The sequence below is a fragment of the Aurantiacibacter aquimixticola genome, assembly GCF_003605475.1.
Taxonomy (GTDB): Bacteria; Pseudomonadota; Alphaproteobacteria; order Sphingomonadales; family Sphingomonadaceae; genus Alteraurantiacibacter; species Alteraurantiacibacter aquimixticola_B.
On sequence record NZ_RAHX01000001.1, the window covers coordinates 2359611 to 2471520 of the forward strand.

At 63.2% G+C, this 111910-nt stretch carries 118 protein-coding genes and 1 tRNA gene (2 of these 119 only partly in view); 68 read left to right on the forward strand and 51 right to left on the reverse strand.

Annotation, left to right across the window (positions count from 1 at the left end; all coding sequences use genetic code 11):
* The 5 genes from thiC to D6201_RS11825 form a co-directional block, all read left to right on the forward strand.
* On the forward strand, positions 1–1641 hold the 3' portion of the coding sequence (gene thiC / locus D6201_RS11810) for a phosphomethylpyrimidine synthase ThiC (protein WP_120048949.1). It extends 237 nt beyond the left edge of the window; 1641 of the gene's 1878 nt are visible here — the last part of the coding sequence; its start codon lies off the left edge, out of view; the stop codon is at positions 1639–1641.
* A 14-nt stretch (positions 1642–1655) separates the two neighbouring features.
* Positions 1656–2060 carry a DUF4304 domain-containing protein gene (locus tag D6201_RS11815; protein WP_165853553.1) on the forward strand — a complete coding sequence of 135 codons (405 nt, stop codon included), beginning with the start codon at positions 1656–1658 and terminating at the stop codon, positions 2058–2060.
* A 144-nt stretch (positions 2061–2204) separates the two neighbouring features.
* A complete protein-coding gene (locus D6201_RS11820; protein WP_120048951.1) occupies positions 2205–2576 on the forward strand; it encodes a hypothetical protein in 372 nt (123 codons plus the stop codon).
* Positions 2573–2980 (forward strand): hypothetical protein, encoded by a 408-nt coding sequence (locus tag D6201_RS12855; RefSeq protein ID WP_133304012.1) that lies wholly within the window; start codon positions 2573–2575, stop codon positions 2978–2980. The genes D6201_RS11820 and D6201_RS12855 overlap by 4 nt, the downstream gene beginning before the upstream one ends.
* Positions 2981–3053: 73 nt before the next feature.
* The gene (locus D6201_RS11825) at positions 3054–3260 is read left to right on the forward strand and encodes a hypothetical protein (protein ID WP_133304013.1); all 207 of its coding nucleotides are present in this window, start codon (positions 3054–3056) and stop codon (positions 3258–3260) included.
* A 129-nt stretch (positions 3261–3389) separates the two neighbouring features.
* Here the strand turns inward: D6201_RS11825 and D6201_RS11830 are convergent, their stop codons facing one another.
* On the reverse strand, positions 3390–4040 hold the full coding sequence (locus tag D6201_RS11830) for a DUF2726 domain-containing protein (RefSeq protein ID WP_242447539.1): 651 nt from the start codon (positions 4038–4040) through the stop codon (positions 3390–3392).
* Positions 4041–4106: 66 nt separating this feature from the next.
* Positions 4107–4583: a YaiI/YqxD family protein gene (locus D6201_RS11835; RefSeq protein ID WP_120048953.1), complete on the reverse strand. Its 477-nt coding sequence runs from the start codon at positions 4581–4583 to the stop codon at positions 4107–4109.
* Positions 4584–4658: 75 nt separating this feature from the next.
* On the opposite strand from D6201_RS11835, the gene D6201_RS11840 reads away from it, so the two are divergent.
* On the forward strand, positions 4659–4976 hold the full coding sequence (locus tag D6201_RS11840; RefSeq protein ID WP_120048954.1) for a LysR family transcriptional regulator: 318 nt from the start codon (positions 4659–4661) through the stop codon (positions 4974–4976).
* Positions 4977–5368: 392 nt separating this feature from the next.
* On the forward strand, positions 5369–5713 hold the full coding sequence (locus tag D6201_RS11845; protein ID WP_120048955.1) for an HPF/RaiA family ribosome-associated protein: 345 nt from the start codon (positions 5369–5371) through the stop codon (positions 5711–5713).
* A 124-nt stretch (positions 5714–5837) separates the two neighbouring features.
* Here the strand turns inward: D6201_RS11845 and D6201_RS11850 are convergent, their stop codons facing one another.
* Positions 5838–6167, reverse strand: coding sequence for an Mpo1-like protein (locus tag D6201_RS11850; RefSeq protein ID WP_120048956.1), 330 nt, complete (start codon positions 6165–6167; stop codon positions 5838–5840).
* 288 nt (positions 6168–6455) lie between these two features.
* On the opposite strand from D6201_RS11850, the gene D6201_RS11855 reads away from it, so the two are divergent.
* Positions 6456–6854 (forward strand): DUF6491 family protein, encoded by a 399-nt coding sequence (locus D6201_RS11855; protein ID WP_120048957.1) that lies wholly within the window; start codon positions 6456–6458, stop codon positions 6852–6854.
* Here the strand turns inward: D6201_RS11855 and D6201_RS11860 are convergent.
* Both D6201_RS11860 and D6201_RS11865 read right to left on the reverse strand, forming a co-directional pair.
* Positions 6851–7288 (reverse strand): pyridoxamine 5'-phosphate oxidase family protein, encoded by a 438-nt coding sequence (locus D6201_RS11860; RefSeq protein WP_120048958.1) that lies wholly within the window; start codon positions 7286–7288, stop codon positions 6851–6853. The genes D6201_RS11855 and D6201_RS11860 overlap by 4 nt on opposite strands.
* A 57-nt stretch (positions 7289–7345) precedes the next feature.
* On the reverse strand, positions 7346–8569 hold the full coding sequence (locus D6201_RS11865; RefSeq protein ID WP_120048959.1) for an FAD-binding domain-containing protein: 1224 nt from the start codon (positions 8567–8569) through the stop codon (positions 7346–7348).
* Between the two features lie 272 nt (positions 8570–8841).
* Between D6201_RS11865 and D6201_RS11870 the strand changes: the two genes are divergently transcribed.
* Positions 8842–9426 (forward strand): fasciclin domain-containing protein, encoded by a 585-nt coding sequence (locus D6201_RS11870; protein WP_120048960.1) that lies wholly within the window; start codon positions 8842–8844, stop codon positions 9424–9426.
* Between the two features lie 75 nt (positions 9427–9501).
* On the opposite strand, the gene D6201_RS11875 is transcribed toward D6201_RS11870, so the two are convergent.
* Positions 9502–10089: a hypothetical protein gene (locus tag D6201_RS11875; protein WP_120048961.1), complete on the reverse strand. Its 588-nt coding sequence runs from the start codon at positions 10087–10089 to the stop codon at positions 9502–9504.
* 124 nt (positions 10090–10213) lie between these two features.
* Here D6201_RS11875 and D6201_RS11880 point away from each other — a divergent pair, with 124 nt between their 5' ends.
* Both D6201_RS11880 and D6201_RS11885 read left to right on the forward strand, forming a co-directional pair.
* Positions 10214–10663, forward strand: coding sequence for a DUF3429 domain-containing protein (locus D6201_RS11880; RefSeq protein WP_120048962.1), 450 nt, complete (start codon positions 10214–10216; stop codon positions 10661–10663).
* 11 nt (positions 10664–10674) lie between these two features.
* Positions 10675–11106: a COG3650 family protein gene (locus D6201_RS11885; protein WP_120049395.1), complete on the forward strand. Its 432-nt coding sequence runs from the start codon at positions 10675–10677 to the stop codon at positions 11104–11106.
* 19 nt (positions 11107–11125) lie between these two features.
* Here D6201_RS11885 and D6201_RS11890 read toward each other — a convergent pair whose 3' ends face one another.
* The gene (locus D6201_RS11890) at positions 11126–12553 is read right to left on the reverse strand and encodes a S41 family peptidase (protein ID WP_120048963.1); all 1428 of its coding nucleotides are present in this window, start codon (positions 12551–12553) and stop codon (positions 11126–11128) included.
* Positions 12554–12788: 235 nt separating this feature from the next.
* On the opposite strand from D6201_RS11890, the gene D6201_RS11895 reads away from it, so the two are divergent.
* A complete protein-coding gene (locus D6201_RS11895; RefSeq protein ID WP_120048964.1) occupies positions 12789–13403 on the forward strand; it encodes a YbhB/YbcL family Raf kinase inhibitor-like protein in 615 nt (204 codons plus the stop codon).
* A gap of 48 nt (positions 13404–13451) precedes the next feature.
* Entirely contained in the window at positions 13452–13703 is a 252-nt protein-coding gene (locus D6201_RS11900) for an SWIB/MDM2 domain-containing protein (protein WP_199798187.1), read from the forward strand.
* A gap of 63 nt (positions 13704–13766) precedes the next feature.
* On the opposite strand, the gene D6201_RS11905 is transcribed toward D6201_RS11900, so the two are convergent.
* The 8 genes from D6201_RS11905 to dapD all read right to left on the reverse strand — a co-directional run bounded on the left by D6201_RS11905 (position 13767) and on the right by dapD (position 16860).
* Complete coding sequence (locus tag D6201_RS11905) at positions 13767–14171, reverse strand: DoxX family protein (RefSeq protein ID WP_120048966.1); 405 nt, start codon at positions 14169–14171, stop codon at positions 13767–13769.
* The gene (locus D6201_RS11910) at positions 14168–14407 is read right to left on the reverse strand and encodes a DUF3253 domain-containing protein (protein WP_120048967.1); all 240 of its coding nucleotides are present in this window, start codon (positions 14405–14407) and stop codon (positions 14168–14170) included. The genes D6201_RS11905 and D6201_RS11910 overlap by 4 nt, the downstream gene beginning before the upstream one ends.
* The gene (locus D6201_RS11915) at positions 14404–14832 is read right to left on the reverse strand and encodes a DUF1810 domain-containing protein (RefSeq protein WP_120048968.1); all 429 of its coding nucleotides are present in this window, start codon (positions 14830–14832) and stop codon (positions 14404–14406) included. The genes D6201_RS11910 and D6201_RS11915 overlap by 4 nt, the downstream gene beginning before the upstream one ends.
* Complete coding sequence (locus D6201_RS11920) at positions 14825–15160, reverse strand: DUF3140 domain-containing protein (RefSeq protein ID WP_120048969.1); 336 nt, start codon at positions 15158–15160, stop codon at positions 14825–14827. Before D6201_RS11920 ends, D6201_RS11915 begins: the two co-directional genes overlap by 8 nt.
* A 9-nt stretch (positions 15161–15169) precedes the next feature.
* A complete protein-coding gene (locus tag D6201_RS11925; protein WP_120048970.1) occupies positions 15170–15364 on the reverse strand; it encodes a DUF3008 family protein in 195 nt (64 codons plus the stop codon).
* Complete coding sequence (locus D6201_RS11930) at positions 15364–15597, reverse strand: hypervirulence associated TUDOR domain-containing protein (RefSeq protein ID WP_120048971.1); 234 nt, start codon at positions 15595–15597, stop codon at positions 15364–15366. The genes D6201_RS11925 and D6201_RS11930 overlap by 1 nt, the downstream gene beginning before the upstream one ends.
* A 9-nt stretch (positions 15598–15606) precedes the next feature.
* Positions 15607–15921, reverse strand: coding sequence for a hypothetical protein (locus D6201_RS11935; protein WP_120048972.1), 315 nt, complete (start codon positions 15919–15921; stop codon positions 15607–15609).
* A gap of 99 nt (positions 15922–16020) precedes the next feature.
* Entirely contained in the window at positions 16021–16860 is an 840-nt protein-coding gene (gene dapD, locus D6201_RS11940) for a 2,3,4,5-tetrahydropyridine-2,6-dicarboxylate N-succinyltransferase (protein ID WP_120048973.1), read from the reverse strand.
* 214 nt (positions 16861–17074) lie between these two features.
* Here dapD and D6201_RS11945 point away from each other — a divergent pair, with 214 nt between their 5' ends.
* Positions 17075–19423, forward strand: coding sequence for a S8 family peptidase (locus D6201_RS11945; protein WP_242447540.1), 2349 nt, complete (start codon positions 17075–17077; stop codon positions 19421–19423).
* Here the strand turns inward: D6201_RS11945 and gmk are convergent, their stop codons facing one another.
* Genes gmk through D6201_RS11960 form a run of 3 tightly spaced genes read right to left on the reverse strand, consistent with a single transcriptional unit; the run spans position 19424 to position 21076 of the window.
* Positions 19424–20062, reverse strand: coding sequence for a guanylate kinase (gene gmk / locus D6201_RS11950; RefSeq protein WP_242447541.1), 639 nt, complete (start codon positions 20060–20062; stop codon positions 19424–19426).
* A gap of 52 nt (positions 20063–20114) precedes the next feature.
* On the reverse strand, positions 20115–20522 hold the full coding sequence (locus D6201_RS11955; protein ID WP_120048975.1) for a hypothetical protein: 408 nt from the start codon (positions 20520–20522) through the stop codon (positions 20115–20117).
* 41 nt (positions 20523–20563) lie between these two features.
* Positions 20564–21076 (reverse strand): SspB family protein, encoded by a 513-nt coding sequence (locus D6201_RS11960; RefSeq protein WP_120048976.1) that lies wholly within the window; start codon positions 21074–21076, stop codon positions 20564–20566.
* Between the two features lie 117 nt (positions 21077–21193).
* Between D6201_RS11960 and hisB the strand changes: the two genes are divergently transcribed.
* The 15 genes from hisB to pal all read left to right on the forward strand — a co-directional run bounded on the left by hisB (position 21194) and on the right by pal (position 29984).
* Positions 21194–21787 (forward strand): imidazoleglycerol-phosphate dehydratase HisB, encoded by a 594-nt coding sequence (gene hisB, locus D6201_RS11965; RefSeq protein WP_120048977.1) that lies wholly within the window; start codon positions 21194–21196, stop codon positions 21785–21787.
* A gap of 122 nt (positions 21788–21909) precedes the next feature.
* Positions 21910–22536, forward strand: a complete 627-nt coding sequence (hisH, locus tag D6201_RS11970) for an imidazole glycerol phosphate synthase subunit HisH (RefSeq protein ID WP_120048978.1) — start codon at positions 21910–21912, stop codon at positions 22534–22536.
* Positions 22533–23258, forward strand: a complete 726-nt coding sequence (gene hisA, locus D6201_RS11975; protein WP_120049397.1) for a 1-(5-phosphoribosyl)-5-[(5-phosphoribosylamino)methylideneamino]imidazole-4-carboxamide isomerase — start codon at positions 22533–22535, stop codon at positions 23256–23258. Before hisH ends, hisA begins: the two co-directional genes overlap by 4 nt.
* Complete coding sequence (locus D6201_RS11980) at positions 23255–23503, forward strand: hypothetical protein (RefSeq protein ID WP_120048979.1); 249 nt, start codon at positions 23255–23257, stop codon at positions 23501–23503. Before hisA ends, D6201_RS11980 begins: the two co-directional genes overlap by 4 nt.
* Positions 23500–23742, forward strand: a complete 243-nt coding sequence (locus D6201_RS11985) for a hypothetical protein (RefSeq protein WP_120048980.1) — start codon at positions 23500–23502, stop codon at positions 23740–23742. The genes D6201_RS11980 and D6201_RS11985 overlap by 4 nt, the downstream gene beginning before the upstream one ends.
* The gene (gene hisF / locus D6201_RS11990; protein ID WP_120048981.1) at positions 23739–24503 is read left to right on the forward strand and encodes an imidazole glycerol phosphate synthase subunit HisF; all 765 of its coding nucleotides are present in this window, start codon (positions 23739–23741) and stop codon (positions 24501–24503) included. Before D6201_RS11985 ends, hisF begins: the two co-directional genes overlap by 4 nt.
* A gap of 70 nt (positions 24504–24573) precedes the next feature.
* Positions 24574–24702, forward strand: coding sequence for a PEP-CTERM sorting domain-containing protein (locus D6201_RS12990; protein WP_165853554.1), 129 nt, complete (start codon positions 24574–24576; stop codon positions 24700–24702).
* Positions 24703–24752: 50 nt separating this feature from the next.
* On the forward strand, positions 24753–25082 hold the full coding sequence (locus tag D6201_RS12000; protein WP_120048983.1) for a phosphoribosyl-ATP diphosphatase: 330 nt from the start codon (positions 24753–24755) through the stop codon (positions 25080–25082).
* Positions 25079–25456, forward strand: coding sequence for a histidine triad nucleotide-binding protein (locus D6201_RS12005; protein WP_120048984.1), 378 nt, complete (start codon positions 25079–25081; stop codon positions 25454–25456). Before D6201_RS12000 ends, D6201_RS12005 begins: the two co-directional genes overlap by 4 nt.
* 75 nt (positions 25457–25531) lie before the next feature.
* A complete protein-coding gene (locus tag D6201_RS12010; RefSeq protein WP_120048985.1) occupies positions 25532–25987 on the forward strand; it encodes a YbgC/FadM family acyl-CoA thioesterase in 456 nt (151 codons plus the stop codon).
* Positions 25984–26688 (forward strand): protein TolQ, encoded by a 705-nt coding sequence (gene tolQ, locus D6201_RS12015; protein ID WP_120048986.1) that lies wholly within the window; start codon positions 25984–25986, stop codon positions 26686–26688. Before D6201_RS12010 ends, tolQ begins: the two co-directional genes overlap by 4 nt.
* Entirely contained in the window at positions 26689–27141 is a 453-nt protein-coding gene (locus D6201_RS12020) for an ExbD/TolR family protein (protein WP_120048987.1), read from the forward strand.
* A gap of 14 nt (positions 27142–27155) precedes the next feature.
* Positions 27156–27971, forward strand: coding sequence for an energy transducer TonB (locus D6201_RS12025; protein ID WP_120048988.1), 816 nt, complete (start codon positions 27156–27158; stop codon positions 27969–27971).
* Positions 27972–27975: 4 nt separating this feature from the next.
* The gene (tolB, locus tag D6201_RS12030; RefSeq protein WP_120048989.1) at positions 27976–29388 is read left to right on the forward strand and encodes a Tol-Pal system beta propeller repeat protein TolB; all 1413 of its coding nucleotides are present in this window, start codon (positions 27976–27978) and stop codon (positions 29386–29388) included.
* Between the two features lie 74 nt (positions 29389–29462).
* Positions 29463–29984 (forward strand): peptidoglycan-associated lipoprotein Pal, encoded by a 522-nt coding sequence (gene pal, locus D6201_RS12035; protein ID WP_120048990.1) that lies wholly within the window; start codon positions 29463–29465, stop codon positions 29982–29984.
* Here the strand turns inward: pal and D6201_RS12995 are convergent.
* Entirely contained in the window at positions 29974–30150 is a 177-nt protein-coding gene (locus D6201_RS12995) for a hypothetical protein (RefSeq protein WP_165853555.1), read from the reverse strand. The genes pal and D6201_RS12995 overlap by 11 nt on opposite strands.
* Positions 30151–30330: 180 nt before the next feature.
* Between D6201_RS12995 and D6201_RS12040 the strand changes: the two genes are divergently transcribed.
* From D6201_RS12040 to D6201_RS12050, 3 genes are all read left to right on the forward strand, one after another.
* Positions 30331–30855, forward strand: coding sequence for a J domain-containing protein (locus D6201_RS12040; RefSeq protein ID WP_120048991.1), 525 nt, complete (start codon positions 30331–30333; stop codon positions 30853–30855).
* A 93-nt stretch (positions 30856–30948) separates the two neighbouring features.
* Positions 30949–31497, forward strand: a complete 549-nt coding sequence (locus D6201_RS12045; RefSeq protein WP_120048992.1) for a hypothetical protein — start codon at positions 30949–30951, stop codon at positions 31495–31497.
* Between the two features lie 76 nt (positions 31498–31573).
* On the forward strand, positions 31574–33298 hold the full coding sequence (locus D6201_RS12050; protein ID WP_165853556.1) for a sensor histidine kinase: 1725 nt from the start codon (positions 31574–31576) through the stop codon (positions 33296–33298).
* Between the two features lie 6 nt (positions 33299–33304).
* Here the strand turns inward: D6201_RS12050 and D6201_RS12055 are convergent, their stop codons facing one another.
* The 4 genes from D6201_RS12055 to D6201_RS12070 all read right to left on the reverse strand — a co-directional run bounded on the left by D6201_RS12055 (position 33305) and on the right by D6201_RS12070 (position 38353).
* Positions 33305–34258, reverse strand: a complete 954-nt coding sequence (locus D6201_RS12055) for a hypothetical protein (protein ID WP_133304014.1) — start codon at positions 34256–34258, stop codon at positions 33305–33307.
* 161 nt (positions 34259–34419) lie between these two features.
* Positions 34420–35361, reverse strand: coding sequence for a hypothetical protein (locus D6201_RS12060; protein WP_133304015.1), 942 nt, complete (start codon positions 35359–35361; stop codon positions 34420–34422).
* Positions 35362–35393: 32 nt separating this feature from the next.
* Entirely contained in the window at positions 35394–36725 is a 1332-nt protein-coding gene (locus tag D6201_RS12065; protein WP_120048996.1) for a cystathionine gamma-synthase family protein, read from the reverse strand.
* 143 nt (positions 36726–36868) lie between these two features.
* Complete coding sequence (locus tag D6201_RS12070) at positions 36869–38353, reverse strand: SLC13 family permease (protein ID WP_120048997.1); 1485 nt, start codon at positions 38351–38353, stop codon at positions 36869–36871.
* Between the two features lie 87 nt (positions 38354–38440).
* Between D6201_RS12070 and D6201_RS12075 the strand changes: the two genes are divergently transcribed.
* Positions 38441–39637 carry a pyrophosphate--fructose-6-phosphate 1-phosphotransferase gene (locus tag D6201_RS12075; RefSeq protein ID WP_120048998.1) on the forward strand — a complete coding sequence of 399 codons (1197 nt, stop codon included), beginning with the start codon at positions 38441–38443 and terminating at the stop codon, positions 39635–39637.
* Positions 39638–39773: 136 nt separating this feature from the next.
* Here the strand turns inward: D6201_RS12075 and D6201_RS12080 are convergent, their stop codons facing one another.
* From D6201_RS12080 to pdeM, 3 genes are all read right to left on the reverse strand, one after another.
* On the reverse strand, positions 39774–40139 hold the full coding sequence (locus tag D6201_RS12080; RefSeq protein WP_120048999.1) for a hypothetical protein: 366 nt from the start codon (positions 40137–40139) through the stop codon (positions 39774–39776).
* Between the two features lie 64 nt (positions 40140–40203).
* Positions 40204–40725, reverse strand: a complete 522-nt coding sequence (infC, locus tag D6201_RS12085; protein WP_120049000.1) for a translation initiation factor IF-3 — start codon at positions 40723–40725, stop codon at positions 40204–40206.
* Positions 40726–41115: 390 nt separating this feature from the next.
* A complete protein-coding gene (pdeM, locus tag D6201_RS12090) occupies positions 41116–41823 on the reverse strand; it encodes a ligase-associated DNA damage response endonuclease PdeM (protein ID WP_120049001.1) in 708 nt (235 codons plus the stop codon).
* 45 nt (positions 41824–41868) lie between these two features.
* On the opposite strand from pdeM, the gene hemF reads away from it, so the two are divergent.
* Together hemF and D6201_RS12100 are read left to right on the forward strand one after the other, a co-directional pair.
* Positions 41869–42723: an oxygen-dependent coproporphyrinogen oxidase gene (gene hemF / locus D6201_RS12095; protein ID WP_120049002.1), complete on the forward strand. Its 855-nt coding sequence runs from the start codon at positions 41869–41871 to the stop codon at positions 42721–42723.
* A complete protein-coding gene (locus tag D6201_RS12100) occupies positions 42720–42941 on the forward strand; it encodes a hypothetical protein (protein ID WP_133304016.1) in 222 nt (73 codons plus the stop codon). Before hemF ends, D6201_RS12100 begins: the two co-directional genes overlap by 4 nt.
* A 1-nt stretch (position 42942) precedes the next feature.
* On the opposite strand, the gene D6201_RS12105 is transcribed toward D6201_RS12100, so the two are convergent.
* Both D6201_RS12105 and D6201_RS12110 read right to left on the reverse strand, forming a co-directional pair.
* Positions 42943–43833 (reverse strand): glycoside hydrolase family 16 protein, encoded by an 891-nt coding sequence (locus D6201_RS12105; protein ID WP_120049004.1) that lies wholly within the window; start codon positions 43831–43833, stop codon positions 42943–42945.
* Between the two features lie 64 nt (positions 43834–43897).
* The gene (locus D6201_RS12110) at positions 43898–44836 is read right to left on the reverse strand and encodes a hypothetical protein (RefSeq protein ID WP_133304017.1); all 939 of its coding nucleotides are present in this window, start codon (positions 44834–44836) and stop codon (positions 43898–43900) included.
* Positions 44837–45000: 164 nt separating this feature from the next.
* Here D6201_RS12110 and D6201_RS12115 point away from each other — a divergent pair, with 164 nt between their 5' ends.
* Positions 45001–46953: a M1 family metallopeptidase gene (locus tag D6201_RS12115; protein ID WP_120049006.1), complete on the forward strand. Its 1953-nt coding sequence runs from the start codon at positions 45001–45003 to the stop codon at positions 46951–46953.
* Here the strand turns inward: D6201_RS12115 and D6201_RS12120 are convergent.
* Both D6201_RS12120 and D6201_RS12125 read right to left on the reverse strand, forming a co-directional pair.
* Positions 46950–47354: a type II toxin-antitoxin system death-on-curing family toxin gene (locus tag D6201_RS12120; RefSeq protein ID WP_120049007.1), complete on the reverse strand. Its 405-nt coding sequence runs from the start codon at positions 47352–47354 to the stop codon at positions 46950–46952. The genes D6201_RS12115 and D6201_RS12120 overlap by 4 nt on opposite strands.
* 9 nt (positions 47355–47363) lie before the next feature.
* A complete protein-coding gene (locus D6201_RS12125) occupies positions 47364–47591 on the reverse strand; it encodes an AbrB/MazE/SpoVT family DNA-binding domain-containing protein (RefSeq protein WP_120049008.1) in 228 nt (75 codons plus the stop codon).
* A 240-nt stretch (positions 47592–47831) separates the two neighbouring features.
* On the opposite strand from D6201_RS12125, the gene D6201_RS12130 reads away from it, so the two are divergent.
* Positions 47832–49913: a RelA/SpoT family protein gene (locus D6201_RS12130; RefSeq protein ID WP_120049009.1), complete on the forward strand. Its 2082-nt coding sequence runs from the start codon at positions 47832–47834 to the stop codon at positions 49911–49913.
* Positions 49914–49918: 5 nt separating this feature from the next.
* Here D6201_RS12130 and D6201_RS12135 read toward each other — a convergent pair whose 3' ends face one another.
* The 3 genes from D6201_RS12135 to D6201_RS12145 all read right to left on the reverse strand — a co-directional run bounded on the left by D6201_RS12135 (position 49919) and on the right by D6201_RS12145 (position 52077).
* Complete coding sequence (locus tag D6201_RS12135) at positions 49919–50434, reverse strand: CBS domain-containing protein (RefSeq protein WP_120049398.1); 516 nt, start codon at positions 50432–50434, stop codon at positions 49919–49921.
* Between the two features lie 157 nt (positions 50435–50591).
* Positions 50592–51635 carry a peptidylprolyl isomerase gene (locus D6201_RS12140; protein WP_120049010.1) on the reverse strand — a complete coding sequence of 348 codons (1044 nt, stop codon included), beginning with the start codon at positions 51633–51635 and terminating at the stop codon, positions 50592–50594.
* A gap of 37 nt (positions 51636–51672) precedes the next feature.
* Complete coding sequence (locus D6201_RS12145) at positions 51673–52077, reverse strand: metallopeptidase family protein (protein WP_120049011.1); 405 nt, start codon at positions 52075–52077, stop codon at positions 51673–51675.
* A 217-nt stretch (positions 52078–52294) separates the two neighbouring features.
* Between D6201_RS12145 and D6201_RS12150 the strand changes: the two genes are divergently transcribed.
* Positions 52295–52385: transfer RNA gene (locus D6201_RS12150), tRNA-Ser, on the forward strand.
* An 18-nt stretch (positions 52386–52403) separates the two neighbouring features.
* On the opposite strand, the gene acs is transcribed toward D6201_RS12150, so the two are convergent.
* On the reverse strand, positions 52404–54329 hold the full coding sequence (acs, locus tag D6201_RS12155) for an acetate--CoA ligase (RefSeq protein ID WP_120049399.1): 1926 nt from the start codon (positions 54327–54329) through the stop codon (positions 52404–52406).
* Positions 54330–54679: 350 nt separating this feature from the next.
* Here acs and D6201_RS12160 point away from each other — a divergent pair, with 350 nt between their 5' ends.
* From D6201_RS12160 to D6201_RS12205, 10 genes are all read left to right on the forward strand, one after another.
* Positions 54680–57715, forward strand: coding sequence for a TonB-dependent receptor (locus D6201_RS12160; RefSeq protein ID WP_199798188.1), 3036 nt, complete (start codon positions 54680–54682; stop codon positions 57713–57715).
* A gap of 220 nt (positions 57716–57935) precedes the next feature.
* Positions 57936–61058 (forward strand): TonB-dependent receptor, encoded by a 3123-nt coding sequence (locus D6201_RS12165; protein ID WP_120049013.1) that lies wholly within the window; start codon positions 57936–57938, stop codon positions 61056–61058.
* 120 nt (positions 61059–61178) lie between these two features.
* On the forward strand, positions 61179–61919 hold the full coding sequence (locus D6201_RS12170) for a FadR/GntR family transcriptional regulator (RefSeq protein WP_120049014.1): 741 nt from the start codon (positions 61179–61181) through the stop codon (positions 61917–61919).
* Between the two features lie 111 nt (positions 61920–62030).
* On the forward strand, positions 62031–64277 hold the full coding sequence (locus D6201_RS12175) for a polysaccharide lyase 6 family protein (protein ID WP_120049015.1): 2247 nt from the start codon (positions 62031–62033) through the stop codon (positions 64275–64277).
* The gene (locus D6201_RS12180) at positions 64274–66454 is read left to right on the forward strand and encodes a heparinase II/III domain-containing protein (RefSeq protein WP_199798189.1); all 2181 of its coding nucleotides are present in this window, start codon (positions 64274–64276) and stop codon (positions 66452–66454) included. Before D6201_RS12175 ends, D6201_RS12180 begins: the two co-directional genes overlap by 4 nt.
* Before the next feature lie 2 nt (positions 66455–66456).
* Entirely contained in the window at positions 66457–67758 is a 1302-nt protein-coding gene (locus tag D6201_RS12185) for an MFS transporter (RefSeq protein ID WP_120049016.1), read from the forward strand.
* A 34-nt stretch (positions 67759–67792) separates the two neighbouring features.
* Positions 67793–68548: an SDR family NAD(P)-dependent oxidoreductase gene (locus D6201_RS12190; RefSeq protein ID WP_120049017.1), complete on the forward strand. Its 756-nt coding sequence runs from the start codon at positions 67793–67795 to the stop codon at positions 68546–68548.
* Between the two features lie 30 nt (positions 68549–68578).
* Positions 68579–69469: a sugar kinase gene (locus D6201_RS12195; protein WP_120049018.1), complete on the forward strand. Its 891-nt coding sequence runs from the start codon at positions 68579–68581 to the stop codon at positions 69467–69469.
* A gap of 378 nt (positions 69470–69847) precedes the next feature.
* Positions 69848–70678 (forward strand): S1/P1 nuclease, encoded by an 831-nt coding sequence (locus tag D6201_RS12200; protein WP_193725702.1) that lies wholly within the window; start codon positions 69848–69850, stop codon positions 70676–70678.
* The gene (locus D6201_RS12205; protein ID WP_120049019.1) at positions 70675–72135 is read left to right on the forward strand and encodes an AMP nucleosidase; all 1461 of its coding nucleotides are present in this window, start codon (positions 70675–70677) and stop codon (positions 72133–72135) included. The genes D6201_RS12200 and D6201_RS12205 overlap by 4 nt, the downstream gene beginning before the upstream one ends.
* Here D6201_RS12205 and D6201_RS12210 read toward each other — a convergent pair.
* The 4 genes from D6201_RS12210 to D6201_RS12225 all read right to left on the reverse strand — a co-directional run bounded on the left by D6201_RS12210 (position 72132) and on the right by D6201_RS12225 (position 79927).
* Positions 72132–73808, reverse strand: a complete 1677-nt coding sequence (locus tag D6201_RS12210; protein WP_120049020.1) for a bifunctional metallophosphatase/5'-nucleotidase — start codon at positions 73806–73808, stop codon at positions 72132–72134. The two genes, D6201_RS12205 and D6201_RS12210, sit on opposite strands and share 4 nt — an antisense overlap.
* Before the next feature lie 91 nt (positions 73809–73899).
* Entirely contained in the window at positions 73900–77427 is a 3528-nt protein-coding gene (locus tag D6201_RS12215; protein WP_120049021.1) for a TonB-dependent receptor, read from the reverse strand.
* Between the two features lie 246 nt (positions 77428–77673).
* Positions 77674–78597 (reverse strand): isopenicillin N synthase family dioxygenase, encoded by a 924-nt coding sequence (locus D6201_RS12220; protein WP_120049022.1) that lies wholly within the window; start codon positions 78595–78597, stop codon positions 77674–77676.
* Positions 78598–78607: 10 nt separating this feature from the next.
* Positions 78608–79927 (reverse strand): NupC/NupG family nucleoside CNT transporter, encoded by a 1320-nt coding sequence (locus D6201_RS12225; protein ID WP_242447542.1) that lies wholly within the window; start codon positions 79925–79927, stop codon positions 78608–78610.
* Positions 79928–80063: 136 nt separating this feature from the next.
* Here D6201_RS12225 and D6201_RS12230 point away from each other — a divergent pair, with 136 nt between their 5' ends.
* From D6201_RS12230 to D6201_RS12290, 13 genes are all read left to right on the forward strand, one after another.
* Positions 80064–80741 carry a queuosine precursor transporter gene (locus tag D6201_RS12230; protein ID WP_120049024.1) on the forward strand — a complete coding sequence of 226 codons (678 nt, stop codon included), beginning with the start codon at positions 80064–80066 and terminating at the stop codon, positions 80739–80741.
* The gene (locus D6201_RS12235) at positions 80738–81163 is read left to right on the forward strand and encodes a cytidine deaminase (protein WP_120049025.1); all 426 of its coding nucleotides are present in this window, start codon (positions 80738–80740) and stop codon (positions 81161–81163) included. Before D6201_RS12230 ends, D6201_RS12235 begins: the two co-directional genes overlap by 4 nt.
* Positions 81164–81246: 83 nt before the next feature.
* Positions 81247–82260, forward strand: a complete 1014-nt coding sequence (locus tag D6201_RS12240) for an NADP-dependent oxidoreductase (RefSeq protein WP_120049026.1) — start codon at positions 81247–81249, stop codon at positions 82258–82260.
* Positions 82253–83833, forward strand: a complete 1581-nt coding sequence (locus D6201_RS12245) for an alpha/beta fold hydrolase (RefSeq protein ID WP_165853557.1) — start codon at positions 82253–82255, stop codon at positions 83831–83833. The genes D6201_RS12240 and D6201_RS12245 overlap by 8 nt, the downstream gene beginning before the upstream one ends.
* Before the next feature lie 75 nt (positions 83834–83908).
* Positions 83909–85129 carry a class I SAM-dependent methyltransferase gene (locus tag D6201_RS12250; protein WP_120049028.1) on the forward strand — a complete coding sequence of 407 codons (1221 nt, stop codon included), beginning with the start codon at positions 83909–83911 and terminating at the stop codon, positions 85127–85129.
* Entirely contained in the window at positions 85126–85491 is a 366-nt protein-coding gene (locus D6201_RS12255; RefSeq protein WP_120049029.1) for a hypothetical protein, read from the forward strand. Before D6201_RS12250 ends, D6201_RS12255 begins: the two co-directional genes overlap by 4 nt.
* A gap of 136 nt (positions 85492–85627) precedes the next feature.
* Positions 85628–85942, forward strand: coding sequence for a DUF1330 domain-containing protein (locus D6201_RS12260; RefSeq protein ID WP_120049030.1), 315 nt, complete (start codon positions 85628–85630; stop codon positions 85940–85942).
* The gene (locus D6201_RS12265) at positions 85939–86418 is read left to right on the forward strand and encodes a VOC family protein (RefSeq protein ID WP_165853558.1); all 480 of its coding nucleotides are present in this window, start codon (positions 85939–85941) and stop codon (positions 86416–86418) included. The genes D6201_RS12260 and D6201_RS12265 overlap by 4 nt, the downstream gene beginning before the upstream one ends.
* Entirely contained in the window at positions 86415–87503 is a 1089-nt protein-coding gene (locus tag D6201_RS12270) for an NADP-dependent oxidoreductase (protein WP_120049032.1), read from the forward strand. Before D6201_RS12265 ends, D6201_RS12270 begins: the two co-directional genes overlap by 4 nt.
* Positions 87500–87955, forward strand: coding sequence for a VOC family protein (locus tag D6201_RS12275; protein WP_165853559.1), 456 nt, complete (start codon positions 87500–87502; stop codon positions 87953–87955). Before D6201_RS12270 ends, D6201_RS12275 begins: the two co-directional genes overlap by 4 nt.
* Positions 87952–89322 (forward strand): MFS transporter, encoded by a 1371-nt coding sequence (locus tag D6201_RS12280; RefSeq protein WP_120049034.1) that lies wholly within the window; start codon positions 87952–87954, stop codon positions 89320–89322. The genes D6201_RS12275 and D6201_RS12280 overlap by 4 nt, the downstream gene beginning before the upstream one ends.
* A complete protein-coding gene (locus D6201_RS12285; RefSeq protein WP_120049035.1) occupies positions 89319–90380 on the forward strand; it encodes a YeiH family protein in 1062 nt (353 codons plus the stop codon). Before D6201_RS12280 ends, D6201_RS12285 begins: the two co-directional genes overlap by 4 nt.
* Before the next feature lie 25 nt (positions 90381–90405).
* The gene (locus D6201_RS12290) at positions 90406–90639 is read left to right on the forward strand and encodes a DUF6356 family protein (protein WP_120049036.1); all 234 of its coding nucleotides are present in this window, start codon (positions 90406–90408) and stop codon (positions 90637–90639) included.
* Here the strand turns inward: D6201_RS12290 and D6201_RS12295 are convergent.
* From D6201_RS12295 to D6201_RS12320, 6 genes are all read right to left on the reverse strand, one after another.
* Complete coding sequence (locus tag D6201_RS12295) at positions 90636–91808, reverse strand: CaiB/BaiF CoA transferase family protein (protein ID WP_120049037.1); 1173 nt, start codon at positions 91806–91808, stop codon at positions 90636–90638. The genes D6201_RS12290 and D6201_RS12295 overlap by 4 nt on opposite strands.
* On the reverse strand, positions 91805–92725 hold the full coding sequence (locus D6201_RS12300; protein WP_120049038.1) for a hydroxymethylglutaryl-CoA lyase: 921 nt from the start codon (positions 92723–92725) through the stop codon (positions 91805–91807). Before D6201_RS12300 ends, D6201_RS12295 begins: the two co-directional genes overlap by 4 nt.
* 67 nt (positions 92726–92792) lie before the next feature.
* A complete protein-coding gene (leuD, locus tag D6201_RS12305) occupies positions 92793–93401 on the reverse strand; it encodes a 3-isopropylmalate dehydratase small subunit (RefSeq protein ID WP_120049039.1) in 609 nt (202 codons plus the stop codon).
* Positions 93398–94777 carry a 3-isopropylmalate dehydratase large subunit gene (locus tag D6201_RS12310; RefSeq protein ID WP_120049040.1) on the reverse strand — a complete coding sequence of 460 codons (1380 nt, stop codon included), beginning with the start codon at positions 94775–94777 and terminating at the stop codon, positions 93398–93400. The genes leuD and D6201_RS12310 overlap by 4 nt, the downstream gene beginning before the upstream one ends.
* Positions 94778–94786: 9 nt before the next feature.
* Positions 94787–95335: a DUF3598 domain-containing protein gene (locus D6201_RS12315; protein ID WP_242447543.1), complete on the reverse strand. Its 549-nt coding sequence runs from the start codon at positions 95333–95335 to the stop codon at positions 94787–94789.
* 2 nt (positions 95336–95337) lie between these two features.
* On the reverse strand, positions 95338–96678 hold the full coding sequence (locus D6201_RS12320; RefSeq protein ID WP_120049041.1) for an alpha/beta hydrolase: 1341 nt from the start codon (positions 96676–96678) through the stop codon (positions 95338–95340).
* A gap of 83 nt (positions 96679–96761) precedes the next feature.
* Between D6201_RS12320 and D6201_RS12325 the strand changes: the two genes are divergently transcribed.
* From D6201_RS12325 to D6201_RS12345, 5 genes are read left to right on the forward strand one after another with little or no spacing between them, the layout of a single operon-like run.
* The gene (locus D6201_RS12325) at positions 96762–97445 is read left to right on the forward strand and encodes an isochorismatase family protein (RefSeq protein ID WP_199798190.1); all 684 of its coding nucleotides are present in this window, start codon (positions 96762–96764) and stop codon (positions 97443–97445) included.
* A complete protein-coding gene (locus D6201_RS12330) occupies positions 97445–98323 on the forward strand; it encodes a polysaccharide deacetylase family protein (RefSeq protein ID WP_120049042.1) in 879 nt (292 codons plus the stop codon). Before D6201_RS12325 ends, D6201_RS12330 begins: the two co-directional genes overlap by 1 nt.
* Positions 98320–99234 (forward strand): polysaccharide deacetylase family protein, encoded by a 915-nt coding sequence (locus D6201_RS12335; RefSeq protein WP_120049043.1) that lies wholly within the window; start codon positions 98320–98322, stop codon positions 99232–99234. Before D6201_RS12330 ends, D6201_RS12335 begins: the two co-directional genes overlap by 4 nt.
* On the forward strand, positions 99231–100649 hold the full coding sequence (locus D6201_RS12340) for an aldehyde dehydrogenase family protein (RefSeq protein ID WP_120049044.1): 1419 nt from the start codon (positions 99231–99233) through the stop codon (positions 100647–100649). The genes D6201_RS12335 and D6201_RS12340 overlap by 4 nt, the downstream gene beginning before the upstream one ends.
* Positions 100646–101113 carry a hypothetical protein gene (locus D6201_RS12345; protein WP_242447544.1) on the forward strand — a complete coding sequence of 156 codons (468 nt, stop codon included), beginning with the start codon at positions 100646–100648 and terminating at the stop codon, positions 101111–101113. Before D6201_RS12340 ends, D6201_RS12345 begins: the two co-directional genes overlap by 4 nt.
* Here the strand turns inward: D6201_RS12345 and D6201_RS12350 are convergent.
* The 7 genes from D6201_RS12350 to D6201_RS12380 form a co-directional block, all read right to left on the reverse strand.
* Complete coding sequence (locus D6201_RS12350) at positions 101110–101835, reverse strand: hypothetical protein (RefSeq protein WP_120049045.1); 726 nt, start codon at positions 101833–101835, stop codon at positions 101110–101112. The two genes, D6201_RS12345 and D6201_RS12350, sit on opposite strands and share 4 nt — an antisense overlap.
* Positions 101835–102893, reverse strand: coding sequence for a nitrilase-related carbon-nitrogen hydrolase (locus tag D6201_RS12355; protein WP_120049046.1), 1059 nt, complete (start codon positions 102891–102893; stop codon positions 101835–101837). Before D6201_RS12355 ends, D6201_RS12350 begins: the two co-directional genes overlap by 1 nt.
* Positions 102890–104449: an FAD-binding oxidoreductase gene (locus D6201_RS12360; protein WP_120049047.1), complete on the reverse strand. Its 1560-nt coding sequence runs from the start codon at positions 104447–104449 to the stop codon at positions 102890–102892. The genes D6201_RS12355 and D6201_RS12360 overlap by 4 nt, the downstream gene beginning before the upstream one ends.
* Positions 104446–105738 (reverse strand): MFS transporter, encoded by a 1293-nt coding sequence (locus tag D6201_RS12365; protein ID WP_120049048.1) that lies wholly within the window; start codon positions 105736–105738, stop codon positions 104446–104448. The genes D6201_RS12360 and D6201_RS12365 overlap by 4 nt, the downstream gene beginning before the upstream one ends.
* Complete coding sequence (locus D6201_RS12370; protein WP_120049049.1) at positions 105735–106829, reverse strand: VOC family protein; 1095 nt, start codon at positions 106827–106829, stop codon at positions 105735–105737. Before D6201_RS12370 ends, D6201_RS12365 begins: the two co-directional genes overlap by 4 nt.
* Entirely contained in the window at positions 106807–109107 is a 2301-nt protein-coding gene (locus D6201_RS12375; protein WP_120049050.1) for a TonB-dependent receptor, read from the reverse strand. The genes D6201_RS12370 and D6201_RS12375 overlap by 23 nt, the downstream gene beginning before the upstream one ends.
* A 125-nt stretch (positions 109108–109232) precedes the next feature.
* A complete protein-coding gene (locus D6201_RS12380; protein ID WP_120049051.1) occupies positions 109233–110201 on the reverse strand; it encodes a LysR family transcriptional regulator in 969 nt (322 codons plus the stop codon).
* A 118-nt stretch (positions 110202–110319) separates the two neighbouring features.
* Here D6201_RS12380 and D6201_RS12385 point away from each other — a divergent pair, with 118 nt between their 5' ends.
* Both D6201_RS12385 and D6201_RS12390 read left to right on the forward strand, forming a co-directional pair.
* Complete coding sequence (locus D6201_RS12385) at positions 110320–110988, forward strand: hypothetical protein (RefSeq protein ID WP_120049052.1); 669 nt, start codon at positions 110320–110322, stop codon at positions 110986–110988.
* Positions 110989–111095: 107 nt separating this feature from the next.
* Positions 111096–111910, forward strand: partial view of a TonB-dependent receptor gene (locus D6201_RS12390; RefSeq protein WP_165853560.1) — the start only. It continues 1720 nt past the right edge of the window; only the first 815 of its 2535 coding nucleotides appear in the window; its start codon is at positions 111096–111098; its stop codon lies beyond the right edge, outside the window.

Sequence of the window (111910 nt, forward strand, 5' to 3'; positions counted from 1 at the left end):
GGCGATGTGGAGGAATACGACGCTCGCGAGATCAAGCCGGAGGACAATGGCCAGCTCGGACCCGATCGCTCGGGCGGCGTCCCCGCTTTCCCCAATGTCGCCAGGCGCGTTCTGCGGGCGAAGCCGGGCAAGAACCTCAGCCAGATGCACTACGCGCGGGCGGGCATCATCACGCCAGAGATGGAATATGTCGCCGAGCGCGAGAATCTCGGCCGCGCGGCGCTGAAGGACGTCGACCGCGATGGCGGCCAGTCATGGGGCGCGGAAATCCCCGATTATGTCACCCCCGAATTCGTACGGGACGAAGTGGCGCGCGGGCGGGCGATCATCCCCTCCAACGTCAACCACCCTGAATGCGAGCCGATGGCGATCGGGCGCAATTTCCTGGTCAAGATCAACGCCAATATCGGCAATTCCGCCGTGGCGAGTGACGTGGCGAACGAGGTCGACAAGATGGTCTGGTCGATCCGCTGGGGCGCGGACACCGTCATGGACCTCAGCACAGGCCGCAACATCCACGACACGCGCGAATGGATCATCCGCAACAGCCCCGTCCCCATTGGCACCGTGCCGATCTACCAGGCGCTGGAAAAGGTCGGCGGGATTGCCGAAGACCTCACCTGGGAAATCTTCCGCGACACGCTGATCGAACAGGCCGAACAGGGCGTCGACTATTTCACCATCCACGCCGGCGTGCGCCTGCCCTATGTCCCGATGACCGCCAAGCGCGTGACCGGCATCGTGTCGCGCGGCGGATCGATCATGGCGAAATGGTGCCTCTCCCACCACAAGGAGAGCTTCCTCTACGAGAAGTTCGACGAGATCACCGAGATCTGCAAGGCCTACGACATTGCCTATTCGCTGGGCGACGGCCTGCGCCCCGGCTCCATCGCCGACGCCAATGACGAGGCGCAGTTTGCCGAGCTCTACACGCTGGGCGAGCTGACCAAGCGCGCCTGGGAGCAGGACGTGCAGGTGATGATCGAAGGCCCCGGCCACGTGCCGATGCACAAGATCAAGGAGAATATGGACAAGCAGCTGGAGGCGTGCGGCGAAGCGCCCTTCTACACGCTCGGCCCGCTCGTCACCGATATCGCGCCGGGATACGACCACATCACCAGCGGCATCGGCGCGGCGCAGATCGGCTGGTACGGCACCGCGATGCTCTGCTACGTCACGCCCAAGGAACATCTCGGCCTGCCCGACCGTGACGATGTGAAAGTGGGCGTGGTGACCTACAAGCTAGCAGCCCACGCCGCCGACCTCGCCAAGGGCCACCCGGCCGCCAAGGTCCGCGACGACGCGCTGTCCAAGGCCCGCTTCGAATTCCGCTGGCGCGACCAGTTCAACCTGTCACTGGACCCCGACACGGCCGAGCAATATCACGACCAGACCCTCCCGGCAGAAGGCGCCAAGACCGCCCACTTCTGCTCCATGTGCGGCCCCAAATTCTGCTCGATGAAGATCACGCAGGAAGTGCGCGACTTCGCGGCGAAGCAGAACTCGGACAGCTATCTCGCGAGCGAAAACATCAAACGCGAGACCCCGCCCGAAGCGCGCGAGAACGCGGAAGAGGGGATGGAGGAGATGTCGCGGCGGTACAAAGAAGGCGGCGACCTCTACGTCCCCGCCGACGAGTGAGCAGCCGCGCGGACATGGAGGCCGCGCTTAAGGCGCATGTCTTACCGAAACTGCGTGCGCTCGGCTTCGCCGGCTCCATGCCGCATTTCCGCCGCAGCCGCAGCGGGGCGGTGGACCTGCTCTGCTTCCAGTATCGCTCGGGCGGAGGCAGTTTCGTCGTGGAGATCGGCCGCGTGGCGGAAGACGGCTTCGACTTCCACGGCAAGCACATCCCCGCCGCGAAAGCGAAAGTCTCGCATACGAGGGAACGACACCGCCTCGGCTCCGAACTGCGCGTGAACTGGGGCGATCACTGGTACGCCTTCGCCGACCGCGATGCCGACGAGGTAGCGAAGGAAGTGTCCGCAGAACTCGACCGCGACGAAGTCTGGGCGCTCGTCGACCGGCTGGCTGTACTGGGCGATGGAAGCAAGGGCTGATGCCTGCGGTACGCGTCGGGGCGCGCGTGTGTGCGTTGTCCGATGAGCGAGAAGTTGGATTTGCCGAAGGAGTGAGGGCGTTGCGCGAATTGCATTCTTGGCCAAGCTCGCCTAAATCACGGCAAACAATTATTGGAGTGAGCAGTGTCTGAGGGCAAGGCGACAACCGAAACCGAAGTTCGGTTCCATTATCAAAAATCCCCTTTATACAGGACGATCCATGCAGACGGCGCAACCGCGAGTTCGACGCCAAAAGGCTACGCTGCGCTGACGTTCTATAATGAAAGAGGTGTCATACCCAAGGTCACGTCCCGGCCCATTTTGGATAGCGGTGATGGCCCGGAAGTCACTCTCGGCCAGGAAGTGGTCATTGAAAGCCTCGACGGAGTTATGAGGCAACTCGAAACTACTGTGATGCTCGATCCTGAGATGATCCAAGAACTTGCTGGCCTATTACAGAGGATGGCTGATAATCTTAATGGCCGCATTGAGAGTTCGGAGGAGGAGCGGGAATGACAGCCACTTTATCTCAGCCTTATGCGACTAGTGCGCCAACCGTCGATGTAAACCGTTGGCGTTCCATCACAGAACCAATGGAAATTCGTCGGAGTCCGATTGCGCGTCACGACCTGCTTTTGCCTACGATCAAAGCTCATAGGGTAGTTTCGATAAGCGTCTTTCCTGCGCAAGCTGGCGTCATCGATGGTTCGAGGCATACGAAATTGATTAAAGGTACGAAATCTGTCGATCGCGCTCGTACTTTGGCATCAGTGTCATCTAGAGACGATAGCAAGTCGAAGATCGTCGGGGGCGCCGTGCTCGTGGCTTTTGTCGTAGCCGCCGCAGCAATGGTGCTGGGAAGTTCTGTAATGGCGGCTCTGGCTGCAGTGCTGCTTGCCTTTGCTCTGCTTGTCAATTGACCGATAGCTTGCATTGGACGTGGGGGACTTTCTCAAACCGATCGGGGACTTAGTCCAACGTTTGCCATTCCGCATGCGGAAAGGTTTCAGTGGAGCCTTACTACTTGTCGCGCTCTCACACCTTAATGGTCCCACGCCCGACCATATTGAGTGGTATCTCGATGCTTTCTTCAATGTCAGCGCGGGTTTGGCGAGCCTCTACGGAGCGATCGGTATCGTCACTGACAGGCGGTACGACAGGAATGATGATGGCGGCGATGAACCTCATCACGAAGAATAAGAGTAGCTGATTTGATGGTCTTTGGTGGTTAAAATCTGAGCACCATCTTCCATGTCTAACCCGCCGAAACCAACCTCTCAACCAGCGCCCTGAGTTCGCTCGGCATGGAGTGTCCGCAGGCGTTCTCGATCAGCCAGCTTTGCGACCGAACTGCTCGATCGGGCCGGAGCCCATGCCCGCCGGGACCAGCTTGTCGACCAGCGCCCGCAATTCGCTCGGCGTCGTGTGCCCCGCCACCACTTCGTGGTAACCGATGCCTGCTTTGCGCAGCGCCTCTTTCTTCACGGCATCGCGTGCGGCGGCGTTGCCTCGGTGGTGACCCTTACCCTGATATTCGATGGCATGAACGACGCGGCAATTTTCGTCCATTAGAGCGAAATCGACGCGTTTGGAATTGACGCATCCATAGGCCTCGCGGTCCGGCGAGGCGAGGAATTCGCCCAGCGAAACCTGGGCCATCACTTGCCAGCGCGGATTGCGCCCGATCACTGCATCGTCCAGCGCCTTGAACACAGAGGCTTCAGGGCGATTGAGAAGCGGGCGGGGCTTGAAGTCCGCCCCCATCACGATTTCGAGCTGGTCAGCGGCGTTTGTAAGTTTAGACGACTTTTTGCCGTTCCATCCGCGATTGCCGCCTTTGCGATAATTGGCCGAGCGGCCGCGACCGCCTTTCTTCTTTCCCGCCTTGCTCCATTCGGTGACGAAGAAAACGATGAGCGCCATTACGCCGACGAAAATGACTTCTTTGGACATTGCGCCAGCGAAAAGTGTTTCAAACATGTGAGGCTCCCCTCAAGCCAAGATTGGATTGCGCAGCCTATCTATCGGGAAATCCTTTTGACTTTCCTACTTCGCCAGATCGGCCTTACTCCGCCCCAACCCCACCAACACCCGGTCCAGCGCATGCAGGAAGTTCGACCGGTCCGCCTTGCTGAACGGCGGCGGGCCGCCTCCCGCTCCGTCCATCCCGGCGCGCAGGTCTTCCATGATCGCGCGGGTGGCGATGGCGCTGCCGATGCTCGCGGCGTCGAATTCGCGGCCGTCGTGGCGCAGCACCACGGCGCCTGCTTTCAAGCAGCGCTCGGCGAGGAGGATGTCGGCGGTGATCACCACGCTGCGCTCGCCTGCATTCTCGGCAATCCAGTCGTCTGCGGCGTCGAAGCCGTCGCCGACCACCACGCGCTTCACCCGCTCGCTCACCGGCACGCGGAAGGGGCTGTTGCTGACCACGCGGACATGCGCCTTGTGGCGCGCGGCGACGCGGTAGATTTCCTCTTTCACCGGGCAGGCATCGGCATCGACGAGTATGGTTGGCGCGGTCATGGCCCGCTCGCTAGCGCAAGGGGGCGGCGCGGCAAAACTTTCCTACATGCCTCCAACTATGCCTCATCCTGCCGGATGACACAGCACACATCACACCAAACCGCGCCCGCCCCTCGCTGGACCGGCGCCAAGGCCACCACTTTCCTCAAGGAGCTTGCCGTTCACGGCAATGTCTCGCGCGCGGCGCGAACCGTGGGGATGAGCCGCAAATCGGCCTATCGCCTGCGCGCTCGCGCACCAACATTCGCGCAAGGGTGGAACATGGCGATGGCGGATGCGGCGATGATGCGGGAGGTGGAGCGGCTGCGCGCGCACGCGCCGCACCCGTTGCTCGACCCGCGCCCGCTGCCGCCCGCGCGGCCTCCGAAACAGGGTGACAGGCAGGGGCTGTAAGGGTGACACTTCGCCGCGCCAAAGGTCACAGGTTTTTCGCCGGTCGGGTGACAGATCGGGAGGGCAAAGGTCACGCTTTCGGCCCGCATGGTCACGGTTTTCGGACGGAAGGTCACACTATCGGCCTGCAAGGGTCACAAATGCGCGTTTTTCGCTCTGGACACTGTGCCACTTGTAACACCCTTTGGCTTGCCAAGCCGCATCCGCGGCTTCGTCCTCGGTGCTGTTCCCTCCGCTACGCTGCGGGGCACCTCCGGGCGGCCAGTCGGCCTTGCCTCGCGCCGCTGGTGCGCTTCGGATCGGGTCGCCGATTGTGGGGACGCCTGGCGGAACCGGAGGGCCTCTCCCGCCGTTTCAGGCAGACACGCAACACAGCCAGGAGGCTCCCCCAAATGCAGGTCCAGTTCAACACCGATCACACCGTCACCGGCGACCAGGACGTCGCCGCGCGGATCGAGGCCGCCGTGCGCGAACGGCTCGCCCGGTTCGAGGATCGGCTGACCCGGATCGAGATCCATGTGCGTGACGAGAACGGGGCCAAGCACGGGCCGGACGACAAGTCCTGCACGATCGAGGCGCGCCCGCGCGGCGGCAAGCCGATCGGCGTGACGGGCAAGGCCAGCAAAGTCGACGCTGCGGCGCGGCAGGCGGCCGGAACGCTCGCGCAGCGGCTGGAACGGCACTTCGGCAAGGAAGACAAGCACAAGCACGACCCCCGGCCCGAGAAGGTGCTGTAGGGAGAGGAAGACCTCCGAGCGAAGCGAGGCAAGGCCGAATGGCCGCCCGCAGGTGCCCCGCAGCGGAGCGGAGGGAACAGCGCCGAGGACGAGAGCGCGGAGGCGCTCGCATGAGACAAGCAGACTACCTCACTCCGGCGCGCTTCAACTCGGGCTTCAGCCGCCCCGTCAGCCAGAGCCACCACATGCGGAAGTCCGCAGCCAGGCTCCAGAGCGGGTAGGTGAAGGTGGCCGGGCGATTGCGCTCCACGGTGAAGTGGGCGAGCCAGGCGAAGAGGTAGCCCGCCACCGGCATGGCGAGCAGCCACCACAGCCGCCCGCTCGCCAGCGCGAACACGGCGACGGCCAAGACCAGCGTGGTGCCGATGTAGTGCAGCGCCCGCGTGCGCGGCCTGGAGTGCTCGCGCAGGTAGAAGGGCCAGAACTCGGCAAAGGTGGCGTAGCGCTGGGCCATGCGGGCTATGCTGCGGCAAAGCGCGGCGCGGCGCAAGGGCCTGAAACGAGGATCGCACCAGGCCTGGTGGCGCTGGTGCGATCTACCGCCATGCCTGGCGCTACCCGCTGTCCGGCGGGCTCGAGGACCGGGGATGGTCGGGCACCCGGTCCGCATGCATGGCTGCTTGGCGAAGGTGATGCGCCTCTATGCGCGATGACACCAGAGCGGTGGTGCGAAGCGTGTGCGGCGTGCGGCGGGCGGAACCGGGCGGGCGCAGGCGCGCTGATGGATGGTAGGAGACGCTCCATGATCCGTATCGCCATGCCCATCGCCGCCACCCTCGCGCTCACCGCCTGTGCGCAGACGCCGCCCGCCGAGAGCGCGCAAGACGATCCGCTGCTGGCCCAGTTGGACACGAGCCGCAGCTGCTTCATACAGAGGGAGGTGCGCGGCTACTCGGCAGCGCCCGACGCCGCCTATGGCCGACAGCGCATCTTCCTCGATACGGGGCTGGACGAACGCTTCGTGCTGGAAACGACGGGGCCGTGCCCGGAGCTCGACTTCAGCCTGCGCGCGGCGCTGTCGCAGCGCACCATCGGCAGCATCTGCACCGGCGATCTCGAAACGCTGATCGTGCCGTCGCGCATCGCCCAGGATTTCGGGCAGTGCCCGGTGCGGGTGCTGGGCCGCGTGCCGAAGGACTAGCCGCCCGGCGTGAGTTCGCCCTGCTCGCGGCCTTCCCACCAGGCGATGCGCTGCGGATTGACCTCGATCAGGACGAGGCCATCGGTGTCGAGGCCGTTCTCGAACCACTTCTCGAGCTCGTCGACCCAATGCTCTTCCATGACGTTGCGATCACGGATCAGCTTCGCCACGCCCTGCACCGAGCCGTAGAACTCGCCGTGGCTGTAGGTGGCACCGCATTGCGGGCTGCGCTTCAGATCGTCGTCTATGCGGCCATCGTCGGTGGCGAAATGAAAGGTGGTGCCATCGCCTTTCGAGACGTCGCCATTGTTGGACATCGGCCGGGCAGCGATTGCGGCATCGGGGCCCGTCTTGGTGACGAGCATGCAAACGTCGATGGATTTGAAGCGCTCGGCAATGTCGGCGATCGAGCGGGAGGATTTGGCATCGGACATGATAGCGCCTTTCGGTGATGGTCTGCAAAGCCAACCCGCGAATGTGGAGACCTGTTCCTAACCCGTGGGCAGGCCGACTATCTGCAACACATCGGGAATCGCCTTACGGACGCGGAAGAAGCCCGCGCGGGCCTGCGGGAATGTCTGACGCTGAAGATCAGGCAGAAACTGGGTCAGCCGGCCATCGTCAGCGAGCGGTAATAAGTCCGGCCAGAGTGCATCGCGGGTCCAGCCTGTCGGGAGGAAGGGCATAACGAGCCTCGTCGCCCCCGCAGCGCGCAAAATGTCGCCCAGCTGACCTTCGGTGTCCCATTCGGCTGCTTCGCATCCGAAAGCGGTACGCGCTGCCGCCATTCCGTTGCGTACTGCGCCGAGTGCGAAATTGCGTGCGTGCTCGCCGACGGGGCGGAGAGACCGCGCATCGGGCCGCGCCGCGCCGACGATCAGCGATGGTGGAGCGGCCAATCCCAGCGGCTCGTGGCTCGCGGCTTCATCGTGGAGGAGCAGCGCGTAGGGCTCGTGCAGTTCGCTCTGGCCGAGCGGTTCCGGGAGGTCGAGATCGGTGCGCTGGTGCTCTGTGTCCTCATCCAGCGCCTGTGCTTCGTCGGCAAGACCATCCGCTGCGAACGGGCCGTCCGGATGCTCGGCGGTGTAGCGCGCAATGTTGCCCGCCCGCGCAAGATAGGTCTTGCCCTTGGTGTGCAGCCCGGCGACCCAGCGCCAGCTCAACGTGTTGGAAGCCGCATCGCCATCCATCAGATGGCGCAGGAAGAAGTCCGCGCCCAAGTGCCAGTTCAGCTTCAGCGTGAAGATCCAGATGCTGGCGAACCACATCCGCGCGTGATTGTGCAGGTAGCCTGTCTCCGCCAATTCGCGCGCCCAATGATCGAACGCTTCAATCCCCGTGCGGCCCTCTATCGCCTCCCGATATGCCGTCGCGACGCCGGAATTCGCGTCCAGATCGCGAAAGGCTGCATCGCGACCCTCGCAATAGGCGCGCCAGATCGATGGGTGCTGTTCGAGATAGCCTTTGAAATAGACGCGCCAGAACACTTCGCTGATGAACTTTTCCGCACTTCCGCGCGGGTGCTGCGCCAAGACGCCTTCGAGCACCTCGTGTTCGGAAATCAGGCCGGCATGCAGCCAGGGCGAGAGCTGCGAGACGTTGTCGCGCCCTTCGCCACGATCGTGATTGCGCGTGTCGGCGTATTGCCGGGCGGCGCGCGGCACGAAGGAGTCGAGGCGGGCAAGCCCGGCGCTGCGAGAGGGATCATGCTGCATGTGGAAGCAATGAGGGGATCGGTCCCATGGTTCCTTGCGAAACTTTGGGTGACAGTGGTTCGGCATTTATGAGACGCGACACAATGTGACGAAAAACGACTAGGGTGCGACGGAAACTGCGACAATCTGGCGATTCCACGGTCTTTAGGCCATAATCCTGCCATAATTGGAACAAGTGGCCATGCGCCCCGTTGATATGGCGAACGGGCGGTCGAAACAGGGCCGCGGCATGCGGCCAGCCGTTCGCCAGTATGAATTGCAAGGATACCCTCATGAAGAAGTTCACAATCGCGCTTGCCTCTGCCGCCAGTCTCGCTCTGGTCGCTTGCGGCGACACCGCCACCGAAGACACCACGATGGATGACGAGGCCACCATGGCCGATGGTACGTCGGTAGACGAAAACCAGCCGGGTACGATCGTAGAAGTTGCACAGGGGAACGGAGATTTTTCGACCCTCGTGAGCGCCGTCCAGACCGCTGAACTCGGCGAAACGCTGTCGGGCGAAGGGCCTTACACTGTTTTCGCGCCCACCAATTCCGCTTTCGAAGCGGTCGATCCGGCAACGATGGAACAGTTGATGAGCGAAGAAGGTCGCGAGCAACTCACCGGCATTCTGACCTATCATGTCGTGGAAGGCGAGACGAACGCCGAAGCGCTGACGCAGGCCATTACCGAGGCGGGTGAAGGTGGCTACACGATTACCACCGTCAACGGTGCGGAACTGACTGCAACCGTCGATGGCGGAAACGTCATTCTGACCGATGCGGCCGGCAATACCGCTACTGTCGTTCAGACGGATGTGGACGCCTCCAATGGCATCATCCACGCCATCGATTCGGTGCTCATGCCGCAGTAACGCGCGAGCACTTCGAGGAAAGTAAGGGCGGGCCCAGCAGGTCCGCCCTTTTCTTATGCGCTCAAGACATCGCGACTATTGCGTGAGGATAGCTTCGACTTCGATGGTGCGTGCGCGCGAGGCCGCTTGCTCTCGCGGCGCAGATTGTCGGGCCGCACCTTCGCTTTGCATGGCGGCACGCTCGCGCATGGCCTGCCGTTCCATCGCCGCATAATTCGCAATCTGCGGTTCACGCGCGGGCGAGGGTGCCTGCACTGCGCGCCGGTCGGCAGGATCGATGCGCGGCTGCTGGGCGTTGAGCATTACGGCCTGACGGCTCGGATCTTCCAAGGCGGCCAGTTCAGCGTCGATTGCCGCCATCTCCGCTTCGGAAGCTGCATCGTACGCATCGATGCGTACCGCTCGCTCCGCATAGCGACCCCTCCAGGCCAGTTCCTCGACTTCGACGCGCCCTTCAGGCGTTTCCATCGCGTAATGATCGGGCATCCGGTCGCGCGTTTGCGGAGCGGCATCGACGATCTCGATGGGTTCGCCGTCGGGAAGCGATGCTGAAATATCTGCATCCTCGACGATGATCGGATCCGTGCCGATATTGGAGCCTGCCAGTGCGCCTGCGACGGGCACAATTACGGCGGCGCCCAGAATCCAGGGCGAGACTTTCATATCCGTACTCCGGTTCTGAACTGCGTTTGCATTTTCAACGCCTTGCCGTGGCGGCAGGTTCCGGGAGCGCGGACCTTAAGGCCGGCTGGCCAAAGGCGTTTTGCGGCGCTAGCGGGATCAACCGATGAGCAATTTACCTCCTCTTGCGAAATGGCTCGGCCTTGCAGGCCTGCTGCCGCAACTCGCCTGCGTCGTCGCCGTCTGGTTCGGCGGAGCGGAATGGCGCTGGACAGGTCTGGCGGTGGGCTGGGCCTATGCGGCGCTGATCTTCACGTTCCTCGGCGGCATGTGGTGGGGCCTCGCCGCTGGCTCCCCCGACGAAGCGCGACGTGCGCCTGCCTGGATCTGGATCGCTGCGATCACGCCAAGCATGATCGCACTTGCGACTTATTTGCCATGGGTGTTCGGCCAGACCTGGCCGGGGCCGTCGCTGATTGTGCTCGGCGTGGGCATCTTGTTGAGCCCGCTGGTCGATGCGCGAATGGCGACCATTCGGCCCGGCTGGTGGATGCGGCTGCGCGTGCCGTTGTCACTTGGCTTGGGGCTGGCGACGCTCGCCCTGGCAGCGGCGTGAAGGAGGCGAAAATGCGATCCAGTCCGACCTTGGTGATGCTGGCCTTTTTGACTCTTTCCGCCTGTTCGGGCGGCGCAGACACCGTCCCTGGCGATACGGACGACATGTCGCCCTATGGCGGGATTGCAGAAGATGCGACGATCCGCATCGCCGGGAACGAGCCGTTCTGGGGCGGTACGATCGCCGATGGCACGCTGACCTGGACCACGCCGGAGGACATGGACGGCGCGGCCGTGCCGGTGGATCGCTTCGCCGGTCGCGGCGGGGTCTCGTTTAGCGGGATGATCGAAGGCCGGTCCATCGATATCGCCATTACGCCTGGCGAATGCTCCGACACGATGAGCGACCGGCGTTATCCCTTCCACGCAAGCGTCGCGCTCGGCCGCGAGACGTTGAGCGGCTGCGCCTGGCGCGAAGGCATTGACGAATTGGGCGAGCCATAGCGGCCCGCCCGGTACACCGTCAGAACAGGCCGGGCACTTCGTGCTGGGCGGGAGTGCGCTCGTCGAGGCGCGGCGTCAGTACGCCGCTATCGATCACCGATTGCGTGCCTGCCGTGCCCACCGAGATCGACGTGCAGCTGCGGCCGGCCAGATAATCGAGCGCCGTCGCCGTCATCTGCTCGCGCGGATCTCCCATCTGGAAGGAGATGTCGTCATTGGCGCGGCAGGAATTAGGCACCGTCGCCGCCAGTCCGCGGAAATATTCACCATTGCCGTTGGCGTTTTCCAGCTGGATGGTGACGGCGCGGAAACGGTCGTCGCAATCGCCATCGGTCAGATCGAATGCCGATTGTCCCACTGGCTTGCCGAAGGTGTTTTCACCGATCAGCGCCACTTCCGTCCATGGCTGCATGCCATTGAGAACCATTTCACTGGCAGAGGCCGTGGAGCCCGTGCCGATGAAGGCGATCTTTGTCGGTCGGATGGAATTGCTGGTCGGGGCGAAGCGAGAAATGCTGTTACGGCTCGACTTCGATTCTCGCCACGCGACTTCGTTGAAGATTTCGCCGGACAGGTCGACACCCATCAGGTCACCCATCAATTCCGCGATGCTGATGCGGCCACCGCCATTGTACCGAAAGTCGATGATCAGCTCGCTTACGCCCGCCGCACGGAAATCGGCAAAGGCGGCGCGGAGGTCGGGATCGGCAGACTCGACCGAGAAGGTCCGCAGGTTGAGATACCCGACCTGCTTGCCGCCATCATTGATGATTTGCGCGCCATAGCGATCGGAAACCGGATCAAGCGCGTAGTCGGTCTTGCTTACTGTGACCTCGCGCTCGACGTCATCCTGGTCCCGCACTCGCAGCACGCGCGACACGCCGGCATTGCTCGGACCGAGGGCGTCGGAGACAGCGCGCGGCCCGCCGGTCGCCATCAGCGAATTGACGGTCTGCAAGCTGGACGAGGATGTCCCGATGGCCAGCAATTCCGATCCGCGATCGATATTCGCGCCGAGTGCAGCCGTTCCTTCGAAGGTCTCGATCACGAAGACGCGGCGGTTGGGTGTGTCGTAGCCGAGGCGGAAGCCAAAGCCTGCCGTCCCGCCGGTCTCGAAGAATTCCTCCTCTTCCGTCTTCGAAGTGACGTAAGTGAAGAAGCGATCCTTCTCCTGCGCACGCGCCGGGGCTACCAGCGCGTCGATATAGTCCTGCAAGTCGTTGAAGGACGACTGGTTCACGCTGGTGTCGAGAAGATCGGGGAAGAGATACCACTCGTTCAGCACGCCGAGGACAAAGTCCTTGCGATCCGCGAGGGCGCATCCAGCTGTGCCTCCGCTGCCGCCACCACCGCTTGTCGGCTGTGGAGTGGGGCTGGAGCCACCACCACCGCAGGAAGCGAGCATTGCAGCGCAGGCGAGCGTCAGAGCGGTCTTCGAAGTGCGCATAAAATATCGTCTTTTCAGGTAGGTTTGCGAACCGATTGAACACTTATCCTATCGCCGGGAGCGTCGACACGCAAGTGCGGCCCATGGTCCCTGTCTGCTCACGGACATGGCAGGCACATTCCTTCGACAGGCTGAACGCGGCAGCCGCTTGCAATCGCACCGGCCACACGGCACAGCATTCGCAACCTATCCGTAAATGCGTCGTTTCGGCGCTTGATCGTACAAGAGGAAACCGATGCCCGACACCGCACCAGACTGGCTTGCCAAGGCGCTCGGCAAGGATGCCGAAAAGCTCGGCCCCGGTCATGCGAAACTCGTCGCCGCCAGCCTCGGCTCGGCTGAAATCATCGGCAAGGGCGGTCTCGCCATCTCCTCAGCCGCCTTTCGCGATCGCGGCGAGCTCGATCCCTGCTTTACTGCGGACGAGGAAGATGCCGTTGCGCCGCCGGTCGAATGGACATCGCCGCCGCCCGGGACACAGGAATTGGTTTTGATCGTCGAGGATGCCGATTTCCAGACCGGTGAGCCCTTCTGCCATTGGCTCGTCTGGGGCCTTCCGGCGCAGAAGGGACAGATACTGGAGGGTGAGGCGCCTCCGCGTGTCGGCAAGAACGCGTTCGGCAACTCCGAATGGCTGCTGCCGGACCCGCCGACGGGCGATAAACCGCACGATTACGTCTTCCAGCTCTTCGCGCTCGACCTGCCACTCACCCTCATGCCGGGGGCGAGCCGGGAAGAGCTCGTCGCCGCAATGGAAGGCCATGTGACCGCTCTGGCCTTGATTACAGCGACTTACGCCCGCGAAGAAGGCGGGGATTACGACTGGGACGATAGCGACGACGACAACTGACCGGTGCTATGCCGAAAACCGGCATTTTCGACTGAAAGGAATATGAATATGGCTGCCAAGAACAATGCGCTCAACAAGCCGGTGACCCTGTCGCCGCAGCTGGAGAACGTCGTCGGCAAGGGTCCGATGACCCGCGCGCAGGTGACCAGCAAGGTGTGGGATCACATCAAGGCCAACAACCTGCAGGATTCCAAGGACAAGCGGATGATCAACCCGGACGACAAGCTGGGCGCGGTGATCGGCAAAGAGCAGATCTCCATGTTCAAGATGACGGGTGCCGTCTCCAAGCACATGAGCTGATCGCTCTTTCGAGCTTTATTTCTGGCGGGCGGGCGGCTTTCGGGCCTCCCGCCCGCTTTTGTTTCAGCGCGGCACTCGCGCGAATGGCCAGTCGATTGTTAGGCTGGTCCAGAGCGCCAGCCAGATGAGCACAGGCTGCGCCACCATTCGCGGGACATGATAGGCCAGGCCCCATCCGCCATCTTCGCGCGCGGCATCCATAAGCAGATGGTTCACATTGGCGGGCCAGACGCACAGCGCGTAAAGCGCCAGCCCGATACCGCCCGCCTGCATGAGCCGACGGGAGTAAGGCTGGGCGAGGGCCGCCGCGCCGAGAATCTCGGCGATGCCGGTCAGCAGCACGGCCTGTTCGGGCCACGGCACCCAGCCCGGCGTAATCTTCAGAAACGGTTCGGGATCCACAAGGTGACGATAGCCGGCAAGGGCATAAAAAGCTGCGAGAAGGTACCGCAAGGCCGATCGGATCATCGGACTTGCCCGATGCGGTAAGGACCGATTGGCGCGTCTTTCGGCCGCCCTTTCCAGCTCAGGGAAACGCGACCGTTGGCCGCCAGTTTGCGGACGGCATCGTGAATACCGGGCATATGCGAACGCCAGTCACCGTCCAGTCCAGCCAGATGGCGCGCCGCTTCGCTCGGGCAAATCGTTTTTCTCGGACCGCGATCCTGCAATAGCGCCAGGATCGCGCGCTCGGCCTCGCTCATCCTGCCAGCCGTTTCGAAGTCGCCGGATCGCGTTTACCGCCGAAAAAGCCGTGCAGGACGCGGCCGAAGCGCTCGTCGGTGGGCGCGACGGTCTCGAAAAGCGTCATGGAGCTGCGAAGCTTGAGCGCGCCGGCAGGACCGAAAATGCCGGTTGCAGTCTTTCGACCCGCCCATTCGAGCACAGCGTCGGCGCTCTCCCGCAGCCTTTTTCCGAGTATGTCGTGAGAGACATACGCTGCTGCCTCATTCGGGTCTGCGATGGCATAGGTCCGCGCATTCTCGCTGCGGCCCAAGCCGACGATTTGCGGGAAGACATACCACATCCAGTGGCTGCGCTTTTCGCCCTGCTGCCATTCCGCGAGGGCGGTGTCGTAAATCCCTGCCTGCGCACGCACGAAGCGGGCGAGGTCGTGGCGGTCAGTCATCCTTCAGCGGATCGTGACCCCAGTTCATCAGGGAATAGCGCCAGTCGGTATCTTCGACATCGCCATCGGGCCGCTGGGCAAGGTGACGACTGATGTAGTTGGTGACCTTGTTCATATGCTCGAACTGGTCTTCGGTCAGTTCGTCCTTGTTCGTGCGCTTGATCTCCACGATGCGGCGGCCGGACTTGTGTCCGGTGCTCTCGCCATCGTCGCTATCGCCGACAGACTTGGACTCTTCGGTCTCGAGCCATTCCTCGAGTTCTTTCGGCTGCATGTTCACGCAGTCGTAGAACTCGTCGTAGATCTCATCTTTCTCGTTCCGGTCCATCTTGTCCGCTCAATCGTCGCCATCGACGGTGTCGGGCAAATCTTCGCGATCGGTCGAGGCCATCTTTTCGAGCTCGTCTTCCGACATGCTTTCATACATCTGCTTGGAAGCGCCTTGCAGGTCCGATTTGTCCTGCTCCCCGCGCTTGGCCGCCAGCGCTGCGCCGGCGGCCTGTTGCTGGGCCTTGCTCTTCGCTTCGGGCATCAGTCCTTGTCCCAGTCGGACAATTCGGAGCCGCGCTTCAACACTTCGTCGCCATCGTCCTGCTTGATCAGGTAGGCGGGATTGTCCTCGTCGCCTTCCTTCGTGACCTCCGTGCCTTGCAATGTCCTGGTCACTTCGCGCTCGAAGCGTTCCTTGATCTGGCCATGGCCTTCGCCATTGCCCCAGTTCCATTTGACGTACTGGTCGGTTTGATAGCTGTTGGAATCGCTCATGACGGGCTCCTATTCGTTTTCGATTATGTCCAGCCCGTCCTGCATTTCGTCGTCAGCGGCATCGAGATCGGCAGGATCGTTGTCGCTATCGGTCAACACCGGGTCGATCGAGCTTTCGCCGTCGACGGAATCGCGGTTGCCCGACATCGTGATCTCTTCCTCGACATCGCCCTGCGAAAGCGCGCCGAAAATCCAGATGAAGGAAAGAAATGCGATGGCGGCAAGCAGGCTGATCCCGAGAACCCAGCGCACCACGCCTTCCTTGGAAGCGCCCGTGGCCTCATCGTCCTCGATATGGATTTCGTCGCCCTTCTTGTAACTCATCGCTATTTCCGCCTTTGCCTTACGTTACGATCCTTGATTGTCGATACGGGCCGGGCTGGGGAAAGTTCCGCAAACCCGCCCGAATGCTGGGATACAGCGCTAGTCGCGCAGCAATTCGTTGATGCCTGTCTTCGAGCGGGTCTGCGCGTCCACCGTTTTGACGATCACCGCGCAATACAGGCTCGGCCCCGGCGAGCCGTCGGGAAGCGGCTTGCCGGGCAGCGCACCAGGGACGACGACCGCGTAGGGCGGCACTTCGCCGCGACGCACTTCGCCGGTCTGCCGGTCCACGATCTTGGTCGATGCGCCGAGATAGACGCCCATGGACAGCACCGCGCCTTCGCCTACGCGCACACCCTCGGCCACTTCGCTACGCGCGCCGATGAACGCCCTGTCGCCAATGATTACCGGATCCGCCTGCAATGGTTCGAGCACGCCGCCAATGCCCGCACCGCCGGAAATGTGCACGTTCCTGCCAATCTGTGCGCAGCTTCCAACAGTTGCCCAGGTGTCGACCATCGTGCCTTCATCGACATGGGCGCCGATATTCACAAAGCTGGGCATCAGCACCGTATTGCGCGCGATGTAGCTGCCCTGGCGCGCCACCGCACCCGGCACCACGCGGAAACCGGCCTGGCGGAAACGTGCTTCGTCCCAACCTTCGAATTTGGAGGGCACCTTGTCGAAGGCAGGCTGCCCGGCAGAGCCACCTTCCATCACGCGGTTGTCGTTGAGGCGGAAAGACAGCAGGACGGCCTTCTTCAGCCATTGATTGACTTTCCAGCCGCCTTGGCCATCCGGCTCCGCGACGCGTTCTTCGCCGCTGTCCAGCAGGGCGAGCGCCTGGTCCACGAGATTGCGGACTTCGGTGCTGTCCGGCGTGACGTCGCCGCGCGCTTCCCACGCCTGCTCGATACCGGAGATCAATTGGTCGGACATGCGGTCGCTCCCTTAATGCGCGATGGGTCGATGCGAGGGCGGCTAGCGCGCGCGGCGATGCGGCACAAGGCCGCTGCAACCATTGCCGATCTGGCTGGTTGGAAAGACTCGTTAAGCTAGGATTATGGAGAAGGTGGGCATACCCTTCGCAAAGAAGGGATCGCATTTGGGACGACGAGCGTACAGATCTGGAGGCAGAGCCTTGCGCTGCGGTGTGGCCGCGGCTGCGCTTGCTCTGGTGGCGGCATGCGGCGGTGGAGGCGGCGGGCCGATCGTCAGCCAGCCGCGTCCTGCGCCCGCCCCGACTCCAACGCCGACACCCACTCCGACGCCAACGCCAACGCCCACACCTACGCCGACTACGGCTGGCTTTCCGGTCCAGTCAGTTCCGTCGACATTCAACACACGCGAGTTCCGACGCTCGGACGGACCGGGCCAGCACAATGCGGCGAGCGCGTGGGCCGCGGGACATACGGGCGATGGCGTGACGATCGCCGTCATCGACACCGGCATCGACCCTGATAGCCGGGAATTCGGCGGTCGCATCTCGCCTGCCTCGAAAGACATCTTCGACAGCCGCCCGGTCGAAGGTCCGGATGATCACGGGACAAACGTTTCCATCGTCGCGGCTGCGGCGCGCAACGGCAATGGCATTCTGGGCATCGCTTACGATTCCACACTCCTAGCCATCCGCGCCGATCAGCCCGGAACCTGCGGCGGCGACAATCCCGAAGACCCGACGACGGACTGCCAGTTCTTCGATTCCGCCATCGCGCAATCGATCGACTACGCCGTGGCGAACGGCGCCAAAGTCGTGAACATCTCTCTCGGCGGTGAAGGCTTCATCACGAACCAACTGCGCAATTCGGTTCGCGCGGCGGTGGATGCAGGCGTCCTCATCGTCGTGGCGTCGGGCAATGACGGCCTGCCCCAGTTGCAGAATTTCGGGCGGACGATTGGCAATGCCGGCGATGGCGGCGTGCTTGTCATCGGGTCGGTCGACGAGAATTACGAGATTTCCGACTTCACCAATCGCGCCGGGTCCAACCAGCAATATTATCTGACCGCACGCGGAGAAACGATCTGCTGCGTCCAGCAGGATGGCGACATCTTCGTGGACGACGAAGGCTTCGTCTATCTGTTCTCCGGTACAAGCTTCGCCTCCCCGCAAGTGGCCGGGGCCGCCGCATTGCTGGCGCAGGCATTCCCCAATCTGACCGGTCGGGAGATTGCGGAGATCCTGCTCGAAAGCGCCTTCGATGCGGGCGATCCGGGATCAGATGCGGTGTTCGGGCGCGGCATTCTCGATATTGCGGCGGCGTTCCAGCCGATCGGTGCCACGGCGATTGCCGGGCAGCCGACCGCTTTCGCACTGGCCGACGGTGCGGGCATAGCTTCGCCTGCCATGGGCGACGCACTCACGCGCGTCTCGCTACCCACACTGATCACGGACCGCTATGCGCGCGCCTTCGAGACCGACCTTGGTGGCACGCTGCGCGGTGCTGACCAGCGCCCGCGCCTGCAGGGTGCCGTGGGCCAGTCGACTCGCGCTCTGTCCGGCAGCGCCGGCCCGGCGAGCGTCGCTTTCACTATCGATGCGACCGGGCGTGAGCCGCCGCGCGCGCAGGCCTTGCGGCTTAGCAGCGAAGATGCCGAAAGCGCGCGCGTCCTGGCGGCGCGGCTGGCGCTGAAATTGTCGCCCGAAACGCAATTTGCTTTCGGCTATCGCGACGGAGCGGACGGCATCGTCGCCGGATTGCAGGGCCAAGAGCGGCCCGCTTTCATGATTGCCGGTCGTGGCAGCCTCGATACGGGAATGCTGGCGGGCAGCGATGCGAGCGTGGCCTTGCGTCGTCAGCTCGGCCCCTGGGGTTTCACCGTCAGCGCGCAAACCGGCTCGACATGGACGGCGGGTGCCGTGCAGCGGGCAGCGCAATTGCGCGGGCAGCGGCTTGACGAGGACATGCGCAGCTTCGCTCTGGCGGCCGACCGCCGGTTCGGCGATTTCGATGCGGCGTTCGGCCTGAATTGGACGGCGGAGGACCGTACCCTGCTCGGCGCGCGCTTCCATGAAGGCTTCGGCCTTGCCGGAAGCGATACGCTGTTCGCCGATCTCGATATCGGCTGGCAGGCGGCGGAGCGGGTGCGGCTCGGCGCATCCTTGCGTCGCGGTTCGACGACGCTGCGTGATGCACCGCTCTTGGGCGAGGGTTCCGGGCTAACCAGCCTCGGCTGGAGTGTGGATGCCGAGCGCAGCGGCTTTGTTACGCGGGACGACACGATCGCCCTGCGCCTGTCCCAACCCTTGCGCGTCACGGAAGGCGCGCTCAATCTGCGCCTGCCGAGTAGTTACAGTTATGTGACCGAAGCGCCCGATGCATATGCAATCCGTTCGCTTGCTCTGTCTCCCGATGGGCGAGAACTTGTCGGCGAACTGGCCTGGCGCGGGCGGCTCTTCGGCGGCGGCGCGGCGGCGAGCCTGTTCTACCGCCACCAGCCCGGCCATTTTGTCGAAGCGCCAGCCGATGCAGGCGTGGCGCTGCGCTGGTCGCGCAGATTCTGATCAGGGCCGCATCAGGTCTCGGGTAAAATCGACGAGGCCAGTCTGGCGGGCGCGGCGCATGCGCTCTGCATTGAGGATCGTGCGGACCTTTTCAAAGCAATCGTCGATATCGTCATTCACGACCACGAAGTCGTAACCGTCCCAATGGCTTATTTCGCTGCGGGCCCGCGCCATCCGCCCCTCGATCACCGCATCGCTGTCCGTTCCCCGGCAGCGCAGCCGCTGCTCGAGCGCGGCGATGCTGGGCGGCAGGAGGAAGACGCGCACGACGTCCACTTCCATGCGCTGGTAAAGCTGCTGCGTGCCTTGCCAGTCGATATCGAACAGAAAATCTCGCCCGTCCTTGAGGCCGGCTTTGATATGCGACTTGGGCGTGCCGTAGTGGTTGCCGAAAACTTCGGCCCATTCGAGCAGTTCGCCATCCCCCACCATCTGGTGGAACGCGGCTTCGGACACGAAATGATAGTCTTTGCCATCGACTTCGCCCGGCCTGGGCGGGCGCGTCGTGACGGACACCGACATGGCGATCGCGCCGTCTTCGGCCAGTAGTCGGCGCGCAATCGTCGTCTTCCCCGCTCCGGAGGGTGACGAGAGGATGAACATGAGTCCGCGGCGGTGAAGGCTTTCCTGATCGGCCATGCGCGCTGTTGGCCCATCGGCAAGACCGAAATCAAGTGTTGCGTGATCGCCCCTAGATCGCCGAGTCGGGATCAGCCTGTTTTTCGAGCGTCTTCTGACCGGATCTGATCGCGGCGCGGCGGCCCTGGCTGCGATCGAACAGGGTCTTGGCAAGCAGGCCCGTCGATACCAGCAGGAAACCGGGCACCGACTTGGTTGCATATTTGGTGACGCCATAGGCGGCCACGGCATGGAGCAAAGAGCGATTCTCGACCGCATCCTTGGCGAAATCCTTGCCGTATTTACGGCCCAGCAAGGCCTTCTCGACCGTCTGGCGGGACAGCCGACCCACACCGCGTAGCAGGATATTGTAGATCAGCAGGTTGGTGGCGGGGTTCGGGCTGGGGCCCGGCATGGTCTCGGCGGAATCGTCGTTCATCGCATCGGCGATGCGATCGGTGAGATGATTGGCTTTCGGCATCGGCAGCGCCCCTCTTGCAGCGGGCGCGCGAAGGCGTCCGCCTATTTCTTGCGGCCGAAATCGACCGTGACGACATTGGAGCCGTCTTCACTGGTGGCAATGTCCGCCGCGCCGCCTTGTTCCGCTTCGGCGCTGCCGTCATTCTGCGCATCTTCGTGCTCGGCAGGCTCCGCGTCCTCGACAGCGGCCTGGAATTGTAGGCCGAAATCGACCGCGGGATCAACGAAAGCGGTGATGGCGGAAAAGGGGATCGAAAGCTTGGACGGGATCTGGTTGAAGCTGAGCCCCACCGAAAAGCCGGTGTCGGTGACGTTGAGATCCCAGAACTTGTTCTGCAGGACGATCGTCATCTCATCGGGGAAGCGTTCATGCAGCGTGGCGGGGATGTCCACGCCAGTCGCAGCGGTCTTGAACGTGATATAGAAATGGTGGCTGCCCGGCAGGGTCGCGCCGTTCTGTTCCACTTGGCGCAACACGCGGCCGACCACGGCGCGCAGCGCTTCCTGCACGATTTCGTCGTATGGGATCAGGCTGTCGGGCGTATCGTCGCTCATGCGGTTTAGGTGGCGCTGCGCGAAAGGCAGGTCAAGCGACAATCGGAGCGAAAGCGACGTTCTCCCACGCCTTTTGGCCGCTTGCGCCCTGCGACGGTCCGCCTATAGGCTCCTGCCATGCGCAAAGGCCGGATAGAGCGAAAGACCAAGGAAACCGATATTCTCGTCGAGGTCGATCTCGACGGGACGGGCAGCTACGATGTGTCGACGGGGATCGGCTTTCTCGATCACATGGTCGAGCAATTCAGCCGCCACTCGCTGATCGACGTGAAGCTGAAGGTGGATGGCGACCTGCATATCGACCAGCACCACACGACCGAGGACAGCGCCATCGCCCTGGGCCAGGCGCTGGCGGATGCTCTGGGCGACAAGGGCGGGATCGGCCGATATGGCGAAGCGCACTCGCCGATGGACGAGACGCTCGCGCGCGTCGTGCTCGATATCTCGGGACGGCCCTACCTCGTCTGGAAAGCGCGCTTCACGCAAGAAAAGCTGGGCGAGTGGGATACCGAGCTGATCGAGCACTGGTTCCATTCGGTTGCCCAGAGCGCCGGGCTGACGCTGCATTGTCAGGTGCTCTACGGCAGCAACAATCACCATATCTGCGAAGCGCTCTACAAGGGTTTCGCGCGCGCCATGCGTCAGGCTGTCGAGCTCGACCCGCGCAAAGGCGACGCCGTGCCGAGCACCAAGGGACAGCTCGGTGGTTGAGTGTTCGTTTCCCGCACGCCCATCCGGGCGCGCGTCCTCGCTAGACGGCCTTCGCTTTGCTGCGGCCCCGCTGCGGGCGGGCAGTCGCCCTTGCGGTTGCTGCGCATTCGTCGGGTCTAACGATGGTTAATCCCATTGCGCTGATCGATTACGGCGCAGGCAACCTTCATTCGGTTCACAACGCGCTGAAGGCGGTGGGTGCTTCGCCCGCGATTACCGCAGACCCGGACATGGTCGCCAAGGCCGAGCGGATCGTGATGCCCGGTGTCGGCTCCTTTCGCGCCTGCCGTGACGGGCTGATCGGCATTCCCGGCATGGTCGAGGCGCTCGAGCAGCGCGTGCTGCGCGACGGCGCACCCTTCCTCGGCATCTGCGTCGGCATGCAATTGCTCGCCACGCGCGGGCTGGAGCATGGCGAGACGCTTGGACTGGACTGGATCGGCGGCGAGGTGCGGAAGATAGAGCGCACCGATCCCGCCATCCGCGTGCCGCATATGGGCTGGAACGATGTCGCGCTCACACCGCATCACGGCGATCACCCGCTGGTGGAGGAGGGCGAGGCCTACTATCTCCATTCCTATCATTTCGTGCCCGATGAAGGCCGCGATGTCGCCGCCATGACCGATCACGGCGGCGGCCTCGTCGCGGCGGTCGCGCGGGACAATATCGCGGGTGTGCAATTCCACCCTGAAAAGAGCCAGGCCTTCGGGCTGGGCCTATTGCGACGTTTTCTGGAGTGGAAGCCGTGATCGTATTTCCCGCAATCGACCTCAAGGGCGGCGAAGTCGTGCGGCTTGCCGAAGGCGATATGGATCGTGCCACCGTTTATGGCGACGATCCCGCCGCGCAGGCCATGCTGTTTGCGGAGGCGGGGGCGCAGCATCTCCATGTGGTCGATCTGGACGGCGCGTTCGCGGGCGAGAGCCGCAACCGGGCGGCGGTAGAAGAGATCGTCGAGCGGTTTCCGGGCTACGTCCAGCTGGGCGGCGGCATCCGTGATGCGGCTGCGGTCGAAGGCTGGTTCAATCTCGGCGTCGCTCGGCTGGTGATCGGCTCTGCGGCGCTGAAGGACCCGCAATTCGTGAAGGACATGGCCAAGGCGTGGGAAGGCGGCATCGTCGTCGCGGTCGACGCGCGGGACGGCATGGTCGCCACCGAAGGCTGGGCCGAGGTGTCGGACGTGCCAGTGGAGGATATGGCCCGCCGGTTCGAGGATGCGGGTGTGGCAAGCCTGCTCTTCACCGATATCGGGCGCGACGGGCTGCTGAAAGGGTGCAATGTCGATGCAACGGTGGAGCTGGCGCGCAGCGTCGATATCCCGGTGATCGCCAGCGGCGGCGTGAAGGGGTTGGACGACATCCACATGCTGGCGCTGCAGGCCGACCAGGGCATCGAGGGCGTCATCACCGGCCGCGCGCTGTACGAAGGACGACTGGACCTGGCGACCGCGATCGCGATGGCAAACCGGTGACAATTGCCGATGCAGGCATTCTGGCGAGCGTCGTCATCATCGCGGTGGTTGTCGTCGATTGGCGGCGCGGTGTCACGGGCATCGGCAAGGCGCGGCTGACGAAGGAGCGCTCGCCGGACAAATTCTGGTATGCACTGGTGCTGTACATCAACATGGCGATTTTCCTGTTTTATGCCTCGGGGCAGCTGATGGCCGATGAAGCGCCTGTCGAAGCCGAAGCGCAGCGTGAGATGACCAAGGCATGAGCGGCTCGCTGCGTGCCTATGCCATGCCTGCGCTCGCTGGGGCGCTGATCGCCTTTCTTGTTCGGCTGATCTTCGGCGATCTGCAGATCGCGCTGATCGGAATGGTTGTATACACGGTCGTTCTCGGCGTGCTGGTGGTGCTAGCCAAGGCCTTGAAGTGGCAGGAGGCACCGCTCGCCTATGCCGCGATTTCCGCCATCGCCGTCACCGTCGCCTTCTTGCTGAGCCATTCGTCATGACCGTTCGCATCCGTGTCATCCCTTGCCTCGACGTTGCCGATGGGCGCGTGGTCAAGGGTGTCAATTTCGTCGATCTGAAGGATGCCGGCGATCCCGTCGAACAGGCGCAAGCCTATAGCGAGGCGGGCGCGGACGAGCTGTGCTTTCTCGACATTTCCGCAAGCCATGAAGGGCGCGGCACGCTGCTCGACATGGTTCGGCGGACGGCGGAGGTGTGCTTCATGCCGCTGACGGTGGGCGGCGGCGTGTCCAGCGTGGAGGATGCGCGCGCACTGCTGCTTGCCGGAGCTGACAAGGTCGCGGTCAATTCCGCAGCCGTTCGCCGTCCGGAAATCATGGCGGACATCGCCGACCGGATGGGCAGCCAGTGCGCTGTCGCGAGCGTGGACGCGCGGCGCGTGACCGATGGACGCTGGGAAATCTTTACCCATGGCGGACGCCGTGAAACCGGCATCGACGCGGTCGAGCATGCGGTTAGACTGGCTGAATTGGGCGCGGGCGAACTGCTCGTCACCAGCATGGATGGCGACGGGACGCAGGCGGGCTACGATCTCGAATTGACGCGCGCCATCGCCGATGCCGTAAGTGTCCCGGTGGTCGCCAGCGGCGGGGTCGGCACGCTGCATCACCTGGTGGACGGGGTTACGAAGGGCGGGGCGAGCGCGGTGCTGGCCGCCAGCATCTTCCATTTCGGCAGACACACCGTGGCGGAGGCACACGCTGCTTTGCGCGCAGCCGGATTGCCCGCGCGCGGCACCTGATCGGTCCCGCGCTGGGACAGCGGCGCGGCCGCGCTTGTGTGCACCTGCGAAAAGGCGGAGCGTCGCTTCCGTGTCCTTCGCCATCCTCACCGCCGCGCAAGTGCCCGAGGCATCCAGCCTGACGCTCTTCGCGCTGGGTGTCATCGGTGTGATCGTCGGGCGCGCGCTGGCTGGCCGCCGGTCCGATAGCGACGACTGAGCGCAAGCGCGCTTGACGCCGCGCGGCGGCTTCGGCCATTGCGGCCCGCGATGGACACGCTCTCCCGCCTTGAACAAACGATCGCCGCGCGCCGCGATGCATCGCCGAATACTAGCTATGTCGCGAAGCTCCAAGCCGCGGGCCTTCCGCAAATCGCGCAGAAGCTCGGCGAGGAAGCGACCGAGACCGTGATAGCGGCGCTTTCCGGCAGCCGGGAGGAGTTGACCAGAGAGGCGGCCGACCTGCTTTTCCACCTGCTCGTCCTGCTGGGCGCGAAGGACGTGACCCTGGCCGACGTGCTGGCGGAACTGGACCGGCGCGAAGGCGTCTCCGGTCTGGACGAAAAAGCCGCCCGTAATCCCCAAGGAATTGCCGAATGAGTGTCGACCCGACCAAACCTTATGACAGCGAGAACATCTTCGCGAAGATCCTGCGCGGCGAGATGCCGTGCAACAAGGTCTATGAGGACGACCACGCGCTCGCCTTTCACGACATCAATCCGCAGGCGCCGGTGCATATTCTGGTCATTCCCAAGGGCGAATATGTCAGCTGGGACGATTTCAGCGCCAAGGCATCCGATGCGGAAATGGCGGGCTATGTCCGCGCCATCGGTCATGTTGCACGCGAGCAGGGGCTGGTGGTGCGCGGCTTCCGGCTGCTGAGCAATGTCGGGCGCAATGGCGGGCAGGAAGTGCCGCATCTGCACGTCCACCTCTTCGGCGGAGGGCCGCTGGGGCCGATGCTGGCGCAGTAGGTCGTGAAAGCGACTCGCTTCGCCGCACAAGACTCTTTCCGCCGCCACCCGCCCACTGTAAGCGGCGGTTCATCGATGGACGCTCAGCTAAAACCACCCTCCGGCAAAATCGAAGGGTCGCGGCACCTTTATCCGGTGCGCGTCTTTTTCGAGGATACCGATCTGTCGGGCATCGCCTATCACGCCAATTACCTGAAATGGTGCGAGCGTGCCCGCAGCGATATTTTGCGGCTTCTCGGCATAGATCAACGCGCCGCCTTCGAAGGCGGGGAAGGCGTCTATGCCGTTTCCGAAGCGAATATCAAATGGCGTCGCCCGGCCAAGATGGACGATGTGCTGACGGTCGAAACCACCTGCTCCGCCGTACGCGCGGCGAGCGCTCATATGCACCAGACGATCCGGCGCGGCGAAGAAACGTTGGCCGAGGTCGATATCGTCGCCGCCTTTCTCTCCCCCGACGGTCGCCCGAAGCGCCAGCCTGCCGAATGGCGCGAAGCGTTCGATACCTTTGTGACGAAAGACCCTGAATGACCGGACCCCACCTGTTCCTCGCCGCAGCGGTAGCGCCTACTAGGCTCGACCCGATCGAGCTGTTCCTGCAGGCCGATATCGTCGTGCAGCTGGTGATCGTCGGGCTGGTGCTCGCGTCGATCTGGGTCTGGGCGATCATTTTCGGCTTCGGCGTCCGGATGAGCCGGCTTCGCAGCAAGAGCGCGGCGTTCGAGGACGAATTCTGGTCCAACAGCGATGTCGATGGACTGCTCGATGCGCGCCGCCGGAAGGACAACCCCTCCGCCCGCGTCGCTGCCGCCGGCATTCAGGAATTCCGCAGCAGTCACAAAGCGGGACTCAAGGATCCAGAAGCGGCCCGCGCCCGCGTCGCACAAGCGATGGATGGGCAGGTCGCGCTGGAGGCGGACACGCTCGCCAAGCGGTTGGGCTTTCTCGCCACCGTCGGTTCGGTCGCGCCGTTCGTGGGCCTGTTCGGCACGGTGTGGGGCATCATGAACAGCTTCTTCCAGATCGGCCTGCAGCAGAATTCTTCCCTCGCCGTGGTCGCGCCGGGCATTGCGGAAGCGCTGTTCGCCACCGCCATCGGCCTGTTCGCCGCCATCCCGGCGGTAATTGCCTACAACCGGCTGTCCGGTAAGGTGAACGCATTCGAGGCCGGGCTCGGGCTGTTTGCCGACAAGGTCCACGCGCAGATCAGCCGCGAGATGGAGAGCGTCTAGGTGGCGATGAATCTCGCCTCGTCGGGCGCGCGCCGAGGTCGCCGCGCTTCGCGCCGCGCGCCGATGGCGGAAATCAACGTCACGCCGTTCGTGGACGTGATGCTGGTGCTGCTCATCATCTTCATGGTCACCGCGCCGCTGCTGGCGAGCGGAGTGCCGGTGGACTTGCCGGAAAGCCGCGCCGACCCGCTCGATCAGGAACCGGACCAGATCACTGTCGCGATAGACCGCGAGGGCTTCGTCTATGTCGACGATACGCGGATAGAGCGCGGCGCGCTGCCTCAGGCGCTCGAATCTTTGGCCGGGCCGGAAGGCGCCCAGCGGCCAAGCGTGAACCTGCGTGCCGACCGGAATATCGACTGGGGCAGGGCGATGGCCGTGATGGGTGAACTGAACCGAGCGGGCTTCAGCCAGATATCACTGGTCACCACCGGTTCAGCCGAAGCGCCATAGCCCGGCCCGTTACGATGGCAGCACTCGCCACTCTCTCCACGGAAGAACGCGTCGGCATCGGCGCCGCGGTGATCGCGCATCTTGCGCTGGCGGCGGCGCTGGCTTGGCACGCGACGCGGGACATGGAGCCCGTCGCCCCTGTGGAGCGCGTCGAGGTAAGCCTCGCCACCGAGGTCAGCCTCGAATCCACTGCGCCCGACCCATCGGCGGAACCGGCTGCCAGTTTCGCGCCGGTGGTGACGGACCTGCCGTCACCGCCCGAGCAAAATATCGTATCGCCGCCCGTGCAGCCGCGTGTCGAGCGCCCCGTAGAACCCCGTCCTGACCCGCGGCCCACGGCCCGTTCAACCGCGCGCCCGACACCAGCGCCATCGCCCAGCAGCCGCGCCAGCGCGCGCCCGACGCCTGCACCTTCGCCGACGGCCAGCCGCCGTGCGGGTGGCAGCAGGCTGGGATCGGACTTCCTCGATGGATCGAGCACGGCTGACGGCAATCGCGGCCAGCCTGCGGCGACCTTCGGCGCGTCCGAGCGTGCTGCCCTCAACAGCGCCGTTACCCGGCAGCTGCGCCCGCATTGGAGCGCGCCCTCCGGCGTCGACGTCGACTTGCTTGTGACGGTCGTGTCGTGGCGGCTCAATCGTGACGGTTCGCTTTCCGGTTCTCCGCGCTGCGTCACACAGAGCGGGATCAACGATTCCAACCGCCCGCAGGCCGATCTGCACTGCGAACGCGCGCGCCGCGCGGTTCAGCTTGCCGCGCCTTTCAACCTGCCGGAACAATTCTACAGTCGCTGGGACGATCTCCAGTGGACTTTCGACCGAAGGCTTTAGACTCATGAAAACTTCCCTTTTCGCCATCGTCATCGCCGCGCTGCTGCCGTTATCGGCTGCCGCGCAGGACAGCGATCTCGATCCGAGCGCCGCAGGCTCCGGCCCCCAGGCGACCGAGACCGTATTTCAGGATGGGCAGGACGAAGGTCCGCTGACCGGCACCGTCACCGATGACAGCGCGTGGCAGGACACGGGCATCGCCATCGCGTCCTTCGCCACCAATCGCGACGTGCCGACGCCCGCCAATGCGAGCGGCACCGAGGCGCTCGGGCTGGAGCTGGCGCGTGTCGTTTACAACGATCTGCGCTTCAACGGTCTGTTTCGCCCGGTCGGCCCCGATGCCTTGCCGGAGCCGAGCTACGCCCAGATCACCGCGCCCGCCTGGAACACCTGGCGTGGGCGCAGCGCCGAAATGCTTGTCCACGGCTTCGTGCGCGCCAATGACGATGGCCGACTGACGGTCGGCTGCTATCTCTACGATGTCGCCTTGCAGAGCGAACTGGTGCGCGAAGGCTGGGTGGTCGCGCCGTCCGACTGGCGCCGGGCCGCGCATCGCTGCGCCGATCTCGTCTATTCGCGCCTGTCCGGCGAAAGCCCGTTCTTCGACAGCCGCATCGCCTATATCGCCGAGACCGGGCCGAAGGATAACCGCGTCAAGCGGCTTGCCATCATGGATAGCGACGGGGCGAACCATCGCTTCATCACCAATGGCCAGTCGACCGCGCTGACGCCGCGCTATTCGCCCGATTATTCGCGCATCGCCTATCTCAGCTATGTCGACGGCAATCCGCGCATCTACGTCTATCACATCGACAGCGGCCGCCAGACGCTGGTGACCGAAAGCGCCAATGCGACCTTCGCCCCGCGCTGGAGCCCGGATGGTCGCTACATCCTTTATTCGATGGCGGTTGGCGGCAACACCGACATCTACCGCGTCTCCGCGGCGGGCGGCGGCAGGCCGGAGCGCCTGACCGACAGCCCCAGTATCGAGGTCGGCGGCAGTTATTCGCCCGATGGCCGGCAGATCGTTTATGAAAGCGACGCTTCGGGCTCGCAGCAATGCTATGTGATGAACGCGGACGGTTCCGGCCAGCGGCGCATCAGCTTCTTCGGCGGGCGCTGCGCCACGCCCGAATGGTCTCCGCGCGGAGACCAAATCGCCTTCACCCGCATTGCAGGCGATTTCAACATCGCGGTGATGACTCCGCAGGGCCGCAATATGCGCGTCCTCACCAATGCATGGCATGACGAGGCGCCGACATGGGCACCCAATGGCCGCATCATCCAGTTTTTCCGTACCGAGCGCGGCTCGGGCGACACGGCGCTCTATCAGGTGGACCTCACCGGAGAGAACGAACGTCGCCTGCGCACGCCGGTCGGTGCGTCGGATCCGGCCTGGGGACCGGTCCTGCCATAAATACGTTTACTCCCCGCAACGGGTCGCAAACCTGAAAGAGTACCCGAGTTTAAAGGTTCAAGGAGAGCCAGACAATGAATCGCTTCGTGATCGCCCTCACCGTCTCCAGCGCGCTGGCGCTCGGCGCCTGCAAGAAGGAACCGCCCGAGACGACCCCGCCGCCGCCCGCTGACACGGTGAATACGCCGACCACGGCCACTGCGCTGCCTCCGACCGGAGCGGCATTGCCGGGATCGCAGGGCCACTTCGCCAACGCCATGATGGGTGCGGACACGATCTATTTCGACACCGATCGCTACAACATCGATGGCGAGGATGCTGCCGCGCTGCGTCGTCAGGCCGAATACATGCTGCAATATACCGATGCCCGCGCCACCGTGCAGGGCCATGCGGACGAACGCGGCACGCGCGATTACAACCTTGCGCTGGGCGAGCGGCGCGCGAATTCGGCGAAGAACTACCTCGTTAGCCTGGGCGTACCCGAAGGCCGCCTCAGCACGATCAGCTATGGCGAGGAACGCCCGCAGGCGACCGGCTCCAACGAAAGCGCGTGGGCGCGCAATCGCCGCAGCGTGACGGTGATGATTACTCGCTGATCCAGTCGGGCAGCGCGACATCGAAAGCGGGCGCGGCGATTTCCATCGTCGCGCTCTGCTCGTTCGTGGCGCTGGAAACGGCAACCGGCACTTGTGGCGTCAGCAGCGCAAAGGCCGCCATCGCGAAGATGGACGCGCTTGCGGAAATGGCCAATTGCTTGCTCACGAAAGATCCTGCCGAAATACTATGCGCGCCACATGATCATGCGCGCCGATATTGCAACGCAGCGAATGCCAAAAGGTTGTGACCAATCGATGAAGGGCGATTGCCGCACGATCACGGTTCACGCGCACCTTTCCTGTCTCTATATGCACTCATGATGCACTTTCCCGGACCCTCCTGCTGATGGCTCGTTCCAACGATTGGGGCTTCCCGCGCTGGCGTGGGTATGAGGACAGCCGCGAGGCGGCGACCGTGCGCCTGTGCGATCGGCATGGCTGTGACGAGAAGGGCGATTGCCCCGCCCCCAAAAGTCCGAACAGCCCGGATCGCTGGTATTTCTGCCAGCGGCATGCGGCCGAATATAACAAGGGCTGGGACTATTTTCAGGGCCTCGACAAGGAAGAGGCGGCAAAGCGCGCGAAGAGCGAACAGGCCGAAAGCGCAGGCTATGCAGAAGCGCAGCATTACGGCTGGAGCGGCAGCGGAGACGGCTCTCGCAGCGCCGACGAAATGCGCGCGCTCGATGTGCTGGAGCTCGAAGCGGACGCCGATTTCCAGGCGATCAAGCGCGAATATCGCGCGCGGGCGAAGAAGGTGCATCCCGACGTGAAGCCCGGCGATGCCGAGGCGGCGGAAGAATTTCAGAAGCTGCAGCTATCCTACGAAGTGCTGAAGGCCGCCGAGGAACGGCGCGAATGGAAGGGCTGACGCCAGTTGGCTAGACCGCCCCGGCCAAATCGCGGCGGCGCTTTCGAAAAATGGACCGTGCGGCTGGTATTGCCAGCTCTTCTCCTCGCACTCATGGCTGCAATCTTCGGCGTGACAGGCACGCGTCTGCTCGATTGGCGCGCGTGGTTCGATGGTCCGGAGCGCGGAACGTGGCGGGCGAAGACGCTCGACGGCGTCGATGTGCGCGAGCGGCGAATGTGGGTAGTGATCGAAGATGGCGAAATCGTCGCCGGGCGCGACGGCTGCAATTACTGGGGGTGGGAAACCGAACCGGACCCTGCCACCGGTGAACGGGGCATCATCTCAACCCTCGCAGCTTGTGGGCCGGAGCCGGGCGACGAGGCCTATGGTGCCTTAAGCTTCGGCACGCCGGAAATGCAGCTCAGGCCGGCGGACCATCTTGTGCTGCGAGCGATGGGCCATGAGGGCATTTTCATCCGCTGGACCGACGAGATGGAAGAGGCCGAACATGCGGCCGATGAGCGCGAGATGGAGCGGCAGCGTGCGCTCCAGCCTAAAGTCCGATCGCCCGTCTACCCCGCCGCACCGCCCGGACCGCCAACGGCCAGGCCCCCTCCGCCGCCACCCGCGCCAGCAGCTTCACCGCCACCCGCCGATTAGGTAGTTACCCCTAACGCCGCGCCAGCGCGATCTTACGCATCCCTGCCCTAGTCCATTCCGCCAGATGGAGGCGCGCGTGGCGGCTGTTTATACGAATACGATACAGGGTCAGGCAGAGGCGCGGCTGTCTGTCCCGGCGCAAGCCGGCATCGTTGTCGGCGTCGCGCTCGGCTTCGGTCTCCTCGCCAGTTTCGGCATTGCCTTTACCCGCGAAGCTGGGCGCATCGCAGCTGTCTGGCTGCCCAATGCCCTGTTGCTGGTCGCTCTCCTGCGCGCTCCGAAAACGCTGCTGCCGTGGCTGCTCGTCGCGGCATTCGGCGCAAATATCGCGGCCAATCTGCATGCGGGCGATGTGCCGTCGGTCGCGCTCGGCCTCTCGCTCGCCAACCAGATCGAAATCCTCAGCGTCCTCGCTCTGCTGCATCGGCTCAAATGCCTGCCGCTCGATTTCGAGGATCATCGCCATATCCTGACCTTCGCGCTCGTTGCCGTGGCAGGCGCCGCGATTTCGGGCTTGGCCGCTATTGCTGTTCTCCAGCCCGGCACTTGGGAACTGACGCTGGCCAAATGGTGGAAATGGACACGCTCGGATGCGCTCGGCCTACTGCTCTTCGTCCCGGCCTGCGCCATCCTCCTCGATGGGTGGAACCGGCGACACGATCTCACCCGCCGCAAATTTGCAGAGGCGCTCGGCATCATTGCCATCGGCACGTCGATCAGCGTCTACACCTTCTGGCAGACCAGCTATCCCTTCCTCTTCCTCGATGCGCCGGTGGTGATCCTCTACGCGCTGCGCCTCGGCCCGGTCGGCAATGCCATCGCCATCGTCAACCTGGCCGTCGTGGCAACCGTCGCCACCAGCGTCGGGCGAGGGCCGATCAACCTGATGGATGCGCCGCTAGGCGAGAAGATCATGGTTCTGCAGGTATTCCTTGTCGCCAGTTTCGCCGTCGGACTGCCCATCGCCGCCCTGTTGCGCCAGCGCCTGCGACTGATGGAGGCCAAGGCGCGTTTTCTGGCCCAGATGAGCCACGAAATCCGCACGCCGATGAATGGGGTGATCGGCTTCGCGGACCTGCTCGCGCAGACGCCCCTTACCGAAGCGCAGCGCAAATATGTCGACCGGATCAGCGAAAGCGGCGAAGCGATGACGGCGCTGCTGAGCGATATTCTGGACTTCGCCCGGCTCGAAGCGGGGGAATTGCGATTACACAAGGGCAGGGTTGACCTTCACGGACTGGCCGACACCGCCGTCGAGAATTTCCGAGTCACGGCAGACGAAAAGGGCATCGCGCTGACCTGCCGGATCGCGGAGAATGTGCCGCGCTGGATCGAGGCGGACCCGCTGCGGCTGCGTCAGATCTTCCTCAACCTTGTCGGCAATGCGGTAAAGTTCACCGATCGCGGCAAGGTTTGCCTGTACCTCTCACGCGAAGACGATCAGCTAAGCATCGAGGTGGTCGACAGCGGCATCGGCATTCCCGAGGCGGATCTGCCGCGCATCTTCAGCCAGTTCGAGCAGGTCGAAGGCGGGACGAACCGGCGGTTCGGCGGTTCCGGTCTTGGCCTGGCGATCGTTGCAGAATTGGCGCGGGCGATGGGCGGACGGGTCAGCGTGTCCTCGCATGAGGGTGAAGGGTCGCATTTCAGCGTGCGGGTGCCTCTCACGGCTTCGACGCAAAGCCGGGATCAGGTTCGGGTGGAAGATCAACCGTCCCGCGCGACCCGGCATCATGCGCAATCGGCGGACCGGCCGGGTGCGGATAAGGTCCGCACGCCCGACCTCGCCAAGCTACGCTAACAGCGTTCAGTCGCCGATGAAGCTGCCGACATAGCGGCGATCGTCGTCATCGTCGCTGGTGTCGTCGGGATCGTTGTCCGCCGTGGCACCGAAAATGATGAAGATCTCTTCGCGCTCATCCCCGGCGAGCGATCCGGCATATTGCCAGTTCAGATCGTTATCGGTGTCGTCGCACGTCCCGGCGAAGGTTCCGTCGGCCGCAACGGTCGTGTCGAGATCGCAGCGCGCGGCCTCGGTCGCGGTGCCGCTCGTATCGTCAAAGATCACGATGGTGCCGGAAATGGTGTCGGTGGCGCCGGGAGTGATCGTCACCGTGGTTTCGTTGCTGGAAATCGCATCCGACGCAGTCTCTCCCGGGTCGCCGCCGCGCACATCGACATCGCCCGTAAAGCTCAGCGTGGTGTCGATATCGGCATCGGTGGTGACAGGGCGGAAGAACAGCGAGACCCGGTTGCTTTGAAGCGTTCCGTCGACTTCGTCCCGCGTGAACGCCTGGTTAGAGCGTGTATAGAGCACCCGCATCACTTCACTGAAGGGCACGAACAGTTCGAGACCTTCATCGTCGCGCGAATAGGTGGCCTCGGCTTCCGGCATGGTCACGAAATTGACGACATCGTCCTGGTCGAAGGTCACCGCATCGCCGAGATCGGGAAATGTAAAGCTGACCGCCTGCGTTGCCGCCGTGTAGCTGATCGAGGCGCCGCCATTCACGCGCGCCGCGCTGCTGAAAACGGCGTCCATGTCGCCATCGGCCGTGAAATAAGCGTAGATATAATTCGCATTCCCGCTTGTCGCGGCGAAATCGCTGTCGAGATCGAATTCGTCGCCCGCCGTGGGCGGCGTAGGCGTCGGGGTTGGCGATTCCGTCGGTTCCGGATCGGGCGTTTCGTCATCGCCGCAGGAGGTGACCAGAAGGCCGCAGGCAGCGGCAGTGAAGAGAAGGCCGATTTTCCGGTTCACGATTTTTCCCGTCCAATTTTCGCGTGTCGTCACAGCGGCCTACGCCGCCTTTCCTTTCTCTTAGCTGTCCGGCGGGCCGCGGAGCAAGCGAGCATTTGCCCACATGCCCCGCACTCGCGTCGCACTGCTGAGCGAATGTCGATGGACGGTCTTGGTCCCGATCAGCGAGAGCCGATGAAGTTGCCGACGTAAATCACAGTCTGCCCCAGATCCTCGCCGCTGACGGCAAACAGGATGAGCACTTCCTGTCGATCCGGACCGGCCACACTACCGTAAACCGTCCCCGTATAGCCGCGGTGATCGATCTCTTGCGCAAAGCTGCCATTGGCGGAGATCGCTGTATCGAATGGAATACTTACGCTTCGCGGCGTTGTAATGCCCTGGGACTCGCTGATGCTGATCGTCGCGGCGATCCTGTCGTCGTCCGACGGCCTGCCTCCCGGTCGAAGTTGCAGGTTGACGGTCCGGGCCGAAAGACGCTGGGTGGAAAGGCGCGTGTCGCCGGGGACCCCGCCGCTGACCGACGTATCGCCTGCATAGGTGATCGTTTCGGCCAGGTCGGACTGCGTCGTCACGGGATTGAAGAAGAACGCGGTCCGCCGGGTTTCGACGATTCCGGCAGCGCCATTGCGGCTGGCATTCTCTTCACTCGTGTAACTCGCCCTCAAGACATGATCGAAGGGAATGTCCAGGACAGCACCGAAGTCCGTCCGACCGACGACAAGGCGTGTATCGCTCGTCGTTCCGAACGCTGTAGACGCGAATTGCACGGGCGAGGAAAGGTCGGGAAACGCCAGCGTCAGCCGCGCGGGCGAATATCGCAGGGAAACGGCGGTGACGCCGTCCACGCGCGTGGCCGTATCGAACCGTCGAATACCATCCGCCGCCGGGCGGAAGTTCGACACCGAGATGGCCGTGTTTTCGGATTCCGCTTCGAACCCCGCGCGCAGATCGAAATCGATGACCGATGTCGTGGGCGTCGGCGTCGGCGTGGGCGTTGCGATTACCCTCGATCCGGGTGTGTCGTCTCCACCGCACGCGGCGAGTGCCAGCGCGCAGGCTGCCACCGCAAGCCCACGAATTGCTCTGCCCAGCATGGTCACAGCGTTGCTCTTTCCCTTCTGCCGCTCACCCGTTAGACCGCTTCGAGCGCCTGTTCGAAATCGGCGATCAGGTCGTCCGCATCTTCGATACCGATGGAAATGCGCACGAGATTGTCGGTTATCCTCAGTTCGGTACGGCGTCCCTCGGCGACGGAGAGATGGGTCATGCTGGCCGGATGGCTGGCGAGCGTTTCCGTCCCGCCCAGGCTTACGGCGAGCTTCGCAACTTTCAGCGCATCGAGGAAGCGGAAGCACTCCGCCTCTCCGCCCTTGATGAAGACCGAGAACGTCGATCCGGCACCGAGGCAATGGCGATCGTAGATATCCTTCTGCCGCGCATCCTCGATCATGCCGAGATAGCCTAGCCCTTCGACCTTGGGATGCGCCTTGAGGAATTCGCAGACCTGCGCCGCATTCTCTCCCGCGCGCTGCATGCGCAGTTCCACCGTCTCCAGCGAGCGCAGGAGCATCCAAGCAGTGTGCGGATCGGCGATGCCGCCCATCGTGTTGCGAAGCGCGCGGATCGCATCGACCCACTTCTTGCCGCCCGAAACGCTGCCGGCGACGAGGTCCGAATGCCCGCCGACATATTTCGTGAGCGAATAGACGACGAGATCTGCGCCATGGTCCAACGGGCGCTGCCAGAGCGGGCCGAGAAAGGTGTTGTCGATAGCGATGGGGCAGCGGTCCGGATCGAAATGCGCGTCGCGCGCTTCCTTCACGGCCTCGATATCGACCAGCGCGTTGGTCGGATTGCCGGGACTCTCGAGATAGATCAGCGGCACTTCGCCGCCCTGTTCCTCGGCTTTCGCCTTGGCCTGTTTCATCACCTCGTCGAGCTCCTCGCGCGTCGCACCGGCAGGGAAAGCGATATAGGTGACGCCGTATTTCGCCATCACCTTGGCGACGAAGCCTTCGGACGCGGCATAGAGCGGGCCGGAATGCACGATAACATCGCCCGCATTGCACGCGGCCAGGATCAGCACGGCGATGGCAGTCATGCCGGAAGAGAAGCACAGCGCATCCTCCGCGCCGTCCCAGATCGCCAGCCTGTCTTCCAGAATTTCCTGGTTCGGCCCGTTGAAGCGCGAATAGACGAGGCCTTCCGCCCCGCCGGCGCGCTTGCCGGTGATGCCTTCGAAGTGGCGCTTGCCCGCCGCCGCATTCTCGAACGCAAATGTGCTGGTAAGGAAGATCGGAGCCTTCAGCGAGCCTTCGGAAAGCGCCGGATCGAAGCCATGCCCCATCATCAGCGTCGCGGGCTTCAATTCGCGGCCATTGATGGTGGTGACTTCGGGCTTGGGCTTGCGACGCGGGGTGGGCGTGTCGACGGCGTTGAGCGGATCGTTGTCGTGGTCGGCCATGGTGAGGCGTCCTTCCTAAAGCGATGCTCCCAGGAAGGCAGGAGCGGGTGGAGCGAGCGGGCCGCCCGGTCCTAACCTCCGCAGGACCGCTTCTGCACCGCTTGCACGCTTTCAGCGCCTTCTAGGTCGCGCCGCGGAGTCGTTCAAGCGGTTACGGATGAAACCATAAAGACGACGCCGACGATCAGGAAAATGCCTGCGATGTCGAGCGCAAGACCCGCGCGGATCAGGCGGGGTAACGCAACGCGGCCCGTTGACCAGGCGATGGCGTTGGGGCCCGTCCCGGCGGGGAGGATGAAGCCCCAGCTTGCCGCCAGCGCCACGGGCAAGGCAAGCAGTACGATGATGTCGGCATTGCCCTCTCCGCCAAGCGCCACGGCAAGCGCGGCGACCACCGGCATGATGCCGCTGGCGGTGGCGACATTGCTGGCGAACTCCGTGATCAGGATCACCATCGCCACTAGCGCCATCGCGACGAGGATCACCGGCAGGTCCGCAAGCGGGAGCAACGCCGCGCCCAGCCAGTCCGCCAAGCCAGTGCGTGTCATCGCCCCGGCCAGTGCCAACCCGCCGCCGAAGAGCAGCAGCACATCCCACGGCGCGCGATTGGCCTCGCGCCATTCCAGCAGCCTGCGGCCCGTGCCATCGGGAAGGATCAGGAGAGCGAGGCTGGCGGCGATGGCGATGGTGCCGTCCGTTAGCGAGCCTTCAGGAAGGTATGGCGCAATGAAGCCGCGCAGCATCCATGCCAGGAAGGTGAGCGCAATGACCGGCACAAGCCGCCTTTCGGCTTGGGACCAGGCACCGTGACGGTCGATGGCGCGGCGGGCGGCGGCAATATCGAAGGTGTCGTCGGAAATGCGCTGTACCCTGGCCACGACATAAGCGGCCAGCGGGATACCGATCGCCACGATGGGCACACCGTAGATCGCCCAACGCGCAAAGGTAATGTCGACCCCGGAAATATCGCGCAGCAGCGCCACCCCGATAGCATTGGTGGGTGAACCGATAATGGTGCCGAGGCCGCCAATGCTGGCGGCGAAAGCGAGGCCCATCGGGAGCGCGCCTGACAGACCTTCTGTCTGGCCTACCGGTTCAGCCTGCGGCTGTGCTTCGCGTCCGCTACTTGAGGCCGGAGAGTCTTTTCCCGCGGCAGATCCACCCGCCAGCACGGCCAGCACCATCGGCATCATGATAAGCGTGGTGGATGTATTGGATATGATGTTGGACAGGATCGCCGCCGCGACCATGAAGCCGAGTAGCAGCCCGAAGCTTCCGCCCCGCCCGCCGATCCTGTCGAGAATGAAGCAGGCCAGGCGCTTGTGCAGCCCGGTCCGCTCGATGGCGAGGGCAAGAAAAGCGCCGCCCAGCAGCAGGAAGATAATCGGCGAATAATAATCGCTCGCCACATCCCGCGCCGTGCCGCCGCCGAAGAAGGGGACGGTGATGAAAGGCAGCAGTGCAGTGGCCGAAAGCGGGATCGCCTGCGTCATCCACCACGTCGCCATCCAGGCGGTCAGGCCCGCTGCGTTCCAGGCTGGGCCGGGCATGTCGGCGGGCGGGCTCAGCACCAGGGTGAGCGCGAACAGTGCCGGGCCGAGCCAGAAGCCTATTCGCTGCGCCGTCATACGTTTCCCCTCCGCCTTTCGCCGCACAATAGAGTGTCGCGACCTTTTGGCTAGCGATGCGCGGCGCTTGTCGGCAGAAGCGTCGGCATGACCAAGACCGTCGCCATGCTCACCGCCGGGGGCCTTGCGCCCTGCCTGTCCTCCGCAGTCGGCGGACTGATCGAACGGTATACCGAAGTCGCACCGGACATGCGCATCATCGCCTATCGCAACGGCTATGCCGGGCTGCTGAAGGGCGATTATATCGAGGCGAACGATGACGTGCGGGCGAGCGCGGGCCAGCTCCACGCCTTCGGCGGCAGCCCGATCGGCAATAGCCGGGTCAAGCTCAGCAATGTCGAGGATTGCGTAAAGCGCGGGCTCGTGAAGGAAGGCGAAAATCCGCTCGAAGTTGCCGCGCGGCAGCTGACGAAGGACGGGGTGGACGTGCTCCACACCATCGGCGGCGATGATACCAATACGGCGGCGGCTGACCTTGCGGCTTACCTGAAGGCGAACGGCTATGACCTGACGGTGGTCGGTCTCCCAAAGACCATCGACAACGATGTGATCCCGATCAAGCAATCGCTCGGCGCGTGGACGGCAGCGGAGCAGGGCGCGGTCTATGCGCGCAATATCATCGCCGAACACTCGGCCAATCCGCGCATGCTGATCGTGCATGAGGTGATGGGCCGCCACTGCGGCTGGTTGACGGCGGCGACGGCGGCGGCGCATCACAGCTGGGTGAAGAGCGCACCTTTTGCCGAATGGCCCGAGAACGCCGCGGCGCGCTGGGATGTGCACGGCGTGTATATTCCCGAACGCAATTTCGACATCGCGGCAGAGGCAGACCGCCTGAAACACGTCATGGACGCGCAGGACGGAGTAAACCTGTTCATCTCCGAAGGCGCAGGCGTCGAGGAAATCGTCGCTGCGATGGAAGCTGCGGGCGAAGAGGTGCCGCGCGATGCCTTTGGCCATGTGAAACTCGACAAGGTGAACCCTGGCCAATGGTTTGCCACCAAACTTGCCGAGGAGGTCGGTGCGGAAAAAGTGCTGGTGCAAAAAAGCGGTTACTTTTCCCGATCCGCCCCCGCGAATGAAGCTGACCTAGCGCTGATCAAGTCATGCACCAATCACGCCGTCAGCGCGGCGTTGCGCGGGGAAAGTGGCGTTGTGGGACAGGACGAGGAGCGCGGCGACGAACTGCGCGCGATCGAATTTACCCGCATCAAGGGCGGTAAGCGCTTCGATCCGAGCCAGGAATGGTTTGTCGAACTGCTGCGCGATCTGGGACAGGGCTGAGACTAGCCGTCGGACTGTTGGGGCGGGAGGCAGCTCGCGCTTGGACGCCAAGACGTATCGGCGTAGGAATGACCTGATGTTTCATCGTACGCGGTGAAATACCAATGGGTGAAGCGATGGTCACTCCCGCGTCGCTCTACGCCATCTGCGTGGCGGTGAAATCACAGGATACCTCCGAACCGTCGTCGCTAACATCGTGGCATTGCAAACCGGAAACGGAGATGTCGGGAGCTACCCGAAGGGCGCGTTCTTCATCGTTCGGATCGTTGGGGTCGTATACCACTTCGCCATCCTGGACCTCGCGCGCGAACGCAACGTGATCGGCAGTGATCAGATGACAGGGACGCACAGGGCCGGGGCCGTCCAGCAAATGGGCGTATTCGCTGTCGCCCGGGGTTCTGGGTGCCGTGACGCCGCACGGCTGCAATTCTCTGATCAGATCTGTGGCGGCGGCGCCACTGGGCGTGGTGCCTGCTCGCTCGGCAGCGCACGCTGCCAGCATCGCGAGGGGGGGAGCGCTGAAAGTGTTCTCGCCTTCATCGCATCCTCCCCATTCGCAAACTCTCTTACTTCGGCGCGAGCACCATCAGCATCTGGCGCCCTTCGAGGCGGGGGAAGGCTTCGATCTTGGCGGTTTCGGCCATATCGTCCTGCACCCGCTTGAGCAGATCCATGCCAAGATGCTGGTGCGCCATTTCACGTCCGCGAAAGCGCAGGGTGACCTTCACCTTGTCGCCATTGTCGATGAACTTGTTCACATTGCGCATCTTCACATCGTAATCGTGCGTGTCGATGTTCGGGCGCATCTTCACTTCCTTGATGTCCTGCGTCTTTTGCGTCTTGCGCGCCGCATTGGCCTTTTTCTGGGCTTCGTAGCGGTACTTGCCGACATCGAGGAACTTGCAGACAGGCGGGTTCGCATTGGGCGAAACCTCGACCAGGTTCAGGCCGGCTTCGGCCGCCTGCTCGATCGCCTCGTTCGTGTACATCACACCCAGATTCTCGCCTTCGCCATCGATGACGCGGACCTTGTCCGACTGGATGAGATTATCGTATTTCGGGCCGGATTTGACCGGCGGTGCCATCATGCGGCGTGGTGGACGTGGTATGGAATCGCTCCTGAAATTGCTCTTGGTTCTGGCCGTCTATGTAGGGCGGATTGTGAGGGAGCGCTAGGGGGAAGGATGTTTGTCTCATGTAGCCGCATCCGCATTTGTTTTCCTTACGTCCGCGCATCCGCGCGGACATCCTCGCTGCTGTTCCCTCCGCCGGGACTACGTTCCGGCTGCGGGGCAGCTGCGGTCGCGCAGTCGCGCTCTGTCGGTCGCTGGTCGCGACCGAGACTTGCAATATCTAGCGAATTTATCGCGGAGCTCCGGCCCGCTTGGGCCGGCAAGGGCGAATGCCCGCCCGCAGCGGGGCCAGCTTGCTGGCCGTCTAGCGAGGACGATCCGACGGAGGTCGGATCGAAAAGAAAACTACGCCGCCTCCCGCCAGAGGGGAAACCTTGCCAGCCTCTTCCCCGCCGGCACGACCGCATCGACCGTGCTGGCCGGTTGCAGCGCCTTGATGATGGCCGGGTCCGCTGCGTTCATTCCACCCGTCAGCGCGCCGAAAGCGGGCAGGATCATGCGCCCGCAGGTCTGATCGTCATTATGGCCGATCACCGCACAGGGGCGGCGGATGTGGCGGTGGTGAATCTTTACCTGAACGCGCGGGTGGAAATGGCCGGAAAGCTCGGGACGCGCCTCTCCGCGCTTCGCCATGTGGCGCAGCACCATGCCGTTCACGACCAGTTCTTCGGCAATCGTCCCGCCGCTTTTCGCTTCCATCGCCGGATCGTGATTGCCGGTGATCCACACCCAATCGACCGCGCGGGTGAGGGCGGCCAGCATCCCCTCCGCATGCTCCTCCAGCCGCTGCGATCCTGCGGAATCGTGGAAATTGTCACCCAGCGTATAGACCCGGCGCGCACCCGTCTCGCGCACGGCGAGCGCGACGCGCTCCAGCGTCTCGCGGCTATCGTAAGGCGGGAGAAGCTGGCCGTGCTTGGCGAAGAAGCTCGCCTTTTCGAGATGCAAATCCGCCACCAGCAACGCGTTCTCGCGCGGCCAGAACAGCGCGCGATCCTGCACGAGCCGGAACTCGTCACCGCAAAAGGGAAAGTCGAACGAAACGGGAACCATGCCGCGCTATTGCCGCCCGCCCGCGCCTTTGGCAAGAGCCTTGGTATGGACCGCAGCAAACAGACCGCCAAAGCCCGCAAATGGTTCGAAACCCTGCGGGACCGCATCTGCGCCGAATTCGAAGCGATCGAGCGCGAGGCAGGTTCGGACGCGGGTTTTGCCTACAAGAAATGGGACCGAGAGACGGAGGACGGCTCGGAAGGCGGCGGCGGTGTGCAGGGCCTGATGAAGGGCAAGGTGTTCGAAAAGGTCGGTGTGAACGTCTCCACCGTGTCGGGCGCGTTCTCCCCGCAGTTTGCCAGCCAGGTTAACGGCGCGAGCGAGGAGCATCCCGACTTCACCGCCACCGGCATCAGCCTGGTCGCGCACATGGCCAATCCGCACGTGCCCGCCGTACACATGAACACCCGCTTCCTGACGACGCAGACCGCATGGTTCGGCGGCGGCGCGGATCTCAATCCGCCGCTGCCTTACGAAGAGGATACCGAGGCCTTCCACGCCCGCCTGCGCGCCGCGTGCCATGCGCACAATCCGACCTATTACGACCGCTTCAGCAAATGGGCGGACGAGTACTTCTACATCCCCCATCGCGGCGTCCATCGCGGGGTTGGCGGGATTTTCTACGACCATCTGGAGTGCGGCGACGATGTGGAATTCGACCGCCATTTCGCCTTCACCCGCGATGTGGGCGAAGCCTTCCTCGACATCTATCCGCAGCTCGTGCGGAAGCGGATGAACGAGATCTGGAACGAGGACGAGAAACGCCAGCAACTCGAATGGCGCGGCCGCTACGCCGAATTCAACCTCGTCTACGACCGGGGCACGCTCTTCGGCCTTAAAACCGGCGGCAATATCGACGCGATCCTGATGAGCCTGCCACCTGAGGCTACTTGGTCATGAACAAAATCGAACTGACGAAAGCGCAAGCAGATCAATTGGCGCGCATTGAGGAGATCAACAAGCTTTCGAGCGAATTGCATCTCACAGAGTTGCGGGCTCGTAGCGAACGCAAAAACCGGTGGTATACGAAGCCGCATATCATAGCGCCGGCCTCCTTTCTCTTCGGTTCTATCTGGATGGCATTAGTTATCAATATTGCTTTCAAGCTGGCGAATTAGGTCACTCCCCCGCCGAGTAAACCCGCACCCAGTCGACTTCCATATACAGCTCGCCCGCCTGCGCCCGCTGGGCGGTGTCGGCGGGGAGGCCGTAATACGGCTCCTCCACGCCATTGGTCTTTGCCGGGTAGGCGCCGCCCATGGCGAAGTTCAGGATCAGATATTTCGGATTGTCGAATTCCCAGGTGCCGAAATATTCGGTCATCGGGCGGGTGACGCGGAACATCGGGCGGTCGTCGATCTCGAATATCATCGCGTCGCGTGTCCATTCGACGGCGTAGACGTGCCAGTCGGTCGCGTCCGTGCCCGCATCGAAGAAATAGCGGTTGTCGAGACCTGCATCGCCCGAATAGCCCGGGCCGTGCACGGCGACCCCGTACCAGTCGGGCTCTCCCACATATTCCATGATGTCGATCTCGCCGGTATCGGGCCAGCGTCCGTTGCCGAGCAGCCAGAAGGCGGGCCAGACGCCCGGCGCATCTGGCATGCGGATGCGCGCCTCCGCCCGGCCATAGGTGAACTCGACCTTGCCCTGGCTTTCGATCCGGCCGGAGATGAAGTCGGCCTCGCGTTCGGCATTGGCGTCCACGCCGGGCGCGTAGACCGGCTGCAGGATCAGCACGCCGCCATCCGCGCCATCGACTTCGTCGGCAAAGCGGATTGTGCGCGGATCGTCGAGATAGGCCTGCTCTTCCCGGTTCACCCAGAAATCCATGCCGATGACGTTCCAGCTGTCACGGTCGAGCGCGCCGGAATCGAACTCGTCGGCGAAGATCAGCGTGCGGTCTGCGCGCAGATCCTGCGAAGCGGTGTCAGCCGATGCTGAGGCCGACTGGCAGCTGGCGAGCAGAAGCGGCAGACAAAGGGCGAGCGGTTTTGTGAACGTTCCCATGAGCGGGTTCTAGCGCGCACCACGGGGTTTGTCACGCCAGTGCCGAAATCGAGAAGCGGTATAGCTACGGCGTGTCGATCGTTTCCATTGCATCCGAGATATTGCCGAGGGCGATCCGCGCAGGGCGTGTCGGACTGGAGCGATAGAGAGCGCGCAGGTAGGCACGATCGAAGGCTGTCATGCGGAGCGGCCTGCTATCGTCGGCATTCCGGTTGAACAGTGTCAGCACAGTTGCAACGGGGTCGTCTTCCGAAGGCGGCTCGGTGTAGGCAAAAAGACGCATCGTCGCGTAGTCTGCAAGTGCAACGCTGTCGATATCCGCCAGCGCAGCCCGCTCCACCAGGACTACCGACAATTCGATATCCGTACGAATGCCGAGGGTGAGCCGCGACATGCTTCGGATTTCATTACCGGGCGGCGGCAGGCCCGCCGATGCAGCGTCGACAATTCCCTGCGTCGCGTACCAACCTGTCGGCAATTGGACTCCGGTTTCCGGATTGCGCGTAGTGATCAGGTTCCATCCGAGCGCATAGCTGTCCTGGTCGCGAACCTTTCGCTCCTGATAGCTCGTGAGATGGCGAGTGAGGAAAGAGTCTTCTTCTTGCAGTCGCTCGAAGGTCGCGGCTGCATCATCGACCACGATCACCCAGACATTGGCACCGCAATCCGGCTCTTCCGCTACCGGAATGTTGGCCTGAAGCGCGTTGAAAACGATACGATCGAGCACAGCCTGCGCATTGTCCTGCGTCATGCCCCAGATGCCCGGGCAAACAGGACGCTGAAAGCGGGAAAGCGGACTCTGCGTTGCCTGCGAGCCCACAGTGATATCGCGCGCGGTGTTGCGGACATCGGCCGTCTCGATCCGCTCGCCTTCGACGATGATGACATCGTCGTCGTCTGGATCCGCGTCCTGCGCATGCACGGCGATGGGTGTCAGCGACAGGGCGGCGCAAAACAGCGCAGCGCGCGCCAGGCTGGGTGCGAAACGATTACTGGCGGACATGCTGTTCATCCTCAGACAATATCGAATGGTCTTTTATCACGTGCGCCGAACGATTTCATGCCGCATCGGTTCATCTGCAAAGTGACACTTGCGCTCGACGGATGACAGGTGATGCAGGCGTGCTACAAGCGTTGCAACGAATATTCACGCCATGCGGAGTTTCCATGCGTTTTCCTTTGATTGCCGCCATCCCAATCTTCCTGCTGACCGCGTGCGACACGTCGGACCTGCCTTTGCAGGAGCGGACCGTCGCGCCGATCCTGACGAGCGAGCAGGCACAGGACGAATTCACCTTTGCCCGCCCGCTGGAAGCGCGCGTCACCCATGTCGCGCTCGATCTCGATCTCGATTTCGAAGGGCAGCGCGTGGAAGGCACCGCCACGCTGGACGTGCAGGCGGCCGAGGATGCGACCGAGATCGTACTCGACAGCGATGGGCTGATCGTGGGCGGCATAACCGATGGCAATGGCAATGAGCTCGAATACGAGATTGGCGAGACTGAAGAGGGCAAGGGCGAGCCGATCACGGTGCAGCTGGGCGAGCTGACCGGGCCGGAGCTGCAGCAGATCGTCATCGACTATGCCAGCGGCCCCGAAGCCGCCGCGCTGCAATGGCTCGATCCGGAGCAGACCGCGGGCGGAGAGCACCCCTTCGTCTTCAGCCAGGGCCAGCCGATCCTCAATCGCACCTGGATCCCGACGCAGGACAGCCCCGGCATCCGCCAGACCTGGGAAGCGCGCATCACCGCGCCCGAGCCGCTCACCGTCGTCATGTCCGGCATCAGCCGCGGGGAGCCAGAGGAGCTGGGCGCCAATGAAGGCGAGGCCAGCCGCCGCGCGTTCGAATTCATGATGGACAATTCCATCCCGCCTTACCTCATCGCGATTGCCGCCGGGAATCTCGAATTCGCCGAACTCGGCCCGCGCTCGGGCGTCTGGGCGGAACCGCAGATGATCGAGGCCGCCGCAGAAGAACTCGGCGATACCGAAGAGCTGATCGATGCCGGCGTGGAGCTATTCGGCGAATATCGCTGGGGCCGCTACGACATGATCATCCTGCCGCCCGCCTTCCCCTATGGCGGCATGGAAAATCCGGTGCTGACTTTCCTGACGCCGACTTTCATCGCGGGCGACCGTTCCAACAACGGCCTGATCGCGCACGAGCTGGCACATAGCTGGTCCGGCAATCTCACCACCTATGCCAGCTGGCGCGACGGGTGGCTGAACGAGGGCGTCACCTCCTATATCGAAAGCCGCATCACCGAGGCCGTGTATGGCGAGAGCCGCGCCGAGCAGGAATATGCGCTCAGCTATGCCTCGCTGGAGGAAGCCGTGGGCGAGGCGGGCGCGGACGATCCCACCACTTCCATGCGCACGCCCGAAGGCACCAGTCCGTTCGAAACGATCGGTCCGGCGATTTACGACAAAGGCACGGTCTTCCTGCGCACGGTAGAGAACATCGTCGGGCGCGAGGAATTCGACGCGTGGCTGACGCAGTGGTTCGACGAGCACGCATTCCAGCCCGTCACCTCCGAGATGTTCCTCGCCGACATGCGCGAGAAGCTGATTGGCGACAATGCGGAGCTGGAAGAGCAGCTGATGCTGGACGAATGGGTGTACGGCACCGGCATTCCCGAAAATGCCTATCAGCCCGACCCGCAAGCTTTCGCCGCTGCCGATGGCGCTGCACAAGCCTATGCTGAGGACGGCACGCTGCCCGCAGCGCGCGACTGGGAAAGCTGGACTGCCGCCTCCCAGCGCCGCTTTCTGGAAGAATTGCCCGGAGAGTTGAGCGACCGCGAGCTGGCCGCTCTCAACGAGCGGCTCGGCCTGTCGGAAACCGGCAATAACGAAGTTCTGTTCCTGTGGCTCGAAGCCGCATTGCGCAATGAATACGATCCGGCGGTGGACCAGGCGGAGCAGTTCCTCTCGCAAGTCGGTCGCAACAAGTTCGTCGCGCCGCTCTTCGCCGCGTTGTGGAACACCGGCGACTGGGGCCGCCCCATCGCGACGCGCATCTACGAAGACACACGCGGCGGCTATCACAGCTACACGCGGAACAATGTGGACGGGATCGTGGGATACGAGAGCGGCGAGGCGGAGGCTGGGGAGGCTTAAGCGCCCTCGTCCGAAAGGCGCTGGCGAAACCAGTCGGCGAGTTCATCGTCGGACAGTTCTCCTGCGGCTAGAGCCTGAACCGTCTGGAGCGCGTCGACTTTGTCGAACTTCAATCGGTGGTCGTTGAGCAACAGGAAAACGCGCGCCAAAACCCAAGCCGTTCGCTTGTTGCCATCGGTGAAGGGATGATTGCGCGCGATTCCGAAAGCGTAAGCAGCGGCGAGCGCGGCGGGGTCTTCCTCGCCATACGCCCACTGGTTGCGCGGTCGTGACAAGGCCGACTCCAGCGCACCCTGATCGCGTATGCCCGAAGGTCCACCATGTTCGGCCAGTTGCCTGTCGTGAACGGCAAGCGCAAAGGCGAGGTCGAGCCATGATGGCTCGGAGCGGTGATCCGCCATGCTGACCTCCTATTTCGCGAGTTCGCGCAGGATGTCACGATCCTCGCGCATGATCTCTTCGGCAATCGCCATCTGCCGTTCGAACTCGGGGTCATAGGCTGTCACGCGAACTCCGTCGGGTGCCTGTGTGAAATGCAGCGTGTCGCCGATCTGCACCCGCAATTGCGCGAGCAATTCCTTTGTGAGGATGACAGCGGCCGAATTGCCGACCTTTGTGATCTTGAGTGATTTGTTCATACGCATGTTATAACAGGCATGGCGGAAAAAAGCAAGGTCATCAAAAATCCCTTTCCTACATCGCCGAGCCTTCGCCAGTGTCGGCGTCATGCAACCTGCACAAATCGTCACTGCAAAGCCGGAGATAGCGCCCCTTTTCGTGCCCACTGCATGCGAATGTGTTTCATCAACTAACTCCCCGGAATTCCCCCGCGATCTTTCCGCTTGCCGAAATCCATGTTGCACCGCACATTGAACGCGATGCTGCGACAGTACGAACTGGTTGAGCGGGTCAAGGAATATGACCCCGACGCCGACGAGGCGCTGCTCAACCGCGCCTATGTCTACACCGTGCAGAAACATGGCAGCCAGAAGCGCGCCAGCGGCGATCCGTATTTCAGCCATCCGGTCGAAGTCGCCGGGCTGATGACGGACCTCAAGCTGGACCAGGAAACCATCGTCACCGCGCTGCTGCACGACACGGTGGAGGACACGCTCGCCACCATTGAGGATGTCGAAGCAAATTTCGGCGGCGAGGTTGCGCGGCTGGTGGACGGCGTCACCAAGCTGTCCAAGATCGAGCAACTGACGGACGACGAGCGCGCGGCGGAGAACCTGCGCAAATTCCTGCTCGCCATGAGCGAGGATATTCGCGTCCTCCTCGTCAAGCTGGCGGACCGGCTGCACAATATGCGCACGCTTCACCACATCAAGTCGCCGGACAAACGCCGCCGGATCGCGCGCGAAACGATGGATATCTACGCCCCACTGGCGGAGCGCGTGGGCATGTATGAATACATGCGCGAAATGCAGCTGCTCGCATTCGAACAGCTGGAGCCAGAGGCGTTCGAAATCATCGAGAAGCGGCTGGACGATCTGCGCAAGACCGATACCGGCCAGGTCGATCGCATCGCGCTCGACATCAAGCAGGCGCTGTCCGAGGCTGGGCTGGAGGTCGAGGTGTGGGGGCGCGAAAAGCATCCCTATTCGATCTGGCGCAAGATGGCGGAGCGGCACCTGCCGTTCGAGCAGGTAAGCGACATCATGGCGTTCCGCGTGCTGACCGACAGCACGGAGGATTGCTACCGCGCGCTCGGCATCCTCCATTCGACCTTCCAGTTCGTGCCGGGGCGCTTCAAGGACTATATTTCGACGCCGAAGAACAATGGCTACCGGTCGCTGCACACCACGCTGTTCTACGATCAGTCCATGCGCGCAGAAGTGCAGATCCGCACCCGCGACATGCACCAGACGAACGAGTTCGGTCTGGCCGCGCATTGGGCCTACAAACAGGGCGACAGGCCGGATGGCGCAGTCGGCTGGCTGCGCGACCTGATCGAGATCGTCGACACCAGCCACGATGCCGAAGAGCTGCTCGAGAACACCAAGCTGGCGATCTATCAGGATCGCATCTTCGCCTTCACCCCGCGCGGCAGCCTGTTCCAGCTGCCCAAGGGCGCGACCGCGGTGGACTTCGCCTTTGCCGTGCACACCGATCTCGGCGCGCAGACGGTCGGCGCGAAGATCAATGGGCGCCACATGCCGCTACGCACGCCGCTCTCGAATGGCGATGTGGTGGAGATCATCAAGAGCACGAAGGCGGAGCCGCAATTGAGCTGGCTGGGCTTCGTCGTCACCGGCAAGGCGCGCGCCGCCATCCGCCGCGCGGTGCGGCAGAAGGAGCGCGAGGAAGTTGCCGCTATCGGCCGCAAGCTGTTCGACGAGATTGCCGAGAGACTGCCCGCCAAGGTGGGCCGCAAGGCGACGAAGGAAGCGGCCAAGCGCCTCGAATACGATACGGTCGAGGACATGATGTATGCCGTCGGCTCGGCCAAGATCGCCGATCGGGATTTGATGGAAGCGGTGGTGCCGGGCAGCACGGTGGACTTGCCGGAAGAGCCCACGCAGGAGCGCGCGATCTCGATCAAGGGATTGACCGCCGGGGTCGCTTTCACGCTCGCAGAATGCTGTCACCCGGTGCCCGGCGACCGCATCGTTGGCCTCAGGCGCAAGGACGTCGGCGTCGAGGTGCACGCCATCGATTGCCTCGAACTGGCGAATGGCGTCGATGCCGACTGGGTCGATTTGTCATGGGGCGATCGCTCGCAGGGCGCGGTCGGCCGGCTGAGCACGGTGCTCTACAACCGGCCCGGCACGTTGGCGGAGATGGCGGGCGTGTTTGCCAAGAGCAATGCCAATGTCATCAATCTCGAACTCGTGCAGCGCGACGACCCATTCCACACTTACGAGATGGATCTGGAGGTGCAGGATCTGGCGCACCTTACCCGCATCCTGAGTTCTCTCAGGGCGAGCGACGCGGTGGCGCAGGCGGACCGGATCTAGCCGCGTCAGACCACCAGCGCGACGGCCACCACCAGGATCAGCGTGTAGACCAGCACGGCGGCAAGGATCGCCGCCGGATTGAGCGAGGGCGCCATGCTCGCCTGCGCCATCCGCGCCGCCTGCTGCAGCAGCTGCGGCCAGGTGTAGGAGACGAAATCGCCCTGCGACATGATCGCCTGCAAGCGGTTCTCTTCATCAACGATGGGCAGACGGCGGAAACGCTCGTTAGACATGATGCGCAGCCAGTCGACCAGCTCGTCGTCCGCCTTGGCCATGCGCAGCTGCGTGGTCATGACTTCGGAAACCGGGGTCGTCTTCGGGTTGCGATCCTCGGCGATGACGCGGCGGAAGATGTCCCGCTCCGTCATCATGCCATGCACCTTGTTCTCGCCATCGACGATGACGATGCTGCCGAAATTCTTTTCCGACATGCGTGTCACCGCATCGTAGACGGTGGTGTCGGCGGAGCAGGTGAGTGGCGGGCCCTTGGAGGCGAATTCCTTGCGGTCCTTGATCTGCATGCGCATCTCCTGTTGCAGCGCGGTTATCATCCGCGCCTGCCCTCCCGCGACATTGCGTATGCGCCGGAACGGCTGAAAAGGCACTACGGATGAAAGGGCACGCTATCTCAGGGGTGCCGAGCGGGCGACAGACTGGCGATTGCCGTGCGTCCTGAGATCACTCGCCGGCGGAGCGGATGGGCACCGGCACATTGCAGATATCCACGCCGCCAGCAGGGATATTGTAGAAGCTGTCCAGCCGGTTCGCCCGCACCGCGATATAGCGCTCGAAGCTCTCACTTTCGGTGGAAAGATATTCATAGGCCGGAGCGTCCTGCATGTCGGCGGCGATGCGCGCGGAGAGGATCGGCACCAGCTCCCCCACGCGTTCGTAGAAGCCCAGCGGACCGGTGCCGCGCGGGAGGGTTGTGAGATGCTCCATGCCTTCGATGATGCGGCCGACCAGCGCGATGTTGCGATCGAGATGGCGCGGCGCATGTCCGATCACCGTGTATAGCTGCGAGCCATCGCCGGTATCGGGCGAAACGTCGCGCCCAACGCCGACCATGCCATAGCAATGTGTGGGCCAGCTCGACCAGACGGGCGCGCCGTCCGGTTGCTCGCCGATCTGCCGCGAAGCGATGGGCCAGCCATCATGGAATTGCACCCATTCGGCATAGGGATCGCGGCCATGCCAGCCGAGCGGATGATCGTCGCTACGCGTGGCGCGAGCCGAAATCACGGCATGCGGCGTGCCGCGAAGGTAATCCGGTGCATCGGAGCCCGGCTCGCAAACCGCACCGCCATCGAACTGTATTTCGTAGCATTCCTCCGGCACCACGTTCAGCCCATCCGGCACCGGCTTTTCCGTGCCGCCGACGTCCTCGTCCGGCTGGCCCCATTGCACCACGTAATTGTCCTGCACCCGGTTGACCGAGCTGCCATCCCAGTACTGGGCGCGGGCGAGGGTGCGGATATTCTCGACCCACGGTTGGCTAAGCGGCGCCTGCATCAATTGAATGACCACGCGGCGTGGTGTCCCAATCGCATCGGGCGCCAGGTCCATCACCAGCAGGTTTTGTGGCGCGATGGCCACCCATTCCGCATCGTCGGCCTCGGCCACCACGGAACCGGGCGTGGCGCGCGGCGGCACCTCTTCCTGCGCGGTGAGCGGGGTGGCAAGCGCGAGAAGCGGGAGAGCGAGCAGGCAAAGCGTTTTCATGGCGCACACACTGCCATGCGGAGCGCCGATGGCAAGCCTATTGGACCATGTCTTCCAGTGCATGCATGTCGTCGTCGCTGAGGCCGAAATGGTGCCCGATCTCATGGACCACGACATGCGCCACCAGATGCTCGAGCGTCTCGTCGCCGCGTTCGGCCCACTCGTCGAGGATCGGCCGACGGAACAGGCGCACCCGATCGGGCATGGTGCCGGAATGCTCGATGCTGCGCTCCGTCAGCGGAAAGCCTTCGTAAAGCCCGGTCAGCTCGAACGGATTTTCGATGCCGAGAGAAGCAAGGGCGTCGGCATCCGCAAAGTCCTCGACCGCCATCAGGACATCGCCGATCCGCTCGCGAAATTCTTCTGGCAGCCGCGCCATCGCCGCCTCCGCCATGGCCCGCATTTCGGCAAGGGACGGGGCGAGGCCGATCGTGCGTGTCATCGCCTGTGCATAGGGCCGTGCAGGGCGCTTGTCATCGCTGCATCGCCAAGCTGGTGGCGCGCCTCTGCCCGAACAGGCATGCGGAGCGGTGGCCGAGTGGTCGGAATCGCAGCGCAGCGGAGATGGCACCGCAGGTGCCGACGCGCACGCTCTATCGTGCGCCTTGCCAGTGGCATCAAGCAGCGCTAGAGGCCCCGCTCTGCCCGAATAGGCATGCGGAGCGGTGGCCGAGTGGTCGAAGGCGCACGCCTGGAAAGTGTGTATACGGCAACCCCGTATCGTGGGTTCGAATCCCACCCGCTCCGCCATTTTCTCCAACACCCCGGCTAGCGATTCTGCCGCCCCTCGATCAGCGCATCGACCAGCGAGGGATCGGCCAACGTCGACGTGTCGCCGAGCGAGCCGTAATCGTTCTCCGCGATCTTGCGCAGGATGCGCCGCATGATCTTGCCGCTGCGCGTCTTGGGCAGGCCCGCGGTGAAATGCAGGTGATCGGGCGTTGCAACCGGCCCGATTTCCTTGCGCACCTGCTGGCGAAGATCGGTATAAAGCTCGTTTGACGGCTCCACCCCTTCCATCAGCGTGACATAGCAATAGATGCCCTGTCCCTTGATATCGTGCGGATAGCCGACCACCGCCGCCTCTGCGACCTTGGGATGCAGCACCAGGGCGCTCTCGACCTCGGCGGTGCCCATGCGGTGGCCCGAGACGTTGATCACGTCGTCCACCCGGCCGGTGATCCAGTAATAGCCGTCCTCGTCCCTCCGGCATCCGTCGCCGGTGAAATAACGCCCCGGGAAGGTGCTGAAATAGGCTTCGATGAAGCGGTCGTGATCGCCATAGACGGTGCGCGCCTGGCCCGGCCAGCTGGCCTCGATGCACAGATTGCCGGAGACGGCACCTTCCAGCGATTCGCCTTCATTGTCTACCAGCAATGGCCGCACGCCGAAGAACGGCCTGCCCGCGCTGCCCGGTTTCATGTCATGGGCATAGGGCAGGGTGGTGATCATGTGGCCGCCCGTCTCGGTCTGCCACCAGGTGTCGACGATCGGACAGCGCCCGCTGCCGACCACTTCATGATACCAGCGCCAGGCCTCGGGATTGATCGGTTCGCCCACCGTGCCGAGCACGCGCAGGCTGGAAAGATCGCGGCTGGTCACATGGTGATCGCCTTCGCGCATCAGCGCGCGGATCGCGGTGGGCGCTGTGTAGAACAGCGAGACCTCATGCCGGTCGATAACGTCCCAGAAACGGCCGTGATCGGGATAGTTCGGCACGCCTTCGAATATCACGCTGGTTCCGCCATTCAGCAGCGGGCCGTAGGTGACGTAGCTGTGGCCGGTGACCCAGCCGATATCGGCGCTGCACCAGAACACTTCGCCAGGCTGGTAGTCGAACGTGTATTGGAACGTCATTGCCGCCCATACGCCATAACCACCGGTTGTGTGCAGCACGCCCTTGGGCTTGCCCGTGGAACCGCTGGTGTAGAGGATGAAGAGCGGATCTTCCGCCGCCATGTCCTCGCACGGGCAATCATCGTCGCTGGCCAGATTGTGCAGCCAGCGATCGCGGCCGTCCACGACCGGCACGTCGTCTCCGGTATGGCGGACCAGCAGCACGCCATCCACTTCGACGCCGTCCATGGCGAGCGCCGCATCGACATTCGCCTTGAACGGGATCGGCTTCGCCCCGCGCGTGCCGCCATCGGCGGTGACGACGAAACGGCTGTCGCAATCCTTCAGCCTGCCCGCGATGCTTTCGGGCGAGAAGCCACCGAAGATCACCGAATGAACCGCACCGATCCGCGCGCAGGCGAGCATGGCCACCGCGCCCTCGACGATCATTGGCATGTAGATGGTAACCCGGTCGCCTTTCGTCACGCCGAGCGCTTTGAGCGCATTGGCCATGCGCACCGTTTCGGCCTGCAGCTCGCGGTAGGAGAGCGTGCGGCCCGGCGCATCGGGATCGTCGGGCTCGAAAATGAAGGCGGTTGCATCCGGCTGCGAAGCCGCGTGGCGGTCCACCGCATTGTGGCACAGGTTGAGCGTGCCATCGGCATACCAGGCGATATCGACCGGATCGTAAGACCACTCGCCTGCTTTGCCCGGCGCGGTGAACCAGTCGAGCCGCTGCGCCTGCTCCAGCCAGAAGCTGTCAGGCTCCTCGATCGAACGGCGATAAAGCGTTCTATACTCGTCGGACGTGCAATTGGCCGAGGCCTGCGGAGCAGGATGCGCGACGGTATCGTTCATGGGGCGGGCGCCTTTCGAGTGACTTTGGCCGCCCATCCTAACGATGGCACACGCATGCACAATGGCGCTTCGGCGAAACAATCATGCGGATCTGGCGTCGCTTTCAATATTTTCTGGACGGTCGACCGCGAATGTGGCAGTCCTGCGATGACAGCGGTGTCATCGGCGCAACTGGGCGAAGATCCATGCGCTCGATAATCTGCGCGCAATAATTGGTATGACAGAATTGTCGACAGGAAAGTCGAAACAGGATTGACAATACGGCCTGCGCGAATACGCATGGTAGAAAATAAGGGAGAGGTATTATGCGAAACTGGAAAAATAACGGTCGAGTTGTGCCCGGCGCGCGGATGACGGCTGGTCTGCTGGCCACCACGGCGGCGATCGCTCTTGCGAGTCCGGCTCTCGCTCAGGACGAAGGGCCGATCGAAGAGAATGAGGGCGCGACGGATGCCATCGCCGACGACAATTTCATCAACCAGACCGATGACGGCGTGATCGTCGTGACCGGCATTCGCAGCGCTCTCCAGAGCGCGCTCAACGAAGAGCGCAATGCCGGCAGCCTGGTCGAAGTCATCCAGGCCGAAGACATCGGCAAGCTGCCCGATCAGAACCTGGCCGAAGTGCTCGAGAATATTCCGGGCGTGCAGATCACCCGCCGCGCCGGTGTCGGCAGCGGCGTGCAGATCCGCGGCACGAACGACAACCGGACGGAAATCAACGGTGTCTCCACCGTCGGTTCGGGTCAGGGCCGCGGCGGCATCAATTTCGAAGATGTGAACGCGGCCATCATCTCCTCGCTCGAAGTCATCAAGGCTCCGGAAGCGGGAACGATCGAAGGCTCGGTCGGCGGCACCATCAATCTGCGGACCATCCGCCCGCTCGACATCGTCGATCGCGTGGCGACCGTGCGTGTGCAGGGCGAATATAGCGAGCTCTCCGACAGCATCACGCCGCGTATCGCCGCCAGCTTCGGCGACAATTGGGAAACCGGCCTCGGCGACATCGGCATCGTCATTGCGGGCAGCTACACCGAGCAGGAGGCGACGTCCTTCCGCCCACGTGTCGACCGTGACGGTGGCCTTGTCGAAAACCGCGATGCCGTTGTCATCCGTAATGGTGGCACGCCGGAGGATGTGGCAACGCGCCGCCCGGCTGCTCAGGATTTCGATTTCCTCGGCATTCAGTTCCTGAACCAGGAGCTCGAGAATTTCGAATACACCACGATCAACGTGGCCGGCACGCTCGAATGGTCCCCGGTGGACAATCTGCGGCTGTTCTTCGACGGTTTCTACAACGATCAGGAGCGCCGCCAGGATAGCTCGCGCGTGCAGGGGTCGGGCGTCAGCTCGGTGCTCAACTTCAATGTGCCTGACAGCTTCGAGACGGTCGATTTCGGCTCTCTGGACGGCGTCGATTTGGGCAGCATCCAGGCTGCGCTGACCGGCACGATCCAGCCTTTCCTCGATCGCGATGACGACGATCCGAACCTGCGCTTTTCCAGCGACACCGGCGCGCGCCTGACCGAAAGCCAGCTTTATCGTCTGGGCGGAGAGCTGGAATTCGGACGCTTCACTCTCTTCGCCGAGGCGGCCTATTCGACAGCGGATACCCGTAATCCCAATCTCAGCACCACGCTCAACTTCATCAACCCGGTGACACCGGTCGATGGTGGCGGCGGCAATGATAACGCGGTGCCATTCCGTTACGATCTTTCCGACGGCCTGGCGTTCGGCCTCGATTTCGACTCGCCCTTCGCGCCATCGGTCGCGCAATTGCTCGATCCGGCCAACGTTGTTCTCGACGCCATCAATGTCGGCGCAGACGAGACGGAGAACAGCGAGACCGCCTTCCGCATCGATCTGACTTACGATGCCTATGACGTGCTTCCCTTCGTTACCTCGATCGATGTCGGTGCGCGCTTCAACGATCGTTCGAGCAAGTTTCAGGATATCGGTTCCAACCTCGGCCTGAGCAGACTGGATGACAGCCCTCGCGGCACGGCATTCGCAGACTTGCTCGTCCCCGGGCCCGACAACTTCGATGCGGCGGATGGGCGTGAGCTTGCTTTCCGCAACTTCCTGCTGATCGATCCCGACCGTTCATTCAACGATCCGGAAGGTACGCTCGACATCCTGCAGGCGGCGCTGGCCACGGTGCCCGGCATGCGCACGATCGACGATCCCACGCCCAACCCGGCGGGCTTCTACGATATTTCCGAAAAGACGATTGCCGCTTATGGCCAGCTCAATTTCGAGCTCGGTCCGGTCCGCGGCAATGCCGGGCTGCGGTTCGTCGACACCACAATTGATTCGCTGGGCAACAATATCGGCGATGACCGGATCACGCGTGTGCTCAGCACCGGCAGCTATCAGGAATGGCTGCCGCGCGTGAACCTGATCGTCGAGCCGATCGAGGACGTGGTGCTGCGCGCGTCCTATACCGAGGACATTAACCGGCCCGACTTCAATGCGCTGTCGACCTCCGTGGTCTTCGGGACCAGTTCCCAGGCGGCGATCGCGATCGGCAATCCCGCGCTGGAGCCGGAGACGGTGCAGTCCTACGATGCGTCTATCGACTGGTACTTCGCGCCGTCGGCGCTGGTCAGCGTGGGCGTCTTCCACAAGGAGCGCTCAAACCTGTTCGTGTCGCAGCTTGAAGAAGCATTCCGCGATGGCAGGGGCTTCGGCGACATCACCCCGCCATGCGAGGGCGGCGGTATCTTCAACCCCGTGGCCGATCGCAACATTTCTTCCGATGTGCCGGGCAACGGTATCTGCGTCGATGTCGTGACGACGATCAACGACACTGCAACGACAACACAGTCGGGTGTCGAAGTCTCGTTCCAGTACGATCTGTCGAGCTTCGAAGATTCGATCGGTTTCGCATCGGGCTTCGGTGTGATCGCCAACTACACCTATCAGGATTTCGGTGGCGGTGAGGCCGTGCAGACCTCGGCATCGCGCGGCACGGACGTATTCAACGCGATCAACGGCATTTACGACGATGCCAATTTCGTGCCGGTCACGGCGGTCCAGGGTCTGCTCGACTTCTCGCCGCACGCCTACAACGTCACGCTGTTCTACGAAAAGTACGGCCTGTCGGCCCGGGCACGCTATACGTGGCGCGACGCCTTCCGCACGCTGGACACGGCTGGCGGTGCGTCGCTCAATTCGACACTCGGCTTCCCGGTCGTCACCGCGGCTCGCGGTCAGCTGAATGCGAGCCTCAGCTACGATGTCAGCGATTTCCTGACTGTGGGCGTGGAAGGCGTGAACCTGACGGGGTCCGACATCTTCCAGTACTGCGTGAACGACGATGCGTTGCTCTGCTTCCAGGGCCTGCCGGATCGCCGTGTCACCTTCGGGGCCACGCTGAACTTCTAACGGCTTTCAACAGGGGAAAAGCCGAGGGGCGTCCGCCATGGCGGGCGCCCCTTTTTTGTGGCTTTCGTGCGACAACGGGACGAAGAAGCCATATTGGTATGACAGATACCGCATTCAGGCATGACTGAAAGGTTGACAGACAGGTCGCCAAGCCTAATCCTCGATGCCAACGACATGGGCGCGTCTTGAAACGTGCTTGGAGCTTAAGAGGGGAGTCTGAATGACCTATTCGTTTGACGATCGTGCACGCCTGTCCGGAAAAGGTGGCGTTGTCGGCGCACTCATGGCCGGAACGGCGCTTGCTTGCCTGGCCATGCCGGCCGCCGCACAGGATATCGATCCCGATGATGGCCCCGGCCCGGAAATCGAACAGTCCGAAGGCGGTGACGAAATCGTCGTTACCGGTATTCGCGGCACCATCCAGAACTCGATCGAAGGCAAGCGCGACAACGATCTGATCGTCGAAGTGCTGAGCGCGGACGAAATCGGCGGCCTGCCCGCGCTCTCCATTGGTGAAGCGCTCGAAACGCTGACCAGTGCCGCCTCGCACCGCGAGCAGGGCGGCGCGACGGAAATCTCGCTGCGTGGCCTCGGCCCGTTCCTCAGCTCGACCACGATCAATGGTCGCCTCGCTTCCAATGGTAGTGGTGACCGCTCGGTCAATTTCAGCCAGTTCCCCTCGGAACTGTTCAACACGCTGGCGATCTACAAGACGCAGTCGGCAAGCCTGATCGAAGGCGGCGTGGCCGGTCAGATCGCGCTCGAAACCGTGGCGCCGCTCGATTACGGCCGCCGCCGCTTCCAGGCCGATTTCAAGCTGCCTTACAACCCCGACAACTTCAATATCGACGAAGACCAGCGCTTTATCGATTTTGGCTATCGCGCCACGCTGAGTTATGTCGACCAGTACGATCTGGGCGGATTCGGCGATCTCGGCATTTCGGTCGGCTATCAGCGCAACGAGACGAGCAATCCGGAGCAGGAAGCCAGCGTTTCCAACACGATCCGCGCTTGCGTTCTCGACCCGACCGATACTGCCGACGGTGTTTTCGATGACGGAAACTGCGATACGAGCGCCGATACGATCCTTGGTCTGCGCGATGGCAGCGTCACCGACGATTTCGTGATCGCGCGGAACAGCTATGCCTTCCGCAGCAACATCACCGATGATGAGCGCGAGAGCTTCTTCGCGGCGCTGCAATATCGGCCGAGCCCGTCCTTCGAGCTGGGCTTCGACTTCCAGTATTCGGACCGCCTCTATCGCGAACAGCGCAGCGACCTGGGTTTCGTCGAAGGGCGCCGGATCGACGGGCCGGGTGATGACAATCGTCTCGATTTCGACTTGCTCTACACGGAAACCGGCGCGCTGCGTCAGTTTACCAGCGAGCAGCGCATCGAAGCGACGAGCGAATATCTGCAGCGTGCCGAAGAGTATTACGGCGGCGGTATCGACTTCGTGGCGGAGGTCGGCGACCGCTTCACGCTCAGCGGCGATCTGTCATATTCGCAGACTCAACGTGTGGAAGAGGCCGTGCAGGTTCGCTTCCGTACGGAAGACAATGAAGACATCACCGGCGCCGAAGTGTGGCCCGATGCCTTCGAAAGCGATGGCAGTTCGACCGATGACCGCGTCGAAACCGCTGTGCTTATCCAGCAGAACGGTTCGGAAGCTCTGAACTTCTTCACGCAGAATTTCGACGTGACGAATTACGATCTGTTCGCCAACGATCCGCGCGTGCGCGCCGATCTGGAGCAGGATCGCTTCAACTCCATCTGGGGTGCGCGCCTGGACGGCGAATACGAGATGGATGGCTTCCTGTCCTCCATCATGGTCGGCGTTCGTTTTCAGGATCTGCTGTATCGCGACGTTCCGGGTGCTTTCGGCGTCGGTCGTTTCGAAAATTCCTATGACGATGTCGACGATACCGGCGCGTTGGCGGCCGCAAACCGCGAATGTCGCACGCCGTTCCCGGAAACCGGCTTCCTCTCGAGCGTGTCGGGCGGCAATCCGCTCATCACCAATGTCGATGATGACGGCAATGTGATCGGCACCTATAACACCTTCGCCACTTTCGATGCGCTCTGCATCGTGCAGGTGCTGGAGCGTGAGGATCCCTCGGGTCTGTCCTTCGATGCGAACGGCATCCCGATTTTCCCGTCGGGTGACTTCGACTCGGTGCAGAACAACGATGTGGATGAACTGACCTATGCGGCATACGTTCAGGCCAACTTCGACGGCGACTTGGGTAATGTTCCGGTTCGCGGTAACCTCGGCGTTCGCGCCGTGCGCACAGAAGTCGAATCGACCGGTTTCCGCACGTCACTGATTTCCGTCATCGACGATACGGATCCCGAAGCCATAACCTTCCGTCTGATCGAAGATGCGGACAATCTGACGAGCGTCACCGCAGACAACACGTACACGAAGTTTCTTCCGAGCTTCAACCTGACTGCGGAACTGACGCCGGATATTCTTGGCCGAGTTGCGGTTTATCGGGCGCTTTCGCGTCCCGATCCCTCTGCCCTCGGCTTCGGGCGCACCTTCTCCATCGCTACGGATGAAGATACGGTGTTCACCTCGATCGAAGATGCGCTCGGCATCGTGACGGCGAACGGCAACCCGTTCACCGATCCTCTGATGTCCTGGAACGGCGATGTGTCGCTCGAATGGTATCCCGACGAGGATTCGATCTTTGCGGTGAGCGCTTACTACAAGAGCTTCAATGGCGGTTTCGAAATCATTGGCACGACCGAATCGTTCATTGTCGATGACTCGCCAGTCGAAGCTCTCGTGAGAACAGTGGACACGATCGACGAAACGAGCACGATCTACGGCTTCGAAGTTTCGGCCGCGCATCGCTTCACCTGGCTGCCCGCGCCGCTCGACGGTCTGGGGTTCAAGGTTGGCTACAACTACGCGCAGTCCGATTTCGAGTTCGAGGACGATACGCTTGGCGAGATCGCTACGCTGAATGACGACGGCACGATCACCGTGGTCAACGGCCTGATCCCGCCGGCGGATATCTTCGGCCTTTCGAACCACGTCGTCTCCGCACAGGCCTATTACGAGATCGGCCCGCTCGAATTCCAGGGCGTGTGGAAGTATCGCTCCGACTACTTCCAGCAGTTCGTCGCGACGCCGGGACGCATCCGCTACGTGGATGACACCAGCATCTTCGAAGCGCGCGTTTCGTTCGAGCTGAGCGACAATGTCACGTTCCGCCTCGAAGGGCTCAACCTCTTCAACGAGCCGCGCTTCGACTATCGCGGCGCGCCCGACGATTTCGGTGCGGTCTCGGTCTACGGGCCGCGCTATTTCGCAGGGGTTCGGTTCAAGTTCTGAACCGGATGTCGGGGGTGCCAACCTCCCTTGGCGCCCCCGACTTTCACCACGCTGGAATTGGTAGGACAAATATCGTAGAGCATCGTTAAACCGGGCTATCGAGGACTTCGGCAGGGACTTATGACCGCGAAACGGCTGTATCAGGACATCGCCCGCAAGATCGCGGAATTGATCGACGCGGGCGCATATCCCGCCGGTTCGCGCCTTCCGGGCGAGCGTGATCTTGCAGAGAAGTTCGGCGTCAGCCGGGTGACCATTCGAGAGGCGGAGATTGCTCTCCAGGCCATCGGCCGGCTCGAGATCAAGACAGGTTCCGGCGTCTATGTCAGCGAGAGCAAGCCGCAGCTGGTCGATGCCATGCCCAGCGCGAGCGCGTTCGAAGTGACCGAAGCCCGGCTGCTGGTAGAAGCGGAAGCGGCGGCACTGGCAGCGCGCAACATCACCGATGCCGATATCGCCAGGCTGGAAGAGCTGATCGAGGCGATGGGCGACAGCGATGCCGACGCAGCCAATGCGGCGGATGAGAAGTTTCACGAAACCATCGCGCAGGCGTCGAACAATTCCGCCATCGTTCACACCGTCAAGCAGCTTTGGCAGATGCGCGAGACCATCCCGCAGGTGAAGCAGACCTATGAAGCGGTGTGCGTTCACGATGCCAAGCAACGTATCGAGGAGCATCGCGAAGTGTTCGATGCACTGAGAGCGCGTGATGCGGGCGCGGCGCGCGCGGCGATGCGTGGACATTTCCAGCGCCTGCTCGAAGCGATGCTGGAAACGACGGAAAAGCAGGCGCTGGCCGAAGTGCAACAGCGTGCGAGCGAGAGCCGCGAACGCTTTCTGGCGGCAGCGAAGCTAAACTGACCGCAACCCTCTATTGGTATGACAGAGGTCTGTTTTCTGGCATACGGAACTGGTTGACAGGCCTCGCTGGTGTCCTACTATCTCCGGCAATTATAAGGGAAGGGACTCAGGATGCTCGGCAGGCTCGCGCTTTCAGCGGTGGCAGTGGTGTGCGTGGCGCACCCCGTTGCGGCACAGGACATCTTGGTCAGCACGCAGGCCCAGTATGAGCGCGCCGCCGACGAGGTCGAGGCGGGCAACACCATCGTCCTTGCGGACGGCGAATGGCGCGATTTCGAAATCGTCATTACCGGCGAGGGCCGCGCCGACGCCCCGATTACCCTGCGCGCACAGACGCCGGGCGGCGTCATACTGACCGGACAATCGAATTTGCGGATCGGCGGCGAGCATGTCGTCGTTTCGGGCCTCGTCTTCCGCGATGGCTACAGCCCGACCGGTGAAGTCATTTCCTTCCGCCGCGACAGTGACGATCTGGCCCGCAATTCGCGCGTGACGGAAACGGTGATCGACGGGTTCAGCAAGCCCAACCGGACCGAGACGGATTACTGGGTGGGCATTTACGGCCAGAACAATCGCTTCGATCACAATCACCTGTCCGGAAAGACCAATGCCGGTGTCACGCTCGCCGTGCGGCTGAACACGGAGGAAAGCCGGGAGAACGATCACCGCATCGATCATAACTATTTCGGCCCGCGGCCCAATCTCGGCAGCAATGGCGGGGAGACGCTGCGCATCGGCACCAGCCATTATGCGCAGTTCGCTTCCAACACGACAGTCGAGAACAATGTCTTCGATCGGACCAGCGGCGAAGTCGAGATTATCTCCTCCAAGTCGGGCGGCAATACGCTGCGCGGAAATCTTTTCCTGCGTTCTCGCGGCGGGCTGACGCTGCGCCACGGCGATGGCAATCTGGTGGAAGGCAATGTCTTCCTTGGCCAGGGCGTTGATCATACGGGCGGCATTCGTGTCATCAACCAGCGCCAGACGGTGCGCGGCAATTACATGGAAGGGCTGCGCGGCACCGGATTTGCGAGCGCGCTGACCGTGATGAACGGCGTGCCCAACTCGCCGGCGAACCGCTACGTTCAGGTCGTCGATGCGGAAATAGAGCGCAACACGATCATCGACAGCACGCGCATCACGCTTGGCGCGGGCGCCGATGAAGAACGCAGCGCGGCGCCGGTGGACACCAGCTTTGCGTCCAATCTGATGTCCGGCCAAGGCGAAGGCCCATTCATCCGCGTTGACGCCGATGTTTCAGGCATCGATTTTGCAAACAATGCGGTGCTTTCGGGCGTGCTCGACGACGCGGTGGCCGACTTGCCGCGCGCGGATAGCGAGATGGTGCGCGCCGCCAACGGGCTTCTCTACCCCACCGATACCGCCCTTGCCGATATCGGCGTCCCGCGGGACATGCGGGTGCTCCAGCTCTCCGATGTCGGTATCGACTGGTACCCCAAGCCGGGCGAGCCGGCCGAGTTCGGAAGCGGGCAGCGCATCGTGGTCGGCGAAGGCGCATCGGCATTGCTCGCGGCGATGGCCGGGGCGCAGGACGGCGATCAGATCGTCCTGTCGCCGGGCACCTACGAGATCGACCGCACAATCCCGGTCGCTGCGCGGGTGGCCGTCAGCGGATCGCCCGATGGCGAGACGGTGATCACTTTCGCCCGCCCGACGCTCTTCGAATTGCAGACGGGGGGCGGATTGCGGCTTTCCGACCTGACCATCGATGGTGCCGCTGCGCCCGATTCCTCTGCCAACGCGGTCATCCGCACTTCCACCATGCCGGTCAGCGGCAATCTGGCGATCGAGATGGATGGCGTCACCGTCCGCAATCTCGACGTCAATAGCGATTTCGACGTGATCTATTTCGGCGCATCGACGCTGGCGGACAGCGTTCGCATCATCGACAGCACCTTCACGGATATCAGCGGGACGGTCGTCTCCGCTGCGTCCGAAGCGGACGATCAGGGCCGTTACAATGTCGAATATCTCGACATCGAAGGATCGCAATTCCGCAATGTGCGCGGCGGTGTGGCGGACGTCTATCGCGGCGGGCGGGACGAAAGCACCTTCGGCCCGCATGTCGGCATCACCGGCTCCAGCTTCGTCGATGTGGGCGAGGGGTCGGGCGCATCGCTGACGTTGCACGGCGTCCAGCGCACGGAGATTGCGCGCAACCGCTTCGAAAGCTCGGCCCCGATTGCCATCACCCACACGGTGGGCGTGCCGGTGACCGCGCTCAGCAATAACGATTTCGTCGCGACGCCGGAGCCGCTCCTTACCGAGATGAACTATCCCGGCGAACCGCGTGTCGAGATGGTGGACAACACTTACGCTGCGGAGGTCGGCCAATGAAGATGCTCGCGCTTACTCTTGTCGCATCGGCAGCGGCGCTGACCGCAACGCCCGCCCTGGCGGCGGAGCGACCCGAGGACGCGGCTGCTGTAGCCGCGCAAGAAACTTATCCGACGCTGTTTGCCGAGGAAATGGCGCGCGCCGAAACCTTCGTCGACGCCATGATGGCGGAAGGCATCACCGTGCCCGTGCCGCGCGACCCGGGCGGCGGCTACACGCATGAGCAGCATAAGCGGAACTACCGCGCCATGCTGCTGGCGGGCCAGCTCTACGAACTCACAGGCGAGCAGCGATATTTCGCGTTCGTTCGGGACATGCTGCTCGAATATGCGGAGCTTTATCCGACGCTTGGCGATCATCCGGCGCGCGCGAACCAGAATGTCGGGCGATTGTTCTGGCAGGTGCTGAACGACGCCATGTGGATGGTGCATGCGGTGCAGGCCTACGAGACGATCCGCGACGATCTGACGGCGGCTGAGCGCCAGCGTATCGACGACGATGTCTTTCGCCGGGCGGCCGATTTCCTTTCGGTCGAATCCGAAGCGACGTTCAACCGTATCCACAACCACGCCACCTGGGCGACCGCTGGGGTCGGCATGACGGGCTATCTGCTCGGTGACGAAGAGCTGGTACAAAAGGCACTTTACGGTACGGCGGGCGATGGCGAAGCGGGCTTCCTGCGGCAGACCGAACTGCTCTTCTCGCCCGACGGATATTACACCGAAGGGCCCTATTACCAGCGCTTCGCCCTGCTGCCCTTCATGGTGTTTGCGGGCGCGATCGATCGCAACCAGCCCGATCTGGAGATTTTCGAATATCGCGACGGCATCCTCGAAAAGGCTCTGCTGACAACGATCCAGCTGACCTATGACGGCTATTTCTTCCCCTTCAACGATGCGATCCGCGACAAGAGCCTGAACACGGCGGAACTCTATGAAGGTGTGGCCATCGGCTATGCGGTGACGGAAAATCCCGCCTTGCTCGACATTGCCCGCTTCCAGGGCCGCACGGTCATCTCCCAGGCCGGCCTCGAAATGACGCGCGCGCTCGATGCCGGACGCGCCGAGCCGTTTCCGTTCCGCTCCCTGCTGTTTACCGACGGGCCCGAGGGCGATCAGGGCGCGGTCGCGGTGCTGCGCGACGGGACCGGGCCGGAGCATCTGGCGGTGGTCATCAAGAATGCCTCGCAAGGCATGGGCCACGGCCATTTCGACAAATTGAGCTGGCAGCTTTACAATCGCGGCGAGGAAATCGTGCGCGATTACGGCGCGGCGCGCTTCCTCAATATCGAGGCGAAGGAGGGCGGACGCTACCTGCCCGAGAACGAGACGTGGGCGAAGCAGACCGTCGCCCACAATGCGCTGGTGGTGAACGAGCGCAGCCATTTCTACGGCGACCGCGACCTCGCCGACCTTTCCGCGCCCACGCAGCTGGCGTTCGAAGCGGGCGAGGCGTTCCAGTACAGCGCCGCGAGCATCGACGATGCCTACCCGCAAGATGGCGTGGCGATGACGCGGGTGCTGGCGCTGGTCGAGGTGGAAGGACTGTCCCAGCCCGTCACGCTCGACGTGCTGCGCGCCGAGGGGCAGCGCAATGCGACCTTCGACCTTCCGCTCCACTATTCCGGGCACATCATGCGGCTCGGCTTCGATCCGGCGCGCAATGTCGCCGAGCGGCCGGTGCTCGGGAGCGGGCATGGCTACGAGCACATCTGGGTCGATGGCCGCGCGACGCCCGATGCGGCAGGCAGCTTCATGACCTGGATCCTCGACGGGCGATTCTACACCTATCGCTTCGTGCCCACGCAAGGGATGGAAGTGATCCTTGGCGAAAGCGGCGCGAACGACCCGAATTTCAACCTGCGCCGCGAACCGCTTGCGATCCAGCGCGTGGACGGCGTGCAGGCGGCGACCTTCGTCAGCCTGCTCGAATCGCACGGCCTCTATGACGGCGCGGCGGAGCAGACGGTCGAAAGCGATAGCCAGATCGCGGCGCTGCGCCATCACCGGCAGGGCGCATACGACCTCGTCACGATAGAAACGCTGGCGGGAGAGGAAGTCGCGGTGGCGATTTCCTGGGACGCCGATCCGAACGCAACACATAGCGCCACATTCGAAGGGCGCGAAATAACATGGCAGGGCTACGCCGCGCGCGTTGTGCTGACAGGAGGGGAATAGAAATGGCGGTTAAAGGCCTTCGCTGGTGGGTCGTCGGGCTGGTCGCTCTGGCGACGATCATCAATTATATTGACCGGCAGACGATCAACGTTCTCTGGCCCGAAAATATCGCGCCCGAACTCTTCCCGGACATGGACGCGGACGGACACAAATACATCCTCGGCGTCATCAGCACGGTCTTCATCTTTGCCTATGCGGCGGGCCAGGCGCTCTTCGGCAAGATCTTCGATTGGATCGGCACGCGCATGGGCTTCGTGCTGTCCATCGGCGTATGGTCCTTGGCAACTGCAGCGCATGCGCTGGCTCGCGGCGTCGTCAGCTTCAGCATCTTCCGCGCCATTCTCGGTGTCGCGGAGGCGGGCAACTGGCCGGGCGCGACGAAGGCCAATGCGGAATGGTTCCCGACGCGTGAGCGCGCGCTGGCACAAGGCATCTTCAATTCCGGGGCGGCGATCGGCGGCATCATCTCGATCCCGCTGATCGGCTACATGGCCGTCTTCCTCGACTGGAAACTGATCTTCATCCTCGTCGGACTCATCGGCCTACTGTGGCTCGTGCCATGGTGGTTCATCGTGAAGGCACCGCCAGAGTCGCATGACTGGCTATCCGCCGAGGAGCGCGAATATATCCTCACCGGCCAGCGGTCCGAGGATGCGGTCGACGATAGCGATGACGGCTACAACCCGACGACGGGTGCTCTGCTGAAGCGCCGGGAAAGCTGGGGAGTCATCATCGCATCGGCTGCGATCGACCCCATCTGGTGGCTCTTCATTGTGTGGATCCCGACCTATCTGGTCGAAGTCCACGGCTTCAACGTCAAGGAAGTGGCAGCGTCCGGCTGGCTGCCTTTCGTGGGCGCAATGCTCGGAGCCTGGTTCGGCGGCATCCTGGCCCAGAACCGTCTTGGCGCGGGCTGGAGCGTCAACGCGACACGGAAGCTGACGATTACGCTCGGCTGCCTGATCATGCTGCCCGCCCTTCTGGCGTTGTCCGCGGCCTCCGCACCATGGACGGCGCTGTGGCTCATGTTCACGATCCTCTTCGGCTTCCAGACCGCAATCGGCAATGTCCAGACGCTGCCGAGCGATTTGTACGGCAAGTCCACTGTCGGCACACTCTCGGGCATCGCGGGCATGGCCGCCAAGTTGGGCGCGGCCGCGTTGACCTATCTCGTCCCGATCATGACTGCCGGCGCGAATTACTATTCGGTTTTCGTGCTTGGCGCGGGCCTCGCCCTGACCGCAATTGCCGCTGTGTGGCTGCTGTGCGGGACGATCAAGCCTCTCAAACCCAAAACCGCCTGATCAGGCGCAATCACTCGAAATAAGGACCATCATAATGGGTAAACTCGACGGTAAAGTCGCAATCGTAACCGGCGGCAGCCGCGATATCGGGCGGGCGACGTCCATCGCGCTGGCCAATCAGGGCGCGAACGTCGTCGTCAATTACAATAGCAACCAGGCCGATGCCGACGACACTGTAAAGGCGGTCGAGCAGGCCGGCGGCAAGGGCATCGCGGTGAAGGCCGACGTGACCAAGGCTGCGGACGTCGATGCGCTGGTCGCCGCGGCGCGCGAGGCTTTCGGCGGCAAGATCGACATCCTCGTCAACAATGCGGGCGGGCTTGTCGCGCGCAAGACGCTGGACGAGATGGACGAGGAATTCTTCAACCACGTCATGCAGCTCAACCTCACCTCCGCCTTCCTCGCCTGCAAGGCTGCCGTGCCGCATATGGGCGAAGGCTCCGCCATCGTGAACCTCGCCTCGCTTGCCGGGCGTGATGGCGGCGGCGGCGGCGCTATCGCCTATGCCACCAGCAAGGGCGCGATGATGACGATGACGCGCGGCCTCGCCAAGGAACTCGGCCCCAAGGGTATTCGCGTGAATGCGCTGTGCCCCGGCATGATCGCCACCACCTTTCACGATACCTTCACGCCCGATGCGGCGCGCGAGAATGTGGCCAACGCCACCCCGCTAAAACGTCAGGGCAAGGCCGAGGAAGTGGCGGACGCGATCGTCTATCTGGCATCGCCCAGCGCATCCTTCATCACCGGCGCCAATGTTGACATCAATGGCGGTCTAGCCTTTTCGTAATCCGCGCAATTCGCGCGGAAGGGAACCGCAATGACCAGCTTCATCTTCGGTGAAGCCATGCTGGAATATCACAGCCATGGCAGCAGCGGGCTGCGCTATGGCGGGGATACGCTGAACACGGCGATCCACATGGCGCGTGCCGGGCACGACGTGGCCTATGTCACGGCGCTCGGCACCGATCCGATCAGCGATGCGCTGGTTGCGGCCTGGGCGGCGGAGGGCATCGATACGCGTTTCGTCCTTCGCCATCCGACCCGCTCGCCCGGCATCTACGCCATCCATCTGGACGAGAACGGAGAGCGCAGCTTCCTCTACTGGCGCGATCGCAGCGCCGCGCGCGAGATGTTCGCGCTTCCCGGCATGGCGGACGCGGTGGCCGCCGCGCGCGAGGCGGAGATGCTGTATTTCAGCCTGATCTCGCTCGCCGTGGTGGACGAGGCGGGGCGCGATGCGCTGGTGGGTCTGGCGCGGGACGTGAAGGCGGCTGGAAAGACGGTCGCCTACGATTCCAATTACCGTCCTTTGCTCTGGCCCGATCCGGCGGCGGCGCAAGCGGCTTCTCGCGCGGCGACGCAGGCCGCAACGCTCGGCCTGCCGACCAATGTGGACGAGCAGCAGATTTATGGCGACGCGCGCAGCGAAGAGCAGATCGCCGCCAACTGGCAGGGCGAAGGATGCTCTCTGGTCGTCGTGAAAGCCGGGGAGACCGGTTGCCTGATAGCCGAGGCGGGCAGCGAACCGATGCGGCAGGCCGCAAAGCAAATTGCCGTCGTCGATACGAGCGGCGCGGGCGATGCTTTCAATGCGGGTTTCCTCTCGGCCTATCTCGATGGCCGCGACATTGCCGATTGCGCCGAGGCCGGACAGGCGCAATCGCGCGAAGTGCTCCAGCATCACGGCGCGGTGCCGCCGCGCGGCTGAGGCCGCTTTCCTACAGCGAGAGCCGCGTGCTTCATGGCGCGCATGTCTCTGCCCATGCCATCTTTGCCGCTAGCCAGCCGGGTGACAGATCGTGCCTGCAAAGGTGACAATCACGCCTGCCAAAAGGTCACACAAGAGCGCCAGGAAAAGTCACGGTTCGTGAACGCAGGGTCACGGATCGGATGCGCAAGGTTACGCTTTTCACGGCGAAGGTCACACATTTGGGGTCGCAAGGTTACAGATGGCGCATTTTCGCTCTGGACACTGTGCCACTTGTCACACCCTCACGCCTTGCCCTTGGCGCTGGGAGCCGTCATGGCGACGCAATGCAGCGCCGCTATCGCTGGCGCTCCCAGCAAACGCCATCAGGGGCACGACATGATCAGATACGCCGCTCTCCCACTCGCCGCCGCCGCCATGGCGCTCGCCGCGCCCGCCCAGGCCTGGGGGCCGACCGGGCACCGCGTCACCGCCGAGATCGCGCAGGACAACGTCAGCGGGAAGACGCGGGCCGAGATCGCCGGCATCCTCGGCACTGAAGGCCTGCCCGAAGGCAGCACCTGGCCGGACGAACAGCGTTCCAACCCGGCGCCGTTCTGGCAGGATACGGCTGGGCCGTTCCACTACGTTACACTGCCGGTGGGCCGCGAAGTGCACCAGCTGGTCCACCCGCCCGAAGGCGACGCGCTGAGCGCGCTGGAGGGCTTCACCGCCACGCTGCGCAGCGATACGGCCACGCAGGAGGAGAAGGCGCTGGCGCTGCGCTTCATCGTCCACATCGTGTCCGACCTGCACATGCCGCTCCACGCCGGGAACGGCACCGATCGCGGCGGCAACGACTACCAGGTGCTGTGGTTCGACGAGCCGACCAACCTGCACTGGGTGTGGGACGAGGGCATGATCCTGCGACAGCAGCTCAGCTACACCGAGTACACGGCGCGGCTGGATCGCCGCATCACGCCCGAACGCACACTGGAATGGTGGGACTGGAACCCCGACACCTGGATCGGCGAGAGCGTCGAGCTGCGCGACCGCATCTACCCCGCAGCCGATGCCGAGTTCGGGAATGGCAGCCAAGAAGCGCCGCGCGTGCTGAAATACGACTATCACTGGCAATGGATGCCGACGGTCGAGCAGCGCCTGGCGCAATCGGGCATCCGCCTCGCCGCCTATCTCGACTGGGTCTTCGCCGGTGAGGAGGGCGCGTGATCACCACGATCGACGACATCGACGGTGTTCTGGACGAGCTCGAGGCGATCAGCGACGCCTCGCGCGCCAACCTGCTCTCCGCGCTGAAGGACTATGCCGAAAACGGCACTCCGCCCGATCCCGAAGCGCGCAAGAGCGGCGCCTTCGCCTACCCGCAGCTGACCCTGCGCTATGCGAGCGATGCGCCCGTGGATCACCCGGCGCGCTCCTACGCCCGGCTCAACCAGCCAGGCACCTATACCAGCTCCATCGCGGAGCCCGGCCTGTTCCGCGGCTATCTGAAGGACCAGCTCTGCCACCTGGTGCGCGACTATCCGGTGCAGCTGGAGACGAGCCGGTCCGCCGATGAGATCCCGTACCAATACGTGCTCGACGGCTCTGCACCGGGCCTCGCCGGAACGAGCAGCGCGGAGCTGACGCGGCACTTCCCGGCCAGCGATCTGGTGAAGATCGGAGACGAGGTGGCCGACGGCACGTGGCTTCCCGAAACGCCCGAAACCGACAAGCGCCCGCTATCGCTTTTCGATGCGCTGCGCACCGACTTCAGCCTGGCGCGCCTGCGCCATTACAGCGGCACACCGCCGCGCCACTTCCAGCGCTATGTGCTGTTCACCAACTACATCCGCTATGTCGAGGAGTTCATCGACTTCGCGCTGGCCGAGCTTGCCGATCCGGATAGCCCGTACGAGCGCTTCTCCGGCCCGGGCGCGGTGATCGAGAAGGGCGACACGGATGGCGCGAGAGAGCGCGTCGCTGAGGGGACGTGGCGCAAGCACCAGATGCCCGCCTATCATCTGGTGGGGAAGGACAATGCCGGGATCACGCTCGTCAACATCGGCGTCGGCCCGTCCAACGCCAAGACCATCTGCGATCACATCGCCGTACTAAGGCCCGAAGTGTGGCTGATGATCGGCCACTGTGGCGGGCTGCGGCCGAGCCAGACCATCGGCGACTACGTGCTCGCTCACGCCTATCTGCGCGACGACAATGTCCTCGACACCGAGATCCCGCCGGAGATTCCGATCCCGCCTATCGCTGAAGTGCAGACGGCCATGTTCAAGGCCGCGCTCGACGTGACCGGGGATAGCGAGGAGCAGCTGAAGCGCCGCCTGCGCACCGGAACGGTGGTGACGACGGATGACCGCAATTGGGAGCTGCATTACACACGCTCCGCATTGCGCTTCAACCAGAGCCGGGCGGTGGCGATCGACATGGAGTCGGCCACCGTCGCCGCGCAGGGCTATCGCTTCCGCGTGCCATACGGGACGCTGCTATGCGTGTCGGACAAGCCGCTGCATGGCGAGATCAAGCTGCCGGGGCAGGCCAACAGCTTCTACGAACGCTCGGTCAGCCAGCATCTGCGCATCGGTATCGAGGCGCTTCGCCATCTCGCGAGAGAGGGCGACGACTTCCACAGCCGCAAGCTCAGAAGCTTCGACGAACCGCCGCTGCGCTAGAGCGTGGCCACCCGGCCGCAGACCGGCACGCTGACGGTGCCACGGGCGACATAGGCCTCGATCCCGTCGATATCGAAGCCGACGATCTTGGGATCGCGGGCCTCGGTAAAGATCGAGAAGCCATCGCCGCCACCAGCCAGAAAGCTGTTGGTGGCGACGCGGTAAGTCCGTTGCAGGTCGAGCGGCTGGCCCGCCAGCGTGATCCCGGCCACGCGCTCTCCGGCAGGCGCGGCGCGGTCTACCGTGTAACGCAGCGCATCGGACGGGACGAGCAAGGATTCGCAAGCGCTCGCCAGCCCGCCCTCGTCACACCACTGGCCCTCCAGCAACTCGGCGATCTCGCCGCCGGTGAGCGACAGGACAGTCACGGCATTGCCGAACGGTGCCATCGCGGAAAGCTCGCCATAGGTCAGCACACCGTCCGCCGCGCCCGACAGGTCGGTGCGCACCCCGCCGGAATTGACGAAGGCGAGGTCGACCGGCTCACCCGCCTCGCGCGCCATGTCGAGATAGGCGTCGGCGATGAAGGCCTGGGCAGGACTGTCGAGGCAGTCCCGGCCTGCCGCTCCGCTCGCGGCGATAGGCCCGACCGCACGCTCCGCAACGGGGCGCACCGCCTCGGCATAGCGCGCGACGATCGCGGCGGCTTCGGCATGCAGGACAGCGGGCTCGGTGACGGCCACGGAACGGCCGGTAACGGACAGTGCGCGGTCGGCGGTGGGATCGACGGTCATCACGATCTGGGTGACGAAGCCGCCATAGCGACCTGCGGAGGTCAGCAGCACCGGCTCGCCGCCGGGCCGTGTCAGATTGCAGATGTAGCTGTTGTGCGAATGGCCCGAGACGACCAGCGAAATCGCCGGGTCGAGCGCCTCGACGATGGGCACGATCGGTCCGGAGAGGTCCGGGCAGGCGTCGAGCACGAAGCGGTCGTCGACATAGCCGCCTTCATGGATCAGCAGCACCACCGCGTCGGCGCCGTCTGCAACCAACTCGCGGGCGAAGCGGTTTGCGGTCTCAGCCTCGTCGAGGAAGGTGTAGCCCGCTGTTGCCTGGTCGGCGACGAGATTGGCGGTGCCTTCCAGCGTCAGACCGATAAAGCCGACCCGCGCGTCGCCGTACTCGCGCATCGCCGTGCCGGAAAAGAGCGTGTTGCCTGCCGCATCGACGGTGTTGCCCGCGAGATAAGCGAAGTCGGCGCCTGCGAAAGGCTCGATCGCGCAAGGCTCGCGCTGTGTGTTCGCTTCGCATCCGCCATTCTGCATTCGCTGCAACTCTGCAATGCCGCGGTCGAATTCGTGATTGCCGACCGATGCCAGATCCAGGCCGACGACGGAGAGCGCCCTTATGGTCGGTTCATCGAGGAAAAGCGCCGAGATGAGCGGGCTGGCCCCGATCAGGTCGCCTGCCGCAACGGTAATGGTGTGCGGATTGCCTTCGCGCAATGCATCGAGGGTCGCCCCAAGCTGTGCGGCGCCGCCGAGGCGCGCGCTGCGTTGCTGGCCATCCACCACGTAGGACACGTCGCCCGGAGATTGTTCGAGGTGGCCGTGAAAATCATTGAGGGCGAGGATCTGGACTTCGACCGGGCCGCCACCGCTTTCGGCAGGCAGGGTGGCGCATGCGGAGAGAGGGAGGCCGGCCAGGAGCGCGGCAAGGAATCGCTTGGTCATTCCCCTTGATTACGCATCGTCATGACAAAAGAAAGGCGGCGGCGCCCTTTCGAACGCCGCCGCCTCTATTGTCGGTCTGAACCGGTGCGGATCAGAATTCGTAACGAACGCCGACCTGGATGCGCCAGATCGAGGACGAGGTCGCGATGAACTCGTTGTCGTCCGGGTTGAACCCGGTGATGTCATAACGGCCTTCATCGTCCACATCGATATCGACGAGATCCACGAAGTCACCGCGCAGGCGAACGAGGTTCGCGCCGTCATCGATGAAGTTCAGGAAGTTGTCGAAGTCCGCGAACAGCTCGATGCGATCCTGCACCAGCCCGGTCAGGCTGCCGAGGAACGGCAGTTCCTGGGAGAAGCGCAGGTCGAGATCGTAGGACCATTTGTTGCGGCAGCTGTTGCGCACGATGCTGCGACCGAATTCGATATCGCAGAGCTCCGCGATATCCGACCCGTCATACAGAACCGTACCGTCGGAGGTGACGAAGGAACCGCCATTCAGGTAGTCGAGCAGCTGGTTCACCGCACCGCCCGGATCGTCGACACCGTTCGTGCCCGGATCGCGGATGTCGGAATCCGGCGAAAGGTTCGGATCTCCAAGACCCGACGGGATGTAGAGCAGCGCATTGTCGCTGCCCGACGAACGATCATTAAAGACGCTGTCACCGTCGAAGGTCAGGCTGAACGGCCGACCTTCGCGCGCCCGGAAGAAAATTCCGAACGACGTATCGAAACCGTCGAAGAATTCCTCACGGAAGTTCACCGCGGCGGTGATGTTGTGGCGGGTCTCGTAATTGGAAGTCGAGATTGCCGGGTTCTGACGATCGAACGCAGCGGTCACGTCGTAGGACGAAGTCGCCGTGGACGAGCCGACATTGCGGTTGTTGTCCGAATCCGTGAAGGCGTAGCCGAACCGGAGTCCGATACCGCCACCCGGCGTGATAATGCCGCGCGGGAAGTTCTTCGACAGGATGATCGAAGCGGCGTGGCTTTCGTAGCTCGGGCCGTTGGTCAGCTGGATCTCATCGTCACGACCGGTATCGAAGCATTCCTCGGTGACATTGTTCCACACCGGCGGCGTGCCACCGCTGCCGAGCAGCGTCGCGTCGCAATCATCGACCGTAGGATCGATGGCAGCATAGATCGGACGACCGTCCACGGTGAAGCCATCGTTTACCCGAATATCTGGGGTCTGCGACAGATCAACGAAGTTCAGCGTGTCGTTGAACCGCGAGTAGATGTAATCGAGATTCACGCGCCAATCGCTGAAGAATCCTGTGCCGACGCCGAAATCGCTGGCGAGACCCAAGTTCGCGCGCACCACGGTGGGCACGTCGAAATCGGGGTCGGTCGACTGGGTGTCGGAGAGGCCGGCCGCGGCTTCGGCGGAAGCGGCGAGACGCGCGCATTCCGGGAAACCGGTGAACTGGCCGTTCTGGATCACGGTGATCGAACCATCATCGTTGGTGATGTCGTCGCAAGGCCCGAATGTGTCTTCCTGGCCGGTCGAGAAACCGTTGTTGGAGAACGCATTCGAGAAGTAGACGACCGGATCGCCGCCCGAGAACACGCCAACACCGCCGGTGATGCGCGAATTCGAGAAGAACCCGTCATTGTCCAGTTCGTATGTGGCCGACAGACGCGGAAGGATGACCGGGTCGAGATCGTTGAAGGGCACAGCATTGCTGAAGCCGTAGCGACGCTCGAACTCCGGATTGGCACGCGGTGCGTCGCCATCGTAGAGCTGGGCGCGGATGCCCGCCGTCACCGTCAACTGGTCGGTCGCAAGCCATTCGTCCTGCACGTAGAACGAATAAATCTGACGCCCGAAAGTGGCGGCCGCTTCGTTGATGTCACCCGTCGGCGTGGCGGAAATGTCGCCGCCGCCCAGCACGCCGCGATTCACGGCATCGGCACCTCCGCCAAACACGCTGGAGAATGCGCCCGGCGCGACCCGGCCTGCTTCGAAATCGTCGAGGCTGCGGAAGAACAGCGTGCCCGTCGCGTTGATGGCGAACAGGTTGAACACTTCCAGATCGTTGACCTCCGTGCCGATCTTGAACTGGTGTTCACCGGCGTCGAGATTGACCTGGAACTTCAGCTGATCGACGCGGGTCTCCAGCGCGTTGGCTGAGCGGAAGATGCCCGGACCGGTGCTCAGGAGGCCGTTTTGCGGGTTCAGCTCTTCCGGAATGTCACCGCTGTCTTCGTTCGGGACGAGGACCGACAGACGCACCGTCGGGTTTTCGGATTGCGCTTCACCGAAGCCCACCGGGCCCTGGACGTCCTGTACGTCTGCGCGGCTGAGGCGCAGCTCTGTGCTGATGACGTCGTTCCACTGGGAATAGAGCCGGACGGAATAATAGTCCGAAACCGTGCCTTCGTCCTCGAACGAGTTGAGGCCGGTCAGTTCCTGGCCGCCCGTATCGGATTCGACATTGGTTTCCTCGAGGCGCTGATAGGTGCCTTCCAGGCGGTGGTCGTCGGTGATGTAAGCGTCGACGCGGCCGAAATAGCGCACCGAGCTTTCCGGCAAGGTGACGGGGTATCCGCCAACATCCTGGCCGTATACGTCGTTCGCAATCTGCGCGAAGCGGTCGAACTGCTCCTGCGTGACGAAGTTCGCTTCATTGGCGAAGCCGCCGCCGAACGGGCCGAATTCGTTGGCGTTGCCAAGATCGGTTTCCTCGTAACCGGCGTAGAAGAATACGCGGTCGGGAATGATCGGTCCGCCGAGCGTGGCGCCCCAGCGCTTCTCTTCGAATGGCGATACCACGTCGTCCACCCCGTCGAGCGAGTCGCCGCGCAGATCGTCGCTACGGTACGCGAAGAAAGCGGAGCCGTGGAACTGGTTCTCACCCGACTTGGTGACGACGTTCACGAGACAGCCGGTGAAGTCCGAATATTCGACGTCGAAAGGTGCAAATTCGACAGAAGTCTCACGAATGACATCGAAGGGGATCGGGAGCGCGTTGCGCGCGGCGAATGGGGTGCCATTCAGGCCGAACACGTCCGCCTGGACGATGCCGTCGACGGTGAAGGTGTTCGAACGATCGTTGCCGCCAAGGCAGGAAATACGATCGACTTCATTGTCCCGCTCGAGGCTGACGCGCGGGTCGATGCGGATGATGTCGCGCACGTCGCGGGTGATGGAGGGAAAGCTTTCGAGGGTCTGCTCACCGAAGGCCGCACCTGGGCCTACCGCCAGCTGCTGCGCACCGGCGCGGGTGCCGCTGACGATGATCACGTCACCGGCATCGGCGGTCGCGGCGGAGGACAGCTCGAAACTGTAGGAGGTGTTGCCCGAGATCGTGATGTACTGGTCTTGGACCGTCTGGCCTTCGAAGCCGGGCGCGGTCACCGTGACGGTGTAGGGCCCGCCCGGAACCAGCGAGCCGACGCGGAAGGTGCCGTCCTGGCCGGACACTTCGGTGCGGGTCTGGTCGGTGCGGGTGTCGGTGATGGTGACGGTTGCGCCGGAGATTTCCTGGCCGCTCTCGTCGCTGACGGTGCCCTGCACGCCCGAGGTGATCTGCTGGGCGTGGGCGACGGCGGGCAGCACGGCTGCGCTCGCAATGCTCGCGACGCTGGCCGCGAGAAGATACTTGATTTTCATGATCCCGAATTTCCTTGCCTGAAGGTGAGTGATCCCGTCGGGGGACGACTGTCCGTGGACGTAGCGCCCGTAGGGGACAGTTTTCTTTCAAACAAATGACACGGCAACATATCGCGGCCATATCGCGGTCATATCCTGTGGGCAGGGGTCGGTTTCATCCGGCCTGTTGCTGCAACGCAACAATCTTGCGTGCCGAGGTCGGCCGGTCAGCCGCGGACTCGTCGCTATCTGCGAATCGGCCGATCCTCAGGCGAGGCCGATTTCGCGCAGTCTCTGCAGCAGGAAATCGTGCGCGGTGATCGGCTCTACCGGCGTCTCGCCGTTGGCCACGCACTGCTCCAGCGGCTCGATCAGGAAGTCGGGCCGGAAATGCAGGAAGAAGGGCATGGAATAGCGAGCGCGGCGCGCAGCGTCTCCGCCCGGATTGACGACACGGTGCGTGGTCGAGCGCAGGCGGCCATTGGTGAGCCGATCGAGCATGTCGCCGACATTCACCGCCAGCGCGCCTTCGGGCGGCGAGACGGGCACCCACTCGCCCTGCTTGTTGAGCAGTTCCAGGCCAGCTTCCTCCGCGCCCAGCAGCAGGGTGATAGTGTTGATGTCGCCATGGGCTGCGGCCCGGATCGCGCCATCCGGCACCTCGCTGGACAGCGGCGGATAATGGAGCAATCGCATCACCGAATTGCCGTCCAGCACGGTGTCGGCGAAATAGTCTTCCGGCAGGTTCAGATGCAGCGCGATCGCGCGCAGGATGCGGTCGCCTGCGTTCTCGAACTCTGCGTAGAGCTGCTCGAACGTGTCCTTGAAGCCGTCGACCTCGTCCGGCCAGACATTGGGTGCCATCGTGTCTGCGAAGCGGTGGCCATCGGGCAGGCTGCGCCCGACATGCCAGAATTCCTTCAGGTCGTGGACCTCCGCGTCCTTGGCGATTTCCGTGCCGAACGGCGTGTAGCCGCGCGCGCCGCCGCCGCCCGCGATGTGATAAGCGCGCTTGGTCGCTTCGGGCAGTGCGAAAAAGGCTTTCGCGTGGCTCTCGGCCCGGTCGATCAGGTCCTGCGGAATGCCGTGATCGCGCACGATGGCAAAGCCGTATTCGCCAAAGCTGCGGCCCAGCTCGTCGGAGATTTCGGGCAACGGTCGGGCAAGCGAGATGGATGCAATATCGGACATTGCCGCGCTCTTATACGGGCAGGACGAGTCCCGCCAGTGCCGCGCTCATCAGATTGGCGAGAGAGCCCGCCGCCAGCGCCCTGAGGCCGAGCTTGGCAATGACCGGGCGCTGGTTAGGGGCAAGGCCGCCCGTCACCGCCATCTGGATCGCGATCGAGCTGAAATTGGCAAAGCCGCACAGCGCGAAGGTGACGATGGCGGTGGTGCGCGCCGGAAGCGTCCCCTCTGCCAGCGCGCCAAGCTCGATGAAGGCGACGAATTCGTTGAGCACGATCTTCGTGCCGAACAACCCGCCGGCGATCTGGGCCTGGCCCCAGTCCGTCACGCCGATAAGATACATGACCGGCGCGAAGACATAGCCGAGCAACGCCTGGAAAGTGATCTCGGGATAGCCGAACCAACCGCCGATGCCGCCGAGAATACCGTTCGCGAGCGCCACCAGCGCCACGAACACCAGCACCATAGCGCCGACCGCGACTGCCAGCTTCACGCCGGTCTGCGTGCCTTGCGCCGCCGCCTCGATGACGTTGGCGGGCTTGTGTCCTTCCTCGAATGTGTGCGCGACTTCGACTTCGTGCGGCGTGCCGCTTTCGGTGATCGCCGCTGGGCCTTCGGCGCTTATGCGCGCCTTTGGCAGCTCGATCTCGGCAAGCTCGGCCGCATCGCGGGCAAGGTCGCTTTCGTCATCGGGCATGATGATCTTCGCCATGAGGATGCCGCCCGGCGCCGACATGAAAGCCGCCGCCAGCAGGAACGGCACCGCCTCGGATCCGATGAAGCTGGCATAGGCTGCCAGGATCGTGCCCGCGACGCCCGCCATGCCCACCGCCATCAGCGTGAACAGACGGCTGGGCGACAGGGCGGCGAGATATGGCCGCACCACCAGCGGGCTTTCCGACTGGCCGACGAAGATGTTGGCCGCGCTTCCCAGCGCTTCCACCTTGCTGATCCCGGTTATCCAGCCGATCGCGCCGCCGACCCAGCGCACCAGTCGCTGCATGATGCCCCAGTGATAGAGGATCGATACGATGGCGGCGAAGAAGATGATGACCGGCAGCGCTGCGATGACGAATGTGTTGGTGAAGGGATTGGCATCCATCGGCCCGAACACTGCGGCGATGCCGACCTTGGAATAATCGAGCAGCGCGATCACGCCGTCGGACAGGAACTGGATTGCCTGCACACCCCATGGCGTGCGCAGCACGATTACGGCCATCAGCGCCTGCAGCGCGAAGGCCGCGCCGACGACGCGCAGCCTGATCCGGCTCTTCCCAGTCGAAAGCAGGAAAGCGATGAGAAGGATCGCGGCAATGCCCGCGAGCGAGATCAATTGTGGTGGCAATGCGATTCCCCGTCCGTGACGGGAAGGTTCTTTCGCGCAAAGGGCGCACACACACAAACGATTCCGGTGCGTTTCCCCCAGCACGCTCTTGCCAAGCGCGGCTCCAGCGACATAGCCACGGCGCATGACAGACACCGCTTCGCCCGCTTCAGGAACGCCGATCTCGCGCTCGCTCTTCGTCTACACGCTGCTTTACGGCGGGATGACGGTGATCGCCGGCGTGCTCGCCTTCAAGCAGTTCGCTATCGGACCGCTGAAAGTGGAGGCCGGCATTCTCGCCTTTCTGCTGCTGGTCGTGATGTCGAGCGCGATTTCGCAAATCCACGGCAAGGCCGCGGCGGACAGGCTGGTGCTGTGGGGCTTCCTGCCGCTCGCCTTTTCCATCGCGCTGATCGGATTCGTACTGGCGCTGCCGCCTTCGCCGGACATGCCGGCGGAAAACCTGCTGGCGTTCAACACCGTGCACGCGCAGACGCCGCGCATCATGGCGGCCGGGCCGGTGGCCTACGGCGTGTCGCTGCTGCTCAACGTCTGGATTTTCGACAAGCTTCGCGGGAAGGGCGGCGGCGGCGGCTTCTGGTTGATGGCGCGCGGAGCCATCGCATCGGCAATCAGCCAGGCGATCGACACGCTGATCTTCATCACGCTCGCTTTCTACGGCGAATTTCCCATCGGCGACCTGCTGATCGGCCAGGCCATCGCAAAGATCGTGCTCAGCTTCGTGTTGGTGCCGTTCCTGATTGCGGGCGCGGTGGCGCTGGCTAAGCGCCTCGACGCCACGCCGCTGAGAGCGACCGCGTGAGCGGTGCGGACAGGCTCGTCGAAGCCGCGCTGCAGGCTCGCCAGAAGGCCTACGCGCCCTATTCGAACTTCCTCGTCGGGGCGGCGGTCGAAAGCGTGAACGGCGACATCGCAGTCGGCGCCAATATGGAAAACGCGTGCTACCGGCTGGGTGTCTGTGCGGAACAGTCGGCACTGGCAGCGGCGGCGCAGGCGTTCGGTCTCGGGAAGGTCGCACGCATCGCCGTGGTCGGTGGGCCGCGCGGAGACGATACCGGCGGTGGCGGGCCGATCACGCCATGCGGTGGATGCCGACAAGCGATTGCCGAAGCGGCGCAGCAGGCGGGCTGCGATACCGAAATCCTGTGCTGCGATGCGGCGGGGGAGGATCGCCTGACGACCACCATCCGCCAGTTGCTTCCTGCGGCATTCACACTGGATTGACGCTTAGCTTGCCAGTCTGTGCCATCTGTGCTGGATGGAATTTGTCCGGACAAATTTAGCGGACAGGTCAGGAGGCGGCAGGCATGAGCGAATTTCAGAAAGTGGTCTTGTCGCGGGAGATCACCGGCGTTCCGGTGGCGCAGGACTTCGCCATCGAGGCCATGGCCCGGCCCGAAATCGCCGAGGGTGAGCTGCTGGTAAAGAACGCCTTTCTCTCGCTTGATCCCTATATCGGTTCCCGCCTGAAAGGTCGGCACATGTCCGGCCCCGCGCCCAAAATCGGTGAACTCATCCCCGGCCTCGCGGTTGGCGAAGTGCTGGAAAGCAGGGCCGCAGGCTTCGCGCCAGGCGATCATGTCGTCGGTGAAAGCGGCTGGCGGACGCATTGTGTGATGGACGCCGCCGCCGCGCAGAAGGTAGACGCCGCGATCCAGCCGCTATCTCTCCATCTCGGCGTTTGCGGCATGCCCGGCCTCACCGCCTGGGCCAGCGCGCATCACCTGGCCAAGGTGCGGGAAGGGGACAGGGTGCTCGTGTCCTCCGCCACCGGCCCGGTCGGCGGCACGGTCGGCCAGCTCGCGCGGATCAAGGGCGCGACGAAAGTCGTCGGACTTGCAGGATCGGACACCAAATGCCGGACGGTGGAGCGCGAGTACGGCTTCGACCTGTGCATCAATTACAAGGATGCCGACTGGACCGACCAGCTGGCCGCGGCCCTCCCGGACGGGATTACCGTTTATCACGACAATGTCGGGGGCGACGTGCTCGATGCCGCGCTCGCCAATCTTGCAGATTACGGGCGCGTGATTTTGTGCGGCCTGATCTCGCAATACAATCTGCCCGAGGGTGAGCGGCCTGCCGGTCCCAATCCAGGGGTCTATATCCTGAAGCGGGCGCAGCTGTCCGGCCTGGTGGTCTACGATTACATGGCGGAGCAGGCCGATTATGCGGCGCGTGCGTTCGAATGGATCGAGTCCGGTGATTTGCGCTATGTGGAGGACCGTGCCGAAGGGTTGGCGGCGACGCCGGAACTGTTCGCCAAGCTGATGCACGGAGACAATGTCGGCAAGACGGTGGTCGCGCTCGGCAATGGGTGAGGGTGTCACCTGCGGCTATCTAACGCTGCCCGATAGCGGGGCGCAGCTTCACTATCGACGCAGCGGCAGCGGGCCGCCGCTGATCATGCTGCATCCCTCGCCGCAAAGCTCCGAAGCGCTGGAGCCGGCGATGGCGCATTTCGGCAAGGTCTGCACTTGCATCGCGCTCGATACGCCGGGCTACGGCCTGTCCGACGATCCGACGCCAGACAATGCCTCGCTCGCCGACTACGCCGAGGTGATCTTCGCCGCCGCCGATGCGTTGGGGCTGGACCGCTTCTTCCTCTATGGCGCGGCGACGGGCGCGCAGATCGCCATCGAGATGGGAAAGCATCGGCCCAAACGCCTCGCGCTCGTTTTGCTGGACGCCAACGGCCATATCGACGCGGCGGAGCGCGAGCGGGTGATGCGCGGCTATTTCCCTGCGGTCGCGCCGCGCCGCGATGGCGGGCATCTGCTGACGCTGTGGGACATGTGCTCCGGCCTGTTCAGCGCGTTTCCCTGGAATTCCGACCGGCCCGAGGATCGCCTGCCGATCCCGCGCTTCCCGCCCGAAGCGATCCACGCGATATTGCTGCGCTATCTCGACGCGGGAGAGGATTACGCAAAAGCCTATCGCAAGGCGTTCGAAGCGGAGGACATTGCCCACTTTACCGGCTTCACCGCGTCCGCTGTGATGACCCGCTGGGATGGCAGCGCCGTGTTGCGGATCGCCGACGATCTCATCGCGCAAGGTCTGCCAAAAAACGTCAGACTGCTTCGCGCCGGCCCATCGCTGGAAGAGCGATACGCCGTTCAGTTGGAAGCGTTGAGCGCGGCTATCGGCGAAGAGCATTTCCCAGCCCCGGACTTCGAGCAGCGACCACCTTCCGGCCCCCACCGTGCCTACCTCGAAACGGAAGTCGGCCAGCTCCATTGCCGGCGCAGCGATGCGGGCAAGAAAGAACCGATAGTGATGCTGCACGGTGCGGGAAGTTCTTGCCGTCAATGGCTGGATTATCCGGAATCCATTTCGGAGCGATGGCTGATCGCAATCGATTTGCCGGGCCATGGTCACAGCCGCATACATCCGTGCAGCTTCGACAATCTCGAAACGTTGGCTGCGCCGGTCATCGACGCGATCCGCGAGCTGCCGAACAATCTGCATATCATCGGTGAAGGGCTGGGCGGCGCTGTTGCTCTCAGGGCCGCTGCCGCCTCCGATCTGTCCCTTGCTGTCCATCTTCTGCCCTTCACCGCCATGGAGCAAAAAGGCGCGGATTCGCTGCGTAACGGCATCCCCGACGTGACTCCAAGAGCGAGCGGCGCGCATCTTCTTGAAGCCTGGCATTTCGTGCGCGAACGGGCGCTGCGCGATCCGTGGAACGATGGATCGGTTAGCGCACAGCGCGCCGAGCCGCTCGATCAGTCGCCGGGCATGCTGCATCGGCAAACCGCAGATATCCTGCGTGTCGGTGCCGAATTCGCAGCTGCGCTGAAGCTGGAAATGGCGTTCGACCAGGATGCTCTCATCGGCAAGGCAGACGGTCCGGTTCACCGGATCGACAGTCTTGCCGATGCGTTGGTCCAATGACATCGGTCGCGCAAAGAAGATTGACTTTCGGCGCTCCGCTGGCAGATTTGTCCGGACAAATTTCGAGGTAACGCGATGGCATCCGATCTCCCGCCCCCCTACACGGCACTGACCCGTCACCCGATGATGCCGCACACGTCGCACGACGAGGCGGCGCGCTTCAATTTCCTCACGCATTTCAATCGTTTCCTTTCGGGTCCCCTCGGCAGTGGGAACAAGCTCGCATACGAAAAGCGCGCATTGCCTGCCTTCCGGGAACAGCACGGACGAGATCCGGAACACCGCTACGAAATCCGCGAAGCGATGAACCGCGATAACTGGCATCGTATGTGGTCGGCGATGAAACGCAATTCGATGGAGATGCGCCAGCACAATGGCCGTCAGGTCGTGCTGCGCCAACTTGAAGAGCTCGGCGAGAAAGCGGGCCAACTTATTGAGATGGCTGGCAATCTCGAACTCGACCAATCGGTGGAGCAACCGCATTACCAGACGGCGGTCGATATCCATTGCCAGCCCGGCGGGTACCATTCCGAGGAACTGCCGGGCGACGTCAGCGCGGGCGCGAATTATGATGTCGGCATCTTTGCGACGACCGGCGGCGCTCTGGGTGGGTTGAACGATGGCGGCGGGCAGGCGGTGGTCGAATGGCTCAGGCGCGAGCGACCGGACTGGCAGCCGAGGCGCGTTCTCGATATCGGCGCGACCGTGGGCCACAACGCCGTTCCCATCGCGCAGGCCTTCCCGGATGCCGAGGTGATTGCGATCGACACAGCAGGCGCTTCGCTGCGCTATGGAGCTGCGCGCGCGGCAGCGATGGGGATCGACAATATCCGCTTCGTGCAGGCCTCCGGAGAGGATCTGTCGCGCTGGGCGGACGAGCATTTCGACTGGGTGCAGACGACGATGTTCCTGCATGAATTGTCGTCCAAGGCGATGCCGCGTTTGTTGAAGGAAGCGCACCGCGTTCTCGCGCCGGGCGGTCTCATCTTCCATATCGAGCAACCGCAATATTCGGATGAAATGCCGCTTTACGAGCAATTCATGCGGGACTGGGATGCCTTCAACAATAATGAGCCGTTCTGGTCCGCCATGCATGCGCTGGACCTGAAGCAGGTCATGGAAGGCGCAGGTTTTCCACGCGATTGCCAGTTCACCGCAGGCGTGCGCGCCGTAGTCGATCCGGAAATCTTCCCGCCATCGCCGGACGAAGGCGAAGAGGACTTCGGACGCGCCGCGATCTGGAACGCCTACGGAGCGTGGAAACCTAATTTGGGCGAACAGGCGCGCGCTGCATGAGCGACACACCCGATTTCGATTGGATCGCAGCCTCCGGCAAGCGAGCCAAGGGCAAGCGCCCCGAATTCTTCGATGCCGAAGCGGTGGACCGGCTGTACTCGGTCGTTTTCGCGCTTGCGGCCGAGGTTTCCGCGCTGCGCGAGCGGCAGGACACCATAGAGCGGCTGCTCGATAAAAACGGCACGCTGAACCGCGAAGATATCGAGGCTTACGAGCCGGACCGCGAAGCGGGCGAAGAACGCGCGCTCGCCACCCGCGCCTATGTCGCCCGGATCATGCGCGGTTTTCAGCAGGCGATAGAGGCGATGGAGGCCGACGATCCGCCGATCATGGAGTGGGTCGAGAAACTGTCGCGAGAATAGCCGACAGATGTGCGGGGAGGGGAAGATGGGCAGATCAAAGCCACGTTTAGTGGACGTAAAACGGCATGTTGCCGCAGTCGCATTTCATATTTCGCGAGCCCGCTCGTCAGCATGTGGCACAGAGAGGGGATAGCCGATGCCTGCCTACATGATTGTCACATGCCACATCCATGATCGCGATGCATTCATACAAGAATATGGCGCAAGGGCTGCCGCTCTCGTCGAGAAGCACGGCGGCCGGTATCTCCTGCGTGCGCCCGGTGCCGAGGCGCTCGAGGGCGATTTTGGCGACGGCGCGAGCATGGTGATCTCCGAATGGCCGGACAAGCAAAGCGTGCATCGCTTCTGGAACAGCCCGGAATATGCGGAAGCAAAGAAACTTCGCGTCGGGATAGCCGATTGCCAGGTTCTGGTAATCGAGGCGCCAAGTCTTGCCGAAGCGTACCGATGACCGACATCCTCAAGCGCACGACGCTGATGGTGCGCCATGCCGAGCGGGCAGCGCAGTGGTATGAAGACGTGCTCGGTATGACCCGCTGGATGGACGTACCGTTCACTCTATCCGGCACTCAGCTTGCCGCCGGCAAGATGGGTGATCACACGCGCCTCATCATCATGAAGGCGGAGCATGACACGATCGGCATGATCGGCCTCCTCGAATTCACCGATCCGCGCCGACCCGATATTCCCGAACAGCTTCCGACCGAAATTCCCTTTGGTGCGCCGATCTTTGTCGTCGCCGCTGAGGATTGCCGCGCGACAGTCGAGCGCGCCCGGTCGAGAGGTTCGTGCGTGCACGCGGAACCGAAGGAGTGGTCGGTGACTGGCGCGGATGGCCGGGTCAAAGACATGCTCGGCGCAAGCTTCTGGGATCTCGACGGTTATTTCTTCGAAGTGAACCAAATCGTCGAGGTTCATGAGGCGTGACACCAGGCGCCGCTCTCGCTGCCTTCGATGGCATTTGCGCAGGGGAGATCGATGAAGAGGCGAATTGGCAATGGCGCATCGCCCGCCGTCCGCAAGGGATTGTCCGCCCGGAAGACTTTACCTTGCACTCAGAACCCATTCCGCAACCTGCCGAAGGCGAGGTGCTGCTGCGCACGCATTATCTCGGCCTTGCCCCAGTGATGCGCTTCTACATGCAGGGCACCGCCAGCACCGGGTACGCGCAGCTCGGCGTCGGAGATGTCATCCACGGTCGCGGCGTTGCGCAAGTCGTCAAGAGCCGCCATCCCGACTGGCGCGAGAGTGAGATGGTTCAGGGTCAGCTGGGCTGGCAGACCTGGAAAGCAAGCCGGATGACGCCGCAGGAAAAATTCTTCCGCATGCCGAAGAACGGACTTCCGGCAGCGCTGGGAGCAGGCGTGCTCGGGATGACGGGTCTCAGCGCTCATGCGGGGCTTTTCGCTTGCGGAAACCCCAAGCCGGAGGACCGCATGGTGCTGTCCGGGGCGGCGGGCGGAGTCGGCTCCATGGTCAGCCAGATGGCTGCAAAGGTGGTCGGCTGCGATGTTGTCGGCATCGCCGGAGGGCCGGAGAAATGCGACTTCATCCAGCGCCACGGATGCGCCGCCGCGATCGATTACAAGAGCGAGGACATTGCCGCGCGACTGGACGATCTGCGGGCAGACGGGATCGATCTCTATTTCGATAATGTCGGCGGAGAGACTCTCTCTGCCGTACTCGACCGGCTGCGACTGCATGCGCGCATCGTACTGTGCGGTTCGATCAGCGAGTATACTCGGTCAGAGCCATTCGGCCTGACGAACTACACCCGCCTGCGCGCCTCCGACGCGCGGATGCAAGGTTTTTTTGTCTACAACCACCTCGATCGCTGGGATGTGGTCATGGAGGAATTGGCCAGCTGGATCGCCGACGGGCGGCTGAAGCCTGTGCAGGATATCGAGAAGGGGTTTGCCGCCATGCCGCGCGCTTTGGCCAATCTCTATTATGGCGCGAATGTCGGGGTGCAATGCTGCAGCGTCCGCGGCGAACCGGAGGAATGGCTTTGAGCGAGAAACCATCTGTGCGTTTCCAGCGCGCAAATTTCGTCGTGCGCGATCTGGATCGGGCCCTGACTTTCTACGAAGGCGTGCTTGGTTTCGAGGTTACCTATCGCCTGGGTCACCATCCGGACAGCTATTCGATCCCGGTGTTCGACATTCCGGACGGCGCCCGGCTCGGTTTCGCGATCCTTTCTCTGCCCGGACAGCCCCGCGTCATGGCACTGAGCGAGATTTCCGAGATCGTCCTCGAGCCGGTGCCGCATCCCCGGCGTGGAGCTATCGTGCTGGAAACGCAGGATCCGGACGCAGTCACGGCGGCGAGCCGCGAGCTTGGCCTGCATGTCTATGAAGAGGGTGCGCTGACCACACACGACGGACGCGAGGGCCGCGAGATCGGCATCGTCGATTTCGACGACAATCTGGTGGTGATCTACCTGATCCCGGAGGACGGCAAATGAGCGCCGAAGCAGCCGCACCCGGCGAAGCGAAAGGTGTCTCCCATCTGTCCGGTCAGGCAAACCCATATCCATCGGCCGGGGCAGGCTGGGCGCTCGTTGTTCTGCTGACGATGGCGTACATCTTCAGCTTCGTCGATCGCTACATCCTTGGCCTGCTGATCGAGCCTATCAAGGCGGAATTCGATCTCTCGGACAGCGCCATCGGATATCTTCTTTCCGCATTCACGCTCGTATACGGTGTCGTGGGACTATTCATGGGCTGGCTCATCGATCGGGGGCGGCGAACCTGGATCGTGGCTGTCGGCATGGCGCTCTGGTCTGCCGCGACCGTGGCAACCGGCATGGCAAAGAATTTCGTGCAACTCTTTTCCGCGCGCATGGGTGTGGGCATTGGCGAGGCGACGCTGAGTCCGGCGACGTTCTCCATGATCGGCGACAGCTTTCCGCCCGAGAAGCGTGGTAAGCCCATCGCTTTTTACTCCAGTGCGCTGCCAATCGGGGCCGGTCTGGCTTCGCTGCTCTCCGGCGCGGTGATTGCGTGGACGGCCGCCAGCGGCAGCCAGAGCCTGCCGCTGTTCGGCGAACTCGCGCCATGGCGATTCACCCTGATAGTGGTCGGACTGCCCGGCATTTTCTTTGCGCTGCTTTTTCTTTTTATCCGAGAGCCGGTGCGACGCCCCGCAGTTGCGGCGCCGCAGGTCATCGGAGGAAGCGGGGCGCTGGACGCGATCCGCTATATCATGGACAATTTCTTGCTTTATTTCGGCTTCGTGATGGTGGTCTGCTGCATGACGGCCATCGCGTACAGCCAGGGGTTTCTCGCGCCGGTGTTCGAGCGCAGCTTCGGCTGGAGTCCGCAGACCTACGCGACCGTAAACGGCGTGGCGCTGCTCGTCATCGGCCCGCTCAACATGCTGCTGATGGGCACGATTTCCGACAGATGGACTGCAAACGGCGTGCCCGATGCCGCACTCAAGCTCATGTATATCGGCTTCTTCATCATGGTGCCGACCGGCACGATCGCGATGCTGATGCCGAGCGCCGTGAGTGCTTTTTTCGTGCTGTGCATCAACACGATCGGCATCGGTATCGTCTCAGCCATCGGCGTGACGGCGCTGCTCGTTATCACTCCGGCGCAGGTGCGCGGGCAGATCGTGGCACTGTACTATTTTGCTATCAGCATGTTCGGCTCCCTCGGTCCAATAGCCGTGGGCGAACTTTCCAGCCGCGTTTTCGGAGAGGACGATCTGCGGTATGCGGTTGCCGCGGTGCCGATCATCTTCGCTGTCCTCCCGCTGGCGCTCATGCCGCTAGTGCGGCGCCGCTATCTTGCACAGGTCGAAAAACTCGGCATCACCACCGGATGAGTCGATCCGGTTTCGATTATGCGGCGGGCGACCTCTTCGGCGAGATATACCTCGCTGAGGAGAAGGAAGCGCCTCGGCGTCTGCCACTGCGCGCGTACATGCCCGGCGTGCTTCTATGCGCCACGGCGGCATTGGCGGCGGGCTTCCTGGCGCGAGCCTATGAGTTTCCGCTGATCCTTCTCGGCCTGCTGATCGGTCTGGCGCTTAGCTTCATGGCAGACGATGAGCGCACCGGACCGGGATTGGATTTCCTTTCTCGCCATGCGCTCAGGGCAGGTATCGTCCTGCTCGGACTGCAGGTTACGTTTGTGCAGGTGGGAGCGCTTGGCCTGCCAACCGCCGTCGGATTGCTCACTGTGATGTTCGTGGCCATGCTCGCTGCGGTAATGGCGGCGCGTATCTTTGGCCAGCAGAGCGAAGCGGGCGTGCTGGCGGGCGGCGCAACGGCAATCTGCGGCGCTTCGGCGGCCTTAGCGCTGTATGGCGTCATCGGCAGGGACCGGCTCGACCAAGCGCGCTTTTCGGTGACCCTGGTGGGCGTTGCGCTGGCCAGCGCCTTGGCGATCGCTGCCGCGCCAATTCTCGCTACCACCCTGGGTCTCACCGATGCGCAGGCTGGCTTCCTGATCGGCGCTACGGTCCACGATGCCGGACAGGCAATCGGCGGCGCGTACGGATATTCCGATGCCGCAGGGCAGAGCGGGACCATCGTGAAGCTGGCGCGCGTCGCATTGCTCGCTCCGGTCGTCGCGCTTGTGGCGCTGTGGTTGGGGCGCCGCGGCGGCGGGGGAACTTCTCGTATTCCGCTCCCCTGGTTCATTCTCGGCTTTCTCGCGGTGCTCGCGGTAAACAGCGCAGTTGCCATGCCGGACAGGGTCGCGCAGGTTGGTCTCGATCTGTCGAAGGCTTTATTGCTCCTTGCGGTCACGGCGACGGCAATCCGCTCGCGGCTCGGCCTCCTGCTCGAAACGGGATGGCGCGCGCTAATGCCGATTGCGCTCGCGAGCCTCGCATCGCTGGCCGCCGGGCTGGCGGTGGCAGTCACGCTCATCACATAATCAGGAGCATTGAAAGTACCTAGCCATGCTGAAAGCCTTTACCAAGCATCCCGCCACCGTCGGCGAGACCTATTTTAAGCACCTTGCCCATGCTGGCGGCTTTGGATCGCGCATGGTGCTGGGAGGCCTTGCCTGTATAGTCCATGCGATTTTCCCTTTTCTCTTCATCAAGACCGGATCGCGGCTCATCGCCGATCTCCATCGCCGCATGATCGAGCAGCGCACCCGAACCGAGGACGGCTGGAGCTACGTGATCTAGCCCACGGCACCGCTACCTCGCAGTGCCGCAATTCGCCCGCTGTCGTAGCCAAGCGCGGCCAGCACCTCGGCTGTGTCGCGCCCTGGCTTCGGCAAATGCTGATCGCTGCCGATCCGCTCGCCGCCCATCTCAAGAGGTATGGCCGGCAGTCGCACCTGCTCTCCGCTATCGAGCGTCACGTCCTCCAGCCCACCCGCCGCAAGTTGCGGATCGTCGAACAACTCTTCCGGCTTGCCGATGGGGGCGAAGGGCAGGCCGCTTCCGTCCAGTTTTTCGACGACCTCGTCCCGCGTCATTCCCTCGATTATTTTCTGGATCACCGGCAGAATACGATCGCGCGCTGCGACGCGGGCGTTGTTTTCTCGAAGGCTTTTATCAGCCCAGAGCTCTTCCAAGCCAAACAGCTTGCAGAACTTCTCCCACAGCGCATTGGTGACCACGCCGATGAAGATCGGCTCGTCCCGCGTCTGAAAAACATCGTAGATCGCCCAGGCCGAAATGCGCGCGGGCATGGGCGCCGCGGGCGTGCCGGTGACGGCATATTGCGCCATGTGCTGGCCGACGAGATATGCGGTCGTCTCGAACAGGCTGGCGACGACCTTCTGGCCCTTGCCGGTGCTGTGGCGCTCCTCCAGCGCGGCGAGGATGCCGATCACGCCGAACATGCCGCCTGTCACGTCTATCACCGATGCGCCCGCGCGGGTCGGCTTGCCCGGTTCGCCTGTCATGTAGGCAAGACCGCCCATCATCTGCGCCACTTCGTCGAGCGCGGTGCGGTTCTCGTACGGACCGGGCAGAAAGCCCTTTTCGGAGCAGTAGATGAGGCGTGGATTGGCATCGGCCATCGCTTCATAGCCAAGGCCGAGCCGGTCGAGCGCACCGGGGCGGAAGTTTTCGACCAGCACATCGGAATTCGCGATCAAGTCCTTCGCAACCGCCAGCCCGTCCTCCGATTTGAGGTCAATGCAGATCGACCGCTTGCCGCGATTGTACATTGGGAAATAGCCCGCGCCCGAGCCGCGCAAGGACCGCGTGCGGTCGCCGCCCATAGGTTCCACCCGAACGATCTCGGCGCCCAGCCCTGCGAGGACGTGCCCAACGGCCGGCCCCATTACCATGTGCGTGAACTCGACAACCTGAAGGCCCGCAAGCGGAGTGGGCGCACTCATGCTGCAGTCCTTTCGTTATAATCCAACATCGGCCCGGCATCGGGCGTGAAGCCGTAAAGCGGTTCTCCCGGCAGCGCCTCTTCCAGGATGCCGCGCACCTCCAGCAGCTTTTCCAGATCGATGCCGGTGTCGTGGCCCATGCTGTTGAGCATGAGCACAAGATCCTCTGTCACGATATTGCCGCTTGCGCCGGGCGCGAACGGGCAGCCACCAAGCCCGCCGAGCGAGGCGTCGAAAGTGATGATTCCCTCCTCCAGTCCTGCCACCACATTGGCGAGGCCGAGGCCGCGCGTGTTGTGCAGGTGGAGGGTATCGAGCTTGTCGTCGCCCACCGCAGCTTTCACTCGCCGCACGAGCCGCCGGACTTGTGCCGGATCGGCATAGCCGGTGGTGTCGGACAGGCCGACCTCCATCGCGCCTGCCCCTATGGCTGCTTCGGCAAGGCGCACCACCTGGTCCTCCGGCACCGCGCCTTCGATCGTGCAGCCGAATGCCGTGGCGAGGCCGACTTCGAAGTGGATGCCGTGATTCCGCGCGATTTCAGCGCAGGCGGCGATCTCCTCCAGCATCTGCGCGTGATCCTTGCGCAGGTTTTTCTTCGAATGCGTCTCGCTCATCGAAAAGGGCAGGGAGAAGGCGTGGACGCCCGCGTCCGCCGCGCGCTGTGCGCCCTTGGCGTTGGGGACGAGGGCTACCACGCGCAGGCCGTCCAAGGTCTTGGCGAAGGCGACCAGGTCGGCGGTGTCGGCCATCTGCGGCAAAAGCGTGGGCGGAACGAAGCTGCCGACTTCGATCTCACTTACGCCAGCTGCCGCCTCGGCTGCGATCCAGCGCTTCTTGGCTTCGAGCGGCATCACCCGCTCTATGCTCTGCAAACCGTCGCGCGGGCCGACTTCGGAAACGTGTATTGCCGTCATGATACCGCTCCTGGGTGACGAGGGTGTTTCCATTTCACTTCCGCCATATTCCCGTGGATTATTGATGTCATTGCTGCTTCTCGAGATAGACCCACGGCCTGCGCGCGCGGTCCGCAGCGATCCAGGCGGCGATATCATCGCGCTGGGTCAGGGTGAGGTCTATGGCGTCGAGACCCTCGGCAAGCATCTGTTTCGCCTCGGCATCGATGGCGAAGGGATGCGTTTCGCCGTCTCCGGCAACTTCCTGCGCATCGATATCGACCGTTACCTCCTCGCCCGCCAGTGCTTCCAGAACCTCGCGCGGCATGACGACCGGAAGGATGCCGTTGCGCACGCAATTGCCGCGAAAGATCGGGGCGAAGCTTTCCGCGATCACGCAGCGAAAGCCCCATTCGGCAAGCGCCCAGACGGCGTGCTCCCGGCTCGAGCCGCAGCCGAAATTCGCGCCGCCAAGCAGTATCGTCGCATCGCGGTATTCAGGACGGTTGAGGACGAAATCGGGGTTTTCGACTCGCGCATCGGCATCGCTGTAGCGCCGCGGGGCGAACAGGCCGTCCGCCAGCCCGGTCCGGCCGGTGGAGCGCATTTCGCGACTGGGAATTATCGTGTCTGTGTCGACATTGTCGACCAGCAGCGGCGCGGCGCGAGAGTTGAGGGGCTGGGGGAAGGGGCTCACGCCGCCTCCAGTTCGCGGACATAGTCGCGCGGATCGGCGATGGCGCCGGCGATGGCGCTGGCAGCCACCGTTTCGGGCGAGGCGATATGGGTGCGGATGCCGGGGCCCTGCCGCCCCTCGAAATTGCGGTTGGTGCTGCTGATCGTGCGGCTGCCTTCGGGAAAGCCTTCGCCGCCCGCATAAAAGCACAGCGAACAACCCGACATTCGCCATTCGAAGCCCGCCTCTGTGAAGATGCGGTCAAGGCCCTCTTCCTCAGCCTGCCGCTTCACCGCCATCGAGCCGGGCACCACCATGGCAACCTTGATCGAGGGTGCGACGCGGCGGCCCCGCAGGATCGCAGCGGCGCGGCGCAGATCGGAAATGCGGCTGTTGGTACAGCTGCCGATAAAGGCGACATCGACAGGCGTTCCGGCGAGTGTCTGCCCCGCGTCCAACCCGATATAGTCGTGCACCTTGTCTGTGCCGTGCGGCACTTCGCCGGTGACGGGGATCGCCTCCTCGGGAGAAGTTCCCCAGCTGACCATCGGCGCGATGTGCGCGGCATCGATCGCGATTTCGCTGTCGAATTTCGCGCCCTCTTCCGAGCGAAGGCTTCCCCAATAGGAATCATCGAAGGCATCGGGTGCGAAGCGACGCCCGGCGAGGTATTCGAAAGTCTTCGCGTCGGGCGCGACGAAGCCGCTCATCGCGCCGAATTCGGTTGCCATGTTGCACAGTGTCATGCGCCCTTCCATGTCGAGCGCGCGAACGGCTTCGCCCGCGAATTCCACTGCATGGCCCGCGCCGCCGCCCGCGCCATGGCGGGCGATCAGGTGGAGCACCATGTCTTTCGGTGTGACGCCGGATGCCAGCGCGCCGCCATATGTCACGCGCATCGTCTTAGGCTTTTCCAGCCGTAGCGTGCCGGTCGCCATCGCATGCTCGGCTTCGGACGAACCGATGCCCCAGGCGAGCGCGCCGAACGCGCCTTGCGTGCAGGTGTGGCTGTCTGGCGCCACCAGAGTAAGACCGGGCAGCACCACGCCGAGCTCGGGCGAAATGACGTGGACGATGCCCTGATCCCGGTCGTTGACATCGAACAGCGTAATGCCCGCCGCCTTCGCCGCCGCGCGGGTTTCGGTAATGAACCCTTCACCGCCCTTCATCAGCGTGCCGTCTCCGCGGCCGGGCCGTGTATCGACGATGTGGTCCATCACCGCGAAAACCCGCGCCGGATCGAGCACGTCGCGGCCCATCTTCGCCATGCGGCCGAGAGCTGCTGCTCCAGTGCGCTCGTGCAGAAAGACGCGGTCGATCGCGATCAGGCAGGCTCCCGCCGCCGTGTCGGCCACGTGGTGAGCATCCCAGATCTTGTCGAACAGCGTTTTTTGCATGGCGCGTGATCAGCCTCCGAAGCCCGGGCCGCCGCCGAATTCGACCCGCTCGCCCTGCTGCTCCGCGCGGGCCATCTCCTCGTCCATCGCCTTCCAGTCGCGGGTGACGAGATGCTCCTGAATCGCGGTGCGCGTTTCCAGCATGCCGTCGCGGATCCAGTGCCAGGTGCGGCAGCGGTTCTGCCCGTCATCGGAAATCTGGATCTGCTCGTAGAGGTAGAGCGACGGATCGCCCGTCCGCTGCCAATACAGCATGACGGTACGGCTGTATTCGTCGAGCGGGACTTCCGCCGCCCACCCCTGGATCAGGTCGTTGTCCCACCACACGCGGCCATCCTTATAAGTGGCGGGAAAATCGCGGATTTCTGTCTTGCCGTCGGGCCAGCGGTAATGATTCGTCTGGTGGTAGGGCGTCTCATCGTCATCCAGCATACGGCAGAGCAGGCGGCTGGCATGTTCGTCCACCTTTTCGTTCCTAGCGTTGAAATAGGAATAGGTGCCGTCCCACACACCTTCGTGGCGGGCGAGCAACGGCATTTCCTTTCTGAGATCGACCATGTTCAGTCTCCGTGGATGGAATGTAGCAAATGATGGTATCGGCGCGCCGCATCGCCAGCGCGCAGCCGGGCGCGGGCGCGCCGCGCTATTGCCGCAGGCATGAGGGCTTCGGCATTGATTTCAATCACATTGGCAGCATTCGCTTCGTACCAGGGGCGGAACATCGCTTCCGCCCGCGCGGCGCTCCAGGCGCGCTGGAGGTAATTGCCGAAGCGATCCGGCGTGAGGTTGGGGTAGAGCCTGTCGGGATCGCCCTCGGGCGGCCGGGGCCAGTCGATGCGCGATGCTCCAAGCCTCTCGGCGGCAAACTCTACGGCTTGCCGAATATCGGCGACAGCGTTCGACAGGCCGTGCCCCGGCACGTCGATAGCGAGTGCGGCGTCGCTCGGATCCACCAGTTCGGCGGCGGGTGCGTGCAGGTACAGATTGTCTACGCCACGCTTGCCGCGCCAGTGGATCAGTTCCTCGCCGACAGCAATCCAGCCTTCGTTCTCGTCCTGCGCCAGCTCCAGGCATGGATCCGGCGCGGCATGTCCCTGCAGGAAAGCGAGGCTCTCCGCCTCATGCTCCTCAGGCGTCGCCACGCCATGCGCGGACCAATTGACGGGCATCTGCCCCAACCGCTCGAGATGCGGGTAGAGCGGATCGCCTTCGAAGGCTGTGATCAGCGTCGGCGGCACATCGGCCCTCGGCCCCGGCAGACCGCGCGGCGCCCGCAAAACGGCGCCGTAACCCGCGCGGTAGGCATTGCCCGCATCCAGCATTTCCATGATCGCCCGGTGGACCCGCGCCGGGTCGGCATGGGCAATGGAAAGCCGTGCCTCGTCGCGCACATCGAACCATGGGAAGAACCAGCTCTGCTCCAGTATGCGGTTCCAAAGCCATGCAAGGTGCTCGCCATAGGGGGTGGGGTGCCATTCGGGAAGGTAGCTTTCGCCGAACAGCGCCATTTCCTCCTCGTTCCAGACGGCATATCCGCCCACGGCGAGGCAGGAGAACAAAGACGGATTGCGCTTCAGCGCCGCGACGGCGATTACCCCGCCTGAATGGAAACCGTATGCCGCGCAGCGCCCTACGCCGAGCGCTTCGAGAAACTCGGCCAGCGCGTCCGCGAATTCGTCGATCTCCGGTTCGCCCGGTAAGGGATCGCTCTGCCCGAAGCCCGGCGTATCGGGCGCGATACATGTAAAATGCGCCGCCCAGCGCGCCATCACTTCGGCATATTCGGCGGAGGAGCGCGGGCTTTGATGCACCATGAGCAAAGCCGGGCCGCTGCCGCAGCGCCGATAATGCACGCGGCGACCGCCGGGCAGCGTCAGGATATGGCGCGTGATCTGGCTCAAGAATTTGTCCGGACAAATTTCACTCGACACAGCCCTACGCGCCTTTATTGTCGCCTGTCAAAGCGGAATCGAGAGGAACGGCGATGGCCGAAATGGCAGGCACGAAAATGGTCGAGGACGGGCGCACGGCGCGCGAGATTTTCGACGAGGTGATGGCCAATCCGGCGCGCAAGAAGTTCGGCTTCGGGGAGAAGCTGGCCATCGTGAATGTCGATGTGCAGCAGGCCTACACCCGCACTGACCTGTTCAAGACGGCCTATGAGACGGATCCGCATCAGATCGAATATATAAATACGATCAGCCGCATGGCGCGTGAGCGCGGCATGCCGGTGATCTGGAGCCGGGTCGCCTACAAGGCCGACGCGGGCGATGCGGGCGTGTGGGGCACGCGGACCGATACGGAAGACAGCCTGCAGAACATCAAATACCATAGTGAGCGCCACCAATTCGACCCGCGCGCCGAGATCGCCGATGACGACATGACATTCACCAAGCGCATGCCGAGCGCCTTCTTCGAAACGCCGCTCGCAAGCTATCTGACTTGGCATAAGGTCGATACGGTCGTGGTGACGGGCGGCTCCACCAGCGGCTGCGTTCGGGCGACGGCGGTGGATGCGCTGAGCCACGGTTATCGCACAATCGTTCCCATCGAGACCTGTGCCGACAAGCATGAAAGCTACCACTTCGCCAATCTCACCGACCTGCAGCTGAAATATGCAGATGTGGAGCCGGTGCAGGCCGTGATCGATTGGCTGGAGGCACGCTGATGCGCGAAGGCGCACCTGATCCCGATCTCTACGATTACAAGCCCTTCCAGGACCGCCCGCGTATCGAATGGCCGGACGGGAAAACCTGCGCTGTGTGGGTCGCGCCGAACCTTGAATATTACGAGATCGATCCGCCCGCCAATCCGCACCGCAAGGCATGGGCGCGCCCGCATCCCGACGTGGTCGGCTTCTCCTATCGCGATCATTCCAACCGCGTGAGCTACTGGCGCATGGCGGATGTCATGTCGAAGCACGGCTTTCCGGGCAGTGTCAGCCTGTCGGTCGCTCTGTGCCAGCATCACCCTGAAGTGGTGCAGGACGGGGTACAGCGCGGCTGGGAATTCTTCAGCCACGGCATTTACAACACGCGCTATTCCTACGGCATGGACGAAGCGCAGGAGCGCGCGATCATCGAGGACTCGATCGCGACGGTGAAGGAAGCGACGGGCCAGCGCATTCGCGGCTGGCTCGCCCCGGCGCTCACCCACACGCCGCGCACGCTGGATCTGCTCGCCGAATACGACTTCGCCTACACCTGCGACCTTTATCATGACGACCAGGTGCAGGAGGTGAAAGTGGCGCAAGGGCAGCTTGCCTCCATCCCCTACAGCCTCGAGGTCAACGACCATTATGGTTTTAACGTCTACGGCATGTCGGGCCGCGAATATGCCGATTGTCTGATCCGACAATTCGAGCGGCTGGCAAGCGAGAACGAGGCGTCCGGTACCGTCATGTGCATACCTCTTCACGCCTATCTGATCGGCCAGCCGCATCGCATACGCCCGTTCGAGGAAGCGCTGCGCCACATTGCCGCCGATCCGCGCTGCTGGAAGGCGAGAGCGGGTGAGATCGTGAATAGCTGGAGGGCGCAGGTATGAGCCTCGATCCCGGCTATCTCGAATATTCCGACCGACACGAAGGATATGACCATCATATCTATGAGTGGTCGAACATCCACGAGCGCGCGCCGGTGCGCTGGCCCGGCGACAAGTCGGTCGCGGTGTTTCTCTGCGTCAGCCTCGAATGGTTTCCGATCGTGCCGGACGGCCCGTTCAAGGCACCCGGCCACATGCTCACACCTTATCCCGATTACCGGCATTACACGGTGCGCGATTACGGCAACCGGGTCGGCGTGTGGCGGATGCTCGAAGCCTTCGAGAGTGCTGACGTGAAGGCAAGCTTCGCGACGAATGCGGCGGTGGCCGAGCGATATCCGGAACTGATCGCCGCAGTGCAGGCGGGCGGGCACGAGATTATCGCGCATTCGACCGACATGAACGGCACGATCGACAGCTCCCTGGACGAAGAGGTGGAGCGCGCGCTCGTCTCCAACGCGCTGGCGCGGCTGGAGGCGGCGACAGGTGCGAAGCCGAGAGGCTGGCTGTCCATCGCGCGCTCGCAAAGCTGGCACACGCTGGACCTGCTGGCCGAGCACGGCATCGGCTATTGCTGCGACTGGGTGAATGACGAGCTTCCCTATCGCTTCGCCAATGGCGTGGTGGACCTGCCGCTCAGCGCGGAGCTTTCCGATCGGACGATTATCGCCACCCAACAGCATTCGGCCGAAGCATGGGGCGGTATGATGCGCGATGCCTTCGATTTTCTCGCTGGCGAAGCAGCATCGCAAGGCAGCGCGCGGCTCCTGCCGATGGAGCTGACGCCATATATCATCGGCCAGCCATTTCGCATCGAAGCGCTCGAAAACCTGCTCGCCGACCTTGCGGGCCGAGACCAGGCGTGGTTCGCAACCGGCAGCGAAATCGTCGAGAGTTGGGCAGGGCAGCAATGAAAGCCACCAATCCGCGCACCGGGCAGCGGGATTACGAGTTCGCGGAAGACACGCCGCAGGCTGTCGCCCGTATGGCAGACAAGCTGCGCGGCAGGCAGGCCGGATGGGAAGCGCGCGGGCCGGAGGGCAGAGCCAAAGTGCTGCTTCGTCTGGCGGATGCCGTCGAAGGGCATGCCGACGCGATCGCCGAAGCGCTCAGCGTCGATACCGGTCGCCGTATGATTGCGCGGGTCGAGGTCGAGGGCATGGTTCGCAACTGTCGTCGCTGGGCGGCACGTGGCCCGGAACTGTTTGCCACGCTGCCGCGAGAGGCAACGCAATCGCTGACGCCCGGAGTCGAGATCGAGCCGCGCTGGTCGGCCTACCCGCTTTTCGGAGCGATCGCGCCGTGGAATTTTCCGGTCATCCTCAGCCATATCGATGCCGTTCCCGCACTGATGGCGGGGTGCGCGGCGCTCATAAAACCGTCCGAAGTCACCCCGCGTTTCGTCGAGCCGATGCGCGTGGCGCTGGCCGAAGTACCCGAATTGCCGCTTGCCTATGTCATGGGTGGTGCCGAGGTCGGGCAGGCGCTGATCGGCGCGGTGGATTACGTGTGCTTCACCGGCAGTACCGAGACGGGCCGAAAGGTGGCGGAGGCTGCAGCGGGGGCACTGATCCCGGCCAATCTGGAGCTCGGCGGCAAGGATCCGATGATCGTCACCGCCAGCGCCGATCCGGAATGGGCGGCGCGGGCCGCCTTGCGATCGAGCGTCGTCGCGAGCGGGCAGGCCTGCCAGTCGATCGAGCGGATCTATGTAGCGCGCGAAATCGCCGAGCGGTTTCTCGATGCGCTTGTGGCGGAGGCGGAGAGTGTGGCGCTCACCTGGCCCGATCCCGACAAGGGGCAACTCGGGCCCTTCATCTTCCCGCCGCAGGCCGAAAAGGTCGCCGCGCAGATCGAAGATGCGACCGATAGCGGGGCGCATCTCGTCACCGGCGGCGAGGTGGAGGAACTTGGCGGCGGATTTTATCTTCGTCCCACGATCCTCATTGATGTCACGCCCGATATGGCGGTGATGCGCGAGGAGACCTTCGGCCCGGTCCTTCCCGTAACCATCGTGAATGATATCGATGAAGCAGTGCGTCTCGCCAACGATACGCCCTACGGGCTCTCCGCCGCCGTGCTGGCGGGGAACATGGACGAGGCTGCCGAGATCGGCGCGCGGCTGGAAGCGGGTGCGGTATCGCTGCAGGACGGCGCGCTTACCAGCATGGTGGGCGATGCGACGAATCACTCGCGCGGCTGCTCCGGCCTCGGCCCCAGTCGCATGGGTGATGAAGGAATGCTGCGTTTTCTCAGGCGGCAATCCTTGCTGCGCCAGACCGGTGATGCGGCGACCATCGCAGCCTATTCCGAGGGCCAGAAAGGATGAGCAATCGCGCGGCGCTGGAGGCGGCGATGCCCGCCATGATGCTGCACGATGGCTGGTGGGACGGCTGGTATCGCGATGTCGATCCGGACGGGAAGCTCCTCGACGAGCGGCGCGTGAAAACCTGGTGCGAATTCCCTGACGAGGGCGAGTGGCACTACGTTCAGCATAACTGGCTCAACTGGTCCGATGGTCGCGAGGCGAGGTACGAATTCGGCGGGCGGCTCGATGGCAAGCGGCTGGTCTGGAAGACCGATCGTTTTTCCGGTTATGGCTGGCAGACCTGCGAGAATTCATTGATGCTGCGGCTTGACCGGCTCGACGTGCCCGAGGCCTATTATATCGAGATGATCCACACCGCGCCCGGCGGCCGGACGCGAGCGCGCACGTGGCAGTGGTTCAGGGACGGCAAACCGTGGAAGCGCACGCTGTGCGATGAGTGGCGGGTGGAACCGCCCGCGAGCTAGCGTTCCAATGCGACCAGTTCGTAGCGGTTCATCATGTAACCGTCGATCGACCCATAAATGAGGATCGCATCGTCGTCTGCGCTGATCCAGACATCGTAATCGGGATGCGTTTCGCCGCCCATGCCCTCTTCGCTATTGTCGACGAAGCGGAAGTGGCGACAGGCGAATGTGCCCGCCGCGACCGTTTTCTCCTCCTCGCCAACATATTCGAGATCGATCTCGACCTCCGCGATCTGCGGAGCGGTCGCGCCGCGATGGTCGGGGCTCGGCAGGAACACGCGCAGGCGCCGCGTGTGCGGGCCTCGTGAGACATCCACTATGCGTGAAAGATAGCCGTCGCCAACGACTGGATGCGTGCCGAAGCCGTCGAAGCTGCCGACATTCTCGCGCATTTCCGAATTGCGCCCGATGCCGGGGCCGTAGCTTTCGCATTCGAGCGTGCCCGCAGCGGCATCGTGGTGCATCCACCCGCTGCCGAGGAACTCGTCGCCAAGCGTCAGGTGTACGAGCAGGTTCTGCGCCACCATATCCGGCCCGATGTGATAGACGATATCGCGCAGCACGGTGGGCTTTGGCTCTTCTATCTCGCAGCGCGCGCGCATGATGACGGAGCCGTCAGTATGGTGCGTGAAGACGAAGCATTCGCGCCCTCGCTCCTGCCCTTCCATACCCTGCTTCTCAGACGTGTAGCGAATTCGGCCGGTAACGGTGCGATGCTTCATCAAATGATCCCGGCCTTGTCGAGGCGCGCGATCACGGCCTCCTGCGCGCGCTTGAAATAGTCCCGGTCCGGCACGTTCGGCTCGCCGCCTTGCATCATACCGTTGGCCTGGTGGAAGGCCTCTGCGCTGGCGGCATAGGCCTCGGCAAAAAGCGCGGGGCGCTGGCGAGCGAGCGAGTTGACCATGGCGGGTGTGCGCCGGGATTTGCGCAGCCCAGCGATCTCGATGTTCGCGAATGCCGTGAAGGTTTCGCCGGACAGCGACTGCGCCATCACCTTGCCGCGATAATCGATCACCCGGCTGTTTCCATCGGCGCTGGCGAGCGGCAGCAGGGGATCGTCGATCCCGGCTGTATTGGCGGAGACGACATAGGCCATATTCTCGAATGCCCGCGCCTGCTTGGCGATATCCTTTGCGGTGCCGAGCGGGGAGCCGATTTCGGAGGAGGAATGCACGAAAACTTCGGCCCCGCGCATGGCGAGAACGCGGGCAATTTCGGGATACAGGATTTCCTCGCTCGCGATCGCGCCGATGCGTCCGATCGCGGTATCGGCAACGGGGAAAACGCCATCGAGGCCGTAAGTGTCGAGATATTGCTCCCACACGTCGTGCGGGCTGGGCGCGAACATGGACAACAGTCGCCGGTAGCGCAGCACCGTCTCCCCGCTCGGCGCAATCAGGAAGCTGGTCTGGAAATAGAAATCGGGAAAAGCTGTATCGCGCTCATAGGCGTTGCCCGCAATGAACATGCCGAGCCGCTCTGCCATCGCGCCCAGCGCATCGTATTCTGGCCCGTCCGCATCCCATCCGACCTTGGCGGCAAAGTCAGGAATGGAAATGCGGCCCGGATAGGACGTGAAGAGATATTCGGGCAGGACGGCCAGCTTCACCGGATCGCCGCCATACTGAGCGATGAAGATCGACGCGCCGCGGATGCGCCTTTCCACTTCGCCGACATGCGCAAGCATGGCCTTGCGGCTTTGCTCGCCATCCATCGCCTCCAGCGAACGCGCGGTCAGCTGCATCGCTACCGCAGCGTAATTGTCGGGCATCGTCATCCGGCGAGGCCTAGCGAACCGGGGTTCATCAGGCCACGCGGATCGACATGGCTTTTCACCGCCTGCAGCAGCGCGTCCGCTGCGGGATCGAGGCTGTCGCGATAGCGATAGGTGCGTCCGATCTGGAAATGCGCTGCGCCATGGTCGTGCATCAGGTCGACGATCTCCTGCTTTATGCGCTGCACCAGCGCCCAGCTGTCCGCATTGGCATCGAGCTCAGGCACGCGAGCGCGGTGGCTCTTGTCCATCGTTTCCTCGATCAGCGGGTTGGAGGCGTCCGGCCAATAGAGGCATGGCTCGACCACCATGCCAGAACCGCCCACCGCGGCAAAAAGAATCCCGTAATGCACGCCAGCGTTCCTCATCGCATCGGCGTGGCGCGCAAAGCGATCGTCGAGGGCCGCGCAGAACGCCTCGGCCCCGCCATGCGGGAGGAGGCAATGGATCGGCCCCCAGCGCTCACCGTCGGGGCCGAGAATGGAATTGAGCGGACCGAACGGGTTGGCGCGAATGATCTTCGGGATTGTGTTCTCGACTTCGCGACCGCCACGTTCCGCTACGATCTGTCGTGCCGCAGCGATGTCGGCATCGGCGCTCGCCTGGTTTCGGCCTTCCGCGAGCACGTGCAGCGAATAGTTCGCGTCCTTCAGGAAATCGCGCCCGGCCAGCGCGACCTTTGCGCCTTCCTTCAAGCCCTTCAGCAAGCCGCCTTGCTTTTTCATCATGCCGACAAGCTGCCTCGCATCGCTGGCAAGACTATCCCGCTTCATACGGATGGCATTGAGATGGGGATCGAACCCGAAGCATTCGGTGGCAATCCCAGCGCGCTCTATTTCGGAGGACGCGGCGAGCAAGCCCTGCCGATCGTCGAAGGCGAAGCTGGCATAGGCATTTGCCTGCGCCTCCCGAACCAGTCGCAAGGTGATTTCCGCTTTCATACTTAGAGCGCCGGTATCGGCCAGGAACAGGCCGGTGAGATCAGGCCCATAGGGGCGCATGAAATTCTTGCCGACTTGCATCAGCGTTCCGTCCGCCAGGGCCACTTCCAGCGAGAGGCAGCTCTGGACAGCTGTTCCGTGGCGCGCTGTGCCCCAGAAAATGCCGTTCTGGCTCATCCCGCCGCCGACGGTGGCCTTCAGGCCCGATAGCGTCCCCCACATGGGCGTGCGCAGGCCCAGGGGCGCGAGCTTTTCGTGCAGCGCGGCCCAAGTGCAACCCGCTTCGACGCGGACCCACATGTCCTCTTCGTTCACTTCGAGAATGCGGTCCATCGCGGCAAGATCGAACAGCACCGTCCCCGGCGCGGTTTGGGTGTAACCGCCGGTGTAGCTCATGCCGCCGCCACGCGGCGCGACGGCGTGGCCTGCATTGGTCGCAGCGCGAATGGCGGCAGCGAGCTGCTCCTTGTTCGATGGGCGCACGACAGCGGAAAGATCGGCCCCGCGCGAGAAGATGTCGTGGGCGAAATAATCGAGCGTCGCCTCGTCTGTCAGCACGTCTGCACCGCTGGCAGCGAGGCTGTCGGTCAGCGAGGTTTCGGCAAGGGTGGCCATCATGCGGCTCCTACTGCTGCGCGGGTCGGCTCGGCCTCGTCCGGCACCGGAAAGCTATCCGGATAGCGCCCGAGGAAGAGGAGGAGACCGCCGCCTATCACATACATGAAAATCGCGATGGTGAGGATGGGATTGTAGCTGCCGTAACTGTCGCGCACATAGGCGTAGACGATGGGCGACGCGGCGCTGGCGAGGCCGAAAGGCATATAGAGCATGCCGTAGATCTTGCCGTAATGCAGCATCCCGAAATAGCGGCTGGCAAGATATGCGATGAGATCGCTTTCCGCCCCTGCCGCGAAGCCGAGCAGGAACCCCGCGATCGCGGCAGGAAGGAAAGAGCTGTCCGTGCCGAGCAACAGATAGCTGGAAATCGCGGGAAGGCAGAGCAGGGGAAAGGCAACAAAGCCCGCCCAGAACTTGTCGAGCAGCAGGCCCGTGATGATCCGGCCTGAAAGTATCCCGAGGCCGAGGATTGTCATCACATCCGCGGCCGTGGCGCTATCGATGCCGTGATCGCCCAGGATCGGCACCATATTGATGAATGCACCGCCAAAAGCGAAGGCGATGGTGAGGATGGAGAACCATATCAGCCAAAATCGATAGTCTTTCAGAGCCGTCTTCAGATCGACGCCGGTAAGGCGGCCTCCATCCACTTTCATTTCCGCCGGGCGCTCGTCGGGCGTCGGCTCGCGAAAGAACAGGAAGCCCAGCGGAAGGGCGATCAGCAGCGGGAAGCCCGCAACGATGGCGAACATGGCGCGCCATCCGTAATTGGCGATCGCCCAGGATGCGACCTGCGGGACGATCATCGCTGCAATGCTGGTGCCCATGAGCAGTATGCCCAGCGCCAGGCCCTTGCGGCGGAAGAACCACATATTGACCGCGCGGCTCCAGGTTACCGGGGTCGAGCCGATGCCGACCAGACCGACCACGACCCACAGCCCGTAATAGATATAGAGTGTCGATGCAGCGTCGCTCGTCGGGGTGAGGGCGATCGCGGCAAAGGCCAGTCCAAAGACCAGCAATGAGAATAGCGCAACGCGGCGTACGCCATAGCGGTCCGCCATCCAGCCGAAGGCGGGGGCGAGAAGCGAGGCGATAACGCCGAAAATGGTGATCGGGATCAGGATCTGCGTTCGCGACCAGCCGAATTCGTCCATCAGCGGCTCAACCGTGAAGCCGATCACGTTGAATGGGATGGGCGAGGCTCCGAAAGCCACGCCGAGCACGGAAACAAGCAGCACTTTCCAGCCAAGGCTGAATTCGCCGCGCTGCTGTGTGGCGGTGGTCATCGCGTAATCTCTCCCGCTGGGATTTCGTAGAATTCAGTCAGGCTGCCGTCGGAATCGCGAATGGCAACGATGTCGACGCGGCCGATACCGGCAACGTCCACATCTGGTGCGGCAAAGGCCACTTCGGCGCCGTTTGCGGCCAGGAAAGCGCGATAGCCGTCCATGTCGCGGACGGGATATCGCACTGAAAGGTGTCCGAGATTGGGCGGGCTGGCCCGCTCCGCGTGATCGCGGCCGGTGAAGCCCATGATCTGCATGACTTCGATCCGTCCCGTCTCGCCAGGCACCGGATGGAGTGCCGTGGCGGAACGGACCACGTCCGGCGTGAGGTTGAAGGGAATTCCGAAATTCGAAAAGGCCGGCTGTTCGGGTTCGCTCGTCGCGTCGAACAAAATGTCGAAACCAAGGGTCTCCGTGTAGAACGCCCTGGCCGCCTCACGGTTGCGCACCATGCGCATGGAATTGAACCCCTGACTGATTGCACCGACGGGAAAAGCCGTGAAGTCCGGGCTTACCCGCTCGTAAACGGCGATGTTGATGCCGTGCGGACCCTGCAGCACGACGTTGCGCAGGTCCGATGTGCCGAACTGAAAGCGGATCGGCGGACTTTCCGCCCACCAGCCGAGATCGAGAGCCTGTTCGTAGAGTGCGGGGATATCGTCGCTGCGCACCATCATCGAATAGATGCCGCCAGTGTCCCATGCGCGTGCGGCGGGCCGGATGGGTTTCTGCTCGGTGCCCGCGAACCTGACCAGGCGGAGGCATCCCGTGTCGGCTTCAGGTGCGCACCAGCGCTCGAACCGCGCGGTGACCTGTCCGTCCAATTGCCAGTAGTCGAGCTCGCCGCGGTCCACTTCGCCCGATTGGACAAGCCGCCAGTCGCCTGCTTCGCGAAAGAGCACACTGACGGCGTGAAAATCGGCGACCGACACCACGGCATCGGTCCACGGTTCGACACCGAAATCGGCGGCATTTTCCTGCTGTGCGGAGACCGGGGTGGCCGACAGAAAAAGACCGATCGCTACGCCAAGCAGCGATCGGCCAGGGAGAGTGGGTGGGCGCACCGGCTCAGTCGAAGCGGAAGCCGACATCCACGCCGAAAGTGAGCGGCGGGGCGGGATAGGCCTGATTGCCGAGGCCGTTCGTGTTGGTCGAGGCGCGGAAATATTCGCGATCTGTCAGGTTCTTGCCCCACAGCGTCACGCGCCAGCGCTCATTGTCGGCCTCGAAACCGATCCGCGCATCCACGCGGAAACCCGGCTCCACCAGCGATCCCGGCGGGTTCGCAACCAGCGCGAAGCTGTCGCTTTCGTAAGCAAGATCGGCCCCGAAGAAGACTTCGCCCGGCCCGGTCAGGATTTCGTAATTGAACCCAAGCAGGCCTTTCCACTCGGGCGCATTCTTGAGATCGAGGCCGAGCGCGCAATCGACGATCTGCCCCTCGTATTCGCTGCTGCCCGGCGTCGCGGTCGCATTGGTGCAGATCGCGCCGGGTGCCGTGTTGGTCGAATTGGTAAGCAGGCCCGCCTGGTTGAAATTCAGATCGTCATATTCAGCATCGAGCCAGCTGCCATTCGCGTAAATGGTCAGGCCGTCGAGGGGATTGAAGCTGGTTTCGAGCTCCACACCCTGGATCTGTGCAGCGCCGGCGTTGATGCGGGTAAAGGCACCGTTGGGAAGCGTGCCGCTGATCTGCAAATCCTGATAATCGTTGTAGAAATAGGTGGCGTTGAACGTCGCCATCCCATCGAAGAATTGCGAGCGCAGGCCGACTTCGAAAGCGTCCAGGCTCTCCTCATCGACCGGCGCGAAGCAGGCTGCCGGGCTGAAGCAGTCGGGCGAGGCGCCCGGTGTCTTGAAGCCCGTGGAATATGAAGCGTAGACCAGCACATCGTCGGTGAAGGAATAATCGACCTTGCCGGTATAGGTCACATTATCCGTATCGAATTCGCGGACGATGCCGGTTCCAAAGCCCGCCAGTGGACCGCCGGCATTGCCGGTGACGGTGCGATCTTCGGTGGTCCAGCGCAGGCCGCCGGTAAGCGTCAGTGCGCCAAGCTCGACATTCGCCTGGCCGAACACAGCGAAGCTTTCGGTTTCCGTGAGCACGTCGAACGGGAAGACGAAGTCGAAATCAATGAAAGCGTCTTCGGTGTAGTAATAGACACCGGTCACCACGTTGAACGCACCGTCGAAATTGGTGTTCAGCAACAGCTCCTGGCTGAACTGGTCCTGGTCCGTCTCCTGAAAATAGGGGAAGGTGATGTGCGTCGAAAGATTGTCGTTCAGCGTGCGATAGGCGGTGATCGAAGACACGGTGAAATTGTCGAATTCCCCCGTGATCTGGCCGGACAGGCCGAAATTCTGCACATCGCTTTCGAAGTCGGTAAAGCAGCCGAGAGGTTGGAAACCCGCCGGGACGAAGGACGAGCAGGTGGTGCCGGGCGCAGGCTCGATGGTGAACAGGTCGCCGTCGCGATCGGTCACCACATCGGGATCGTCGCTCTGGGTGATGATGGAGCTCGGAACAGGCTCGCTATTGTCGTCGGTGTAATCGACGATGCCGAGGAAGGACCAGTTGTCGGTCAATTCTGTGAAGATGCTGCCGCGGAGCGCGGTCACCTGCTCATCGCCCACGCGGGTGCCTGCCTGGCTGGCGAAATCGCCATTGGGGTTCAGGGTGAAATAGCCGTCCCGCTCACGTTGAAGGAAGGACAGGCGCACCGCAGATTCGTCTCCGAGCGCCACGTTGGCCGAGGCGCGCGCGCTCCAGCGATCGTAATTGCCGTAGCTGAATTCGCCGGCGAGCGAGTTTTCGAGAAGCTGCGGGCGCACCGAGCTGATCTTGATCGCACCGCCATTGGTGTTTCGCCCATAGAGCGTGCCTTGTGGGCCGCGCAGCACTTCGATCTGTTCAACATCGACGAGATCGATGAGCGAGCCGACCGTCCGGCCGAGATAGACGTTGTCGATATAGATCCCGACGGCCGGGTCGATCGCGCCACGCGATTCGTCCTCGCCGATGCCGCGGAAGAAGATCCGCGCCGAGTTGGCGGTGCCGGTACCGGTCGAAATGACCACGTTGGGTATCTGGTTTTGCAGATCGTTCGTATCGGCGATCTGCCGGTTTTCCAGCATTTCGGCAGACAAAGCGGTAACAGCGGCGGGAACATCCTGCAGGTTCTGCGCCCGGCGCTGGGCGGTCACGATGATCGCACCGTCTTCTGCCTGCGGGTCCTGCACGACTTCGTCCGTTGCGCTCTGGTCCGCTTCCTGCGCAAGCGCGGTGCCGGACACCAGCAAAGCAGATGCTGCCAATGCGCGGGCAAGCGGTTTTGCAGCGGTGTTGAGCAGGCGTGCCTTCGTCATTCGATCTCTCCCTGAACGATCGAGCCCGAGGCGGGCTTCAATATTTGTCCGGACAAATTATCGAAAAGATAAAGCTTAGCCAACAACTTGGAGATATTTCGCCACAATCTATGGTTGTGTTGGCGTCAGCTCAAGTGATCGGCTTCAGGGACACGTGCACGCCAGGCGCGGTGAAACAGTTCGCGCAGTAATCTGGTCGGGCTTTGCAGTTCGCTGCCGTCACGCGTTGCAAGGTAGGCAGTCCGCTCGCTCGTGAAGGGAGTATCGGGCACCAATTCGTACAGCGCCTTTTCGTGTTCCTGCGCGAAGAGTTCCGGCGATAGCAGACCGACGCTGTCGCTTTTCAGGATGAGCGACTTCACCAGCATGATCGAATCGAGATCGACGATATTGGTCGGCGGAGCGACGCCCCGCGACAGAAAGATTTCGCACACCCTTTCCCATTGCTGCTGCAATTGCATGGAGATGCACCAGGTCAATTCGGACAGCGCGTCGAGTGGAAGGTCGCCACCTTTCAGCAGCGGGTGGCCCTTGCGCAGCGTTATCATGTCCCGCTCGACAAAGAGCGGCTGACGGGCGATGCCGGGATCGACCGGCAGGCTGACGGGTGGCGCGCTAGCGACCATCTCGACATCGCCGGCGATCAGGCGGCGGTAGAGTGCGCGGGAGTCCCCGCCCGCGATGGACAGGGTGATGTCCGGATGACGCTCCTTGAAACGACGCAGCATTTCTGGCCCGACCGCCGTCAGGAACGACCACCCAAGGCCGATGCGGACATATCCACTACCGGAGCCGCGCATGGCTGCAAGCTCCGCTGCCGCCATCCGGCTTTCCGACAGAATGGCCTGTGCGCGGCGAGCGAGCCGCTCGGCATATCTGGTCGGCGTGGCGCCAAAGCTGGAGCGCTGGAAAAGCTCGACGCCGAGCGCTTCCTCCAGGCGCGCAACGCTTTTCGACACTGCCTGCTGGCTGACACCGTTCTGCTGCGCTGCCGCTGAAAATGTGCCGGTTTCATAGACGGCAAGAAAGTGGCCGAGTTTCTGAGGATCGAGCGTCGGGCGGCTGATGGCGGTGCGGATGTCTGGCTTGGGCATGCCGACGGTTTCACCACAAACAGCGGTTGTCGGCAAATCACCACCTGTTGTCTATGCAGCGCGCGGTAGATATGATTTGTCCGGACAACTTCATTCGCGGTTTCGCAAAGGGGAGCCGATGACCTATCAATTGCTCGTTTACGCCCACCTACTGCTTTTTGTGCTGTGGCTAGGGGCCGATGTGGGCGTCTTCCTGCTCGGCCAGCATTTTCGCAAGCGGGACACCTATTCGCTAGACCAGCGCATGGCCCTGCTGAAATTGCTGGTTCTCGTCGATATGGTTCCTCGCAGCGCGTGGGCGCTGATGGTGCCGCTATCGCTCAGCGTGGTCGATGCGGGCGGTTATTGGGATGTGCCGCTGTGGCTGAGCGTGGCTGCGTGGGCGGTCGGGTTCTTCTGGCTCTGGCTGGTCTGGGATGCGCATGCGCACGACATGACGGAGCGCGCCGCGCGCGATCGGCGGATCGAAGGGTGGCTGCGCTGGATTGTCGGAGGGTTCTACCTATGGCTCGGCGGGCAGAGCCTGCTCACCGGCACGCCGCTTGCGATCGACTGGCTGGCCTGGAAGGCGCTGCTGTTCGGTGTCATCTTCGTCGCCGCAATCATGATCGACGTGACCTTCAAACCCGTCGGCAAGCAGCTGACCGCCGTGATCGAACAGGGCTCGAGCGACGCGACCGAACTGCCGCTGCTGCGCACGATGAACCGCACGCGCGTGTGGGTCTGGATCGTCTATCTTCTCCTGCTGGTCACTGCATTTCTCGGCAATGTGAAGCCGATGCTCTGAAGCAACATCTCTGGTCCGGCATGTCCTGTGGGAAAATTTGTCTGGACAAATTTTCGGGACGGCGCATCATGTCCTCAGGGATGAGAAAAGCTCGAGGGGAATTGAAAATGCGTAATTCGTTGCGGACGTTGTTGCTGGCGGCCACGGTCCTTTCGCCGGGCACCGCCCTGGCGCAGAGCGAGGATGTCGCGCTGCAGGATCCGGGCGCGACCGAAGGCATTCCCGAGATCGTCGTCACGGCTCGCAAGGTCGAGGAATCGGTCAACGACGCTCCCGCCGCGATCACCGCCTTTTCCGGCGAGACGCTTCAGGATCGCGGCCTGATCGACATCAACGATATCGGTGCGCAGACCCCGGGGCTTTCCTTCAGCCAGGCTTTCGGACGCGATACGGACCGTCCGGTCATTCGCGGTCTCGGCAACGTCCTTGCGGGCGTGCAGTTCGGCGTCGAGTCAGGCGTTGCGATCTTCATCGACGGTGCGCTGTTCCGCGGCGATGTGCAGTCCCTCAATTTCGACGCGCTGGAGCGTGTGGAGATCGTGAAGGGGTCGCAATCCGCTCTGTACGGACGCAACACCTATTCCGGCGCTATCAATTTCATCACCCGCACTCCGGGCGACGAATTCGCCGGCACCATCCGCGCACGGGCCGCCGAGTTCGACGAATATATGGTGTCCGCCAGCGTCGAGTTTCCGATCATCGAGGATGGGCTCTCCGCCCGCGTCGACGGCCGGTATTACGAATATGGTGGACAGTATCGCAATTCGTTGACGGACCGTCTGGTCGGCCAGGAGGAAAGCACCAACGTTGCGCTGACGCTTTATGCAACGCCGGGCGACAACCTGCAGTGGCGCACACGAATTGCTTATGAAGAGCAGGATGACGGCACGCCCGCCCTGTTCCTGCAGGGTGCCGGTGAAAA

Coding starts and splice junctions, on each gene's coding strand:
- D6201_RS11815 (WP_165853553.1), top strand. CDS start 1,656: ATGGAGGCCGCGCTTAAGGCGCATGTCTTACCGAAACTGCGTGCGCTC.
- D6201_RS12855 (WP_133304012.1), top strand. CDS start 2,573: ATGACAGCCACTTTATCTCAGCCTTATGCGACTAGTGCGCCAACCGTC.
- D6201_RS11825 (WP_133304013.1), top strand. CDS start 3,054: ATGCGGAAAGGTTTCAGTGGAGCCTTACTACTTGTCGCGCTCTCACAC.
- D6201_RS11830 (WP_242447539.1), bottom strand. CDS start 4,040: ATGTTTGAAACACTTTTCGCTGGCGCAATGTCCAAAGAAGTCATTTTC.
- D6201_RS11835 (WP_120048953.1), bottom strand. CDS start 4,583: ATGACCGCGCCAACCATACTCGTCGATGCCGATGCCTGCCCGGTGAAA.
- D6201_RS11840 (WP_120048954.1), top strand. CDS start 4,659: ATGACACAGCACACATCACACCAAACCGCGCCCGCCCCTCGCTGGACC.
- D6201_RS11845 (WP_120048955.1), top strand. CDS start 5,369: ATGCAGGTCCAGTTCAACACCGATCACACCGTCACCGGCGACCAGGAC.
- D6201_RS11850 (WP_120048956.1), bottom strand. CDS start 6,167: ATGGCCCAGCGCTACGCCACCTTTGCCGAGTTCTGGCCCTTCTACCTG.
- D6201_RS11855 (WP_120048957.1), top strand. CDS start 6,456: ATGATCCGTATCGCCATGCCCATCGCCGCCACCCTCGCGCTCACCGCC.
- D6201_RS11860 (WP_120048958.1), bottom strand. CDS start 7,288: ATGTCCGATGCCAAATCCTCCCGCTCGATCGCCGACATTGCCGAGCGC.
- D6201_RS11865 (WP_120048959.1), bottom strand. CDS start 8,569: ATGCAGCATGATCCCTCTCGCAGCGCCGGGCTTGCCCGCCTCGACTCC.
- D6201_RS11870 (WP_120048960.1), top strand. CDS start 8,842: ATGAAGAAGTTCACAATCGCGCTTGCCTCTGCCGCCAGTCTCGCTCTG.
- D6201_RS11875 (WP_120048961.1), bottom strand. CDS start 10,089: ATGAAAGTCTCGCCCTGGATTCTGGGCGCCGCCGTAATTGTGCCCGTC.
- D6201_RS11880 (WP_120048962.1), top strand. CDS start 10,214: ATGAGCAATTTACCTCCTCTTGCGAAATGGCTCGGCCTTGCAGGCCTG.
- D6201_RS11885 (WP_120049395.1), top strand. CDS start 10,675: ATGCGATCCAGTCCGACCTTGGTGATGCTGGCCTTTTTGACTCTTTCC.
- D6201_RS11890 (WP_120048963.1), bottom strand. CDS start 12,553: ATGCGCACTTCGAAGACCGCTCTGACGCTCGCCTGCGCTGCAATGCTC.
- D6201_RS11895 (WP_120048964.1), top strand. CDS start 12,789: ATGCCCGACACCGCACCAGACTGGCTTGCCAAGGCGCTCGGCAAGGAT.
- D6201_RS11900 (WP_199798187.1), top strand. CDS start 13,452: ATGGCTGCCAAGAACAATGCGCTCAACAAGCCGGTGACCCTGTCGCCG.
- D6201_RS11905 (WP_120048966.1), bottom strand. CDS start 14,171: ATGATCCGATCGGCCTTGCGGTACCTTCTCGCAGCTTTTTATGCCCTT.
- D6201_RS11910 (WP_120048967.1), bottom strand. CDS start 14,407: ATGAGCGAGGCCGAGCGCGCGATCCTGGCGCTATTGCAGGATCGCGGT.
- D6201_RS11915 (WP_120048968.1), bottom strand. CDS start 14,832: ATGACTGACCGCCACGACCTCGCCCGCTTCGTGCGTGCGCAGGCAGGG.
- D6201_RS11920 (WP_120048969.1), bottom strand. CDS start 15,160: ATGGACCGGAACGAGAAAGATGAGATCTACGACGAGTTCTACGACTGC.
- D6201_RS11925 (WP_120048970.1), bottom strand. CDS start 15,364: ATGCCCGAAGCGAAGAGCAAGGCCCAGCAACAGGCCGCCGGCGCAGCG.
- D6201_RS11930 (WP_120048971.1), bottom strand. CDS start 15,597: ATGAGCGATTCCAACAGCTATCAAACCGACCAGTACGTCAAATGGAAC.
- D6201_RS11935 (WP_120048972.1), bottom strand. CDS start 15,921: ATGAGTTACAAGAAGGGCGACGAAATCCATATCGAGGACGATGAGGCC.
- dapD (WP_120048973.1), bottom strand. CDS start 16,860: ATGTCCGACCAATTGATCTCCGGTATCGAGCAGGCGTGGGAAGCGCGC.
- gmk (WP_242447541.1), bottom strand. CDS start 20,062: ATGGCCGATCAGGAAAGCCTTCACCGCCGCGGACTCATGTTCATCCTC.
- D6201_RS11955 (WP_120048975.1), bottom strand. CDS start 20,522: ATGCCGAAAGCCAATCATCTCACCGATCGCATCGCCGATGCGATGAAC.
- D6201_RS11960 (WP_120048976.1), bottom strand. CDS start 21,076: ATGAGCGACGATACGCCCGACAGCCTGATCCCATACGACGAAATCGTG.
- hisB (WP_120048977.1), top strand. CDS start 21,194: ATGCGCAAAGGCCGGATAGAGCGAAAGACCAAGGAAACCGATATTCTC.
- hisH (WP_120048978.1), top strand. CDS start 21,910: ATGGTTAATCCCATTGCGCTGATCGATTACGGCGCAGGCAACCTTCAT.
- D6201_RS11985 (WP_120048980.1), top strand. CDS start 23,500: ATGAGCGGCTCGCTGCGTGCCTATGCCATGCCTGCGCTCGCTGGGGCG.
- hisF (WP_120048981.1), top strand. CDS start 23,739: ATGACCGTTCGCATCCGTGTCATCCCTTGCCTCGACGTTGCCGATGGG.
- D6201_RS12000 (WP_120048983.1), top strand. CDS start 24,753: ATGGACACGCTCTCCCGCCTTGAACAAACGATCGCCGCGCGCCGCGAT.
- D6201_RS12005 (WP_120048984.1), top strand. CDS start 25,079: ATGAGTGTCGACCCGACCAAACCTTATGACAGCGAGAACATCTTCGCG.
- D6201_RS12010 (WP_120048985.1), top strand. CDS start 25,532: ATGGACGCTCAGCTAAAACCACCCTCCGGCAAAATCGAAGGGTCGCGG.
- tolQ (WP_120048986.1), top strand. CDS start 25,984: ATGACCGGACCCCACCTGTTCCTCGCCGCAGCGGTAGCGCCTACTAGG.
- D6201_RS12025 (WP_120048988.1), top strand. CDS start 27,156: ATGGCAGCACTCGCCACTCTCTCCACGGAAGAACGCGTCGGCATCGGC.
- tolB (WP_120048989.1), top strand. CDS start 27,976: ATGAAAACTTCCCTTTTCGCCATCGTCATCGCCGCGCTGCTGCCGTTA.
- pal (WP_120048990.1), top strand. CDS start 29,463: ATGAATCGCTTCGTGATCGCCCTCACCGTCTCCAGCGCGCTGGCGCTC.
- D6201_RS12040 (WP_120048991.1), top strand. CDS start 30,331: ATGGCTCGTTCCAACGATTGGGGCTTCCCGCGCTGGCGTGGGTATGAG.
- D6201_RS12045 (WP_120048992.1), top strand. CDS start 30,949: ATGGCTGCAATCTTCGGCGTGACAGGCACGCGTCTGCTCGATTGGCGC.
- D6201_RS12065 (WP_120048996.1), bottom strand. CDS start 36,725: ATGGCCGACCACGACAACGATCCGCTCAACGCCGTCGACACGCCCACC.
- D6201_RS12070 (WP_120048997.1), bottom strand. CDS start 38,353: ATGACGGCGCAGCGAATAGGCTTCTGGCTCGGCCCGGCACTGTTCGCG.
- D6201_RS12075 (WP_120048998.1), top strand. CDS start 38,441: ATGACCAAGACCGTCGCCATGCTCACCGCCGGGGGCCTTGCGCCCTGC.
- D6201_RS12080 (WP_120048999.1), bottom strand. CDS start 40,139: ATGCTGGCAGCGTGCGCTGCCGAGCGAGCAGGCACCACGCCCAGTGGC.
- infC (WP_120049000.1), bottom strand. CDS start 40,725: ATGATGGCACCGCCGGTCAAATCCGGCCCGAAATACGATAATCTCATC.
- pdeM (WP_120049001.1), bottom strand. CDS start 41,823: ATGGTTCCCGTTTCGTTCGACTTTCCCTTTTGCGGTGACGAGTTCCGG.
- hemF (WP_120049002.1), top strand. CDS start 41,869: ATGGACCGCAGCAAACAGACCGCCAAAGCCCGCAAATGGTTCGAAACC.
- D6201_RS12100 (WP_133304016.1), top strand. CDS start 42,720: ATGAACAAAATCGAACTGACGAAAGCGCAAGCAGATCAATTGGCGCGC.
- D6201_RS12105 (WP_120049004.1), bottom strand. CDS start 43,833: ATGGGAACGTTCACAAAACCGCTCGCCCTTTGTCTGCCGCTTCTGCTC.
- D6201_RS12110 (WP_133304017.1), bottom strand. CDS start 44,836: ATGTCCGCCAGTAATCGTTTCGCACCCAGCCTGGCGCGCGCTGCGCTG.
- D6201_RS12115 (WP_120049006.1), top strand. CDS start 45,001: ATGCGTTTTCCTTTGATTGCCGCCATCCCAATCTTCCTGCTGACCGCG.
- D6201_RS12120 (WP_120049007.1), bottom strand. CDS start 47,354: ATGGCGGATCACCGCTCCGAGCCATCATGGCTCGACCTCGCCTTTGCG.
- D6201_RS12125 (WP_120049008.1), bottom strand. CDS start 47,591: ATGAACAAATCACTCAAGATCACAAAGGTCGGCAATTCGGCCGCTGTC.
- D6201_RS12130 (WP_120049009.1), top strand. CDS start 47,832: ATGCTGCGACAGTACGAACTGGTTGAGCGGGTCAAGGAATATGACCCC.
- D6201_RS12135 (WP_120049398.1), bottom strand. CDS start 50,434: ATGCAGATCAAGGACCGCAAGGAATTCGCCTCCAAGGGCCCGCCACTC.
- D6201_RS12140 (WP_120049010.1), bottom strand. CDS start 51,635: ATGAAAACGCTTTGCCTGCTCGCTCTCCCGCTTCTCGCGCTTGCCACC.
- D6201_RS12145 (WP_120049011.1), bottom strand. CDS start 52,077: ATGACACGCACGATCGGCCTCGCCCCGTCCCTTGCCGAAATGCGGGCC.
- acs (WP_120049399.1), bottom strand. CDS start 54,329: ATGAACGATACCGTCGCGCATCCTGCTCCGCAGGCCTCGGCCAATTGC.
- D6201_RS12160 (WP_199798188.1), top strand. CDS start 54,680: ATGACGGCTGGTCTGCTGGCCACCACGGCGGCGATCGCTCTTGCGAGT.
- D6201_RS12165 (WP_120049013.1), top strand. CDS start 57,936: ATGACCTATTCGTTTGACGATCGTGCACGCCTGTCCGGAAAAGGTGGC.
- D6201_RS12170 (WP_120049014.1), top strand. CDS start 61,179: ATGACCGCGAAACGGCTGTATCAGGACATCGCCCGCAAGATCGCGGAA.
- D6201_RS12175 (WP_120049015.1), top strand. CDS start 62,031: ATGCTCGGCAGGCTCGCGCTTTCAGCGGTGGCAGTGGTGTGCGTGGCG.
- D6201_RS12180 (WP_199798189.1), top strand. CDS start 64,274: ATGAAGATGCTCGCGCTTACTCTTGTCGCATCGGCAGCGGCGCTGACC.
- D6201_RS12185 (WP_120049016.1), top strand. CDS start 66,457: ATGGCGGTTAAAGGCCTTCGCTGGTGGGTCGTCGGGCTGGTCGCTCTG.
- D6201_RS12190 (WP_120049017.1), top strand. CDS start 67,793: ATGGGTAAACTCGACGGTAAAGTCGCAATCGTAACCGGCGGCAGCCGC.
- D6201_RS12195 (WP_120049018.1), top strand. CDS start 68,579: ATGACCAGCTTCATCTTCGGTGAAGCCATGCTGGAATATCACAGCCAT.
- D6201_RS12200 (WP_193725702.1), top strand. CDS start 69,848: ATGATCAGATACGCCGCTCTCCCACTCGCCGCCGCCGCCATGGCGCTC.
- D6201_RS12210 (WP_120049020.1), bottom strand. CDS start 73,808: ATGACCAAGCGATTCCTTGCCGCGCTCCTGGCCGGCCTCCCTCTCTCC.
- D6201_RS12215 (WP_120049021.1), bottom strand. CDS start 77,427: ATGAAAATCAAGTATCTTCTCGCGGCCAGCGTCGCGAGCATTGCGAGC.
- D6201_RS12220 (WP_120049022.1), bottom strand. CDS start 78,597: ATGTCCGATATTGCATCCATCTCGCTTGCCCGACCGTTGCCCGAAATC.
- D6201_RS12230 (WP_120049024.1), top strand. CDS start 80,064: ATGACAGACACCGCTTCGCCCGCTTCAGGAACGCCGATCTCGCGCTCG.
- D6201_RS12240 (WP_120049026.1), top strand. CDS start 81,247: ATGAGCGAATTTCAGAAAGTGGTCTTGTCGCGGGAGATCACCGGCGTT.
- D6201_RS12245 (WP_165853557.1), top strand. CDS start 82,253: ATGGGTGAGGGTGTCACCTGCGGCTATCTAACGCTGCCCGATAGCGGG.
- D6201_RS12250 (WP_120049028.1), top strand. CDS start 83,909: ATGGCATCCGATCTCCCGCCCCCCTACACGGCACTGACCCGTCACCCG.
- D6201_RS12255 (WP_120049029.1), top strand. CDS start 85,126: ATGAGCGACACACCCGATTTCGATTGGATCGCAGCCTCCGGCAAGCGA.
- D6201_RS12260 (WP_120049030.1), top strand. CDS start 85,628: ATGCCTGCCTACATGATTGTCACATGCCACATCCATGATCGCGATGCA.
- D6201_RS12265 (WP_165853558.1), top strand. CDS start 85,939: ATGACCGACATCCTCAAGCGCACGACGCTGATGGTGCGCCATGCCGAG.
- D6201_RS12280 (WP_120049034.1), top strand. CDS start 87,952: ATGAGCGCCGAAGCAGCCGCACCCGGCGAAGCGAAAGGTGTCTCCCAT.
- D6201_RS12285 (WP_120049035.1), top strand. CDS start 89,319: ATGAGTCGATCCGGTTTCGATTATGCGGCGGGCGACCTCTTCGGCGAG.
- D6201_RS12290 (WP_120049036.1), top strand. CDS start 90,406: ATGCTGAAAGCCTTTACCAAGCATCCCGCCACCGTCGGCGAGACCTAT.
- D6201_RS12295 (WP_120049037.1), bottom strand. CDS start 91,808: ATGAGTGCGCCCACTCCGCTTGCGGGCCTTCAGGTTGTCGAGTTCACG.
- D6201_RS12300 (WP_120049038.1), bottom strand. CDS start 92,725: ATGACGGCAATACACGTTTCCGAAGTCGGCCCGCGCGACGGTTTGCAG.
- D6201_RS12310 (WP_120049040.1), bottom strand. CDS start 94,777: ATGCAAAAAACGCTGTTCGACAAGATCTGGGATGCTCACCACGTGGCC.
- D6201_RS12315 (WP_242447543.1), bottom strand. CDS start 95,335: ATGGTCGATCTCAGAAAGGAAATGCCGTTGCTCGCCCGCCACGAAGGT.
- D6201_RS12325 (WP_199798190.1), top strand. CDS start 96,762: ATGGCCGAAATGGCAGGCACGAAAATGGTCGAGGACGGGCGCACGGCG.
- D6201_RS12330 (WP_120049042.1), top strand. CDS start 97,445: ATGCGCGAAGGCGCACCTGATCCCGATCTCTACGATTACAAGCCCTTC.
- D6201_RS12335 (WP_120049043.1), top strand. CDS start 98,320: ATGAGCCTCGATCCCGGCTATCTCGAATATTCCGACCGACACGAAGGA.
- D6201_RS12340 (WP_120049044.1), top strand. CDS start 99,231: ATGAAAGCCACCAATCCGCGCACCGGGCAGCGGGATTACGAGTTCGCG.
- D6201_RS12345 (WP_242447544.1), top strand. CDS start 100,646: ATGAGCAATCGCGCGGCGCTGGAGGCGGCGATGCCCGCCATGATGCTG.
- D6201_RS12350 (WP_120049045.1), bottom strand. CDS start 101,835: ATGAAGCATCGCACCGTTACCGGCCGAATTCGCTACACGTCTGAGAAG.
- D6201_RS12355 (WP_120049046.1), bottom strand. CDS start 102,893: ATGACGATGCCCGACAATTACGCTGCGGTAGCGATGCAGCTGACCGCG.
- D6201_RS12360 (WP_120049047.1), bottom strand. CDS start 104,449: ATGATGGCCACCCTTGCCGAAACCTCGCTGACCGACAGCCTCGCTGCC.
- D6201_RS12365 (WP_120049048.1), bottom strand. CDS start 105,738: ATGACCACCGCCACACAGCAGCGCGGCGAATTCAGCCTTGGCTGGAAA.
- D6201_RS12370 (WP_120049049.1), bottom strand. CDS start 106,829: ATGTCGGCTTCCGCTTCGACTGAGCCGGTGCGCCCACCCACTCTCCCT.
- D6201_RS12375 (WP_120049050.1), bottom strand. CDS start 109,107: ATGACGAAGGCACGCCTGCTCAACACCGCTGCAAAACCGCTTGCCCGC.
- D6201_RS12380 (WP_120049051.1), bottom strand. CDS start 110,201: ATGCCCAAGCCAGACATCCGCACCGCCATCAGCCGCCCGACGCTCGAT.
- D6201_RS12385 (WP_120049052.1), top strand. CDS start 110,320: ATGACCTATCAATTGCTCGTTTACGCCCACCTACTGCTTTTTGTGCTG.